The sequence below is a fragment of the Amycolatopsis sp. NPDC114478 genome (assembly GCF_055633805.1).
In genome coordinates this window covers 1-113,753 of record NZ_JBVKDO010000013.1, presented here as the reverse complement: position 1 = coordinate 113,753, position 113,753 = coordinate 1, and the positions used below count along the sequence as shown (strand labels likewise).

103 protein-coding genes and 1 pseudogene (1 of these 104 running past the window's edge) are annotated in these 113,753 nt (G+C 71.0%); 48 read left to right on the top strand and 56 right to left on the bottom strand.

Going from position 1 to position 113,753, the window contains the following annotated elements; genetic code table 11:
• Positions 1-854, top strand: partial view of an FAD-dependent monooxygenase gene (locus ACZ7OH_RS31670; RefSeq protein ID WP_470284172.1) — the 3' portion only. Its footprint begins 583 nt before the window's first position; 854 of the gene's 1,437 nt are visible here — the last part of the coding sequence; its start codon lies beyond the left edge, outside the window; its stop codon occupies positions 852-854.
• A gap of 26 nt (positions 855-880) precedes the next feature.
• Positions 881-1,003, top strand: a pseudogene (locus ACZ7OH_RS31665) (IS30 family transposase); the annotation flags it as partial.
• Positions 1,004-1,079: 76 nt separating this feature from the next.
• On the opposite strand, the gene ACZ7OH_RS31660 reads toward ACZ7OH_RS31665, so the two are convergent.
• Complete coding sequence (locus tag ACZ7OH_RS31660; RefSeq protein ID WP_470284171.1) at positions 1,080-1,610, bottom strand: GNAT family N-acetyltransferase; 531 nt, start codon at positions 1,608-1,610, stop codon at positions 1,080-1,082.
• A gap of 10 nt (positions 1,611-1,620) precedes the next feature.
• Positions 1,621-2,559, bottom strand: a complete 939-nt coding sequence (locus tag ACZ7OH_RS31655; protein WP_470284170.1) for an SDR family NAD(P)-dependent oxidoreductase — start codon at positions 2,557-2,559, stop codon at positions 1,621-1,623.
• A 170-nt stretch (positions 2,560-2,729) separates the two neighbouring features.
• Here ACZ7OH_RS31655 and ACZ7OH_RS31650 point away from each other — a divergent pair, with 170 nt between their 5' ends.
• A complete protein-coding gene (locus ACZ7OH_RS31650; protein ID WP_470284169.1) occupies positions 2,730-3,695 on the top strand; it encodes a chitinase in 966 nt (321 codons plus the stop codon).
• Position 3,696: 1 nt separating this feature from the next.
• Here the strand turns inward: ACZ7OH_RS31650 and ACZ7OH_RS31645 are convergent, their stop codons facing one another.
• The 7 genes from ACZ7OH_RS31645 to ACZ7OH_RS31615 form a co-directional block, all read right to left on the bottom strand.
• Positions 3,697-4,527, bottom strand: a complete 831-nt coding sequence (locus ACZ7OH_RS31645) for a LysR family transcriptional regulator (RefSeq protein WP_470284339.1) — start codon at positions 4,525-4,527, stop codon at positions 3,697-3,699.
• 16 nt (positions 4,528-4,543) lie between these two features.
• Positions 4,544-4,924 carry a DUF427 domain-containing protein gene (locus tag ACZ7OH_RS31640; RefSeq protein ID WP_400903050.1) on the bottom strand — a complete coding sequence of 127 codons (381 nt, stop codon included), beginning with the start codon at positions 4,922-4,924 and terminating at the stop codon, positions 4,544-4,546.
• Positions 4,925-4,986: 62 nt separating this feature from the next.
• Positions 4,987-5,751, bottom strand: coding sequence for an HAD family acid phosphatase (locus ACZ7OH_RS31635; RefSeq protein WP_470284168.1), 765 nt, complete (start codon positions 5,749-5,751; stop codon positions 4,987-4,989).
• Between the two features lie 38 nt (positions 5,752-5,789).
• Positions 5,790-6,956 carry a class I SAM-dependent methyltransferase gene (locus ACZ7OH_RS31630; protein WP_470284167.1) on the bottom strand — a complete coding sequence of 389 codons (1,167 nt, stop codon included), beginning with the start codon at positions 6,954-6,956 and terminating at the stop codon, positions 5,790-5,792.
• The gene (locus ACZ7OH_RS31625) at positions 6,957-7,922 is read right to left on the bottom strand and encodes a class I SAM-dependent methyltransferase (protein ID WP_470284166.1); all 966 of its coding nucleotides are present in this window, start codon (positions 7,920-7,922) and stop codon (positions 6,957-6,959) included.
• A 4-nt stretch (positions 7,923-7,926) separates the two neighbouring features.
• Positions 7,927-8,706 carry an enoyl-CoA hydratase/isomerase family protein gene (locus ACZ7OH_RS31620; protein WP_470284165.1) on the bottom strand — a complete coding sequence of 260 codons (780 nt, stop codon included), beginning with the start codon at positions 8,704-8,706 and terminating at the stop codon, positions 7,927-7,929.
• A gap of 55 nt (positions 8,707-8,761) precedes the next feature.
• Positions 8,762-9,583: an ABC transporter ATP-binding protein gene (locus ACZ7OH_RS31615; protein ID WP_470284164.1), complete on the bottom strand. Its 822-nt coding sequence runs from the start codon at positions 9,581-9,583 to the stop codon at positions 8,762-8,764.
• A gap of 312 nt (positions 9,584-9,895) precedes the next feature.
• Between ACZ7OH_RS31615 and ACZ7OH_RS31610 the strand changes: the two genes are divergently transcribed.
• Both ACZ7OH_RS31610 and ACZ7OH_RS31605 read left to right on the top strand, forming a co-directional pair.
• Complete coding sequence (locus ACZ7OH_RS31610) at positions 9,896-10,441, top strand: cysteine dioxygenase (RefSeq protein WP_400903035.1); 546 nt, start codon at positions 9,896-9,898, stop codon at positions 10,439-10,441.
• Positions 10,438-10,833, top strand: coding sequence for a rhodanese-like domain-containing protein (locus ACZ7OH_RS31605; RefSeq protein WP_470284163.1), 396 nt, complete (start codon positions 10,438-10,440; stop codon positions 10,831-10,833). The genes ACZ7OH_RS31610 and ACZ7OH_RS31605 overlap by 4 nt, the downstream gene beginning before the upstream one ends.
• Here ACZ7OH_RS31605 and ACZ7OH_RS31600 read toward each other — a convergent pair.
• Both ACZ7OH_RS31600 and glgP read right to left on the bottom strand, forming a co-directional pair.
• Positions 10,830-11,816, bottom strand: a complete 987-nt coding sequence (locus ACZ7OH_RS31600; RefSeq protein ID WP_400903030.1) for an LLM class F420-dependent oxidoreductase — start codon at positions 11,814-11,816, stop codon at positions 10,830-10,832. The two genes, ACZ7OH_RS31605 and ACZ7OH_RS31600, sit on opposite strands and share 4 nt — an antisense overlap.
• Positions 11,817-11,914: 98 nt before the next feature.
• Entirely contained in the window at positions 11,915-14,443 is a 2,529-nt protein-coding gene (gene glgP, locus ACZ7OH_RS31595; RefSeq protein WP_470284162.1) for an alpha-glucan family phosphorylase, read from the bottom strand.
• 129 nt (positions 14,444-14,572) lie between these two features.
• Between glgP and ACZ7OH_RS31590 the strand changes: the two genes are divergently transcribed.
• Positions 14,573-15,997 carry a neutral zinc metallopeptidase gene (locus tag ACZ7OH_RS31590; RefSeq protein WP_470284161.1) on the top strand — a complete coding sequence of 475 codons (1,425 nt, stop codon included), beginning with the start codon at positions 14,573-14,575 and terminating at the stop codon, positions 15,995-15,997.
• Positions 15,998-16,044: 47 nt separating this feature from the next.
• Here the strand turns inward: ACZ7OH_RS31590 and ACZ7OH_RS31585 are convergent, their stop codons facing one another.
• On the bottom strand, positions 16,045-17,019 hold the full coding sequence (locus ACZ7OH_RS31585; protein WP_400903016.1) for a tetratricopeptide repeat protein: 975 nt from the start codon (positions 17,017-17,019) through the stop codon (positions 16,045-16,047).
• A 94-nt stretch (positions 17,020-17,113) separates the two neighbouring features.
• Between ACZ7OH_RS31585 and ACZ7OH_RS31580 the strand changes: the two genes are divergently transcribed.
• A complete protein-coding gene (locus ACZ7OH_RS31580; protein ID WP_470284160.1) occupies positions 17,114-17,521 on the top strand; it encodes a Cif family virulence factor in 408 nt (135 codons plus the stop codon).
• Here ACZ7OH_RS31580 and ACZ7OH_RS31575 read toward each other — a convergent pair whose 3' ends face one another.
• Complete coding sequence (locus ACZ7OH_RS31575) at positions 17,522-17,824, bottom strand: thiamine-binding protein (RefSeq protein ID WP_400903011.1); 303 nt, start codon at positions 17,822-17,824, stop codon at positions 17,522-17,524. It lies immediately after the preceding gene.
• Between the two features lie 78 nt (positions 17,825-17,902).
• On the opposite strand from ACZ7OH_RS31575, the gene ACZ7OH_RS31570 reads away from it, so the two are divergent.
• The gene (locus ACZ7OH_RS31570) at positions 17,903-18,403 is read left to right on the top strand and encodes a MarR family winged helix-turn-helix transcriptional regulator (protein ID WP_400903008.1); all 501 of its coding nucleotides are present in this window, start codon (positions 17,903-17,905) and stop codon (positions 18,401-18,403) included.
• A gap of 54 nt (positions 18,404-18,457) precedes the next feature.
• Here the strand turns inward: ACZ7OH_RS31570 and ACZ7OH_RS31565 are convergent, their stop codons facing one another.
• The 3 genes from ACZ7OH_RS31565 to ACZ7OH_RS31555 all read right to left on the bottom strand — a co-directional run bounded on the left by ACZ7OH_RS31565 (position 18,458) and on the right by ACZ7OH_RS31555 (position 24,721).
• Positions 18,458-18,823 carry a DUF3817 domain-containing protein gene (locus ACZ7OH_RS31565; RefSeq protein WP_400903006.1) on the bottom strand — a complete coding sequence of 122 codons (366 nt, stop codon included), beginning with the start codon at positions 18,821-18,823 and terminating at the stop codon, positions 18,458-18,460.
• A gap of 219 nt (positions 18,824-19,042) precedes the next feature.
• Complete coding sequence (locus ACZ7OH_RS31560) at positions 19,043-21,430, bottom strand: GH92 family glycosyl hydrolase (RefSeq protein ID WP_470284159.1); 2,388 nt, start codon at positions 21,428-21,430, stop codon at positions 19,043-19,045.
• Between the two features lie 66 nt (positions 21,431-21,496).
• Positions 21,497-24,721 (bottom strand): GH92 family glycosyl hydrolase, encoded by a 3,225-nt coding sequence (locus ACZ7OH_RS31555; protein ID WP_470284338.1) that lies wholly within the window; start codon positions 24,719-24,721, stop codon positions 21,497-21,499.
• 314 nt (positions 24,722-25,035) lie between these two features.
• On the opposite strand from ACZ7OH_RS31555, the gene ACZ7OH_RS31550 reads away from it, so the two are divergent.
• From ACZ7OH_RS31550 to ACZ7OH_RS31495, 12 genes are all read left to right on the top strand, one after another.
• Positions 25,036-26,019 carry a LacI family DNA-binding transcriptional regulator gene (locus ACZ7OH_RS31550; protein ID WP_086673103.1) on the top strand — a complete coding sequence of 328 codons (984 nt, stop codon included), beginning with the start codon at positions 25,036-25,038 and terminating at the stop codon, positions 26,017-26,019.
• Complete coding sequence (locus ACZ7OH_RS31545) at positions 26,016-27,053, top strand: class I mannose-6-phosphate isomerase (RefSeq protein WP_470284158.1); 1,038 nt, start codon at positions 26,016-26,018, stop codon at positions 27,051-27,053. The genes ACZ7OH_RS31550 and ACZ7OH_RS31545 overlap by 4 nt, the downstream gene beginning before the upstream one ends.
• On the top strand, positions 27,050-27,814 hold the full coding sequence (locus tag ACZ7OH_RS31540) for an ATP-binding cassette domain-containing protein (protein ID WP_470284157.1): 765 nt from the start codon (positions 27,050-27,052) through the stop codon (positions 27,812-27,814). The genes ACZ7OH_RS31545 and ACZ7OH_RS31540 overlap by 4 nt, the downstream gene beginning before the upstream one ends.
• Positions 27,811-28,854: an ABC transporter permease gene (locus tag ACZ7OH_RS31535; RefSeq protein ID WP_470284156.1), complete on the top strand. Its 1,044-nt coding sequence runs from the start codon at positions 27,811-27,813 to the stop codon at positions 28,852-28,854. Before ACZ7OH_RS31540 ends, ACZ7OH_RS31535 begins: the two co-directional genes overlap by 4 nt.
• 25 nt (positions 28,855-28,879) lie before the next feature.
• Positions 28,880-29,875, top strand: a complete 996-nt coding sequence (locus tag ACZ7OH_RS31530; protein ID WP_470284155.1) for an ABC transporter substrate-binding protein — start codon at positions 28,880-28,882, stop codon at positions 29,873-29,875.
• 200 nt (positions 29,876-30,075) lie between these two features.
• Entirely contained in the window at positions 30,076-30,771 is a 696-nt protein-coding gene (locus ACZ7OH_RS31525) for a hypothetical protein (protein WP_470284154.1), read from the top strand.
• A 51-nt stretch (positions 30,772-30,822) separates the two neighbouring features.
• A complete protein-coding gene (locus tag ACZ7OH_RS31520) occupies positions 30,823-31,869 on the top strand; it encodes a sensor histidine kinase (RefSeq protein ID WP_470284337.1) in 1,047 nt (348 codons plus the stop codon).
• Positions 31,866-32,621: a LytR/AlgR family response regulator transcription factor gene (locus tag ACZ7OH_RS31515; RefSeq protein ID WP_470284153.1), complete on the top strand. Its 756-nt coding sequence runs from the start codon at positions 31,866-31,868 to the stop codon at positions 32,619-32,621. The genes ACZ7OH_RS31520 and ACZ7OH_RS31515 overlap by 4 nt, the downstream gene beginning before the upstream one ends.
• Entirely contained in the window at positions 32,618-32,965 is a 348-nt protein-coding gene (locus ACZ7OH_RS31510; RefSeq protein WP_470284152.1) for a hypothetical protein, read from the top strand. Before ACZ7OH_RS31515 ends, ACZ7OH_RS31510 begins: the two co-directional genes overlap by 4 nt.
• A complete protein-coding gene (locus ACZ7OH_RS31505; protein ID WP_470284151.1) occupies positions 32,965-34,689 on the top strand; it encodes a sodium/solute symporter in 1,725 nt (574 codons plus the stop codon). Before ACZ7OH_RS31510 ends, ACZ7OH_RS31505 begins: the two co-directional genes overlap by 1 nt.
• A 70-nt stretch (positions 34,690-34,759) precedes the next feature.
• On the top strand, positions 34,760-35,110 hold the full coding sequence (locus tag ACZ7OH_RS31500) for a DUF485 domain-containing protein (RefSeq protein WP_470284150.1): 351 nt from the start codon (positions 34,760-34,762) through the stop codon (positions 35,108-35,110).
• Positions 35,107-36,717 (top strand): solute symporter family protein, encoded by a 1,611-nt coding sequence (locus tag ACZ7OH_RS31495; protein WP_470284149.1) that lies wholly within the window; start codon positions 35,107-35,109, stop codon positions 36,715-36,717. Before ACZ7OH_RS31500 ends, ACZ7OH_RS31495 begins: the two co-directional genes overlap by 4 nt.
• A gap of 58 nt (positions 36,718-36,775) precedes the next feature.
• Here ACZ7OH_RS31495 and ACZ7OH_RS31490 read toward each other — a convergent pair whose 3' ends face one another.
• Together ACZ7OH_RS31490 and ACZ7OH_RS31485 are read right to left on the bottom strand one after the other, a co-directional pair.
• Entirely contained in the window at positions 36,776-37,513 is a 738-nt protein-coding gene (locus ACZ7OH_RS31490; protein ID WP_470284148.1) for an isocitrate lyase/PEP mutase family protein, read from the bottom strand.
• Entirely contained in the window at positions 37,510-37,971 is a 462-nt protein-coding gene (locus ACZ7OH_RS31485) for a carboxymuconolactone decarboxylase family protein (protein WP_470284147.1), read from the bottom strand. Before ACZ7OH_RS31485 ends, ACZ7OH_RS31490 begins: the two co-directional genes overlap by 4 nt.
• Before the next feature lie 46 nt (positions 37,972-38,017).
• On the opposite strand from ACZ7OH_RS31485, the gene pdxR reads away from it, so the two are divergent.
• A complete protein-coding gene (gene pdxR / locus ACZ7OH_RS31480; protein ID WP_470284146.1) occupies positions 38,018-39,388 on the top strand; it encodes a MocR-like pyridoxine biosynthesis transcription factor PdxR in 1,371 nt (456 codons plus the stop codon).
• 634 nt (positions 39,389-40,022) lie between these two features.
• On the opposite strand, the gene ACZ7OH_RS31475 is transcribed toward pdxR, so the two are convergent.
• The 3 genes from ACZ7OH_RS31475 to ACZ7OH_RS31465 form a co-directional block, all read right to left on the bottom strand.
• The gene (locus tag ACZ7OH_RS31475) at positions 40,023-40,748 is read right to left on the bottom strand and encodes a peptidylprolyl isomerase (RefSeq protein ID WP_470284145.1); all 726 of its coding nucleotides are present in this window, start codon (positions 40,746-40,748) and stop codon (positions 40,023-40,025) included.
• 582 nt (positions 40,749-41,330) lie between these two features.
• Complete coding sequence (gene meaB / locus ACZ7OH_RS31470) at positions 41,331-42,296, bottom strand: methylmalonyl Co-A mutase-associated GTPase MeaB (protein ID WP_470284144.1); 966 nt, start codon at positions 42,294-42,296, stop codon at positions 41,331-41,333.
• Positions 42,297-43,484, bottom strand: a complete 1,188-nt coding sequence (locus ACZ7OH_RS31465) for an acetyl-CoA C-acetyltransferase (RefSeq protein WP_470284143.1) — start codon at positions 43,482-43,484, stop codon at positions 42,297-42,299. It lies immediately after the preceding gene.
• Positions 43,485-43,621: 137 nt separating this feature from the next.
• On the opposite strand from ACZ7OH_RS31465, the gene mce reads away from it, so the two are divergent.
• Positions 43,622-44,077 carry a methylmalonyl-CoA epimerase gene (gene mce, locus ACZ7OH_RS31460; RefSeq protein ID WP_470284142.1) on the top strand — a complete coding sequence of 152 codons (456 nt, stop codon included), beginning with the start codon at positions 43,622-43,624 and terminating at the stop codon, positions 44,075-44,077.
• A gap of 66 nt (positions 44,078-44,143) precedes the next feature.
• Here the strand turns inward: mce and ACZ7OH_RS31455 are convergent, their stop codons facing one another.
• Both ACZ7OH_RS31455 and ACZ7OH_RS31450 read right to left on the bottom strand, forming a co-directional pair.
• A complete protein-coding gene (locus ACZ7OH_RS31455; RefSeq protein ID WP_470284141.1) occupies positions 44,144-44,716 on the bottom strand; it encodes a TetR/AcrR family transcriptional regulator in 573 nt (190 codons plus the stop codon).
• A gap of 17 nt (positions 44,717-44,733) precedes the next feature.
• Positions 44,734-45,102 carry an SPW repeat domain-containing protein gene (locus ACZ7OH_RS31450; protein WP_470284140.1) on the bottom strand — a complete coding sequence of 123 codons (369 nt, stop codon included), beginning with the start codon at positions 45,100-45,102 and terminating at the stop codon, positions 44,734-44,736.
• Between the two features lie 205 nt (positions 45,103-45,307).
• On the opposite strand from ACZ7OH_RS31450, the gene ccrA reads away from it, so the two are divergent.
• The 4 genes from ccrA (at position 45,308) to ACZ7OH_RS31430 (ending at position 49,652) form a co-directional block, all read left to right on the top strand.
• Positions 45,308-46,648: a crotonyl-CoA carboxylase/reductase gene (ccrA, locus tag ACZ7OH_RS31445; protein WP_470284139.1), complete on the top strand. Its 1,341-nt coding sequence runs from the start codon at positions 45,308-45,310 to the stop codon at positions 46,646-46,648.
• A 138-nt stretch (positions 46,649-46,786) separates the two neighbouring features.
• Entirely contained in the window at positions 46,787-47,992 is a 1,206-nt protein-coding gene (locus tag ACZ7OH_RS31440) for a chromosome segregation protein (RefSeq protein WP_470284138.1), read from the top strand.
• Positions 47,993-48,085: 93 nt separating this feature from the next.
• On the top strand, positions 48,086-48,538 hold the full coding sequence (locus ACZ7OH_RS31435) for a universal stress protein (RefSeq protein WP_400902921.1): 453 nt from the start codon (positions 48,086-48,088) through the stop codon (positions 48,536-48,538).
• Between the two features lie 4 nt (positions 48,539-48,542).
• Positions 48,543-49,652 (top strand): adenylate/guanylate cyclase domain-containing protein, encoded by a 1,110-nt coding sequence (locus ACZ7OH_RS31430; RefSeq protein WP_470284137.1) that lies wholly within the window; start codon positions 48,543-48,545, stop codon positions 49,650-49,652.
• 154 nt (positions 49,653-49,806) lie between these two features.
• On the opposite strand, the gene paaE is transcribed toward ACZ7OH_RS31430, so the two are convergent.
• From paaE to paaZ, 6 genes are read right to left on the bottom strand one after another with little or no spacing between them, the layout of a single operon-like run.
• Complete coding sequence (paaE, locus tag ACZ7OH_RS31425; RefSeq protein WP_470284136.1) at positions 49,807-50,856, bottom strand: 1,2-phenylacetyl-CoA epoxidase subunit PaaE; 1,050 nt, start codon at positions 50,854-50,856, stop codon at positions 49,807-49,809.
• A 1-nt stretch (position 50,857) separates the two neighbouring features.
• Entirely contained in the window at positions 50,858-51,346 is a 489-nt protein-coding gene (gene paaD / locus ACZ7OH_RS31420; RefSeq protein ID WP_470284135.1) for a 1,2-phenylacetyl-CoA epoxidase subunit PaaD, read from the bottom strand.
• Positions 51,340-52,197, bottom strand: coding sequence for a 1,2-phenylacetyl-CoA epoxidase subunit PaaC (gene paaC / locus ACZ7OH_RS31415; RefSeq protein ID WP_470284134.1), 858 nt, complete (start codon positions 52,195-52,197; stop codon positions 51,340-51,342). Before paaC ends, paaD begins: the two co-directional genes overlap by 7 nt.
• Complete coding sequence (gene paaB, locus ACZ7OH_RS31410) at positions 52,194-52,508, bottom strand: 1,2-phenylacetyl-CoA epoxidase subunit PaaB (protein ID WP_286003483.1); 315 nt, start codon at positions 52,506-52,508, stop codon at positions 52,194-52,196. The genes paaC and paaB overlap by 4 nt, the downstream gene beginning before the upstream one ends.
• Positions 52,509-52,546: 38 nt before the next feature.
• Positions 52,547-53,482 (bottom strand): 1,2-phenylacetyl-CoA epoxidase subunit PaaA, encoded by a 936-nt coding sequence (gene paaA / locus ACZ7OH_RS31405; protein ID WP_470284133.1) that lies wholly within the window; start codon positions 53,480-53,482, stop codon positions 52,547-52,549.
• The gene (gene paaZ / locus ACZ7OH_RS31400) at positions 53,479-55,509 is read right to left on the bottom strand and encodes a phenylacetic acid degradation bifunctional protein PaaZ (RefSeq protein WP_470284132.1); all 2,031 of its coding nucleotides are present in this window, start codon (positions 55,507-55,509) and stop codon (positions 53,479-53,481) included. The genes paaA and paaZ overlap by 4 nt, the downstream gene beginning before the upstream one ends.
• A 167-nt stretch (positions 55,510-55,676) precedes the next feature.
• Between paaZ and paaI the strand changes: the two genes are divergently transcribed.
• From paaI to ACZ7OH_RS31385, 3 genes are read left to right on the top strand one after another with little or no spacing between them, the layout of a single operon-like run.
• Positions 55,677-56,087, top strand: a complete 411-nt coding sequence (gene paaI / locus ACZ7OH_RS31395) for a hydroxyphenylacetyl-CoA thioesterase PaaI (protein WP_470284131.1) — start codon at positions 55,677-55,679, stop codon at positions 56,085-56,087.
• Between the two features lie 2 nt (positions 56,088-56,089).
• Positions 56,090-57,367: a phenylacetate--CoA ligase PaaK gene (paaK, locus tag ACZ7OH_RS31390; protein WP_470284130.1), complete on the top strand. Its 1,278-nt coding sequence runs from the start codon at positions 56,090-56,092 to the stop codon at positions 57,365-57,367.
• A complete protein-coding gene (locus ACZ7OH_RS31385) occupies positions 57,364-57,957 on the top strand; it encodes a TetR/AcrR family transcriptional regulator (RefSeq protein ID WP_470284129.1) in 594 nt (197 codons plus the stop codon). Before paaK ends, ACZ7OH_RS31385 begins: the two co-directional genes overlap by 4 nt.
• Positions 57,958-57,961: 4 nt before the next feature.
• On the opposite strand, the gene ACZ7OH_RS31380 is transcribed toward ACZ7OH_RS31385, so the two are convergent.
• A complete protein-coding gene (locus ACZ7OH_RS31380) occupies positions 57,962-58,273 on the bottom strand; it encodes a hypothetical protein (protein ID WP_400902896.1) in 312 nt (103 codons plus the stop codon).
• 171 nt (positions 58,274-58,444) lie between these two features.
• Here ACZ7OH_RS31380 and ACZ7OH_RS31375 point away from each other — a divergent pair, with 171 nt between their 5' ends.
• Complete coding sequence (locus ACZ7OH_RS31375; RefSeq protein ID WP_470284128.1) at positions 58,445-59,116, top strand: TetR/AcrR family transcriptional regulator; 672 nt, start codon at positions 58,445-58,447, stop codon at positions 59,114-59,116.
• On the opposite strand, the gene ACZ7OH_RS31370 is transcribed toward ACZ7OH_RS31375, so the two are convergent.
• Positions 59,037-60,092 carry an AraC family transcriptional regulator gene (locus ACZ7OH_RS31370; RefSeq protein WP_470284127.1) on the bottom strand — a complete coding sequence of 352 codons (1,056 nt, stop codon included), beginning with the start codon at positions 60,090-60,092 and terminating at the stop codon, positions 59,037-59,039. The genes ACZ7OH_RS31375 and ACZ7OH_RS31370 overlap by 80 nt on opposite strands.
• Before the next feature lie 79 nt (positions 60,093-60,171).
• Here ACZ7OH_RS31370 and ACZ7OH_RS31365 point away from each other — a divergent pair, with 79 nt between their 5' ends.
• The 3 genes from ACZ7OH_RS31365 to ACZ7OH_RS31355 all read left to right on the top strand — a co-directional run bounded on the left by ACZ7OH_RS31365 (position 60,172) and on the right by ACZ7OH_RS31355 (position 64,463).
• A complete protein-coding gene (locus ACZ7OH_RS31365) occupies positions 60,172-61,266 on the top strand; it encodes a winged helix DNA-binding domain-containing protein (RefSeq protein ID WP_470284126.1) in 1,095 nt (364 codons plus the stop codon).
• A gap of 75 nt (positions 61,267-61,341) precedes the next feature.
• Positions 61,342-62,805 carry a flavin-containing monooxygenase gene (locus tag ACZ7OH_RS31360; RefSeq protein ID WP_470284125.1) on the top strand — a complete coding sequence of 488 codons (1,464 nt, stop codon included), beginning with the start codon at positions 61,342-61,344 and terminating at the stop codon, positions 62,803-62,805.
• Positions 62,805-64,463: a GMC oxidoreductase gene (locus tag ACZ7OH_RS31355; RefSeq protein WP_470284124.1), complete on the top strand. Its 1,659-nt coding sequence runs from the start codon at positions 62,805-62,807 to the stop codon at positions 64,461-64,463. The genes ACZ7OH_RS31360 and ACZ7OH_RS31355 overlap by 1 nt, the downstream gene beginning before the upstream one ends.
• A 4-nt stretch (positions 64,464-64,467) precedes the next feature.
• On the opposite strand, the gene ACZ7OH_RS31350 is transcribed toward ACZ7OH_RS31355, so the two are convergent.
• Positions 64,468-64,980 carry a CGNR zinc finger domain-containing protein gene (locus tag ACZ7OH_RS31350; protein WP_470284123.1) on the bottom strand — a complete coding sequence of 171 codons (513 nt, stop codon included), beginning with the start codon at positions 64,978-64,980 and terminating at the stop codon, positions 64,468-64,470.
• Between the two features lie 61 nt (positions 64,981-65,041).
• Between ACZ7OH_RS31350 and ACZ7OH_RS31345 the strand changes: the two genes are divergently transcribed.
• Positions 65,042-66,184 (top strand): epoxide hydrolase family protein, encoded by a 1,143-nt coding sequence (locus ACZ7OH_RS31345; protein ID WP_470284122.1) that lies wholly within the window; start codon positions 65,042-65,044, stop codon positions 66,182-66,184.
• A gap of 55 nt (positions 66,185-66,239) precedes the next feature.
• On the opposite strand, the gene ACZ7OH_RS31340 is transcribed toward ACZ7OH_RS31345, so the two are convergent.
• On the bottom strand, positions 66,240-67,724 hold the full coding sequence (locus ACZ7OH_RS31340) for a chitinase (protein ID WP_470284121.1): 1,485 nt from the start codon (positions 67,722-67,724) through the stop codon (positions 66,240-66,242).
• Positions 67,725-67,869: 145 nt separating this feature from the next.
• Here ACZ7OH_RS31340 and ACZ7OH_RS31335 point away from each other — a divergent pair, with 145 nt between their 5' ends.
• On the top strand, positions 67,870-70,248 hold the full coding sequence (locus ACZ7OH_RS31335; RefSeq protein ID WP_470284120.1) for a Tex family protein: 2,379 nt from the start codon (positions 67,870-67,872) through the stop codon (positions 70,246-70,248).
• Positions 70,249-70,392: 144 nt separating this feature from the next.
• Here the strand turns inward: ACZ7OH_RS31335 and ACZ7OH_RS31330 are convergent, their stop codons facing one another.
• Genes ACZ7OH_RS31330 through ACZ7OH_RS31315 form a run of 4 tightly spaced genes read right to left on the bottom strand, consistent with a single transcriptional unit; the run spans position 70,393 to position 73,970 of the window.
• Positions 70,393-70,806 carry a hypothetical protein gene (locus ACZ7OH_RS31330; RefSeq protein ID WP_470284119.1) on the bottom strand — a complete coding sequence of 138 codons (414 nt, stop codon included), beginning with the start codon at positions 70,804-70,806 and terminating at the stop codon, positions 70,393-70,395.
• 4 nt (positions 70,807-70,810) lie between these two features.
• Positions 70,811-71,422: a VOC family protein gene (locus ACZ7OH_RS31325; protein ID WP_470284118.1), complete on the bottom strand. Its 612-nt coding sequence runs from the start codon at positions 71,420-71,422 to the stop codon at positions 70,811-70,813.
• 29 nt (positions 71,423-71,451) lie between these two features.
• Positions 71,452-72,222: a 2-keto-4-pentenoate hydratase gene (locus ACZ7OH_RS31320; RefSeq protein ID WP_470284117.1), complete on the bottom strand. Its 771-nt coding sequence runs from the start codon at positions 72,220-72,222 to the stop codon at positions 71,452-71,454.
• Between the two features lie 41 nt (positions 72,223-72,263).
• On the bottom strand, positions 72,264-73,970 hold the full coding sequence (locus tag ACZ7OH_RS31315) for an acyl-CoA dehydrogenase (RefSeq protein ID WP_470284116.1): 1,707 nt from the start codon (positions 73,968-73,970) through the stop codon (positions 72,264-72,266).
• A 236-nt stretch (positions 73,971-74,206) separates the two neighbouring features.
• Here ACZ7OH_RS31315 and ACZ7OH_RS31310 point away from each other — a divergent pair, with 236 nt between their 5' ends.
• Positions 74,207-75,778, top strand: coding sequence for a DEAD/DEAH box helicase (locus ACZ7OH_RS31310; RefSeq protein ID WP_470284115.1), 1,572 nt, complete (start codon positions 74,207-74,209; stop codon positions 75,776-75,778).
• 123 nt (positions 75,779-75,901) lie between these two features.
• Here the strand turns inward: ACZ7OH_RS31310 and ACZ7OH_RS31305 are convergent, their stop codons facing one another.
• From ACZ7OH_RS31305 to ACZ7OH_RS31280, 6 genes are all read right to left on the bottom strand, one after another.
• The gene (locus ACZ7OH_RS31305; protein ID WP_470284114.1) at positions 75,902-76,843 is read right to left on the bottom strand and encodes an acyl-ACP desaturase; all 942 of its coding nucleotides are present in this window, start codon (positions 76,841-76,843) and stop codon (positions 75,902-75,904) included.
• Positions 76,844-76,941: 98 nt separating this feature from the next.
• Positions 76,942-77,757 (bottom strand): SMP-30/gluconolactonase/LRE family protein, encoded by an 816-nt coding sequence (locus ACZ7OH_RS31300; RefSeq protein ID WP_470284113.1) that lies wholly within the window; start codon positions 77,755-77,757, stop codon positions 76,942-76,944.
• Positions 77,754-78,131 (bottom strand): DUF1761 domain-containing protein, encoded by a 378-nt coding sequence (locus ACZ7OH_RS31295; RefSeq protein ID WP_470284112.1) that lies wholly within the window; start codon positions 78,129-78,131, stop codon positions 77,754-77,756. The genes ACZ7OH_RS31300 and ACZ7OH_RS31295 overlap by 4 nt, the downstream gene beginning before the upstream one ends.
• A 78-nt stretch (positions 78,132-78,209) precedes the next feature.
• On the bottom strand, positions 78,210-79,094 hold the full coding sequence (locus tag ACZ7OH_RS31290; RefSeq protein WP_470284111.1) for an ABC transporter permease: 885 nt from the start codon (positions 79,092-79,094) through the stop codon (positions 78,210-78,212).
• On the bottom strand, positions 79,081-79,872 hold the full coding sequence (locus tag ACZ7OH_RS31285) for an ABC transporter ATP-binding protein (protein ID WP_400902840.1): 792 nt from the start codon (positions 79,870-79,872) through the stop codon (positions 79,081-79,083). Before ACZ7OH_RS31285 ends, ACZ7OH_RS31290 begins: the two co-directional genes overlap by 14 nt.
• 19 nt (positions 79,873-79,891) lie before the next feature.
• Positions 79,892-80,950, bottom strand: a complete 1,059-nt coding sequence (locus ACZ7OH_RS31280; protein WP_470284110.1) for an ABC transporter substrate-binding protein — start codon at positions 80,948-80,950, stop codon at positions 79,892-79,894.
• Between the two features lie 183 nt (positions 80,951-81,133).
• Here ACZ7OH_RS31280 and ACZ7OH_RS31275 point away from each other — a divergent pair, with 183 nt between their 5' ends.
• Positions 81,134-81,550, top strand: coding sequence for a hypothetical protein (locus tag ACZ7OH_RS31275; RefSeq protein WP_470284109.1), 417 nt, complete (start codon positions 81,134-81,136; stop codon positions 81,548-81,550).
• Between the two features lie 20 nt (positions 81,551-81,570).
• Complete coding sequence (locus ACZ7OH_RS31270) at positions 81,571-81,957, top strand: hypothetical protein (RefSeq protein WP_470284108.1); 387 nt, start codon at positions 81,571-81,573, stop codon at positions 81,955-81,957.
• A gap of 661 nt (positions 81,958-82,618) precedes the next feature.
• On the opposite strand, the gene ACZ7OH_RS31265 is transcribed toward ACZ7OH_RS31270, so the two are convergent.
• From ACZ7OH_RS31265 to ACZ7OH_RS31255, 3 genes are read right to left on the bottom strand one after another with little or no spacing between them, the layout of a single operon-like run.
• Positions 82,619-83,614: an S-adenosylmethionine:tRNA ribosyltransferase-isomerase gene (locus ACZ7OH_RS31265; RefSeq protein WP_470284107.1), complete on the bottom strand. Its 996-nt coding sequence runs from the start codon at positions 83,612-83,614 to the stop codon at positions 82,619-82,621.
• Positions 83,611-84,282, bottom strand: coding sequence for an SDR family NAD(P)-dependent oxidoreductase (locus tag ACZ7OH_RS31260; protein ID WP_470284106.1), 672 nt, complete (start codon positions 84,280-84,282; stop codon positions 83,611-83,613). The genes ACZ7OH_RS31265 and ACZ7OH_RS31260 overlap by 4 nt, the downstream gene beginning before the upstream one ends.
• A 44-nt stretch (positions 84,283-84,326) precedes the next feature.
• On the bottom strand, positions 84,327-85,688 hold the full coding sequence (locus ACZ7OH_RS31255; protein ID WP_400902824.1) for a purine-cytosine permease family protein: 1,362 nt from the start codon (positions 85,686-85,688) through the stop codon (positions 84,327-84,329).
• A 148-nt stretch (positions 85,689-85,836) separates the two neighbouring features.
• On the opposite strand from ACZ7OH_RS31255, the gene ACZ7OH_RS31250 reads away from it, so the two are divergent.
• Positions 85,837-87,387, top strand: coding sequence for a sensor histidine kinase (locus tag ACZ7OH_RS31250; protein ID WP_470284336.1), 1,551 nt, complete (start codon positions 85,837-85,839; stop codon positions 87,385-87,387).
• A 53-nt stretch (positions 87,388-87,440) separates the two neighbouring features.
• Here the strand turns inward: ACZ7OH_RS31250 and ACZ7OH_RS31245 are convergent, their stop codons facing one another.
• A complete protein-coding gene (locus tag ACZ7OH_RS31245; protein ID WP_470284105.1) occupies positions 87,441-89,372 on the bottom strand; it encodes a S53 family peptidase in 1,932 nt (643 codons plus the stop codon).
• Positions 89,373-89,665: 293 nt separating this feature from the next.
• On the bottom strand, positions 89,666-91,150 hold the full coding sequence (locus tag ACZ7OH_RS31240) for an ROK family transcriptional regulator (RefSeq protein WP_470284104.1): 1,485 nt from the start codon (positions 91,148-91,150) through the stop codon (positions 89,666-89,668).
• Positions 91,151-91,209: 59 nt separating this feature from the next.
• On the opposite strand from ACZ7OH_RS31240, the gene ACZ7OH_RS31235 reads away from it, so the two are divergent.
• Positions 91,210-92,442, top strand: a complete 1,233-nt coding sequence (locus tag ACZ7OH_RS31235; protein ID WP_470284103.1) for an MGH1-like glycoside hydrolase domain-containing protein — start codon at positions 91,210-91,212, stop codon at positions 92,440-92,442.
• Here ACZ7OH_RS31235 and ACZ7OH_RS31230 read toward each other — a convergent pair.
• Positions 92,421-94,193: a discoidin domain-containing protein gene (locus ACZ7OH_RS31230; RefSeq protein ID WP_470284102.1), complete on the bottom strand. Its 1,773-nt coding sequence runs from the start codon at positions 94,191-94,193 to the stop codon at positions 92,421-92,423. The two genes, ACZ7OH_RS31235 and ACZ7OH_RS31230, sit on opposite strands and share 22 nt — an antisense overlap.
• A gap of 398 nt (positions 94,194-94,591) precedes the next feature.
• Here ACZ7OH_RS31230 and ACZ7OH_RS31225 point away from each other — a divergent pair, with 398 nt between their 5' ends.
• Entirely contained in the window at positions 94,592-95,779 is a 1,188-nt protein-coding gene (locus tag ACZ7OH_RS31225; protein ID WP_470284101.1) for a glycoside hydrolase family 88/105 protein, read from the top strand.
• A gap of 55 nt (positions 95,780-95,834) precedes the next feature.
• On the opposite strand, the gene ACZ7OH_RS31220 is transcribed toward ACZ7OH_RS31225, so the two are convergent.
• From ACZ7OH_RS31220 to ACZ7OH_RS31210, 3 genes are all read right to left on the bottom strand, one after another.
• Complete coding sequence (locus ACZ7OH_RS31220; protein WP_470284100.1) at positions 95,835-97,316, bottom strand: glycoside hydrolase family 28 protein; 1,482 nt, start codon at positions 97,314-97,316, stop codon at positions 95,835-95,837.
• A gap of 372 nt (positions 97,317-97,688) precedes the next feature.
• Positions 97,689-99,278 carry an alkaline phosphatase D family protein gene (locus ACZ7OH_RS31215; protein WP_470284099.1) on the bottom strand — a complete coding sequence of 530 codons (1,590 nt, stop codon included), beginning with the start codon at positions 99,276-99,278 and terminating at the stop codon, positions 97,689-97,691.
• A gap of 32 nt (positions 99,279-99,310) precedes the next feature.
• On the bottom strand, positions 99,311-99,874 hold the full coding sequence (locus ACZ7OH_RS31210) for a hypothetical protein (protein WP_470284098.1): 564 nt from the start codon (positions 99,872-99,874) through the stop codon (positions 99,311-99,313).
• 112 nt (positions 99,875-99,986) lie between these two features.
• Between ACZ7OH_RS31210 and ACZ7OH_RS31205 the strand changes: the two genes are divergently transcribed.
• From ACZ7OH_RS31205 to ACZ7OH_RS31195, 3 genes are all read left to right on the top strand, one after another.
• Positions 99,987-102,920 carry an AfsR/SARP family transcriptional regulator gene (locus ACZ7OH_RS31205; protein WP_470284097.1) on the top strand — a complete coding sequence of 978 codons (2,934 nt, stop codon included), beginning with the start codon at positions 99,987-99,989 and terminating at the stop codon, positions 102,918-102,920.
• Positions 102,921-103,007: 87 nt separating this feature from the next.
• Complete coding sequence (locus ACZ7OH_RS31200) at positions 103,008-104,222, top strand: hypothetical protein (protein WP_470284096.1); 1,215 nt, start codon at positions 103,008-103,010, stop codon at positions 104,220-104,222.
• A gap of 247 nt (positions 104,223-104,469) precedes the next feature.
• Positions 104,470-105,705: a glycoside hydrolase family protein gene (locus ACZ7OH_RS31195; protein ID WP_470284095.1), complete on the top strand. Its 1,236-nt coding sequence runs from the start codon at positions 104,470-104,472 to the stop codon at positions 105,703-105,705.
• 36 nt (positions 105,706-105,741) lie between these two features.
• On the opposite strand, the gene ACZ7OH_RS31190 is transcribed toward ACZ7OH_RS31195, so the two are convergent.
• Positions 105,742-106,197, bottom strand: a complete 456-nt coding sequence (locus ACZ7OH_RS31190; protein ID WP_470284094.1) for a DUF4396 domain-containing protein — start codon at positions 106,195-106,197, stop codon at positions 105,742-105,744.
• Between the two features lie 261 nt (positions 106,198-106,458).
• Between ACZ7OH_RS31190 and ACZ7OH_RS31185 the strand changes: the two genes are divergently transcribed.
• Positions 106,459-107,481: an autoinducer 2 ABC transporter substrate-binding protein gene (locus tag ACZ7OH_RS31185; RefSeq protein ID WP_470284093.1), complete on the top strand. Its 1,023-nt coding sequence runs from the start codon at positions 106,459-106,461 to the stop codon at positions 107,479-107,481.
• On the opposite strand, the gene ACZ7OH_RS31180 is transcribed toward ACZ7OH_RS31185, so the two are convergent.
• The 3 genes from ACZ7OH_RS31180 to ACZ7OH_RS31170 form a co-directional block, all read right to left on the bottom strand.
• On the bottom strand, positions 107,478-109,040 hold the full coding sequence (locus ACZ7OH_RS31180) for an esterase-like activity of phytase family protein (RefSeq protein WP_470284092.1): 1,563 nt from the start codon (positions 109,038-109,040) through the stop codon (positions 107,478-107,480). The genes ACZ7OH_RS31185 and ACZ7OH_RS31180 overlap by 4 nt on opposite strands.
• Positions 109,041-109,150: 110 nt before the next feature.
• Complete coding sequence (locus ACZ7OH_RS31175; RefSeq protein ID WP_470284091.1) at positions 109,151-110,428, bottom strand: DUF6923 family protein; 1,278 nt, start codon at positions 110,426-110,428, stop codon at positions 109,151-109,153.
• Entirely contained in the window at positions 110,425-111,189 is a 765-nt protein-coding gene (locus ACZ7OH_RS31170) for a bestrophin-like domain (protein ID WP_470284090.1), read from the bottom strand. Before ACZ7OH_RS31170 ends, ACZ7OH_RS31175 begins: the two co-directional genes overlap by 4 nt.
• A gap of 411 nt (positions 111,190-111,600) precedes the next feature.
• Between ACZ7OH_RS31170 and ACZ7OH_RS31165 the strand changes: the two genes are divergently transcribed.
• The 3 genes from ACZ7OH_RS31165 to ACZ7OH_RS31155 all read left to right on the top strand — a co-directional run.
• A complete protein-coding gene (locus tag ACZ7OH_RS31165) occupies positions 111,601-113,004 on the top strand; it encodes a family 2B encapsulin nanocompartment shell protein (protein WP_470284089.1) in 1,404 nt (467 codons plus the stop codon).
• Entirely contained in the window at positions 113,004-113,168 is a 165-nt protein-coding gene (locus ACZ7OH_RS31160; protein ID WP_470284088.1) for a hypothetical protein, read from the top strand. Before ACZ7OH_RS31165 ends, ACZ7OH_RS31160 begins: the two co-directional genes overlap by 1 nt.
• Positions 113,165-113,753, top strand: a 589-nt coding sequence (locus tag ACZ7OH_RS31155; protein ID WP_470284087.1) for a cyclic nucleotide-binding domain-containing protein, incomplete at its 3' end; no start/stop codon positions are given. The genes ACZ7OH_RS31160 and ACZ7OH_RS31155, both read left to right, overlap by 4 nt.

Genomic DNA, 113,753 nt, shown 5'->3' with positions numbered 1-113,753 from the left:
GACCGGACGGCCGGACGCTGTTCGTGATCCCGCGGCCGGGGTACGTGCGGATCGTGGTCCGCGAGGACGACCCGCCGGCCGACAAGTACGCCCCCGTGACGCTCGAACAGCTCCAGGCGCAGGTGGACGCGGTGCTGGGACGGCACGTCGAGCTGCGGTCACCGCGCTGGCTGACCCGCTTCGGCGACGCGGCGCGCTTGGCGACGCGGTATCGCGAAGGCCGAGTGCTGCTGGCGGGCGACGCGGCGCACATCCACCCGCCGGCGGGGGCGATCGGGGTCAACGTGGCCCTCGACGACGCGTTCAACCTGGGCTGGAAGCTGGCGGCGACGGTGCTGGGGACGGCCCCGCCCGGACTGCTGGACACCTACCACGCCGAGCGGCACGCGGCGGGCGAGCGGATCCTGGCGAACACGCGGGCGCAGGTGGCGGTGGCGGAGGCGGGTGCCGAGCCGTGGGCGGATCTGCTGCGGCGGGTCGCCGAGCACCCGGCGGGGAACCGGGCGTTGGCGGAGATCATCACGGGGCTGGACGCGTGTTACGAGCCTGGGGAGCATCCTTGGCTGGGGCGGTTGGCGCCGGATGTGCCGCTTGTCGTCGATGGCCGCGAGACGCACCTGGCCGCGTTGCTGCAGTCTGGGCGTCCGGTATTGCTGGATCTGCGCGGGTCTTTCGGTGCGTGGTCGGGATTTGATGTCGTGGCGGCTGAGTCACCGTCCACTTCGGACGTCGGGGCGGTGCTGCTGCGGCCGGACGGCCATGTGGCTTGGGTGACTTCCGGCGCGGACCAGGAGGGGTTGGCGGAGGCGGTGCACCGCTGGATCGGCGACGTCCCGATCCCGGCGACGGCCTGATCTCGGCGGCGGCGAGACTGGATGGGCCGGCACACCTGCGGCGGTCGTCGGCCTGGGACCAGGTCAGCGGCAAGGCGGCCTACTTCCGCGGCTCGCACGCCCCCTGGCAACGCGGCTCGAACGAAAACACCACCGGATTCCCTAAGGGGCGCCCCCTGGTCCAGTCTACCGGCGCGCACTGACAAAACTCCGTCCTCGGGTGGCGAACGCCCGAGCTGTCCACAATCAACCCTGGCTGTGGACAGCTCGGGTCAAGACCGCGCGCTGCTCGACTCGGCCGTCCAGGGTGAACCGGCTGTGGGGCTTGAACCCGAGCTTCTCCACCACCCGCGCCGATGCCTTGTTCACCGGTTCGTACACCGCCAGCAGACGGTCCGCGAAACCGGACGAAAACACGTGGTCCCGCACCGCCGCCGTCGCTTCCGTTGCGTACCCTCGGCCCCCGCCCGAAGGGGCGATCCACCAGCCCATCTCCACCGCCGGTGCCGCCAAGCCGGACTCCGTGGCGCTGCGGCTCACCAGCGATACCACGCCGTCGAACGAGCCCGGTGATGCCGATACCGCGAACCAGCCGAACCCGTGCGCCGCCCAGTGGGCCAGCGTTGCCCGGTGCTTGGCCAGCGTGTACTCGCGGGTCCACGGCTCGCCCGTGCCCACGTACCGGACCGTCTCCGGGAGCTGGGCCAGCGCGAACAAGTCGTCGAAGTACTCCTCGGCCCACTCGTGCAGGGTGAGCCGTTCCGTGGTGATCAGCACCGGCGACAGTCTAGGCATGCGCGGTCTTCCCGCCATCGATCACCAGTTGCGCCCCCGTCATGTAGGGGAAGTCGCCCGAGGCCAGCGCCAGGGCGAAGACCGCGATCTCGTCCGCCGTCGCCATGCGTTTCAGCCCCGGCACGTTCGTCTTCGCCCAGTTCGCCGCCATCGCGTCCCACACCGCGTCCGGCAGGTTCAGCGCGCCGGCCGCGCGGCGCACCAGCTCCGTGTTCGTCGTGCCGGGAACCAGCGCGTTGACGCGGATTCCCCGCTCGGCGTAGTCCAGTGCCGCGGCTTGGACCAGCCCGACCAGGCCGCGCTTGGACGCCGTGTACGCGCCGCGGCCCGCGTCGGTCGCCAGCGCGTTGGACGACGCCGTCACCACCACCGTGCCGCCACCCGCCGCCAGCAGGTGCGGGACCTCGTACTTCAGCGCCAGGAAGGTGCCGCGCAGGTTCGTGCCGACGACGTCGTCCCACTCGGCCGCGGTGTACTCGTGCAACGGCTTCTGGACGGTGACGCCCGCGTTGTTGAAGCACACGTGGAGCCCGCCGTACTTCGCCGCGACCGTGTCGACAAAGCGCTTCACGTCGTCTTCCGACCGGACGTCGGCGCGCACGTACGTCGCCTCGCCGCCCGCGTCGCGGATCTGACGCTCGACCTCGGCGCCGAGCGGCTCGCGGCGTCCGCAGAAGCCGACTTTCCCGCCTTCGGCCGCGAACCGGACCGCGGCCGCGCGGCCGATCCCCGACGTCGCGCCGGTGACCAGCACCTTCCCGGCGAACCGCCGCGCCGCCGACGGCTCGACCCGCGGCGTCGGCGCGCCGCCCTGCACCAGTGCGACCCCGCCCGCGACACCGGCGACCGCGCCCACCCCGGCGGCGATCCCGCCGGTGGCCAGGAGCCGGCGCCGGCTGTAGCGGCGGGGTTCTTCGTCGTTCTCGCTCATGCCCCCAGCGTGGCGGCGTCCGGTCGCGCGGCCATCTGTCGAACCGACTGGTGTTCACCGCCGGTCACCGGGGTAGCCCGTTCGGCCGATGGTCCACACCATAGTTAATGGTCTATACCAATCATGTCCGGAAATCCCGCCGCCGCGCTCGTCGTCGTGGAGGTTCCACCATGCGTCTCCGTTCCCTGCTGGCCGGGCTGGCCGGCCTCGCGCTCGTGAGCACCGGGCTCGGCACGCCCGCCGAGGCCGCCGCCGGGTCGCCGATCCCCGTCGGGCCCTACGTCGACATGGGCGCGTGGCCCACGCCCAGCCTGTCCGGGATGTCCGCCGCGAGCGGCGTCAAAGGCTTCACGCTCGCCTTCGTCAACTCCTACGGCTGCAAGGCCAGCTGGTTCGGCGCCTACGACCCGCGCACGGCCTGGCAGAAGGACGAGATCACCAAGATCCGCAACGGCGGCGGCGACGTCAAGATCTCCTTCGGCGGCGCGTCCGGCATCGAGCTGGCGCAGGCGTGCAGCACTTCCGCGCAGGTCGCGGCCGAGTACGACGCCGTCGTCAAGGCGTACGGACTGAAGTACGCCGACTTCGACATCGAGGGCGCGGCCATCGCCGACCCGACGACGATCGCCCGCCGGTCGCAGGCCCTGAAGACGCTGCAGAACAACAACCCGGGCCTGAAGATCTCGCTGACGCTGCCGGTGCTGCCGAACGGCCTGACCGCCGACGGCCTCAACGTCGTCAAGTCGGCCAAGGACGCCGGGGTGAACCTCGACCTCGTGAACATCATGGCGATGGACTACTACCAGGGCGCGGGCGACCAGGGCGCGAAAGCGATTTCCGCGGCCAAGGCGACGCAGGCGCAGCTGAAGTCGCTGTACGGGCTGAGCGACGCGGCGGCGTGGAAGAAGGTCGGCGTGACCCCGATGATCGGCGTCAACGACTCGCAGAACGAGATCTTTTACCAGAAGGACGCGAAGGCGCTGGTGGCGTTCGCGAAGACGGTCCACCTGGGCATGCTGTCGTTCTGGGAGGCCGGCCGCGACGCGAACGCGTGCACCGGCGCGCTCTACAAGTGCACCAACGTGCCGCAGTCGAAGTACGAGTTCGCGAAGATCTTCGCGGGCTACACCGGCTGAATCACCAGCGAGTGGCGTCCGCGAGCAGTGCGTCCCGCACTGCCGCGGGCCCCGCCCGGCACGGCTCCGCCCGAGTCACCACGAACAGCGTGTTGATCGGCGGCTCCTCCGGTTCGAGCAAAGCGACCAGCGCACCCGAAGCCAGCTCCGCCGCGCACAGGTACCTCGGCAGCACGCTCACCCCGAACCCGGCCAGCACGCTCGCCAACACGCCCCGCAGATCCGGGACGACGACCGCCGGCCCGGACGGGGGCCGGACGCCCAGCACCGACCGCCAGTAGCGGCGGATGATCGGCATGTCCTCCGCGTACGCCACCAGCGGCGCCGTCCGGGGGTCGCCGGTGAAGCCACGGGGGCCGACCAGGACGAACTCCTCGTCCGTCAGCGGGGTCGCCGACAACGCCCGGCCGCGGGGGCGGATCGTCGACACGACCAAGTCGAACCGGCGCTGCACGAGGCCCGCCAGCAAGTCGTCGGCCAGGCCGAACGTCACCCGCAACCGCAGGCCCGCCGAAACCAGGCCCGACAGAGCCGGCAGTACCCGCAGCGTCGTCAGCTCGGCCGGGCCCGCCAGGTGCACGGGGGCGGCGAACGGGTCCACCTCGCCCACGGTCAACGACGTCAGCGCGTCGACGTGCGGGGCGATCCGGGCCGCCAGCTCGTCAGCCGCCGACGTCGGCGTCACACCCCGGGCCCGCCGGACGAACAATTGCTGGCCGAGCTCGTCTTCCAGCGCTCTGACCTGCGCGGTCACCGTCGGCTGGGAAAGCCCCAGCGACGGCGCCGCGCGAGTCAGCGAACCTGCCCGGTGAACGGCCAGGAACGTCCGCAGCAGATCGAGGTCCAGCTCAGTCCTCGATCAGCTCGATCGAATCCACGACGTTCGGGTAGAACGCGACGTGGTCCTTGATCGGCGCGACCGCGTCGTACGGCTTCTCGTACGTCCAGACCGCGTTCTCGCCCTTCACCTCGCCCGCGTTGAGCGAGTAGTAGCCCGCCTCGCCCTTGTACGGGCAGTACGTCTCGTGGTCGGTGCGCTCCAGCACGCTCGCGTCGACGTCGGCCAGCGGGATGTACTGGACCGCCGGGTACGTGGACTCCTGCAGGGTGAACGCGTTGCGGCTGTCCGCGATGACGCGCCCACCCGCCTTGACCACCACGCGGGCCTTGGTCGGCTCGACGGTGATCGGGTGGTCCGGGCCCGGGACCAGCACCTTCTTCTCCGGCATGTCAGCTCCTCGAGAGAATCGTGTACCAGGAGCAGCACCCCGGGCCCGGCCGTTATTCCGGCTCAGGGCAGGTAGTACATCGGGTTCGGCAGTTTGACCGGACGCAGCGCGTAGCCGCCCTCGAGGTCGCTGAACTGGTCACCGACGTTGAGCACGATCTTCGCGCCGGTCGCCTCGATGTGCGCCCGCGTGCCCGACTTGTACTGGACCGTGTTGCAGGTCAGCCCGCACGGCAGGTAGCCGGGCGCGGTCGTCTTCGGCTTGAAGAACGCGCCCGCCGGGGCCGGGTAGCCCTCGTTGGCCAGGTTCTTGAGCGACTGCGGGCCCTGGAACTCGTTGCGCCCGGTCAGGAAGTAGACCTCGACGCCGCGCTGCGAGGCCCAGTTGGCCAGCTCCAGCACCGGCTTGTTGGCGACGAACGTGCCGTTGTCGATCGCCTGCTGCTGCTTGACCGGGTCGAAGCCGAAGTCGTTGTCGGCCTCCCAGCCGTAGGTGACCTCGGAGGTGTCGTCGACGTCCAGCACGATCGCCGGGTTCTTGACCTTGCCCAGCTGCTGCTGCAGGTAGCGCTTCGCGTCGGAGACGACGCGGTTGCTGTCCTTCGCGAACTGGCTGGTCTCGGAGTAGTGGTGCTTGCCCGCGGCGTCGAGGTAGTCGCCGTAGTAGGCCTTGACGTCGTTCTTGACCTGGCCGATGTTGGCCGGCTCCTTCGAGCGGGCGGCGGTCGCGTCGTCCGACCCGGCGAGCGCCGTCGCCCCCGAGGCGACGGTGGCGCCGATGGCCGCGGCGGCGGCGAGCTTGACGAGACCTGACCAGTTCCGGAGCACAGTGAACCTCCCACGACGAAGCGAACGACTCGGGGAACTTACGTCACTCGCTCGGCGCGGCACACAAAAGCCACCGGCGCGCGGCCGATCCGCGTCAAGACCACCGAAGCTTCCGCTTCGCCGCGCGGCTTCAGCCTGCGGCGCAACGCATCCGGATCGACGTCCAGGCCGCGCACCAGGATTTCCAGCCGCCCGACGTCGTGTCGCTTGAGGACGGTCTTCAGCGCCTTCTCGGTGTACGGACCGTGTTCCAGGACGCGGAAGGCCCGCACGCCCGGCGGCGGGGTGTCACCGGTCAGGTACGCGATGCGTTCGTCCAGCTGCCACAACCCGTGCCGCGCCGCGTAGTGGCGGACCAGCCCGGCCCGGACGACGGCGCCGTCGGGGTCGACGATCCACTCCCCCGGCTCGCGGGTGGGCAGGTCGTCCGGTTCGGCGTCGGTGACCGTCCACTGTGTCCCGTCCGAACGCAGCACGGTCGCCCGCCGCGTGACGCCGGTCCCGAGCCCCCGCCAGAGGCAGGACTCGCGGACCTGGCCGTCGAGGGACACCAATTCGACCTCGTCGGCCCACGGCGTGAGCGCGAAGTCCAGCCCCGGCGCGCACTTTACGGACAGCGCGCGTCCCGGGTAGGCGTCGACCAGGCCGTCCAGGGGCGGGGCGAAGTCCGCGGGCTTCCACGCCCGCCGCCCGGCGGAGTCACGCCGAGCGGGATCCGCGACGACGACACCCGAGCGGCTCGCCGGGCGCAGCGCGTCGGCGCGGACGAGTCCGAACGCGACCCCGGCCGTGGTTCCGTTGTGGCGCGCCATCTCCAGCCGCACCGGGTCCAGATCGGACCCGAGCGCGCGGCGCGCCACCCGGGCGATTTCGACGAGGTCGGCGCCGACCGAGCACGTGACGTCGTGGACGTCGAGCCCCGCCAGGCGCGCGGCCCGGTGCCGCGCCACGATCGTCGCGCTCGCCTGCTGGAGCGCGTCGGACGTGAACAGCCAGTCCACACCGGACAGTTTGCCGACGGCCTTGCGCCGCAGCAGCACGGTTTCCAGCACCGCGGCCGCGTGCTCCTCGCCGGCCAAGCGCCGGACGGCGGCCACGGAAGCGATGCGGTCGGTCAGCGGCAGGGCCGAGACCTCGGCGAGCGCCGCAGCACCCGCGTCCGAACGCAGGTGGGCGACGTCGCCGAGGCTGAACGAATAGCCCACTCAGGACGGCCGCTTGGTCCCGGTGATCATCACGTTGTAGAACAGCTCGCGCGGCAGGATCTTCGCGAGGACCTTCTTGTCCACAGCGGACAGCCGCAGCCACAGGCGATAGGCGAACAGGCGCCAGCGCACGGTCAGCTTCTCCTGCGGCACGGCGGCCTCGAACGTCCGGATCGGCCAGCCGGCCAGGGCCGCAGCGAACTCCTCGGTGACCGCGCGGACGTCCTGGGCGCCGGCGCCGCGCGCCCACGACTCCAGCTCCGACGGGTCGAACGTGTGGATGTCGACCACGGCTTCCAGCGCGGCGGCCCGCGACGACTCGTCCAGCTCCTCCTGCGGACGACGCCAGCCGCTCAACACGGGCAGCTTCGTCACGCGAGTCGTCAGGAACCACGTGAACTGGCCGAGCTTGCGGGCGTAGAAGTCGCCGATCTTCGTCGGCTCGCCGGCGAAGACGAACCGGCCGCCCGGCTTGAGCACGCGCAGCACCTCGCGGAACGCCGCCTGGACGTCCGGGATGTGGTGCAGCACCGCGTGCCCGACGACGAGGTCGAATGTGTTGTCCTCGTACGGGATGCGCTCGGCGTCGGCGACGCGGCCGTCGACGTCGAGGCCGAGCTTCTCGGCGTTGCGCAGCGCGACCTGGACCATGCCGGGCGAGAGGTCGGTGACCGAGCCCTTCTTGGCGACGCCGCCCTGCATGAGGTTCAGCAGGAAGAAGCCGGTGCCGCTGCCCAGCTCCATCGCGTGCTGGTAGGGCTGGCCGTCCTCGCCCGCGACGGCGTTGAACACGTCGGTCGCGTAGGAGATGCAGCGCTCGTCGTACGAGATCGACCACTTCTCGTCGTAGGTGCCGGCTTCCCAGTCGTGGTACAGCACGTTCGCGAGCTTGGGGTCGGCGTAGGCCGCCTGGACCTCTTCCGCGGTGGCGTGCGGGTTCGGGGCCGGGTCGTTCACGTCGGTCAAGGCGTCATTTCCCTTCGAAAGTGGCCTTGCCGGGCCCGTTTTCGATGAACGACTTCATGCCGTTCCGCTGGTCTTCGGTCGCCCAGAGGGCGGCGAACAGGTGCGATTCGAGCTTGAGCCCGTTCGCGAGGTCGGTGTCGAGGCCACCGTCGATGGCCGCCTTGGCCGCGCGCAGCGCGACGGCGGGGCCGTTCGCGAACTGGGCCGCCCACTTGTGCGCGGCCGCGTAGACGTCGTCCGGCGCGACGACCTGGTCGACGATCCCCAGCGACAGCGCCTCTTCGGCCTTGACGAACCGTCCCGTGTAGACGATGTCCTTGGTCTTGCTCGGCCCGATCAAACGCGCGAGGCGCTGCGTGCCGCCCGCGCCGGGGATGACGCCGAGCTGGATCTCCGGCTGGCCGACCTTGACGTTGTCGCCGGCGACCCGCCAGTCCGCGGTGAGCGCCAGTTCGAGGCCGCCGCCGAGGGCGTACCCGGTGATGGCCGCGACCACCGGCTTCGGGATGTTCGCGATGGCCGCGAGGGTGCCGGTGAGGGTGGCGCCGAACTTCGCGATCTCGGGGTAGGTGCGGGTGGCCATCTCCTTGATGTCCGCACCGCCCGCGAAGGTCTTCTCGCCGCCGTAGAGGATCACCGCGCGGACGTCGTCGCGCTCGGTGGCTTCCTTCGCCAGCTCGGCGAGCTCGGCGGTGACCTGGGCGTTCAGGGCGTTGACCGGCGGGCGGTCGAGCCGGATCGTGCCGACCCCGTCCTTGACCTCGAGGGTTACGAACTCTCCCACGTCACTCCTCCTCGTTGACGGACTGCCAGCAGGCTACCGGCCGGTAAGCGTCAGCTTAGCGACGGCGGGCGAAGAAGCGATCCCCGGAGCGCTCCAGCACGAGGTCCTGGTCGAACGTCTTCGACAGGTTTTCGCTGGTGATGACGTCGTCGACCAGGCCGGACACCACCGCGTGACCGTCGCGCAGGAGCAGCGCGTGGGTGAACCCGGGCGGGATCTCCTCGACGTGGTGGGTGACCAGGACCAGCGCCGGCGCGTCCGGGTCCATCGCGAGGTCGGACAGCCGGGCGACCAGGTCCTCGCGGCCGCCCAGGTCGAGACCCGCGGCGGGCTCGTCGAGCAGCAGCATCTCCGGGTCGGTCATCAGCGACCGGGCGATCAGCGCGCGCTTGCGCTCGCCCTCGGACAGCGTGCCGAAGGTGCGCTCGGCCAGGGTACCGATGCCCATCGCTTCGAGCAGCTCGGTCGCGCGGGCGGTGTCGAGGGTGTCGTACTCCTCACGCCAGCGGCCGAGGACCGCGTAGCCGGCGCTGACCACGACGTCCTTGACGAGCTCGTCGCCCGGGACGCGCTGGGCGATGGCCGCCGAGGTGAAGCCGATGCGCGGGCGGAGGTCGAAGATGTTGACCCGGCCGATCCGCTCGCCGAGCAGGTCGACCTCGCCGGTCGTCGGGTGCAGCTCGGCCGCGGCGAGGCGCAGCAGGGTGGTCTTGCCCGCGCCGTTCGGGCCGAGCACCACCCAGCGCTCGTCCAGTTCCACGGTCCAGTCGAGGCCGGCGAGGAGGTCGTTGGTCCCCCGGCGGACGCCGACACCGGCCATCCGGACCACGAGGTCGTCAAGTTCGCTGGGCTGGATCGGCTCGCTCACGAGGCCCATTCTGTCTTCCGTCGCGCGCGCGTGCGCACCCGCCCGGGTGAGACGGCGAACCGGCAGGTCGGAGCGCGTTCCACGACGTGGAACGCCGCACTCCGGAAGTGCCGGGCACCACGCCGGTGTGGCAGGATCGCGGCATGTCGACCGACGCGCCCGTGACCCCGGTGACCCGGGGCTCGTTCTGGCGCCGTCGCGCGATCGACCTGCTCCTCGTCGCTTCGGCCGGGTGTACGCGGGCGCGGCTTCGCTGATCTTCTTCTGCGGTGCCGCGCTGCCTCGCGTCCTGATCACCTTCGCGTCCGAGGAGCACCCGCGTTGACCACTTCCCTCGTCCGTCCCGCCGTCGAGATCCACCCGCAGCTGACCGACCCGTTGCTGCCCGAGCTGCTGCACCCGTCGCGGCTGCTGTGGACACCGCGCGAGCTGGCGGACCTCACGGCCACCGTCACCACCGAGCTGACGTCGAGCGTCAAGGACATCCTGCGCTTCGACGAGGACGGCCGCTGGTGGGCGCGGCTGGCCCTGACCGACGGCGTCGAGCTGTGGCTGCTGTCGTGGCTGCCCGGCCAGCAGACGAAGCCGCACGACCACGGCGGCGCGTCCGGCTCGTTCACCGTCCTGCAGGGCGAGCTCGGCGAGGAGTACCGCTACCCCGGCGGCCCGATCCGGCGGCGCACGCACGTCGCCGGCGAAGGCATCGGCTTCGGCGCCGGGCGCGCCCACCAGGTGACCGGCATCGGTGACGCGCCCGCGGCGAGCGTCCACGCGTATTCGCCGCCGCTCGTCCCGACGCGCGAGTACACGACGCTCGCCGATGTCCCCGCCGAAATCCCGCCGCTGCCCGCTATCGTCCACGGATGAGCGCCATCGATTCTTTCCTGTCCGCCGCGCGGTCCGGGTTGGACCGCGTGGGGCCGGAAAAGGCCCGCGAACTGCAGGAGGCGGGCGCGCTGCTCGTCGACATCCGGCCGTTCTCGAATCGCCAGGCCGAGGGCGAGATCCCGGGCTCGGTGGTCGTCGAGCGGATTCACCTGGAGTGGCGGCTGGCGCCGGACAGCGAGTGGCGGCTGCCCGGTGTGACGGCCGACTCGACCGTCGTGGTGCTGTGCAACGAGGGCTACTCGTCGAGCCTGGCCGCGGCGGACCTGCAGCGGCTGGGCCTGCCGAACGCGACCGACCTCGAAGGCGGGTTCCGCGCGTGGGCCGCCGCCGGCCTGCCCGTGCAGACCGGCGGCAGCCCCGCGGTGCCCTAGGCGAGCGCGGGCGCGACCTTCTCGGTGAACAGGTCGATGCCGGAGCGGTCGTACGCGGCTTCGGGGAAATTGAAGATCGCGTACGACATGCCCAGCTCACCCAGCTCGGCGAGCTTTTCGGTGACCTGCTCGGGCGTGCCGGTCGTCGGGCTGTTCACGAAGACGCCGTGCCACCGCTCCGCGGCGTCGGCCGGCGCGTACTTGTCGAGGTGGGACTTGAGCCAGGCCAGCTTGTCCTGGACGTCCTTCTCCGTCTCCCCGATGACCACGTTGTGGTTGACCGAGCGGACGATCGCGTCGTAGTCGGTGCCGACGTCCTTGCAGTGCTGCGCGAGGATCTCCGACTTGCGGGTGAACGTCTCGGGGTCGCCGGCGAAGTTCGTGTACTTCGCGTACTTCGCGGCGATCTTGAGCGTCTTCTTCTCGCCGCCGCCGGCGATCCACAGCGGGATGCCGCCTTCCTGCGGCGGCAGCGGACGCAGGATCGCGCCGTCCGTCTGGTAGTGCTTTCCGTCCAGTGTGGACGTCCCGGTCGTCCAGAGGTCACGCATGATCTGCACGCCCTCGTCGAGCTGGCCCAGGCGCTCGCCGGCGCTGGGGAAGCCGTAGCCGTAGGCCCGCCACTCGTGCTCGTACCAGCCGGCGCCGATGCCCATCTCGACGCGGCCGCCGGAGATGGTGTCGGCCGTGGCCGCGACCTTCGCGAGGTAAGCCGGGTTCCGGTACCCCATGCAGGTGCACATCTGGCCGAGCCGCACGGTGTCGGTCGCGGCGGCGAACGCCGACATCAGCGACCAGGCCTCGTGCGTGGCCTCCTCCGTCGGGACCGGCACGGTGTGGAAGTGGTCGTAGACCCAGATCGATTCGAAGGGGCCGGCCTCCGCGTGTTTCGCGAGGCCGAGCATGGTCTTCCAGTGGTCCGCGGGGTCGATGCCGGCCAGGTCCAGCCGCCAGCCCTGCGGGACGAACATTCCGAAGCGCATGCGTCCAACCTAACGCGGCCACCGCCCGCGCGCGGCGTGATTTCCGGCCACCGCGAGGTGGAGTAACTCCAGGTCAGTCCGGTTTTTCCGAAAGCCGCTCAGGCCAGGACCACGCGCGCCAGTTCGGCCGGGGCCGCCAGCAGGCCGTGCTTCGGCAGCACACGCACCGTGTAGCCGATCGATCCCGGTCGCGGCAGCTTCAGCCGGGCCGCGAAGGCGCCGATGCCGTCCGCCGTCATCGGGACCGTCACCGCGTCCCGCAGCTCGTCGTCGTCGCCGACCCGGCCGACCACCGCCTGGATGTCCACTTCGGACGGATCGAGCCCGGCCAGGTCGATGCGTGCCCGGATCGTCACCTCCGTGCCGACCACCAGGGGCTCGGCCGCCTCGATCAGCAGCTCCGAGTCGAAGATGCGCAGCCGTGGCCAGGACACCTCGAGCTTCGTGCGGTAGTCCGCCAGCGACAGCGCGCCGCGGTAGCCGTCGCCCGTCGCCGCCGCCACCATGCGCGACGCCGGCAGGTAGCCGTTGTCGACGTACTCGCGGACCATCCGGGACGCCTGGACGCGCGGCCCGAGCGTCTCCAGGGTGTGCCACACCATCGACAGCCAGCCGGTCGGGACGCCATCGGCCGACCGGTCGTAGAACAGCGGCGCGATCTGCTGGCCGAGCAGCTCGTACAGCGCCGCGGCCTCGAGGTCGTCACGGCGCAGGGGGTCGGTGACGCCGTCCGCGGTCGGGATCGCCCAGCCGTTGCTGCCGTCGTAGCACTCGTCCCACCAGCCGTCGCGGATGGAGAGGTTCAAGCCGCCGTTGAGCGCCGACTTCATCCCCGATGTCCCGCACGCCTCCAGCGGCCGCACCGGGTTGTTCAGCCAGACGTCGCAGCCGCGGTAGAGGTACCGGGCCATCGACATGTCGTAGTCCGGCAGGAAGACGATCCGGTGCCGGACGTCCGCGCCGTCGACGAACCGGACGATCTGCTGGATCAGCTGCTTGCCGTTCTCGTCGGCCGGGTGCGACTTGCCCGCGACGACGACCTGGATGGGCCGGTCCTCGTGCAGCAGCAGCGTGCGCAGCCGCTCGGGGTCGCGCAGCATCAGCGTCAGCCGCTTGTACGTCGGCACGCGGCGGGCGAACCCGACGGTCAGCACGTCCGGGTCGAACACCGAGTCCACCCAGCCCAGTTCCAGCGGCGACGCGCCGCGCTGCAGCCACGCCGCGCGCACCCGCCGGCGCACCTCGTGCACCAGCTTCTCGCGCAGGTCGCGCCGCAGGCCCCACAGCTGGGCGTCGGAGACGCCGTCGCGCAGCGGTCCCTCGCCGACGTCGAGCCCCCACTCGCGGCCGAGCAGCGTGCTCAGCTCGCGCGCCACCCACGTCGGGCCGTGGACGCCGTTGGTCACCGACGAGATCGGCACCTCGTCGTGGTCGAACCCGGGCCACAGCCGCGAGAACATCTTGCGCGTGACGCGGCCGTGCAGCTGCGAGACGCCGTTCGCGCGCTGGGCCAGCCGCAGGCCCATGTGCGCCATGTTGAAGAGGCCGGGATTGTCCTCGGCGCCGAGCGCGAGCACGCGTCTCGGGTCGATGTCCGGGACCAGCCTGCCGTCGTTGAAGTAGCGCTGCACCAGGTCCACCGGGAACCGGTCGATGCCCGCGCTGACCGGCGTGTGCGTGGTGAACAGCGTCCCGGCGCGGACCGCGGGCATGGCCTCGTCGAACGCGAGCCCGTCGGCCTGGACGATCTCGCGGGCGCGTTCGAGGCCCAGGAAGCCCGCGTGCCCCTCGTTCGTGTGGAACACCATCGGCTGCGGGTGCCCGGTCAGCTCGCAGTACTTCCGGACCGCGCGGAACCCGCCGATGCCGGCCAGGATCTCCTGCCGCAGCCGGTGGTCGGCGTCGCCGCCGTAGAGCCGGTCGGTGACGCCGCGCAGGTCTTCGTCGTTGGCCTCGGTGTCGGTGTCGAGCAGCAGCAGCGGCACCCGCCCGACGCGGGCCTGCCAGATCTGCGCGCACAGCTCGCGCCCGCCCGGCATCGCGACGCCGATCAGCACCGGCCGCCCGCCGGCGGTCAGCAGTTCGAGCGGGAACGCGTTCGGGTCGATCACCGGGTAGTGCTCGACCTGCCAGCCGTCGAGCGACAGCGACTGCCGGAAGTAGCCGTTGCGGTAGAGCAGCCCGACGCCGACCATCGGCACACCCAGGTCGGACGCGGCCTTGAGGTGGTCGCCGGCCAGCACGCCGAGGCCGCCGGAGTAGTTCGGGAGCGCCTCGGTGACGCCGAACTCCATCGAGAAGTAGGCCACCGCCGGCGGCAGCTCCGCGTCGTCACGCTGCTGGTACCAGCGCGGTTCCGAGAGGTACTTCTCCAGGTCTTCGGCCGCTTCGCGCGCCCGGGCGAGGAAGTCGTCGTCGACGGCGAGCTCGTCGAGGCGGGCGGGCGGCAGCGCGGTGAGCATCCGCAGCGGGTCGCGCACGGCGTTGAACAGCTCGGCGTCCATCGACGCGAAGAGGTCACGCGTCGGCGGGTGCCAGGTCCAGCGCAGGTTGGTGGCCAGCGCGCCGAGGCCGGACAGGGACTCCGGGAGGCTGGCGCGAACGGTGAACCGGCGGACTGCACGCATGGGAAGCGACGATATCGGGCCGAGGGCGACGATGCGCAGGGAGTAGTTCGGGGATAACGCGCACACGCCCCGTAAGCGCTGGGTAGGGTCCTGCCCGTCGGGTACCGGGGCACGAGAGCGAGTGGACAGATGATCCCAGGGGGAGGACGGCGCGCGCTGGTCGCGTTGCTGGCCGTCGCGGCGGTCGCCGTGAGCGGGTGCGGTGGCAAGAGCGGCGGGCCGGTCCAGGACACCGGCGCCGGGTCCGTCGCCGGCCTGCCGGTGACGCACTTCGAGAGCGGCCTGAAGCCCGACGCGCCCACGCCCGGCATCAACGTCAAGAACGCCGACGGCGGCGAGGACGACAAGCTCGCCACCGCCGCGATCGACGACGTCCAGACGTACTGGGGCGAGCGGCTGCCCGCCGACTTCGGCCAGCAGTTCGAGCCGGTGAAGTCACTGCTGTCCTACGACTCGCAGACCGACACCGAGACGACCGGCTGCGGCAGCGTCAAGAAGCTCGTGAACGCGTTCTACTGCTCGGTCGACGACTCGGTGGCGTGGGACCGCGGGGTCCTGCTGCCGATGCTGCGGCAGCGGTTCGGGCCGATGTCCGTGGTCGTCGTGCTGGCGCACGAGTTCGGCCACGCCGTCCAGTACCGGCTCGGCGACAAGGCCAACATGACCAACAGCACCCCGACCGTGGTGAAGGAGCAGCAGGCCGACTGCTTCGCCGGCGGGTACTTCCGGTGGGTCGCCGAGAACAAGAGCAAGTACTACCGGGTGTCGACGTCCGAGGGCCTGAACCAGGTCATGGCGGCGATGTTCCTGATCCGCGACCAGGCGGGCACCAGCGGCGCCGACCGCGGCGCGCACGGCACGGCGTTCGACCGCACCTTCGCGTTCCAGACCGGGTTCGAGAAGGGCCCGAAGGAGTGCGCGGCGATGAACACCGAGAACGTCAAGGCCCGGCTCACCGAGCGCCCGTTCGACAAGGGCGACACCGGCAAGGGCGACGCGAAGTTCAACGACCAGGCCGTCCAGCTGCTGAAGAAGAGCCTCGACGAGGCGTTCAAGGGCGCCGGGGTGGCCGCGCCGGAGATCGCCGACGGCGGCAGCTGCCAGACCACGCCGCCGGCGTCGTACTGCCCGAACGACAACACCGTGGCCATCGACCTGGCGAAGCTCTCGCAGCTGGCCCAGCCGATCGACCGCGAGGCCGAGATGAAGGGCGAGGACCCGGGCGGCATGGGCGACTTCGCCGCGTTCTCGGAGGTCGCTTCGCGGTACGCGCTGGGCATCCAGAAGGGCGTCGGCGCGTCGATCGACAACGCGAACGCGGGCCTGCGGACGGCGTGCCTGGTCGGGGCCTGGGCGGCGTTCACGAACCGGCCCGGCAACCTGCGGCTGTCGGCGGGCGACCTCGACGAGGCCATCGCGGACCTGCTGCAGCCGGAGAGCCTGATCTCGGCGGACGTCAACGGGAAGCGCCCGGACAGCGGTTTCGACCGCGTCGAGTCCCTGCGGCGCGGGTACCTCGAAGGGTCTTCGGTCTGCTCGAAGCAGTACGGCTGAGTGCATGAGAAAGGCCCCCACCGCGGTGGGGGCCTTTCTCATGCGTTCTAGAAGAGGGCGCTCGCCAGGTCGCGGCGGGCCTTCATGACGCGGTCGTCGGCCGGGTCGAAGAGGTCGAACAGCGCCACCAGGTGCTCGCGGACCTTGTTGCGGTCCTCCCCCGCCGTGCGGCGGACCGTGTCGATCAGGCGCTTGAAGCCCGCCTCGACGTCGTTCGAGGCGATCTCCAGGTCGGCCGCGTCGAGCTGGGCCGCCAGGTCGGACGGGTCGGCGTCGGCCTTCGCGCGGGCGTCCGGGTCCGCGTTCTCCGCGCGGGCGGTGAACTTGACCTGGGCCAGCGCGTTCTTCGCCAGCTCGTTGGCCGGTTCGACGTCGAGGATGCGCTCGTACGCGGCCTGCGCCCCGGCGAAGTCACCGCGTTCGAAGGCTTCCTCCGCCTCGGTGAAGCGCGGGTCCTCGGGCTCCTCGATCGGGCCGCCGCCGTTGGCCTCGGCCTCGGCGATCGCCGGGAGCTTGTCGCGCAGGGCGTCGAGCAGGGCGTTGATCCACTTGCGGATCTCCGGCTCGGGCAGCGCGCCGGAGAACGCGTCGACCGGCTGACCGCCGGCGATGGCGACGATCGTCGGGATGGACTGCGCGCCGAACAGCTGCGCGATGCGCGGGTTCGCGTCGACGTCGACCTTCGCGACGACCCACGCGCCGCCGGACTCGCCGGCCATCCGCTCGAGCACCGGGGACAGCTGCTTGCACGGGCCGCACCACTCGGCCCACAGGTCGACGACCACCAGCTGGCGCAGGGACCGCTCCACGACCTCGGCCTGGAAGGTGGCCTCGGTGACATCGATCACGGCGCCACCCGACGCCGGTTTCGGCGGGCCGTCCGCACCGGGCGGGCCGGCCGACGGGGCCGGCTGCCTCTGCGCCGATTCGGCGCGGGCCTTGAGCGCGGACAGGTCGACCGCGCCGGAGAGGGCGGCGGACAGGGCCGCTGACTTCGCTGCAGATCCGCGTGGCTGTGTCACGCTTCCATCCTGGCACGCGGGCCGGACGGTTTCACCGGGTGCCCCGGGCCGGTCCGCTTGGCAGGACGGCGCCGCTTGGGGCAGGCTCGGCCGGATGCACATCCGGCGTGACGTGAAGGTGGGCTTGTCGATCACGGCCGCCGTCGTCTGGATCGGCGCCGTGGCGCTGCTCATCGTCCACGAGCCGGAACCGGGCGCGGCCTCGCCCGCCGACCTGCGCGACCGGCTCGCCACCGCGCTCGGCAGCCACGACCCGGACGCGTTCGGCGAGCTGCTCGACTACCCGGGCTCGGGCGGCGACGACTTCGCCAAGGCCTACGTCGCGGTGCTGGCCGACCACGGCGTCCACGACGTGCACGTGGCGCTGGGCCCGGACGCGGCGGCCCCGGCCCGCGCGACGATCACCGGCGCGCTCGGCGACGGCAAGCCGTTCAGCTACCCGCTGACGGTGACGAGCGAAGACGGCCGCTGGACGGTCGCCTTCACCCCGCCACTGCCGTAGTCAGCTCTCGCGGAGGTGGGCCTCGACGCGGTCCACCTTGGCCTCGAGCTGGCCTTCGAAGCCGGGCCGGATGTCCGCTTTCAGGACCAGGCCGACGCGCGCCGAGCCCTCCCCCGCGGCCTCGACCGCGCGCTTCACGACGTCCATGACTTCATCCCACTCGCCTTCGATGTTCGTGAACATGGCGTTGGTCGAGTTGGGCAGCCCGGAGTCGCGGACGACCTTGACGGCGCGGGCGACGGCCTCGCTCACCCCGCCGTCGGGCTCTCCCCCGGACGGGCTCACGCTGAACGCGACGATCATGCTCGGAAGTCCCTTCTTCGGTGTTCTTTCCGCCGGTCGTGCGACACCCGCCGGTACCCGCTGGTAACTTCGCGTGTCATGAACCGTCCGCTGCCGTTCGACCCGATCGCCCGCGCGGCACAGCTCTGGGAAGCCCGGATCGGGCCGTCCGGCACCATGGCCGCGGTCACCGGCGTGATGCGCGTCCAGCAGATCATCCAGTCCGCGGTGGACGGCGCGCTCAAGCCGCACGGCCTGACCTTCGCCCGGTACGAAGCACTGGTGCTGCTCACCTTCGCCCGCAGCGCCAGCCTGCCGATGCGGGTGATGGGCGAGCGGCTCCAGCTGCACCCCACCAGTGTCACCAACATAGTCGACCGGCTGGAGCGCGACGGGCTCGTCAAGCGCGTCCCGCACCCGACGGACCGGCGCACGACGCTCGTCGAGATCACCGACGAAGGCCGCAAGCGCCGCGAGACGGCGACGGCGGCGGTGACGGAGATCGACTTCGGCCTCAACGGGCTGACCGACCGGCAGACCGAGCAGCTCACCGACCTGCTGACGAAGGTCCGCCGCGCCGCCGGGGACTTCACCGAATAGCCGGACAAGCAGAAAGGCCCGCACCGGAGTGCGGGCCTTTCTCACATGCCGGGATCAGGCGGCGACGGGCTCCTCGACCTGGAACAGGCCGACACCACCGTGGGACAGCCGCTGCGGGCCGTCGAGCTTGCCGTTGCGCAGCGCCCACTTCTCGAACAGCCACGTGAACAGCGGCGGGATGCTCGCGAGCAGGGCGAGGACCAGCGTCTTCGGGCGCCAGCCGAGCGGCTTCGCCACGGACAGGGAGACGACCACGTAGAGGACGAAGATCACGCCGTGCACCATGCCGATGACGGGCACGCCGCCCTCACCGGAGGAGTGGACGACGTACTTGAGGAACATCCCGACAAGCAGCGCCGCCCAGGAAAGGGCTTCGGCGACTGCGGCCACGCGGAAAACTAGAGCGGCCTTGCTGGACACTTCTTCCTCCTGTGGGGTCTCACCACGTTGGTACTGACACAACAAAACGCCCGGTGCACCGTCCAAGGCGAACTTGCCTGCCTTGTACGTCAACGGCGCTGTCGGACGTGTTGGTACCAGTGTGAGGCGTGACGGCCCTCACGGGAACACCGGGGCCCGTGACCCTGCTCACGGCCGTGGTCCATTGTGGTCTGGACCACGACCGTGAGCGTCCTTTGTCTACTCCGCGCAGGGCGAAACCGGGGCGGACGCGGGTGACGTCCCCCACGTCGCCGCGGCGGCGTCGGCGGTCAGGCGGAAGTCGAGCGTCGTGCCGCGCTTCAACTGGTCCACGTTGACGTACACGCGGTCACTGGCGCGCGAGTCCACCCTGAGGCCCGAGACGTACTGCAGCTTCGAGCCGTCCGCACCGGGCGCCTTGACCGTGATGTCACGCCCGTTCTCCAGGTGCAGCACCGACTTCTCGAACCGCGGCGCGTTCAGCACGAAGTTCCCAGTCCCTGGGACGGCGGGGTAGAGCCCGAGCGCGCTGAAGACGTACCAGGCCGACATGGTGCCGAGGTCGTCGTTCCCGGTCACGCCGTTGGGCGCGTTGGTGAACAGCGTGTGCGCCGCCCGCACCACCGTCGACGTCTTCGCCGGCTGCCCGGTGAGCGCGTACATCCACGGCGAGTGCAGGTCGGGCTCGTTGTTCGGGTTGTAGCGGAACTGGTCGTAGTAGTCGTACGGGCCGACCACCCAGTTCTCGCGGACCGCCGTCGCCGGGTTCTTCACCAGCTCGTCGTAGGCGAAGAAGTCGTCGAGGCGCTTGCCGGTGGCCGCCGGACCGCCCATCCGCTGCTCCAGGCCGGGCACGTCCTGCTGGACGAGCCACTGGTACTGCCAGGCCGTGCCCTCGTGGAAGCCGTCCTGGCTCTGCGGGCTGTACGGCTTGTCGCCGGGGCTGAACCAGGCGCCGCCGAGGACCTTCGGCCGGAAGAAGCCGGTGAAGCCGCGGTCGGTCTGCGTTTCGTCCCACAGCGTCCGGTAGGTCCGGCCCTTCGCCTTCAGCGCGGCCGCGTCGTCCTTCTTGCCGAGCGCGGCGGCCATGACCGACAGCGAACAGTCACCGAGCGCGTACTCCAGGGTGGCCGAAGCGCCGTGGTTCGGGTCGGTGTCCTGCCCCTTCTTCGGGAAGTCCGGGTCGTACTGGACGAAGCCGTCCTGCTGGTAGCTCGCGTTGCCCGAGCGGCCCTGGAACGGCGACGACGCCGGCGGGATCTGCGTCGAGTTCTGCAGGAGGGCCTGGTAGGCGTGCGCCTCCTCGCCCGACAGCGCGCCGAACCGCCAGAGGTCCACCAGGAACGGCGTGACCGGGTCACCGGTCATCGTGTTCGTCTCCTGGCTCGCGTACGCCCACCGCGGCAGCCAGCCGCCCTGATCGTGGATGGCGAGGATGCTCTTGGCGATGTCCTTCGCGCGGCTGGGCCGCAGCAGCGCCAGGAGCTGGTTCTGGGAGCGGTAGGTGTCCCACAGCGAGAAGAAGTCGTAGTACGTCCAGCCGACCGCGCGGTGGATCTTCTTGTCGAAGCCGTAGTAGCGGCCGTCGGCGTCGTTCGCCGTCAGCGGCTGCAGCAGCGCGTGGTAGAGCGAGGTGTAGAACACCGTGCGGTCGTCCGTCGTGCCGCCCTTGATGTCCACAGTGGACAGCTCATGGCGCCAGGTGCGCTGCACCGCGTCCTTGGCCGCGTCGAACGACCGGATCTTCTCCGACGCCAGGTTGACCCGCGCGCCCTGCGCGTCCACCTGGGAGATCGCGGTGGTCGCGGTGACCTGGCTCTGCCCGCCGAACGTCAGCCACGCGCCACGCAGACCGGCGGCGCCGCTCGACTCGCGTGCCCCGGGGGTGCCGCCGGTCGGCGACCACGTCCCGAACGCCTTGAACGGCTTGTCGAACTTCGTCGTGAAGTACGTCGTGTAGGCCTTGCCGCCGCAGAACGCCTGCGACTCCACAGTTCCTTCGACGGTCCGGTCGTCGACGACCCGGATGCTGCTGCCGGTGACCGGTTCCTTGTCGTTGGCCTGCCCGACGTTGACGAAGACGTTCGCCTCACCGGGTTTCGCGAAGGTGTACCGCTCGACGCCGGCGCGGGTCGCCGCGGTCGTCTCGACGTCGACGCCGCCGTAGCCGATCAGGTGGACCTTGTAGTAGCCGGGCTTGCCGACCTCGCCGTCGTGGGTGAACGGCGCCGCGTACTGCTTCTGGTCGAATGTTTCCGGCGCGCTCGTGTCGAACGCCTTGCCGGGGCCGACTTCGCCGGTCGTCGGCAGCGTCGAGACGAGGCCGCCCTGCTCCCAGCAGCCCGCGCCGGACAGGAAGAAGTGCCCGAACCCGCGGATCGCGGTGTCGGTGTAGCGGTAGCCGGCGTAGTGCGAGGTGATCGGGCTGATCTGCGTCATCCCGAACGGCGCCGAGGCGCCGGGGAAGGTGTTGCCTTCGTCCTGCGTGCCGATGAACGTGTTGACGGCGTCGAGGGAGTCCCCTCCGGACGCTTCCGCGACGACGGGACTCACCCCCGTCGCCACCACGGCGAGCGCCAGCGCGCCCGCCAGGACCTTGCTCTTCACTGAGCTTCCTCTCCATGCGAAGAAAGGCCGCCCGCGCGAGGCGGGCGGCCTTTCACCGGTGGGTCATTACGCGCCGACGCCGATCGCGAACACGTGCAACGCGCCGCCGCTCACGTTGTCCGGCAGCGTGACGCTGGCGAGGGTCTTGCCCGCGGCCAACGTGATCGGGTTGGTGCCGAACACCATCGTGCGGATCTGCTGCGGGTCGCCGCCCGAGGCGTTGCGGTAGGGCGTCGACAGGACGATCCGGTTGCCGAACGCCGGCTGAGCGCCGCCGCCACCGAGGGTCCAGTCGGAGAACCCGATGGTGGCCGTGGACGTCGTGCCGTCGGTGTAGGTCAGCGTCAGCGTGCCGGACGCGTTGCCGTTGGACGCCGAGCCGAGCAGCGCCAGCCGCCCGGAACCGCTGACGTTCACCGTCTGGCCGCCGGCGACCACGTTGTCCGGGTCGCCGGCCGGGAACGCCGGCCAGGTGAACTTGATGCCGTCACTGGTGACCGTGCCGCCCGGGGTGGCACCGGCCGCGGCGAGGGCGTCGGCCGAGTAGCTCCAGCCGCCGCCGTCGAAGTTCGCCGCGCCCGAGTTCGAATCCGGGGAGATGCCGGCGTTGTTCACCGTGGCGAGCCAGCTGTTCGGCTGCGCCACCAGCACCGTCAGGACGGCCTGCGAGGAGGCCACGCCCGGTGCGGAGAACGTCACCGGGATGCGCCGCGCGCCGTCGGCCAGGCCCGCCGGGACCGAAACCGTCAGCTCCGCGCTCGCCTTGCCCGCGGCGGGCACCGCGATGGTGCCCGTCGCCGGGGTCAGCGTGATCCCGTCGACGCTGCCCGCGCTGTAGGTCCAGGTCCGGGCGACACCCGAAAGGTCCTGGACACCCACGGACGCCTTCGACGTCGACCCCGCGGGCGTCACCGCGCGCGCCGGGTCCACAAAGGACAAGCTCGGCTTCTCCTGCTCCCGGAACGACGGCGGGGCGTCGGCCGTCGCGCTGCCCCACGAGGTCGCCGTGGCGGACCGCGTGTAGTCGAGCGTGCCACCGCTGGAGATCAGCGCCTCCGGCAGCCACGCCTTCGCCGCCGCGCCGCCGTTGACCTTCAGGCTGCCCACGTAGTCGCCGGTGCCCGGCGCGTTGATGGTGATCTTCTTGCCCGCGCCGGTGGTGAGCACGGTGTGCTCGAAGCGCGGGGTGACCAGCAGCGTCTCGGCGCGGCCCGGGATCTCCGGGTAGACGCCGAGCGCGGACCACACGTACCAGGCCGACATCTGGCCGAGGTCGTCGTTGCCGATCAGGCCCTCGGGACGCGGGTTGTACAGCTCGTTCATCGAGCGGTGCACGATCGCCTGGGTCTTGGCCGGGGCGCCCGCGTAGGAGTACACGTACGGCGCGTTGGAGTTCGGCTCGTTGCCCATGAAGGCGTACGGGAGCTGCGTGCCCGCGTTCAGCTGGGTGAAGAAGGTGTCCAGCCGGGACTGGGTCGCGGTGTTCCCGCCGAACGCCGTCACGACGCCGCCGAGGTCGTAGGGCACCATCCACTCGTACTGCGCGCCGTTGCCCTCGACCCAGCCCTGCGAGCTGGCGGGGTCGTAGGTGCCGGCGAACGAGCCGTCCGCGTTGCGCGGCTGCAAGTGCCCGGTACCCGGGTTGTAGAGGTTCTGCCAGTTCTGCGCGCGCTTCATGAACGTCGTGTACGTCGCGCCGTCGCCGAGCCGCTTCGCGAACTGGGCGATGGAGAAGTCGGCGCTGGTGTACTCGAGCGTGTCCGCGCCCGCGCCCGGCACGTACCCGAGCTTCTGGTAGTCCTCGAGACCCGGCCGCTCGGTGTAGCCCTGCGTCGGCTGGGTGGCGCCCTTGATCATGAGCAGCAACGCCTTCTGGGCGTCGAAGTCACGCGCGCCGAACGCGTACGCGCTGGAGACGATGATGTGGTACGGGTCGCCGTTCATGACGCCGGTGTAGTCGTTGGCCACCGTCCAGCGGTCCCATGAGCCACCCTGCTCGGCGTAGGCCATCATCGACCGGACGATGTCCGAGGTCTCCTTGGGGTCGATCGTCGCCAGGAGCGGGATCTCCGAGCGGTAGATGTCCCAGCCGGAGAAGTTGGTGTACATCGCGTGGCCCTTGTCGGCCGTGTGGATCCGGCCGTCGAAGCCCGGGTACTGACCGTCCGCATCGGAGAACACGTTCGGCTGGATCAGCGAGTGGTAGAGCGAGGTGTAGAACGTCGTCATGTCGGCGTCCGAGCCGCCGGTGACGGCGATCTTGCCGAGCTGCGCGTTCCACGCCTTGCGCGCGCCCGCCGCGATGGTGTCGAAGGACTTGCCGGTGTTCTCCGCCTTCAGGTTGGCCTTCGCGCCGTCGACGGACACAAAGGACAGTCCGACCTGGACGTTCACCTGGGCGCCGTTGAGGTTGGCGAAGGTGACGTACCCGCCGCTGCCGGGTCCGCTGACGGTCGTGTTCTGCTGCTTGGCCGTGGTGGTGCGCGCGATCGACGCGTCGACGCCGTTGGGCTGCGCGACCTTCGCCTTGGCGCCACCGGTTTCCGCGGCCTTGTTCGGCGTCACGGCGCCGTTCTTCCACGTGCCGATCGACGCGAACGGCGTGTCGAACTTGGCCGAGAAGTAGACGCGGTAGCTGTTGCGCGCCCCGCAGAAGCGGCCGCTCGTGGCCCAGCCGCTGATGGTGTCCTTGCCGATGGTTATCGACGCGTCGTCGGTGCCGTTGACCGAGCCGGAGGTGTTGACCAGCAGCGTCGAGGACACGCCGGCCGGGTAGGTCAGCCGCGCGGAGCCGGTGCGCTGGGTCGCGCTCAGCTCGACCTTCGCGCCGCTGTCGAGGGTGACGTCGTAGGCGCCCGCGGTCGCGTGTTCGTTGGCGTGCGAGAACTTCGACGTGTAGTGGCCTGGGTCGGTCGCCGGGGAAGTCGTCACTTCACCGACATAAGGGATGAACGGGATGTCCTCGTAGGCCGAGCAGCCCGCGCCCGAAAGGTGCGTCAGGCTGAACCCGGTCAGGGCGTTGTCGTCGTAGAAGTACCCGCCCGGCTGGGACTTCACCGTGTCCGGGCTCCACTGCACCATGCCGAACGGCGCGACCGCGCCCGGGAACGTGTTGCCGGCACCGCCCCCGGTGCCGTGGTCGGCGCCGCCGGGACGGGTGCCGACGAAGGGGTTGACCCACTTGGCGAAGTCCGTCGCCGGGGCCGCCGCGGCGGGGACAGCGGGAGCCACCGCTGCCGTCACCGCCAATGCCAGGAAGGTAAAACCGGCTCTGAAGCGCGCTCGCGCCATCGCCATCGCCTCTCACCTCATCAGCGCGACCGGAAACGGTGTCATGACAACCTTGTCGCGCAGTCGGTAGAACCGGGCCACCTTGGGCAGCGGCTCACCGGATCGTCAAGGGGTCTCGTCAAGACCTGTCCACTTCGGGACAGCATGATCAGCCGTCTGCCCTACGACGTCAGTAGCCGAATCGGCACAATTCGCGCGTGAAGCGTTGACAACCCACCAGCGGGTGGCGTTCAATCCCGGTCACTATGACAACGTTGTCTCCCCCCGGCCGGGACCGGGACGGCGCCACGCGCACCGCGAGCAGGCGAGCCACGATGAGCGACGTGGCCCGGCTGGCGGGCGTGTCGATCAAGACCGTCTCGCGCGTGGTCAACGACGAACCGGCGGTGCACCCGGACACCGCCGAGCGGGTCATGGCGGCCATCGAGCAGCTGGGGTTCCGGCGCAACCTGGGCGCGCGCAACCTGCGCCGCGGGTCGACGACCGGCACCATCGGGCTGATCGTCGAGGACGTCGGCAACCCCTTCTACTCCGAGCTGAACCGCGCGGTCGAGCGTATCGCGACGTCGTTCGGGCGCCAGGTGCTCACCGGCTCGTCGGAGGAGAACTCCGACCGCGAGCGCGAGCTCGTCCTCGAGTTCTGCGCGCGGCGGGTGGACGGCATCCTCGTCGTCCCGGCCGGCCTGCAGCACGGCTACCTCGTGCCGGAGATGCGCGCGGGCACGCCGGTGGTGTTCATCGACCGGCCGGCCGGCGACATCGTGGCCGACACCGTGCTGGTCGACAACCTCGGCGGCACCATCGAGGCCGTCACGCACCTGGCGAAGCACGGCCACCGGCGGATCGCGTTCCTGGGCGACAGCCCGGACATCTTCACCGCGGCCGAGCGCCTGCGCGGGTTCCGCGAAGGCTGCGTCCGCAACGGCATCTCCTACGACGAGTCGCTGGTCTCCATGCGGACGCCGACGCAGGAGGGCATCGGCGACGCCGTGAAGCGGCTGCTGCACGGACCGGACGCGGCCACCGCCGTGATCGCGGGCAACAACCGGGTCGCCGTGCACCTGCTGCGCGCGCTGGCCCACGCCGAGTACCGCCCGGCGATGGTCGGCTTCGACGACTTCGAGCTGGCGGACCTGCTCGACCCGCCGGTCACCGTCGTCGCGCACGACGTGAGCGCCCTCGGCCACGCCGCGGCCGAGCTGCTCTTCGCGCGTGTTCAAGGAGATCAGTCCCCGCCCAGAAAGGTCGTCCTGCCCGTGCATCTCGTCGCCCGCGGTTCCGGTGAGGTCGCCCCGTGACCCTCGAACCCATCCGGCTCCCGGCCAACCAGCCGCCGCAGTTCTACCGCGGGGGCGACGCCATCGCGGCGCTGCGCGGAGCCTCGCCGGACAAGAAGTTCGGCCCGGAGGACTGGGTCGCCTCGGCGACCACCATGTTCGGCCAGGACACCAACGGCCTGACCCGGCTCCCGGACGGCGCGTGGCTGCGCGACGCCGTCATCGCGAACCCGAACGGCTGGCTCGGCGCCAAGCACGTCGAGGCGCTCGGGACGTCGACCGGGCTGCTGGTCAAGCTGCTCGACGCGGGCCAGCGGCTGCCCGTGCACTTCCACCCGGACGACGCGTTCGCCCAGCAGCACTTCGACTCGCACTTCGGCAAGACCGAGGCGTGGATCGTGGTCGGCACGTACGGCGACGACCCGCGCGTCTACCCCGGGTTCAAGGAGACGCTGTCGAAGCACACCGTGTCCGAGTGGACGCGGGAGCAGGACGTGCCGTCGATGCTGGGCGCGCTGAACAGCGTCCCGGTGACCGCGGGCGACACCGTCTACATCCCGGCGGGCCTGCCGCACGCGATCGGCGAGGGCGTGTTCGTCGTCGAACTGCAGCAGCCGACGGACTTCTCGCTGACCATCGAGTGGCGCGACTTCCTCGCGTCGCCGGAGAAGGGCCACCTCGGGATCGGCTTCGACACGGCGATCCAGGCCCTCGACACGTCGGGCTGGGACGACGAGCGCCTCGAGACCATCATCAAGCGCACCGCGGGCGAGCGCGCGTCCACTGTGGACCTGCTGGCCGGCGGATCGGAGCGGTTCTTCCGAGCCGAGCAGCTGCGCACGGACAACCTGACAACGTTGTCACTCGACCCGTCGTTCGCGGTCCTGGTCGTCCTCGACGGCGAAGGCACCCTGCGCACCGAGCACGGCGGCGAGCACGCGCTGGCGAAGGGCGACACCTACGTCGTCCCGTTCGACGCCGGCCAGACCGAGCTGTCCGGCGCGGCGACGGTGATCCGCTGCCGGCCGCCGGCACCGGAAGAGAGGCGCGGATGAGCGAAATCCTCCTGGACGCGGTCGACCTGACCAAGCACTACGGATCCGTCGAAGCCCTGCGCGGCGCGTCGTTCCAGGCGCGCGCGGGCGAGGTGACGGCGCTGATCGGCGACAACGGCGCCGGCAAGTCCACCCTGGTCAAGTGCCTCTCCGGCGCGGAGCAGCCGACGACGGGGAAGATCCTCCTCGACGGCGGGGAGGTGCGCTTCGACTCGCCGACGACGGCGCGGCGGATGGGCATCGAGACCGTGTACCAGGACCTGGCCGTCGCACCCGAGCTGGACCCGGCGGCGAACCTCTTCCTCGGCCGCGAGATCCACCGCAAGGGCATCCTCGGCAAGCTCGGCATGCTCGACAAGGCCGAGATGCGGCGGCGGGCGATCGAGGAGTTCCAGCGCCTCGGCGTGACGCTGCAGAGCACCGACGTCCCGATCGGCGCGCTGTCCGGCGGGCAGCGGCAGAGCGTCGCGGTCGCCCGTTCCGTCGTGTGGGCGTCGAAGGTCGTGTTCATGGACGAGCCGACGGCCGCGCTCGGCGTCGTGCAGCGGGAACGCGTGCTCGACGTCATCAAGAAGGTGCGCGACAAGGGCATCGCCGTCGTGCTGATCAGCCACAACATGCCCGAGGTGCTGTCGGTCGCCGACCGCGTCGAGGTGCTGCGGCTCGGCAAGCGCGTCGCCCGGTTCAGCGGGCCGGACACGAAGCTCGAGGACCTCGTCGCCGCGATGACCGGCGCCCTCGTGCAGGAGGAGGCCGCGTGAGCGCACCGGTGAAGGACATCCAGGAGTCGCCCGAAGCGGGCTTCGGCAAGCGGCCGCTGGGCAAGCGCCTGGTGGAGGCCAACACGTTCTGGATCGGCCTGGTGCTGCTGCTCCTGATCGTGATGTTCAGCGTGATCGCGCCGGACACCTTCCCGACGCTGTTCACCTTCCAAACCCTGTTCATCGAGTCCTCGGTGCTGCTGATCCTGTCGGTCGGCATGACGTTCGTGATCATCACCGCGGGCATCGACCTCTCGGTCGGCTCGGTGCTGATCCTCTCGGGCATGGCCGGCGGCAAGACGATGGAGGCGCTCTCCGGGGGCGACGCGTCGAAGGCGGGCTGGGGCGTCATCGTCGTCGGCTTGGTCGTCGCCGTGGTCACCGGCACGATCTGGGGCCTGATCAACGGCGCCCTCGTCGCGCTGGCGAAGCTCCCGCCGCTGATCGTCACGCTCGGCACCATGGGGGCCGCGCTGGCCACCGCCTACCTGTTCAACGGCGGTTCGGACCTGCGCACCGTGCCGGCCGTGCTCACCCAGACCCTCGGCTACGGCACTTCCTTCGGCGTGGTGCCGAACCTGGTGATCGTGGCGATCGTGATCACCGTGATCGGGGCCTGGCTGCTCCGGACGACGAAGTTCGGCCGCTACACCTTCGCCGTGGGCTCGAACGCCGAGGGCGCGCGACGGGTCGGCATCGGCGTCACCGCCCACCTGCTGAAGGTGTACACGCTCACCGGCTTCCTGGCCGGGCTCGCCGGGTTCCTTTCGCTGGCCTACTACAACTCGACCACCATCTCCGGGCACACCACCGACAACCTCAACGCCATCACCGCGGTCGTGATGGGCGGCACCAGCCTCTTCGGCGGCGTCGGCACGATCCTGGGCACGGTGATCGGGGTGTTCATCCCCGCCGTGCTGCGAAAGGGTTTCACCATCATCCACGTCCAGGACTTCTGGCAGCTGTTCATCGTCAGCTGGGTCCTGATCGCCGCGGTCTGGTTCGACCAGCAGCGCCGCCGTCGCCGCAACTCCCGCTGAGTCCCCCAACTACGAAGAGGTGCTTATGAAACTCACCAAGACCCTCACCGCCGTGGGTGCCGTGGTCTCCGCCGCCGCCCTGCTCACCGCCTGCGGCTCCGGCACGGTCGGGCAGACCGGGTCCGGCGACTCGGCCAAGCCGGTCGGCGGCAAGAAGCTGGCGCTGATCCCGGGTGTGCAGGCCGAGCCGTTCTACATCTCGCTGCAGTGCGGGGCGGAGGCCGAGGCGAAGAAGCTCGGCTACGAACTGACCACGCAGGCGCCGCAGAAGTTCGACGCGCCCCTGCAGACCCAGCTGGTCAACGCCCTCGGCTCGAACCCGCCGGCGGCGCTGCTCATCGCCCCCACCGACGACACCGCGATGCTGGCGCCGATCCAGCAGGTGAAGGCCCGCGGCTCGAAGATCGTCGAGGTCGACACCGCGCTCAAGGACACCAGCGTGGCCGCGTCGTCGATCTCGTCGGACAACGCCGCCGGCGGCAAGCTCGCCGCCCAGACGATGGCGAAGCTCGCGAACGGCAAGAGCGGCTCGGTGCTGGTCCTCGACACGATCGCGGGCACGTCGACGACCGCCGCGCGCGCGAAGGGCTTCGAGGACGAGCTCAAGAACACCCCGAACCTGAAGTCGATCGGCGTCCAGTTCACCCAGAACGAGCCGGAGCAGGCCGCGGCCAAGGTGACGGCGGCCCTGTCGTCGACGCCGGACCTCATCGGCGTCTTCGCGACCAACCTGAACACCGGCGAGGGCGCGGCGACCGGCCTGCGCAACGCAGGCAAGGTCGGCGCGGTCAACCTGATCGGCTTCGACGCCAGCCCGTCGGAGGTCGAGGGCCTGAAGAACGGCCAGTACCAGGCGCTCATCGCCCAGGACCCGGCCTCGATCGGCACCCAGGGCGTCCAGCAGGCCGTCGCGGCCGTCGAGGGCAAGCCAGTGACGCGGAACCTCACCGCGCAGCTGCACTCGATCACCAAGGCGGACATGGACGCCAACTCGCAGTACTTCTACAAGCAGTCCTGCTGACCCGTCCGTCAGATCCCTGCGGGTGGTGTGCGCACCGCCCGCAGGGGTTCTGACCAGGTGTTTCACCGCCGGTGATCGGTCACCACCGGTCACCGCGGCGGGGCCACCGCTCACCGCACGAACCGTTCCCCCGCGCGGGTGTCCCCCGTCACACTCATCTGCACATGCATTTACACATGCATGATCGCAGGGAGGGTGCGATGAACTACGAGCGGCCGGCCATACACCGGACGATCTTCGCCGTGGACGTCGAGGGCTACGGCGACCAGCGCAGGACCACACCGGACCGCCTGGCGATGCGCGAAGGGCTCTACCGCGCGCTCGGCCGGGCGTTCGACGACGCGGGCGTCCCCTGGGCGGCCTGCCGGAGCGACGACTGCGGGGACGGCGTCTTCGTCCTCGCCCCGCCGCAGATCCCGAAGGGGCTTTTCGTCGAGTTCTTGCCCAACGCGCTCGCCGTGGCGCTGCACCGGCACAACCTGACCCACCACGCCGGCGCCCGGATCCGGCTCCGGATGGCGCTGCACGCGGGCGAAGTCGCCTACGACGAACACGGCGTGACGGCACCGGCGATCAACCACGCGTTCCGGCTCCTGGACGCGGCGCCGCTGAAGAAGGCGCTCAAGGCGTCGCCCGGCGTGCTGGGGCTGATCACGTCGGCCTGGTTCTTCGAGGAGGTCGTCCGGCACAGCGACGGTCTCGACCCGACGACGTTCCGGCCGGTGCCGGTCGCGGTGAAGGAGACCCGGACGACCGGCTGGATCGCGCTGCCCGACCGGCCGTACCCGGCGAACACGAGCCTGCTCGGCGACGTCACGGCGCTCGACGACTACCGGACCTGGCGCCGCTTCCGCCGCCACGCCCAGGTGCTGGCCGACCGGGAGGGCCCCGCGTAGCCGTAGGATCTACTGCCCTGGACACCGTCGCCGAGGGGAGGCCCGTTGACCGTGCACCTGCGCCCGGCGTCCCGCGCCGACCCGCTGCCGGTGCTCGCCGCCGCCCGTCGGATCACCGACGACCTGCGCGACGGCCTGTCGGGCACTCGCGCGCGCCGCGCCGCGCACAGCCTGCGGCGCCTGTTCGGCTTCCCCGGGCTCGGGCTCACCGACCTCTCCGGCTCGCTGCTGTGGTCGGGACGGCCCGGGCCGGACGCCGTCGTCGCGTCGGTGCTCGACGGCGTGCTCCACACCGAGGAACCCGGCTCCGCGCCCGACGTCATGGTGCTGCCGCTGCACGTCCGCGACGAACTGGCCGGAGCGCTGCTCGTCGTCGGGGACGTCCGGGACGCGGTCGCGGCCCAGGCCGCGGACCTCGTCGTGCAGGCCTTGGAACGCGGGCGGCTCGAGGCGTCGGCCGAACAGGCGGCGCAGGCCGAACTGCGGGCGCTGCGGGCCGAGATGTCCCCGCACTTCGTCTACAACGCGCTGACCGTCATCGCGTCGCTGGTGCGTTCGGACCCCGACCGCGCCCGCGACCTCATGCTCGACTTCGCCGACTACACGCGCTACAGCCTCGCTCGCCACGGCGAGTACACGGTGGTCGCCGAGGAGTTCCGCGCGATCGAGACGTACTTGGCACTGCAGCGGGCGGTGCTCGGTGAACGCCTGCGCGTCCAGGTGCGGGTCGCGCCGGAGATCCTCGCCGTCGCGGTGCCGTACCTGGTGCTGGAGCCGTTGGTGGAGAACGCGATCCGGCACGGCATCGAGCCGCGCTCGGGCACGGGCCTGGTCCAGGTGCACGGCCAGGCGGAAGGGAACGACTGCGTGATCTTCGTCGAAGACGACGGGGTCGGCATGGACCCGAAGCGCGCGGCGGACATCCTGGCCGGGCGCACCGGCGAGGACGACCCCGCGGGTCTGGGACTGGCCAATGTGGACAGACGGCTGCGGGACGTCTACGGCGCCTGGTACGGCCTGACCGTCGAGACCGAGGTCGGCGCCGGGACGCGCGTGGTCGTGCGGGTGCCGCGGTTCCAGCCGGGGGTGCTGCCGTGACCGGTCTGCGGGTGCTCGCCGTCGACGACCTGGCGCCCGCTCTGGACGAGTTGTGCACCATGCTGCGCGAAGCGCCCGAAGTCGGCGAAGTCGTCGGCGCGAGTGACGCGCTGAAGGCGTTGAAGCTGCTTCAGGCGGACCGCTTCGACGCGGTGTTCCTCGACATCTCGATGCCGGGCCTCGACGGGCTCGAACTGGCGTCGCTGCTGGCGAAGCTGAGCGAGCCCCCGGTGATCGTGTTCGTCACCGCGCACGACGGCCACGCGGTGACGGCGTACGGCATCGGCGCGGTCGACTACCTGCTCAAACCGGTCCGCGCCGAGCGGCTGTCGGCGGCGCTGGCGAAGGTGCTGCGGATGGCGACCCCGGCGTCCCGGCCGACGCCGGACGCGATGGCGGCGCTGCCGGTGGAGTCGGGCGGCCGGACGCGGTACGTCCGCCGCGACGACGTGTTGTTCGTGGAGGCCCACGGCGACTACGTCCGGCTGCACACGCGCGGCGGCGTCCACCTGGTGCGGATGCCGATTTCGCGGCTCGAGGAGTACTGGGAGGGCACAGGGTTCAGCCGCGTGCACCGGGGCTTCCTGCTGGCGGTGGGCGCGGTGCTGGAGCTGCGCAGCGACAGCGCGGGCGGGCTGCTGGCCCACACTGAGGCGGGCGACGTCCCGGTCAGCCGCCGGCACGCCCGGGACCTGCGCGACCGGCTGCTGGAAGCGGCGCAACGCGGTCAGCTCGGGCCGGGTCCGCGATGAGCAAGATCCGCCGGGTCGCCGTCACGAGCCCGCAGACCCGTCTCGCCCACGCGCGCCGCCGTTCCCGGCACCGCTGGCGCCAGCCCCGGCTCCCCGCGAGCGACACCCAGCGCGCCACCACCCTTTACCGCGCGCAGCGCCGTCGCGGCATCCCCGCGCTGGTCCTGATGTTCGCCCTCCTGCTCGGCCTGCCGGGGGTCTTCGCGATCTTCCCGGGCCTGGACTCCGTGCGGCTGCTGGGAATCCCGGTGTCCTGGCTGATGATCGCGGTCCTCCCCTACCCGGCGATGGCCGTCCTGGCCCGCTGGCAGCTGCGTCGCGCCGAACGCCTCGAGGACGACTAGTGGGCGTCGCGCTCGCCGTCGCCCCCGTGGTCCTCGTGACGCTGTTGATCGGCGTCCGCGGGGTCGCCGCCATGCGCACGACGTCGGACTTCCTCGTCGCGTCCCGCCGGATCTCGCCGCTGGTCAACTCCGCGGCCGTCTCCGGCGAATACCTGTCCGCGGCGTCCTTCCTCGGCGTCGCCGGGCTCGTCGTCAAGGACGGAATCGGTGCCCTCTGGTACCCGGTCGGCTTCACCGCCGGCTACATCGCGATGCTCGTCCTGGTCGCCGCGCCGATGCGCCGGTCGGGCGCGCTGACCGTCCCCGACTTCGCCGAAGCCCGCCTCAACTCCCCCGCGCTGCGCCGCCTGGCCGCGGTGGTCGTGCTGGTGATCGGCACGATCTACGTCGTCCCGCAGTTCCGCACCGCGGGCCTGGTGCTCACCGCGGTCGGCGGCACGCCGTACTGGGTCGGCGTCGTGCTGGCCGGCGCCGCGGTCAGCGTCACCCTCGCGCTCGGCGGGATGCGCGCGGCGACGTACGTGCAGGCGTTCCAGTTCGTGTTGAAGCTGCTGCTGTTCCTCATCCCCGCGATCTGGCTGGTGCTGCAGGCCGGCGCGGTCAACCGGGCCGACGCCCTGCACCCGGTCGAGTTCACGCACTTCGCCCGCGAGACGCCGGTGCGGTTCGAAGTCGACGTCACCATGGAGATCCGCGAGCCGACCGCCGTGCGCGTCAACGGCGTCCCGCGGACCCTGCCGCCGGGCGAGTTCACCGCGCGCAGCCAGGACGACGTCGTGTTCGGCGAAGGCACCGCGGTCCCGGCCGTCCGCGGCGGCGCCCCGCTGGGCGGGCACGACTGGCAGCGGCCGCTGCTCGACCTCGGCGACCAGGGCTACCCGCTGCTCGGCACGTGGTCCGTGTTGATCGCGACCATGCTCGGCACGATGGGCCTGCCGCACGTGCTCATGCGCTTCCACACCAGCCCGGACGGCCGCGCCGCGCGCCGCACCGCCGCGATCACCGTGGCACTGCTGGGGATCTTCTACCTCTTCCCCGGCGTCTACGGCGTCCTCGGCCGGGTTCTCGTACCCGGCCTCTACTTGTCGGGCGCGACGGACACGGTGGTCGTCGCGCTGCCGTACCAAGTGGACAGTGGCTGGGCCGGCGGGCTCTTCACGGCACTGCTGACGGCGGGCGCGTTCGCGGCGTTCCTGGCGACGTCGCTCGGGCTGCTGCTGGTGATGTCCGGCGCGATCGCGCACGACCTCGTCCCCGGCGGGCTGCGCCGGCTGCGGATCGCGGTGTTCGGCGTCGCCGCGATCATGGTGCTGCTGGCGCTGCGCTCGGCCGAGCTCGACGCCGGGGTGCTCGTCACGTGGGGCTTCACCGTGGCCGCGTCGACGTTCTGCCCGCTGCTCGTGCTCGGCATCTGGTGGCCGCGGCTGACGGCGGCCGGCGGGATCGCCGGGGTGCTCACCGGGCTGATCGCGTCGTCCGGCTCGATCCTGTTCGCCCTCGCCGGCCCGGATCTGCACGGCTGGGTGGCGATCTTGGTGCAGCAACCGGCACCCTGGTCGGTACCGCTGGCATTCGGCGCAATGGCGTTGGTCTCGCTGCGCGGCCGGCCGCCCGCCTGGTCGACGGCGGCCATGCTCCGCCTGCACCTGGACGAACCCCGTTCGACGGAACCCCGCGACCGTTCGTCAACCGTTCGTCGTCTGGCCCGGCTGTTGAGCCGCTGAATCTTCACGCGGGACTCACACGTCCCTACGGTGTCGCAGGTCACTTTCCGCAACGTCGCAGGGAGCAGCGATGAGTACGACGGAGACCGGCGGCGGCCCCCCGGACACGTCAGAGACCATCTGGGAACGCGCGCACGAAAGCACCGAGTTCCGCGAGCTGCGCAGCCGGCTGCGCCGGTTCGTCTTCCCCATGACGGCGGTCTTCCTCCTCTGGTACCTGCTGTACGTGCTGCTCGCGGACTACGCGCACGGCTTCATGAGCACGAAGGTCTTCGGCAACATCAACGTCGGCCTGATCTTCGGCCTGCTGCAGTTCGTCTCGACGTTCGTCATCACCGGCCTCTACGTCCGGTACGCCAACCGGAAGCTCGACCCGGTCGCGGAGAAGATCCGCGAGGACATCGAGAAGGAGCAGCCGTGAACTTCGACATCGCCGCGGGGGTGGAGGGCAGCAACCCGCTCCTCAACATCATCATCTTCGCCGCCTTCGTGGTCATCACGCTGGTGATCGTGTTCCGCGCCAGCCGCAACACCAAGACGGCGTCGGACTACTACGCCGCCGGGCGCGCGTTCACCGGTCCCCAGAACGGCATCGCGATCTCGGGTGACTACCTGTCGGCGGCGTCGTTCCTCGGCATCGCGGGCGCGATCGCCATCAACGGCTACGACGGCTTCCTCTACTCCATCGGCTTCCTCGTGGCGTGGCTCGTCGCGCTGCTGCTGGTCGCGGAACTGCTGCGCAACACCGGCAAGTTCACGATGGGCGACGTGCTGGCGTTCCGCATGAAGCAGCGCCCGGTGCGGGCCGCGGCCGCGACGTCGACGCTGGCCGTGTCGTTCTTCTACTTGCTCGCCCAGATGGCCGGCGCCGGCGGTCTCGTCGCGCTGCTGCTCGGCGTCGAAGGCAGCGGTGCGCAGGCCCTCGTCATCGCGGTCGTCGGCGTGATCATGATCGCCTACGTCCTGATCGGCGGCATGAAGGGCACCACCTGGGTGCAGATCATCAAGGCCGGGCTGCTGATCGTCGGCGCGCTCGTGATCACCCTGTGGGTGCTCGGCAAGTACAACTTCAACTTCTCCAGCCTGCTGCAGGCCGCCGTCGACAAGGCGGGCAAGGCCGGGGAGACGCTGCTCGGCCCGGGCAAGCAGTACGGCGCCACCGGAACGTCCAAACTGGACTTCTTCTCCCTCGGCATCGCGCTGGTGCTGGGCACCGCCGGTCTCCCGCACGTCCTGATGCGCTTCTACACGGTGCCGACGGCCCGCGACGCGCGTCGCTCGGTGGTCTGGGCGATCGTGCTGATCGGCGTGTTCTACCTGTTCACGCTGGTGCTGGGCTACGGCGCGGGCGCGCTGGTCGGGCCGGACACGATCAAGAAGGCACCGGGCGGGGTCAACTCCGCCGCGCCCCTGCTCGCGCTCGAACTGGGCGGGCCGGTGCTGCTGGGCCTGATCTCCGCGGTCGCCTTCGCGACGATCCTCGCGGTCGTCGCCGGCCTGACGATCACGGCGTCGGCGTCCTTCGCCCACGACGTCTACGCGAACGTCGTCAAGCGCGGCAAGACGTCGCCGGACTCCGAGGTCAAGGTCGCCCGGATCACCGCGGTGGTCATCGGCGCCCTCGCCATCGGCGGCGGCATCCTGGCCAACGGGCAGAACGTCGCGTTCCTGGTGGCGCTGGCCTTCGCGGTCGCGGCGTCGGCCAACCTGCCGACGATCCTCTACTCGCTGTTCTGGAAGCGGTTCAACACCCAGGGCGCGCTGTGGTCGATCTACGGCGGCCTGGCCATCACGATCGTGCTGATCGTGTTCTCGCCGGCGGTGTCCGGCAAGAGCACGTCGATGATCAAGACCGCGGACTTCGCCTGGTTCCCGCTGAGCAACCCCGGCATCGTCTCGATCCCGGCCGCGTTCATCCTGGGCTGGCTGGGCACGGTCCTGTCCAAGGAGCACGACGAGAAGAAGTACGCCGAGATGGAGGTCCGCTCCCTGACCGGCGCGGGCGCCGAGAAGGCCGTCGCCCACTGACACCCAGAGACACCGAAGGCCGTCGTGAGTCATCCTCGCGGCGGCCTTCGGCCATTTCTCAGTACGGCAGTTTTCCTTCGGCGACACCCGCGAGGGTCGCTTCGAGCTGCTTGCGGACGTACTGCCAGAGCCCACCACCCAGTGAAATCCTCGCCACCCCCAGTTCGGCGAGGCCGCCGAGACCCGGGCTGCCCGGCCACGCCGGCGCGTTGACGGCGCCGCCGACGCCCTCCACGAACACCGCGAGCACCTCGGGCGTGCGCAGGTGGATCGGGTAGACGCAGTCCGCGCCCGCCTCGAGGTACGCCCGTGCCCGGGCGATGCCGTCGACGAGGTGGTCCTTCGGGTCGACGCCGCGGAAGGAGTCGACCCGGGCGTTGATCACCAGGCCGTCGCCCGCCGCGTCGCGCAGGGCGGCGATCCGCTCCGCCTGCTCGGCGACCGGCCGCACCCCGCCGGTGGCGTGGTCGGTGTCCTCGAAGTTGCAGCCGACGGCACCGGCGTCGGACAGCCGTCCGGCCAGCTCGGCGCCGGACAGGCCGTAGCCCGACTCGGCGTCGACGGTCACCGGCACGCTCACGGCGTTCGCGATGCGTCTCGCCGCGGCGAACATTTCGTCCGCGGGCGCCTGCTCGCCGTCGGCGAACCCGAGCGCGGCGGCCACGGCGACCGAGCTGGTCGCGACCGCCGCGAACCCGGCGGCCTCGACGAGCTTGGCCGTGTCGGCGTCCCACGCGTTCGGCAGGACCAGGGGCCTGCCGGGGACGTGCAGCGCCTTGAGCGCGGCGGCCGTCACGAGTCGCGCTTCGGGAGCGGCGTGTGGCTGGTGATGGTCATCCGGTTCCAGCTGTTGATCGCGATGACCTCCCACGCGACCGCGCGGTACTGGTCCTCGGTGAACACCCGCGCCGCCTCTTCGTAGACGTCGTCGGGGACGGTCTGGGTCGCGGACAGCTTGGTCATCGCCTCGGTGAGGGCGAGGGCGGCCTGCTCCTGCTCGGTGAAGAGGTCCGTCTCGCGCCAGCCGTCGAGCACGAACAGACGCCGCGGCGACTCGCCCAGCTCGAGAGCGTCGCGGGAGTGCATGTCGAGGCAGTACGCGCAGCCGTTGATCTGGGACGCGCGGGTCTTGACCAGTTCGAGGAGCTTCGGGTCGAGGCCGGCGTTCGCCCCGGCCTTGTTGACCTCGGCCTGCAGGTTGGCCATCGCCTGGTAGAGCTCGGGCGCCTGCCCGAGTCCGATTCGCTTCGTCATGGTGTCCACGCTAGTCCGAACTGGTCCACGGGTATGGTCCAGTGGCATGGCAGATTCGTGGTCCAGTTCCGGCCTCGACGTCCACCTCGGCTGGGAGCCGTCGACCGGCCGGAGCGGCCTCGCCGACGCGATCCGGGCGGCGATCCGCGAAGGCCGCTGGCAGCCGGACGCGACGGTCCCGTCGACCCGCGCGCTGGCGTCCGACCTGGGCATCGCGCGCGGCACGGTCACGCGGGTGTACGCCGACCTGGCCGCGGAGGGGTACCTGCGCACGGCCCAGGGCGCGCCGACCCGCGTGGCGACGGCGGGTTCGCTCCCCCAGTCCGCGCCGAGGCAGGCACCGCGCGACCCGGCGCCGCGCTGGGACCTGCGTCCGGGACGGCCGGACCTGACGGCGTTCCCGCGCCAGGCGTGGATCACCGCGACCCGGCGGGCGTTGCTGCGGACGCCGGCGTCGGCGTTCGGCTACGAGTCGGAACTGGGCGCGCCCGAGCTGCGGGACACTCTGGCGGGGTACCTCGCCAGAGCCCGCGGGGTGGTCGCGGACCCGGCGCGGATCGTGGTGTGCCACGGGTATTCGCACGCGATCGCGGTGCTGTCCCGGGCGTTGTTCTCCTTGGGTGTCGGCGAAATGGCGTTCGAGAACCCCTCGCTGGGCATGTACCGCTCGATCGCGGCGGCGCAAGGCCCACGGGTGGTCGGCGTGCCGGTCGACGAGGACGGCTTGGATGTGTCCGCTTTGGACAGTCCAGCGGTGGTCGTGACGGCGGCGCATCAGTACCCCACGGGGGTAACGCTGGCCCCGCACCGCCGAGCGGCCCTGACCCGCTCCGGCGCAATAGTGCTGGAGGACGACTACGACGGCGAGTTCCGCTTCGACCGCCAGCAGGTCGGAGCGCTGCAGGCATTGGCGCCGGAGCGGGTGGTGTACGCGGGAACGGCGAGCAAGACCCTGGCCCCGGCGCTGCGGCTGGCGTGGCTGGTGCTGCCCAGGTCGTTGGTCGAACCGGTCCGAGCCGCGATGGCCGACAGCGGTTCCCGACCGGCCCTGCTGAACCAGCTGGCGCTGGCCGAGCTGATTGATTCGGGAGCGTACGACCAGCACATCCGCCGCAGCCGGGCGGAGTACCGCTCCCGCCGCACCAGGCTTTTGGCGGCGCTGCCGGACACGGTCCGCCCCCAGGGCATAGCGGCGGGCTTGCACCTGCTGTTGATGCTGCCCCCGGAAGGGCCGTCGGAGGCAACGGCCCTGGCGGCGTGCCGCCGCCGAGCGATTGGCATCGAGGGTCTGAACGGGTATTGGATGGACGAAGAGCGCCAGGGAGGCTTGCTGGTCGGCTACGCGGCAACACCAAAGCACGCCTTCGCCGGTGCGACCCAGACGCTGGTGGAGGCGCTGTGGGAGATCACCGCCTGAACCCGCCACGCCCCGCGCGCTATACCGTCTGTCGGCCCACGACTCAACCCCGCCACCGCGCCACCCGGGCATCCGCGAGCCACCGCCGGCCGGCACCCCACTTCCGCCGCAGGCCACCGCCCGGCTGCTTGCGCTACTCCCGCCGACGGCCACGACCGGCCCGCACACACCACGCCCGCCGCAGGCCACCACCGCGCCCGCACACACCACGCCCGCCGCAGGCCACCACCGCGCCCGCACACACCACTCTCGCCGCGGGCCACCGCCCGGCCCGCTCAAAACCACTTCCACCGCAGGCCACCACCGCGCCCGCACGCATTACTCCCACCGCGAGCCGTCATCCTGACCGCACACGCCACTCCGCCACCTGCCGTCACCCGGCTGGCGTGCCCTCCCGCCGCAGGCCACCGCCTGGCCGGCACCCCCACTTCCGCCGCAGGCCACCACACCACCGCCGTGACCGCACGTGCCATTCCCGTCGCCCGGCTACCCCCGCCACCACCGCACCACCCTGGCTTCCGCGGCCCATCGCCTGGCCGCATCCGCCATCCCGCCGCCGGCCACCTCCCCACCCGTTCAAGCCGCAGTACGAGCCGTCCGCGGGCCACCCCACCGGAGCGGCCCGCGGTCACCGTCAGAACCAGCAGCCGGGCCGAACCCGAAGCAGTTCCGTCCGCAGCACCGGCGTCCCATCCACCGGCGCGGGATCGTCGGCCGTCGGCTGGATCCCCCCGGCGGCCACCTTGTCGAGCGTCCGCAGCCCCTCGGCCTCGACCGTGCCGAACACCGTGTAGTTCGGCCGCAGCGCGGAATCGCCGTACACCACGAAGAACTGCGAACCGTTCGTGTCCGGGCCCGCGTTGGCCATCGCCAGCAACCCGCGCGCGTAGACCCGGCGCGCGCCGGTCGGGTCGGTCGGCGCCGGCGGCAGGTCCACCGGCAGCTCGTCCTTGTACTTGTACCCCGGGCCGCCCTCGCCGGTCGCGGTCGGGTCGCCGCACTGCAGGACCTTCAGCGTCGGGTAGGCGGTCAGCCGGTGGCACACCGTGTGGTCGTAGAACCGGTGCCGCGCCAGGTGCAGGAAGCTCTGCACCGTGCACGGCGCCTTCGCGCGGTCGAGCGTCAGCGGCAACGCGCCCTGACTGGTCGGGACCGCCACGTCCACCTTCCCGCGGCTCGGCGTGTGCCGCGGGTCGGGCGGCAACGGCACCGGCCGCGCGGCCGGCTCGTCCGGCGTCTCGGTGTACTGGCACGGCCCGTGCGTCGTCTTCGGCGGCGGCGCATCGGCCGCGGCGGCGACACCATTGCCCGCCACGAACAACGCGCCGGCCGCCAGCGCGGTGACGAGTGTCTTCTTCATCCTGCACGCCCTCCCAGTGATCGCCCGGTTCCGGAGCGCCCCGCAGTCTAGGGCCCGGCACCGACAGGAATAACCGGCGAAAGTCGCCCCTGTCAGCCCATCGGGTGAATCGGGAGGGCGACACCCCGGAAATTGTCGGACCCCCGGCGCACGATGTCGATCACGCGGCAAACCCGCCGCACCGAGAAGGGGGAAGTCATGGCACACCGTCGAAGAACCGTTGCGGCGACTGCGTTTTCGTTGTTGATCGGGATCGCACTGGCCACCCGGAAGCGCCGACAGCCTGCCCGCCAGCGCAGGCTCTTCCAGGCCGCCCCGCGAATCCACGGCCGACAGTCTCCAAACGGTGAGGCATCAGCGCCGCAAACCCGGGGCCGCCCCACCCAACAGCTCCCGCGCGGCGGAGCGCCGACACCGCAGATCCGCTCCGCCCATCAGCTCCCCCACGCCGAGACGCCGACACCGCAGGGCTACCCCACCCATCGGCTCCCTCGCGCCGAAGCGCCGATCCGCTCCACCGACCAGCCCCCGCACGCCGAGGCACCGATCCGCCCAACCGATCAGCCCCCGGGTGGCGAAACCTCAGCCCCGCAGGTCGGCGATCAGCTCATCCGCTGCAGCGAACGGGTCGAGCTCCCGCGCCACCACCCGCTCGGCCACCCCGGCCAGCCGCCCGCCACCCCGCAGGTCGGCCAGCTCGGCCCGCAGCCGCCGGACCGCGATGGCCTCGACCTCGTCGCGCGCCCGCGCGATCCGGCGGCGGGCCAGCTCGTCGTGCGCCACCAGCCAGTCGTGGTGCGCGGCCAGCGCCGCCACCACCTCGTCGACACCCTCACCCTTCGCCGCGACCGTCCGCACGATCGGCTGGCGCCAGCTCGCGCCCCGGATCTCGCGGCGCGCCAGCGAAATCATCTGCTTGAGGTCGTGCACGGTCGCGTCGGCGCCCTCGCGGTCGGCCTTGTTCACGACGAACACGTCGGCGATCTCCAGCACCCCGGCCTTCGCGGCCTGGATGCCGTCGCCCATCCCCGGCGCGAGCAGCACCACCGTGGTGTCGGCCAGCTTCACGACGTCCACTTCGGACTGTCCGACGCCGACCGTCTCGATCAGCACCACGTCGAAGCCGGCGGCGTCGAGCACGCGCACCGCCTGCGGGGTCGCCCACGACAGCCCGCCGAGGTGCCCGCGCGTGGCCATCGAGCGGATGAACACGCCGGGGTCGGTGGCGTGCTCGGTCATCCGGATCCGGTCGCCGAGCAGCGCGCCGCCCGAAAACGGCGAAGACGGGTCGATCGCGAGCACCCCGACCCGCTTGCCCTCCGCGCGCAACGCGGTGAGCAGTGCCGACGTCGAGGTCGACTTGCCGACACCCGGCGGACCGGTGAGCCCGACGACCCGGGCCCGCCCGGTGTGCGGGGTCAGCGCCCGCGCGATCTCGGCGACGCGGGGGTGGGCGTCCTCGACGAGCGACAGCAGCCGCGCGACGGCACGAGGCTGCCCGTCCCGCGCGCGGCCGACCAGGTCGTCGAGGTCGAGTGCACCGGCCACTTACGCGGACGGCACCCGCAGCAGCAGGGCGTCGCCCTGGCCGCCGCCACCGCACAGCGCGGCCGCGCCGAGCCCACCACCGCGGCGACGCAGTTCGTGGATCAGGTGCACGGCGAGGCGAGCCCCAGAAGCGCCGATCGGGTGGCCGAGGGCGATGGCCCCGCCGTTGACGTTGACCTTCTCCGGGTCGAGGCCGAGCTTCTCGGTCGAAACCAGCCCGACGGCGGCGAAGGCTTCGTTGATCTCGACGAGGTCGAGCGCGTCGGCGCCGAGGTTCGCCTTCGCCAGCGCGGCGAGGATGGCGTTCGACGGCTGCTCGTGCAGGCTCGCGTCCGGCCCGGCGACGACGCCGTGCGCACCGATCTCGGCGATCGGCGTCAGGCCGAGCTCCTCGGCCTTCGCCTTGCTGGCCACGACGACCGCGGCGGCGCCGTCGGAGATCTGCGACGCCGAGCCCGCGGTGATGGTGCCGTCCGAGGCGAAGGCGGGGCGCAGCTTCGCGAGGCCTTCGGCGGTGGTGTCGGCGCGGACACCCTCGTCGGTGTCGAAGACGACCGGGTCGCCTTTGCGCTGCGGGATGGAGACGGGCGCGATCTCGTCGGCGAAGTAGCCGTTCTTGATCGCCTCGGCCGCGCGCTGGTGCGAACGCGCGGAGAACGCGTCCTGCTGCTCGCGGGTGACCCCGTAGCGGGAGTTGTACTTCTCCGTCGAGGCGCCCATGGCGACCTGGTCGAAGGCGCAGAAGAGGCCGTCGTAGGCCATGTGGTCGACGAGCGTGGTGTCGCCGTACTTGAAGCCGGAGCGGGACTTCGGCAGCAGGTGCGGCGCCTGGGTCATCGACTCCTGGCCGCCGGCGACGACGAGGTCGAACTCGCCGGCCCGGATGAGCTGGTCGGCGAGCGCGATGGCGTCGAGGCCGGAAAGGCAGACCTTGTTGATCGTCAGCGCCGGCACGCTCATCGGGATGCCCGCGGCGACCGCGGCCTGGCGCGCGGGGATCTGGCCGGCACCGGCGGTCAGCACCTGGCCCATGATCGTGTACTGCACCGCGTCCGGGGCGACCCCGGCGCGTTCGAGGGCCGCCTTGATCGCGACCCCGCCCAGCTGTGCCCCCGTGAAGTCCTTGAGGGATCCGAGCAGTCGCCCGATCGGTGTACGGGCGGCACCCAGGATCACGGAACCGGACACGGCGTCCTCCAAGCTTCGGCGCATGGGCAGTTTTTCCGACCATACCCGGAGGGCGGCCTTCTTGATGGAGCCAGTGTGAGGCGGGGCACGCGAAGAATCGGGGTCGACGCCGGTCGGGAGCGCCCTATCCTGCCTCCATGAATGACGCCCTGCGGCCGTTCGTGACGGCCATCGACCACGTCGGCATCGCGGTCCCGGACCTGGACGCGGCCATCGAGTTCCACCGCACGCACTTCGGCCTGGAAGTGGCGCACGAGGAGGTGAACGAGGAACAGGGGGTGCGCGAGGCGATGCTGCGCGCGCCCGGCACGGCGGGCACGGAGACGCAGATCCAGCTGCTGGCCCCGCTGCGCGACGACTCGGCGATCGGCAAGTTCCTGGCCAAGAGCGGCCCGGGCCTGCAGCAGCTGGCGTACCGCGTGTCCGATGTGGACGCGGCGGCGGCCGCCTTGCGCGAGCAGGGCCTGCGCCTGCTGTACGACGCGGCGAAGCGCGGCACGTCCGACAGCCGGGTGAACTTCGTCCACCCGAAGGACGCGGGCGGCGTCCTGGTGGAGCTGGTGGAGCCGGCGAAGGACGGCACCGCGCACTGACGCGAACCCGTTCGGGCGCAACAACTCCGGCCCGCGCGAACCGCACGCCGGTGACAAGGCGCGCGGCTAAGCCGACGCCGTCTTCGCGACGAGGGCGTCGGCGATGAACGTCAGCTCGCCGTCGAACTCGGCGGGCAGGTCGTCGTCCGAGTGGCGGGCCGTCGCGTGGCGGTGGCTGACCGCGCGCGCCAGCAGGCCCGACGCTCGCTCGACGTCCGCCGTGGGCAGGACGCCGCCCGTGGCCGCCAGGATCACCGCGCGGACCTGCCGCACGAGCACCTGGAAGCGCTCGTGGAGTGCGTCGCGGACGACGCGGTGGGTGTCGGCCTCGCGCCACAGCAGGTGTGAGAGCCCGAGCGACCGGCTGAAGCGGTGGTCGAGCTCGCGGACGAGCCGCCGCAGGCTGCCCGCCAGGTCGCCGGGGACGACGACGACGGCCGGCTCGATGCGCTCGTCGGGCAGCCGCTCGACGAGCGCGGTGAGCAGGTCCGCCTTGTGCCGGAAGTAGTAGTGCACCAGCCCCTTCGGCACCCCCGCCCGCTCCGCGATGCGGGAGGTCGGGGTGGCGTCGAAGCCGGACTCGGCGAAGAGCGCCTCGGCGGCGCGGAGGATGCGCTCCTTCGCCGAATCCTCGGTCATGCGTGCCTCCTGCGGCGTCAGTGCTGGCCGGCGGTGCGGTGCGCGGCGTTCGCGACCGGCATGGCTGCCGCGCCGGCGACGACCGTCAGCACCCCGGCGATCCAGGACGTCCAGGAAGCGCCGTTGAACTCGGTGTAGCTCATCACCCACGGCGCGATGAACAGCAGCACGCCGAGCGCGATCTGGATGCCTTCGCCGTAGACCATGCCCGGCATCGCCAGCGAGACCAGGCCGTCGAGTGCGATCAAGGCGCCCAGGACGACCATCGTCCACATCGCGGTCGTGTCCGTGCTCAGCCAAAGGGGTGAAAGAGCGGCGACCACCCCGATGACGACCTCGGCCCAATCGTGCGGCCGGGCCCAGGCGCGCGTAGAGACTTCACTCATTCGTGCTCACCTCCATCGGTGAAACTGCTGGTCGGGTGGGTGTTCCCACGGCCGATGGTCCGCTTGACTGGCCGGCCGGTCAAGACTGATCGGTCACAGTTCGACGTGTAATCGTGCCCTCCGTCTCGTACAGTTGTGTCCGCGTGTTACCGGCGAGTAATTTCTGCCGCCAACGCCGTTGACCCCCATCTCCGCGGAGGAACCGATGACGCAGCTCGGCGAGATCCAGCAGGCCATCCTGAACGGCGAGTCCGCCGCGGTCGGGTCGTTGCCCGTGCCCGAGAGCTACCGCGGGGTGACCGTGCACGCCGACGAGGTCGACATGTTCGAGGGCCTCGAGAGCCGGGACAAGGACCCGCGCAAGTCGCTGCACGTCGACGACGTCCCGGTCCCCGAGCTGGGCCCGGGCGAGGCGCTGGTCGCCGTGATGGCGAGCGCCATCAACTACAACACCGTGTGGACGTCGATCTTCGAGCCGATCCCCACCTTCAAGTTCCTCAAGAAGTACGGGAAGCTCTCGCCGCTGGCCAAGCGGCACGACCTGCCCTACCACGTGGTCGGCTCCGACCTGTCCGGCGTCGTGCTGCGGACCGGCGTCGGCGTGCACAACTGGAAGCCGGGCGACGAGGTCGTCGCGCACTGCCTGAACGTCGAGCTCGAAAGCCCGGACGGGCACAACGACACGATGCTCGACACCGAGCAGCGGATCTGGGGCTTCGAGACGAACTTCGGGGGCCTCGCCGAGGTCGCGCTGGTCAAGGCCAACCAGCTGATGCCGAAGCCGGACCACCTGACCTGGGAGGAAGCCGCCTCCCCCGGCCTGGTCAACTCCACCGCCTACCGCCAGCTCGTCTCGCGCAACGGCGCGGACATGAAGCAGGGTGACGTCGTCCTGATCTGGGGCGCGTCCGGCGGCCTCGGCTCCTACGCGACGCAGTACGCGCTCAACGGCGGCGCGATCCCGGTCTGCGTCGTCTCCAGCCCGGAGAAGGCGGCGATCTGCCGCAAGCTCGGCGCCGAGCTGATCATCGACCGCAGCGCCGAGGACTACAAGTTCTGGAAGAGCGACACCGAGCAGGACCCGAAGGAGTGGCAGCGCTTCGGCGCGAAGATCCGCGAGCTGACCGGCGGCGACGACCCGGACATCGTCTTCGAGCACCCGGGCCGCGAGACCTTCGGCGCGTCCGTCTACGCCGCGCGCAAGGGCGGCACGATCGTCACGTGCGCGTCGACCTCGGGGTACATGCACCAGTACGACAACCGCTACCTGTGGATGAACCTCAAGCGGATCATCGGCTCGCACTTCGCGAACTACCGCGAGTCGTGGGAGGCCAACCGGCTGATCGCGAAGGGCCTGATCCACCCGACGCTGTCGAAGACGTACTCGCTCGAAGACACCGGGCAGGCCGCCCTCGACGTGCACCGCAACGCCCACCAGGGCAAGGTCGGCGTGCTCGCGCTCGCCCCGCAGGAGGGCCTCGGCGTCCGCGACGAGGAGAAGCGCGCGAAGCACATCGAGGGGATCAACGCGTTCCGCGGCGCCTGAAACCGGCCGTACGCAGGCGATCCCCGGGCCGCGGGTCGCCTGCGTGCGGCAAGATCCTCTCGCCGCACCACGCGGCACGTTCGGCGCACCGCACGGGTGCTCACCCTTCCGTGACCCGGCTGCGACTACGGTAGGCGCATGAGCCTTGGCGATGAACGGGAGCTTGTGCCGCTGGGAGCCGGCTTCGACGTGGCGAAGCGCGGGTACAGCCGAGCGCAGGTCGACGAGCACCTCGAGCGGCTGGACGGCGACCTCAAGATGCTGACCGCCGACCGGGACGCGGCCATCGCGCAGGCCGGCGACCTGGCCCGGCAGCTGGAGATCGCGCGCGGCGAGATCGCGGACCTGCGTGGGCAGGTCGACCGGCTCGCCCAGCCGCCGACGAGCGTCGAAGGCCTCTCCGAACGTCTTCAGCGCATGCTGCGCCTCGCGCAGGACGAGTCCGCCGACACGCGGGCCCGCGCCGAGGCCGAGGCCGGCCACATCCGGGCCAAGGCCGAGACGGACGCGAGCGCCATGCGCGCCCGCTACGAGCAGCTGCTCACCGAGCTCGACCTCCGCCGCAAGGAGATGGAGGCGGAGCACCGCAAGGTGCTCGAGGACGCCCGCGCGGAAGCCAAGAAGATCACCGACGAGGCCGAGGCGGAGCGCAAGCGGCTCGACACCGAGTCGTCGGACCGCCGCACGAAGGTCGAAGAGGACTTCGAGATCGCGATGGCCTCGCGCCGCACCGAGGCGATGCGCGTGCTGGCCGAGCAGGAGGCCGCGAGCAAGGCCGAGGCCGCCCGCCGCGTCCAGGAGGCGACGCAGGACGCCGCCGACATCCGCACGAAGGTCCTCGAAGAGGAGAAGGCCGCGAAGGCGGACATCGAACGCCGTCAGCGCGAGTCCGTCGCGGAGGCGAACAAGCGCCGTCAGGACTCGATCACCGAGGCCAACGCCCGGCTCGCGGAGGCCGCCGACGAGGCGCGGCGCCGCGTCACGACGGCGACCGAGGAGTCGAACCGGCGGATCACCCAGGCCAACGAGCGCGTCGACGCCCTGCGCAAGGTGCGCGGCGGGCTGGCCGAGCAGGTCCGCGCGGCGCGGGCGGTGCTGGCCGAGGCGCACACCGTCCTCGGCGACGACGTCAAGGTGCCCGCGGACGTCACGGCCGACCTGAAGGCGGAGGACCTGAAGCCGGCCGACACCGGGAAGACGGCGCCGGTGGGCGACGTCGAGGAGACGATCCGGATCAAGGCGTCCGACGTCCCGAAGCCGAAGCAGGCCCCCAAACCGGCTCCCAAGCCCGCGCCGAAGCCGACTCCGCGGGCGAGCGGAGCGCAGAAAGCGACTGGCGAGTAACCTTCCACCCGACACGGGCGCGGACGAGCCTGCGCGGTCGGTGCCGACCGGTTATCGTCCCTGCTCACGCGGGATCACGTGGAGGTTTTGCGCATGGGTGCGGCATATCGGACCGTGGTGGTGGGCACGGACGGCTCGGAGTCCTCGTTCGCGGCGGTGGACCGCGCGGCGGCGGTGGCCGGCGACGCGGGCGCCACGCTCGTCATCGCGTGTGCGTACTACCCGGCCAGCAAGACCGACGTCGACAAGGCCCAGGACGTCCTCGGCGACGAGGCGTACCAGGTCGTCGGCTCGGCGCCGGCCGAGGACACGCTGCAGTCGGCGCGGGACCGGGCGACCAAGGCGGGCGCGCAGAAGATCGACACGATCGCCGTCAAGGGTGACCCGGTCGACTCGCTGCGCAAGGTCGTGCATGAGCGCGAGGCCGACCTGCTGGTGGTCGGCAACCGCGGGCTGAACACGATCGCCGGCCGGATCCTGGGCTCGGTGCCGTCGGAGGTGGCGCGCAAGTCCGGCGTGGACGTGCTGATCGTCCACACGACCTGAGCCGGTGACCGACCCGAGCGAGGAGCTCCAGCAGCGGCTCGAACGCGTCCTGCTCGGCGGCAGGCGGAAATACACCCGGCTCGAAGTGGCCGAAAAGGCCGGCGTGCCCGACGAACGGTCACGCCGGCTCTGGCGCGCGCTGGGGTTCGCGACGGTCCGCGACGACGAGGTCGTCTTCACCGACGCCGACGTCGAGGCGATGCGCACGGCGGACCAGCTGGTCCAGTCGGGCCTGATCGACCCGAGCATCGAGGTGTCGGTGACGCGCGCGCTCGGCCAGCACCTGTCGCGGCTGGCCGAGTGGCAGGTCGACATGCTGTGGCAGCTGATCGAGGAGCAGCCGGACCTGGGCCGCAACGAGCGTCAGGTCGCGCGCTTGGTCGATCGGCTGCTCCCGGAGCTGGAGCGGGTCCAGAACTTCGTCTGGCGCCGCCACCTGGCGGCGTACGCCGGCCGGGCGTTCGCGGCCGCGGGTGACAACGTGGAGACGCGCACCGAAGTGGTCGGGTTCGTCGACATGGTGGGCTACACGCGCCTGACGCGCCAGATCGACGAGGAAGAGCTGAGCCGGGTCCTGGACGCGTTCGAGACGCTGGCGACGGAGGTGATCGCCGAGCACCACGGCCGCGTGGTGAAGATGATCGGCGACGAGGTCCTGTTCGTCGCGGACTCACCGGTCGACGCGGCGGAGATAGCGTTGACGCTGACGGAGCGAACCTCGGCGGACGACAGCCTCCCGGCGGTCCGAGCGGGAATGGCGTCGGGCCGGATCCTGTCGCGCTTCGGCGATGTGTACGGCTCGGTGGTCAACTTGGCGGCCCGCCTGACGTCGGTGGCCCGCCCGGGGACGATCCTGGTGGACCGGGAGCTGGCGTCGGAGCTGGCGGAGGAGAAGGCGTACGAGCTCCGCATGCGCCGCCCGGTGACGGTCCGGGGCTACAACCGCCTCCGCCCGGCAGCGCTGCGACGGGCGAGCGAGGCACCGACGGGGATGTTCGCGAGCTCCCAGCAACTGGCGGCGGAGATGCTGGGGTTGACTGACCCGACAGCCCCGCCGGCCACCGAGGAGGAGCCGGAGCCACGCCCCCGCCGCCGTCGGCGGCGCAGTCGCTGAAGTCCCCAGCCGCCCGCCCGGCAGACATCCCCCGCCGCTCCCAGGGGGGGCGTCCCCACGTCCATTCTATCGGCGGCCACCGACAACCCCCGCCGAAAAGCCAGCGGGCGGCTTGCTTGTCCACAGGTCGACCGGCCTGTGGACAACCAGAGCCTCAGGCGTCGAAGTCGACGGTGATTTCCTCTGAGACCGGGTATGACTGGCATGTCAGCACGAACCCCGCCTCCACCTCCGACTCCTCCAGCGCGAAGTTCCTCCGCAAGTCCACCTTGCCCTCCGTCACCCGCGCCCGGCAGGTTCCGCACACCCCGCCCTTGCACGCGAACGGCAGGTCCGGCCGGAACTTCTGGGCCCCGTCCAGCACCGATGATGACCGCGGCAACGTCATCGTCGAGGAACGGCCGTCCAGGACTACCCGTACCTCGGACGACTCCCCCGCCACGCCCGGATCGATGTGCTCCACCGGGGCCGGGGGCGTGTCCACGTAGAACAGCTCCTGGTGGATGCGCGCGCGGGGCACGTCCAACGACGTCAGCAGTTCCTGGGCGCCGGAAACCATCTCGAACGGGCCGCACAGCCACCAATGGTCCACTGAGGACACCGGCACCAGGGACGAGAACAACGAACGCAGCTTCGGCACGTCCAGGCGCCCCGTGAACAGCTCCGCCTCGCGCGGCTCGCGCGACAGCACGTGGATCAGCTCCAAGCGCTCGGGCGCGCGGTCCTTCAGGTCCGCCAGCTCGTCCGCGAACATCACCGTGTCCGTGCGGCGGTTGCCGTACAAAACCGTAACTGTGGCCTCGGAAGAACGCAGCAACGACGCCACGATCGACAGCACCGGCGTGATGCCCGAGCCCGCCGCGATCAGCACGTGGTGACCACCCGAAGCCAAATCCGGGGTGAACGATCCCGTCGGCGTCGCCACCTCGATCGTGTCGCCGGGACGGACCTCGTTGACCAGCCACGACGAGAACAAGCCGTCCGGGACCAGGCGGACGCCCACCCGGGGCGCCGCTCCCGCCGGCGCGCAGATCGAGTACGACCGGCGCTCGTCGCGGCCCTCGATCGACCGCCGCAACGTCAGCGACTGGCCCGGCTTGAAGTCGTACTCGTCGGACAACGACGCGGGCACGTCGAACGTCACCGCGACCGCGTCGTCGCACAATCGCGTGACGCCCGCGACCTTCAGGGGATGGAACGCCACCTCAGATCTCCTTGACGTGCTCGAACGGCTCGAAACACGAACGGCAGCGCCGCAGCGCCTTGCACGCCGTCGCGCCGAAGCGGGACTGCTCCTCGGTGTCCGGCGACCCGCACAACGGGCAAGAAACCCGCGAAACGGGTGCCGACAGCGTCAGCGGGATCGGCCCCGACCGCCGCGGCGCCGCACCCGGGGGCGCGATGCCCGCCGCGGCCAGCTTGTGACGCCCCGCGTCCGAAATCCAGTCCGACGTCCACGCCGGCGTCAGCTGCGTCCGGATCTCGACGTCGGCGTAGCCCGCCGAGACCAGCGCGTGCTCCAAGTCGTCGCGCATGGTGTCCATCGCCGGGCAGCCCGTGTACGTCGGCGTGATCGCGACGACGATGCGACCGTCCTGTTCGGACACCGACCGCAGCACGCCCAGGTCGGCCAGGGTCAGCATCGGCAGCTCGGGGTCGGTGACCGTGGCCGCGACCGCCTCCGCCGTCACCATTTCGCGTCCGGCATCGCGCGGGCGACGCTCTGCAGCTCCGCCAGCAGGAATCCCATCTGCTCGGTGTGGACGCCGTCGCGGCCCGTCCGGCCCGAGACTCCCGCCAGCTCACCGGCGGTGGGCAAGACAAGCGTTGCCGCGGCGAGCGCCTGGTCCAGCACCGCGTCGAACTCCGGCCGCAGCGAAGCCGCGTCCACCAGCTCGAGCGGGTGCGTGCGGAACAGCTCCCCGACGTACGGCCAGACCGCGTCCAGGCCCTCCTGCATCCGCGAACGCGACAGCGGCGTCCCGTCGCCGAGGCGGACCAGCCACTGCGCCGCGTAGTCGCGGTGGTAGGTCACCTCCTTGACGCCCTTGTCCGCGATGGCCGCCAGCACCGGGTCGACCGACGACACCAGCCGCTGCAGCAGCGCCAGCCGCCACGTCGAGAACACGAACAGCCGCGCGATCAGGTGCCCGAAGTGCCCGCCGCCCAGCTCCGCGAGCCGGACGTTGCGGAACTCGTTTTCGGCGCGGAGGAAGGCGAGCGAGTCCTCGGTGCGCGACGAGCCGTCGGCCTTGCCGGCCCGCGCGAGCAGCAGCCGCGCCTGGCCGAGCAGGTCGAGGGCGATGTTCGCGAGCGCGACCTCGTCCTCCAGCTCGGGCGCGTTCGTGCACCACTCCTGCAGCCGGTGGGAGAAGATCAGCGCGTCGTCGCCCAGCATCAGGCAGTAGGCGGCCAAGGACGCACCGTCCACACCGGACGGTACCGAAGTGTCCACTCCGGACAGCGGGTCCTCGAAGCCGGTGCCGAACGCCCAGCGGGCGTCGTTCTCCTCGGTCAGCGACTCGTAGACGTTGTCGAAGCTCATATGTGCGGCACCTCCTCGGGGATGTCGTAGAACGTCGGGTGCCGGTAGACCTTGTCGCCGCTCGGCGCGAAGAACGGGTCCTTCTCGTCCGGCGACGACGCCGTGATGTCCGACGCCCGCACGACCCAGATCGACACGCCTTCGTTGCGGCGGGTGTAGAGGTCACGCGCGTGGTGCAGTGCCATCTGGTCGTCGGCCGCGTGCAGCGAGCCGACGTGCACGTGGTTCAGCCCGCGCTTCCCGCGCACGAACACCTCGTAAAGCGGCCAGTCGTGCTTGACCGGACCGGGCGCGGCCGGGACGCCCTCCAGCGGGACGGCGCCGTGGCCGCCTTCGGCAGTCAGGTCGCTCACTTGCGCTCCTTCTTCGCGGCGTGCGCGACGGCGGCTTCCCGCACCCACGCACCGTCTTCGTGCGCGCGGCGCCGGTGGGCGATCCGCGAGGCGTTGCACGGGCCGTTGCCCTTCAGCACGTTCTTGAACTCGTCCCAGTCGACCGCGCCGAAGTCGTAGTGCCCGCGCTCGGCGTTCCACTTCAAGTCGGGGTCCGGGAAGGTGACCCCCAGCGCTTCGGCCTGCGGCACCGACATGTCGACGAAGCGCTGACGCAGCTCGTCGTTGGTGTGGCGCTTGATCTTCCACGCCATCGACTGCGCGGTGTTCGGTGAATCGGCGTCCGGCGGGCCGAACATCATCAGCGACGGCCACCACCAGCGGTTCACGGCCTCCTGGACCATCTCACGCTGCTGCGCGGTCCCGCGCATCATCGTCATCAGCAGCTCGTAGCCCTGCCGCTGGTGGAACGACTCTTCCTTGCAGATCCGGATCATCGCCCGCGCGTACGGCCCGTACGACGACCGGCACAGCGGCACCTGGTTGCAGATCGCCGCGCCGTCCACCAGCCAGCCGATCACGCCGACGTCGGCGAAGGTCAGCGTCGGGTAGTTGAAGATCGACGAGTACTTCTGCTTGCCGGTGATCAGCTTGTCGGTCAGGTCCGCGCGGTCCGCGCCCAGCGTCGCCGCCGCCGAGTACAGGTAGAGGCCGTGGCCGGCCTCGTCCTGGACCTTGGCCAGCAGGATCGCCTTGCGCCGCAGCGATGGCGCCCGCGTGATCCAGTTGCCCTCGGGCTGCATGCCGATGATCTCCGAGTGCGCGTGCTGCGCGATCTGCCGGATCATCGTCTTGCGGTAGCCCTCGGGCACCCAGTCGCGCGGCTCGATGCGCTGGTCGCGCTCGATGGTGTGCTCGAAGTGCTCATGGAGCGGTGTCTGATCCAAGGTCACGGCTGCTCCTTCGAAACCAGGGTCAGGACGTCGTACTTGGCGACGGACTCGCCCTCGGCGTTGGTGACGTCGGCGTCCCAGCGGACCTCGCCGTACTCCTGGTCGATCCGCGGGGTGATCTGCTTGGCGGTCAACGTCACGGTCAGCGAGTCGCCGACCTTGACCGGCGTCAGGAAGCGCAGGTTCTCCAGGCCGTAGTTGGCCAGCACCGGGCCCGGCTCGGGCGAGACGAACAACCCCGCGGCGAACGAGACGACCAGGTAGCCGTGCGCGACGATGCCGCCGAACAGCGGGTTCGCGGCCGCCGCCTCGGGGTCGGTGTGGGCGTAGAACGTGTCGCCGGTGAACTCGGCGAAGTGGTCGACGTCCTCCTGGCTGACCGTGCGCGGCCCGGCGACGACGGAGTCCCCGATCTTCAGCTCGGCCAGGGACTTCCGGAACGGGTGGACGTCACCTTCGGCACGCGGGGAGCCGGTCACCCAGCGACCCGTCACCGTCGTGAGCACCGCCGGGGAACCCTGGACTGCCGTGCGCTGCATGTGGTGCAGCACGCCGCGGACCCCGCCCATCTCCTCGCCGCCACCGGCGCGGCCGGGGCCGCCGTGGACCAGCTGCGGCATCGGCGAACCGTGGCCGGTGGACTCCTTCGCGTCCTCGGCGTCCAGGACGAGCAGGCGGCCGTGGAAGGGCGCCGCGCCGAGGACGACCTCGCGGACGAACTCCTTGTCCGCGCTGACGATCGACCCGGCCAGGCTCCCGCCGCCGCGTGCGGCGAAGTCGATGACCTGCTCGGTGGACGTGTACGGCATCAGCGTCGAGACCGGGCCGAACGCCTCGACCTCGTGCGGCTCGGTGCGCTCGGGGTCGGCCTTGAGCAGCACCGGCGAGATGAACGCGCCGCGCTCGGCGTCGGCGTCGACGACCTCGACCTTCTCCGGATCCCCGAAGACGACGCTGCCGGCGTCCAGCAGCGCCTTCAGCGACCGCCGGACCTCCTCGCGCTGCTCGAGGCTGGCCAGCGCGCCCATCCGGACGCCCTCGGCCGCCGGGTTGCCGACGGTCACCTTCGCGAGCCGCTCGGACGCGGCCGCGGCGACGTCGTCGAGCAGCGACGCCGGGACGAACGCGCGGCGGATCGCGGTGCACTTCTGGCCCGCCTTGACCGTCATCTCGGTGGTCAGCTGCTTGACGAACAGGTCGAACTCGGTGGTCCCGCGCACGGCGTCCGGGCCGAGGATCGAGCAGTTCAGCGAGTCGGCCTCGGCGTTGAACCGGACGGCGTTGCGGATGATCGCCGGGTGCGCGCGCAGCTTCTGCGCCGTCGACGCCGAGCCGGTGAAGGACACCAGGTCCTGCGCGGTGACGTGGTCGAGCAGGTCGCCGACGCTGCCGGCGACGAACTGCAGCGAGCCCTCGGGCAGGATGCCGGACTCGATGATCAGCTCGACCAGCCGCGCGGTCAGGTAGGCCGTCGAGCTGGCCGGCTTGACCAGGCTCGGGACACCGGCCAAGAACGCCGGCGCGAACTTCTCCAGCGGCCCCCACACCGGAAAGTTGAACGCGTTGATCTGGACGGCGACCCCCCGCAGCGGGGTCGCGATGTGCTGGGCGACGAACGTGCCGCCGCGCGACAGCGGCTCGACGTTGCCCTCGACGTAGACGGTGTCGTTGGGCAGCTCGCGCTTGCCCTTCGAGGCGTAGCTGAACAGGACGCCGATGCCGCCGTCGATGTCGAACTTCGAGTCACCGAGTGTGGCCCCGGTGCGCGCGGAGAGCGCGTACAGCTCCTCGCGGTGCTCGCGCAGGTGCGAGGCCAGCGCCTTCAGCAGGGCCGCGCGCTGGTGGAACGTCAGTTCGCGCAGCGCCGGGCCGCCGACGCGGCGGCCGTACTCCAGCGCCCCCGCGAAGTCGACGCCCTTCGACGAGATCCGGGCGACCTCCTCGCCCGTGGCCGCGTCGTGCAGCGGGACGCCCTCGTCCGCCGCCGTGTGCCAGCTCCCGGAGACGTAGCTGCGCAGCAATGCCATCAGGTCCCGACCTCCACCGAATTACCTACCGGACGTTCAGTTAATCGCATGGTAGCCGCCGGACCGGAAGATCGGAAGGGGTGGCGCTTGACACCGCCCCGGGCACTGCCTTTACTGAGCGACACCGCGAGGTGACCGTCCATTCGGTCAGTCTGGAGAGACAGCGCATGACCAACGCCGCGCACACCATGTTCGCCGCCGACGAGGCGTCGCGCGCGCTGGGCATCGAGCTGGTCGAAGCGAGCGACGGCCGCGCCGTGGCCGAAATGACGATCACCCGCGCGATGGTCAACGGGCACGACATCGCCCACGGCGGGTACGTCTTCCTGCTAGCCGACACCGCCTTCGCCTGCGCGTGCAACACGCACGGGCCGGTGACCGTCGCCGCGGGCGCCGAAATCTCGTTCGTCGCGGCCGGCCGGCTCGGCGACCACCTGGTCGCGACGGCCACCGAGCGCACCCGCTACGGCCGCAACGGCATCTACGACGTCACCGTGCACCGGGAGACCCCCGGCGGCCCCGAGGTCGTCGCCGAATTCCGCGGCCGCAGCCGCGCCATCTCCGCGAAACGGGACTGACCATGATCGAGGCGAACATCGGCGCGGACGAGCTGGCCGCCCTCCAGCTGGAGCGTCTGCAATGGACGCTCAGGCACGCGTACGCGAACGTACCCGCCTACACGCGGAAGTTCGACGAGGCCGGCGTCCACCCCGACGACTGCAAGGAGCTCGCCGACCTGGCGAAGTTCCCGTTCACGACGAAACAGGACCTGCGCGAGAACTACCCGTTCGGGATGTTCGCCGTGCCGCAGGACCAGGTGCGCCGCATCCACGCCTCCAGCGGCACCACCGGCAAGGCCACCGTCGTCGGGTACACCGAGCAGGACATCGACACCTGGGCGACAGTGATGGCCCGCTCGATCCACGCGGCCGGCGGCCGGCCGGGGCACAAGGTGCACGTCGCCTACGGGTACGGCCTGTTCACCGGCGGGCTCGGCGCGCACTACGGCGCGGAGAAGCTGGGCTGCACGGTCATCCCGGCGTCCGGCGGCATGACCGCGCGGCAGGTCCAGCTCATCACGGACTTCGAGCCCGAGATCATCATGGTCACGCCGTCGTACATGCTGACGCTGCTCGACGAGTTCGAGCGCCAGGGCGTCGACCCGCGTTCGTCGTCGCTGAAGGTGGGCATCTTCGGCGCCGAGCCGTGGACCGAGCAGATGCGCGCCGAGATCGAGGAGCGGTTCGCCCTCGACGCCGTCGACATCTACGGGCTGTCGGAGGTGATGGGCCCGGGCGTCGCGCAGGAGTGCGTCGAGACGAAGGACGGCCTGCACATCTGGGAGGACCACTTCTACCCCGAGGTGATCGACCCGTACTCCGAGGAGGTCCTCGGTGGCGGCGAGACGGGCGAGCTGGTGTTCACGTCGCTGACCAAGCAGGCGCTGCCGATCATCCGCTACCGCACCCGCGACCTCACGGCGCTGTCGCCGGGGACCGCGCGGCCGGCGTTCCGGCGGATGGCCAAGGTCACCGGCCGCACCGACGACCTGATCATCCTGCGCGGGGTCAACGTCTTCCCGACGCAGATCGAGGAGATCGTGCTGCGGACGGACGGGTTGAGCCCGCACTTCCAGCTCGTCCGGTCGACGCGCGGGCGGCTCGACCACCTGACCGTGCGGGTGGAAGCGCGTCACGACGCTTCGGCCGCTTCGCGTGAGCAGGCCGCCGCGACGCTGGTGAGCGGGGTCAAGGACGGCGTCGGCGTGACCGTGTCGGTGGAGGTCGTCGAGCCGGACACCCTGGAGCGGTCGATGGGCAAGATGCGCCGGATCGTCGACCAGCGGGAGCAGCGGTGACGGCCCCGCGCCGCGGCCGCCCCGGCTACGACCTGGAGTCGCTGCTGCAGGTGGCGGTGAAGCTGTTCAACGAGCGCGGCTACGACGGCACGAGCATGGAGGACCTCTCCCGCAAGCTCGGCATCACGAAGTCCGCGATCTACCACCACGTGCCCAGCAAGGAGGAACTGCTGCGGCTGGCGGTGGACCGGGCGCTGGACGGGTTGTTCGAGGTCGCCGCGTCGACCGACCAGCTGGACGGGCGTGCGATCGACCGGCTGGAGCACCTGGTGCGCGGCAGCGTGCTGGTGCTCGCCGACCGGCTGCCGTTCGTGACGCTGCTGCTTCGCGTGCGCGGCAACACGAAGGTGGAACGGGCGGCGCTGACGCGGCGTCGCGAGTTCGACCGGCTGGTGACGGACCTGGTGAAGCAGGCGGAGGCCGAGGGCGACATCCGCCCCGACGTCGAGCCGTCGGTGACCGCGCGGCTGATCTTCGGCATGGTGAACTCGCTGATCGAGTGGTACAAGCCGCGCCGGGGTTCGGCGGCGACCGAAGTGGCGGACGCGGTGTGCAAGGTGGCTTTCGAAGGCCTGCGCACCGGGTCGTGACCGGTCAGTCCCCGGCGGTCTGGGGCGGGCGCCCCGCTTGCCAAAGCAGGGCGTCGCGCAGCTGCTCGATCAACCGCTCGTCGTCCGCTTCGGACGGGTCCACCCCGAGCGGGATCCAGCGCTCGGAAACCTTCGAACCGTCGTCGTAGCCCGTGATCACGATTCCGGAGTACGACAGCGATCCCTCGTCCGCGCAGTCGCCGTCCGGGAGGGGTTCGTCCGGCTCGAAGGCCTCGTCGAAGCTGACGTGGCGATGCTGCAGGCGGACGCTCACCCAGCGTCCGGCCGGCCGGATCGGCGCGCCTTCTTCGGTCATCTGCTCCTACCACCGGTCGCGGGTCCCTGCCGTCTCGTCGCATCCGGACGCCGGGGAGTTACCGGCGGGTTGTTCCGGTTGCGTAACGACGGTCTCTCCGGCGAAACGAACCTTTTGACGTAGGGTCAACTACTTGTTGACAGCATGCCGATCCCCGGCGAGGCTGGGCGGATGACCAGTGGGACGCGGCCGCGGCGGCGCCGCCTCGAACCGGCCGAGCGGCGGGCGGAGATCCTCGCCGCCGCGCGGCACCTGTTCGGCGCCGGCAGCTACGCGTCGGTGTCCACTTCGGACATCGCCGAGGCCGCCGGGGTCGCGCGCCCGCTCATCAACCACTACTTCGGCGGCAAGCGCGAGCTCTACCTGGAAGTGGTGCGGCAGCTGATGATCGTGCCGGCGCCGGTCACCGAAGCGCTGCCGGACACCACGATGGAGGACCGGCTGGCGATCGGCGTCGAGCGGTGGATCGACGTCGTGGACCGCAACCGCGACGCCTGGCTGACGGTCATCGGCCCGGAGTCCGCGGGCCGCGACCCGGAGATCGAGCGGATCATGCTGGAGGCCGACGAAGTCGCGGCCGACCGCGTCCTGGAAGCCGCGCTGATGACCGACGTCACCGAGGGGCGGGACGAGCTGCGCGCGATGATCCGGTCGTTCGGCGGGCTGCTGCGGGCCGCGTCGCGCGAGTGGCTGATCCGCGGCACGCTCGACCGCGCGGCGCTGCGCACCTTCCTCACCGATTCGATCCTCAACCTGCTGAAGCTCACCTACCCGGCGGTGCTTGCCGGGCGGCCCGGAAGCGCCGGGCGAACGCCGCCGGGGTCATCCCGGTCCACCGCTTGAACGCGTAGATGAAGCTCGACGCCTCGGCGTACCCGAGCCGGTACGCGACGTCCTCGACGGACAGGACGCCGGTGTCGAGCAGCTCCTCGGCCAGCGTCTGGCGGACCTCGTCGACGAGCGCGCGGTAACTGGTGCCGGCCTCGGTCAGGCGCCGCCGCAGCGTGCGCGTGCTGAGCGTCAGCTGGCGGGCGATCTCGTCCATGCCCGCGTCGACGCCGCCGAGCCGCACCAGGCGCTCGCGGACCTGCTGCGAGATGCCCGAACGCCGGCGTTTGCGCGCGACGAGCGCTTCGCACTGCGCGGCGCACAGGGCGACGGTCTGGTCGTTGGCCTGCGGCAGGGGCAAGGCCAGCAGCGCCGGGTCGAGCGTCGCGCGGCAGGCGTCGGCGCCGAACCGCGGCCGCACGCCGAACGCGGCCCGGTACGGGTCCACTGTGGACGGTTCGTGCCGGAAGCTCAGGTCCTCCAGGGTGATCTCGGGCAGCAGGTCGTGCATGACCGAGAAGATCGCGGCCAGGTCGCGCAGCACGAGGAACCGGGCGACGTCGGCGGGCACGCGGCTGTCGTCGAGCTCGAGCGTCAGCTTGCCGCCGGCCAGCTCGACGTGCGGGATGCAGAAGGCGAAGCTGAGGTCGAAGTAGCGCAGGGCGAACAGCATCGCGTCGCGCAGCGTCGGGCTGCTGATGCAGGCGAACCCGAAGATGCCGAAGGTGCTGACGCGGTAGCGGCGCCCGAGCTCGAGCGCCGTCGCGTCGAAGCCGTCCAGCTCGGCGAGCGCGCGGACGACGGCCAGCTCCTGCCGCGCGTCGACCTGCACCGACGGGTCGGCGAGCAGCTCCGGCGAGAGCGTCGTCGCGGCCAGGAGCTTTTCGGCGGGCAGGCCGCGGTCGGCGGCGAACCGGGTCATCAGCTCGATGCTGGCGGTGCCGCGCGGGAAGTCCCAGTCCCCGACGGCGGGCGCGGCGAGCTCGGCCATGGCCGGAATTATGGATGACGGCCGCGCACGCGTCGAATCGAGGACCGGATCTGTCCGGGGTGATCGTTAGGGTGACGGCGTGGAGACCTTGAGCCGGCGGGCCCTGAACCGCTCGACGCTGGAGCGCCAGTTGCTGCTGCGCCGCGCGAAGATGTCCGCGTTGGACGCGGTGGAGCACCTGGCCGGCCTGCAGGCGCAGGCGCCGTTCCCGCCGTACTTCGCGCTGTGGTCGCGGCTGCACGGGTTCCGGCCTTCGGAGCTGGCCTCCCTGCTGGAGGAACGCCGGGTGGTCAGGATCGCGCTGATGCGCGGCACGGTCCACCTGGTGACGGCGGCGGACGCCCTGGCGTGGCGGCCGGTCGTCCAGGTCCTCTACGAGCGCGACCTGAAGACGAACACGCTGCACGCGCGGGCGCTGGCCGATCTGGACCACGCCGAGGTCGCCTCCGCGGCACGTGAGCTGCTTTCGCGCTCGCCGTTGTCGAGTACGGCGTTGGGTGCTTCGCTGGCGGAGCGGTGGGACGTCCCCGCAGCCTCCCTGACCCACTTGGCGCGAGCGCGGCTGCCGCTGGTCCAGACTCCGCCGCGGGCGATCTGGGGCAAGGCCGGGCAGACGACGTACGCGTGTCTCGACGAATGGGTCGGCGAAGCACTTCCGCCGCCTTCGCCCGCTTCGCTCATCGCGCGGTACCTGCGCGCGTTCGGGCCGGCGTCGGTGGCGGACGTGCAGGCGTGGGCGGGCATCACCCGGCTGGGCGAGGTGGCCGCGTCGATGGACCTGCGGCGCTACCGCGACCCGGACGGCCGCGAGCTGCTGGACCTGCCCGAGCTGACGGTGCCGGACGAGGACACCCCGGCGCCGCCGCGGCTGCTCGGGCCGTTCGACCAGATGATCCTGTCGTTCGCCGACCGGACGCGGGTGATCTCCGACGAGTACCGCAAGCGGGTGATCACCCAGAACGGCCTGGTCAAGGGCACCCTGCTGGTCGGCGGGCAGGTGCGCGGCTTCTGGGAGCTGCGGAAAGAGCGCAAGGCGGCCGTGCTGGAGCTGTCGCCGTTCGAGAAGCTGCCGAAGCGAGACCTGGGGGCGCTGGAGAGCGCGGCCGGGCAGCTCGTGACCTGGGCGGAGCCGGCCGCCGAGAGCCGGGAGGTGCGGATCCTGGCTTCTGCGTGAAGCTGGCCGGAATTCTCGATCGAGTGACCGTTCGTGGCCTGTTGTCACAGGCGTCCGCTGCGTAGCTTTTTCTCCATGAGTAGTTCGGCGAAGGGGCCGTCGGTGCTGATCGTGGGCACCGGGTTCGGCGGAATCGGGACGGCGGTCGAGCTCAAGCGCGCCGGGTTCACCGACTTCACGATCCTGGAGAGCGCGGCCGATGCCGGCGGCGTCTGGCGGGACAACACCTACCCCGGCGCCGCGTGCGACATCCCGTCGCCGCTGTATTCGTACTCCTTCGAGCCGAACCCGCGGTGGCCGAAGCGGTTCTCGCACCAGCCGGACATCCTGGCCTACCTGCGCGGTGTCATCGTCAAGTACGGCCTCGGGCCGCACATCCGGTACCGGACCGAGGTCACCGGAGCCGCGTTCGACGACGAGCGCGGCGTCTGGCGCGTCGAGACGAAGAGCGGCGAAACGTACGAGGCAAACGTTTTCGTCCCGGCCGTCGGGCAGCTCTCCCGGCCGGTGCTGCCGGACATCCCGAACCGCGAGAGCTTCGCCGGCGACGCCTTCCACTCCGCTCGGTGGGACCACGGCGTCGAGCTGACCGGCAAGCGCGTCGCCGTCATCGGGACCGGGGCCAGCGCCGTCCAGTTCGTGCCCGAGCTGCGCAAGCACGCCCAGCACGTCACGGTCTTCCAGCGCACGCCGCCGTACGTCATGGCGAAGTCCGACCCGAGCTACCGGCGGTGGCAGCACTGGCTGTTCGAGCACCTGCCGCCCACGCAGCTGCTCGGCCGGCTGCGGATCTTCCTGCTCGCCGAGTACGCGACCTACGCGATGACGAAGCACCCCTTGCTGGCGAAGATGTTCGAGCTGCGGACCGCGCAGCTGCGCCGCCGCCACATCAAGGACCCCGAGCTGCGCGCGAAGCTGAAGCCGGCCAATCCCCTGGGCTGCAAGCGGATCCTGTTCACCAACGACTACCTGCCCGCACTGGCGCAGCCGGACGTCGACGTCGAGACGCGGCGGATCACCGAGATCACGAAGAGCGGCGTGCGCGTCGAGGACGGGACCGAGCTGGAGGCGGACGTCCTGGTCTACGGGACCGGTTTCGCCGCGACGGAGTTCCTGGCCCCGATGGAGGTCACGGGGCTCGACGGCCGGTCGCTGCGGGACGAGTGGGCCGGCGGCGCGCGGGCGTACCTGGGCATGGCCGTGCCCGGGTTCCCGAACATGTTCTGCGTCTACGGGCCCAACACCAACCTCGGCGCCGGGTCCATCATCTACATGATCGAGCGCCAGGCGCGCTACATCCGCCAGGCGGTGGAACAGCTCACCCGGCCCGGCGTGTCCTATGTGGACGTCCGGCCGGACGTCGAAGAGCGTTACGACCGGGAGGTCCAGCAGCGGCTGGGCCACAGCGTCTGGAGCGCGTGCACGAGCTGGTACCGCCAGGCCGACGGCCGGGTGACGACCAACTGGCCGGGCCTGGTCACCGAGTACGACCGCCGGACCCGGCGGCTCGACCCCGCGGACTACCGAGTGGTGGCTTGATGGACTACGACGTCCTGGTGATCGGGTCCGGGTTCGGCGGCAGCGTCACGGCGTTGCGGCTGACCGAGAAGGGCTACCGCGTCGGCGTGCTGGAGTCCGGCCGCCGGTTCGCCGACGACGAGTTCGCGAAGACGTCGTGGCGGCTGCGGAAGTACCTGTGGGCGCCCGCCTTGGGCTGCTTCGGCATCCAGCGCCTGACGCTGCTGAAGAACACGTTCGTGATGAGCGGCTCGGGCGTCGGCGGCGGTTCGCTGGTGTACGCGAACACGCTGTACGAACCTCCGGACAAGTTCTACGCCGACCCGCAGTGGGCGCACATCACGGACTGGAAGTCCGAGCTGGCGCCGTACTACGACCAGGCGAAGCGGATGCTGGGCGTGGTCGAGAACCCGGCGACGACGGCCGCGGACCGGGTGCTTTCCGAGGTGGCCGCGGACATGGGCATCGGCCACACGTACCGCCGCACGCCGGTCGGCGTCTACTTCGGACAGTCCGGGGTGGACCCCTTCTTCGGCGGCGCCGGTCCCCTGCGGACCTCCTGCACGCTGTGCGGCGAGTGCATGACCGGGTGCCGGGTCGGGGCGAAGAACACGACCGTCAAGAACTACCTCCACCTGGCCGAACAGGCGGGTGCGGTCGTCCACCCGCTGACCACCGCGGTGTCCGTCCGGCCGGTCGAGGGCGGGTACGCGGTCGACACGCGGCGGACCGGCGGCCTGTCCCGCCGGACGTTCACGGCGTCGCAGGTGGTCTTCTCCGCGGCCGCCCTGGGGACGCAGCGCCTGCTGCACCGCCTGCGCGACAACGGAACTCTGCCGCGGCTGTCGCCCCGGCTCGGGCTCTTGGCCCGGACGAACTCCGAAGCCGTGCTGGCGGCCCGGTCGTTGCGAGAGGACACCGACTACACGCGTGGGGTCGCGATCACGTCGTCGATCCACCCGGACGACGTGACGCACGTGGAGCCGGTGCGGTACGGACGCGGCAGCAACGTGATGGGCCTGATGGCGACGGTGCTGGTGGACGGCGAGCCCGGCCGCCGTCGCTGGGTGCTGGGGTTGCGTGAACTGTGGCGGTCCCGGCGGAACCTGCTGCGGATCCACAACCCGCGCCGGTGGTCGGAGCGGATGATCGGGCTGCTGGTGATGCAGACGCTCGACAACTCCGTGACGACGTACACGAAACGGGGCCTGTTCGGCCGCCGGATGACGACCCGCCAGGGAGCGGGCGCGCCGTCGCCGTCGTGGATCCCGGCGGGGCACGACGTGACGCGCCGGGTCGCGGAGAAGATCGGCGGGCTGCCGCAGGGGGCGTGGACGGACCTGGCGAACATCCCGATCACCGGGCACTTCATCGGCGGCTGCACGATCGGGGACTCGGCCGAGTCGGGCGTGATCGACCCCTACCAGCGGGTCTACGGGTATCCCGGCCTGCATGTCGTGGACGGGTCGGCGATCACGGCGAACCTGGGCGTGAACCCGTCGCTGACGATCACCGCGCAGGCCGAGCGGGCGATGGCGTTCTGGCCGAACCACGGGGAAGCCGATCCGCGGCCTTCGCTCGGCGAGCCGTACCAGCGGGTCGCGCCGGTGGCGCCGAAGAACCCGGTGGTGCCGGCGGAGGCGCCGGGCGCGCTGAGGCTGCCGATCACGCCGGTCTAGGCGGTCAGTCGGCGCGGCGGCGGTAGGCGCGCGTCTTGGTGCGGTTGCCGCACGCTTCCATGTGGCACCAGCGGCCACCGCCGTTGCGGGACGTGTCGTGGAAGGCCCAGCGGCAGTCCTCCGCGGCGCACAGCTTCATGCGGTGCCAGCCGCCGGACGCAACGCTCGCCGCCACTGTTTCGACCACCTCGTCGAGGCCGGGCACGCCGCTGACGGCGGTGACCCGCAGCGTTCCGGACGCATCGGGGGTCAGCCGCAGCGGGAAGCCGGCCAGGGCTTTCGCGGCTTCCGCGTCATCCGACAGCGCCGCCCGGAGCGCGGTGCGCAGGGCGACGGCGGCGGTCAGGTCGGCCGGCGACAGCGGCCGCCCCGCCAGATCGTGCTGCTCGAGCCAGCCGGACAGATCCTCGACCGAAGTCAGGCGGTCGCCGGCCACGTGCTGCTGCCCGTGCCGGCGGAAAGTCCGTTCGTCGAGCGTGTTGAGGAACTGCTCGACCAAGGTCAGGTCACCACCCATGACACCAGTGTAACGCGATACTGGTGTTGACGAACTGCGACACCAGTTATAGCTTTCAGTGGTGTCGAACTCCATTGAGCGGTTCAGCCCGCAAACCACCCCGTCGGCCATCGAGGACCTCCGCGCCCGGCTGCGCGCGACACGCTGGCCCGACGCGCCCGAGGACGCCGGCTGGTCACTCGGCACCGACCTCGATTACCTGCGTGAGCTGGTCGCGTACTGGGCCGACGGGTTCGACTGGCCCGCGCACGAGGCCGCCCTCGCCCGGCTCCCCCGCTTCCGCACTTCGGTGGGCGGTCTCGGAATCCACCTCGTGCACGCGAAGGCGCCGTCCGGGACCGCGCTGCCGCTGCTCCTCGCGCACGGCTGGCCGGACTCGTTCTGGCGCTACGCGAAGGTCGTCCCGCTGCTGACCGATCCCGGCGCGCACGGCGCCGACCCCGCCGACGCGTTCGACGTCGTGGTGCCGGACATGCCGGGCTACGGGTATTCGGACCGTCCGGGCGCCCCCGTCGATCCGGTCGCCGTCGCCGCGATGTGGGCCGAGCTGATGACCACGCTCGGCTACGAGCGGTTCGGCGCGGCAGGCGGGGACATCGGCAGCCACGTCGGCCGCTTCCTCGCGCTCGACCACCCCGAGCGGGTGGTGGCGCTGCACCGGATGGACGCGCTCTCGCCGGTCTTCACCGGCGACCCGGCGGACCTCACGCCCGAGGAACGGGACTGGCTGGCCGCGTGGCCGGGCTGGGGCGCGGCCGAAGGCGCCTACGCGGCGATGCACCGCACGAAGCCGCAGACCGCGGCCTTCGGGCTGACCGACTCCCCGGCCGGGCTGGCCGCGTGGATCGTCGAGAAGATGCGCACGTGGAGCGACTGCGGTGGCGACATCGAGCGGAGCTTCACGAAGGACGAGATCCTCACGAACGTGACGCTCTACTGGCTCACCGGGACGATCGGCTCGTCGATGCGGATGTACCACTCGAACGCCGCGATCCCGCCCGCCCGGCGCGCCGAGCGCGTCGAGGTGCCGTCCGGCTTTTCCCTCTTCCCCGCCGACATCCTGCCGCCGCCGCGGGCGTGGCTCGAGCGGACGGCGAACCTCGTGCGGGTCACCGAACCCGAGCGGGGTGGCCACTTCGCGCCGTTCGAGGAGCCCGAGCTGTACGCGGCGGAGCTGCGCGAGTTCTTCCGCCCCTACCGCTGAGCACCCGAGAGGCCCTCCCGGCCGCGCTTCCGGGAGGGCCTTCCTCAGCGCACGGTCACGGCAGGCTCGCGAGCCCCGCCGAGACCGTGTTGGCGAACGCGTACCCGTTCGACGCGTCCCAGTTGATCGACCACGTCATCGCGCCGCGGATCGCCGGGTACGTCGCCGACGGCTTGAAGCTGCCGCACGACGTTCCGCGTGCCAGGCAGTTCAGCGCCGACACCGTGTTGGCCGGGGCCTGGTACCCGCCGCCGGCCGCCTGGGACGACGCGGGCAGGCCGAGGCCGACCTGGTCCGCGCGCAAGCCGCCCTGGAGCTGGATGCACGCGAGCGCCGTCAGGAAGTCGACCGTGCCCTGGGAGTAGACGTTGCCGTTGCAGCCGTTCATCGAGCCGGAGTTGTAGTACTGCATGTTGACGACCGTCAGGATGTCCTTGATGCCCAGCGCCAGCTGGAAGTAGCCACCCTGGGTGGACTGCATGTCGATCGTCTGCGGCGCCATCGTGATGACCTTGCCGCCGCCGTTGTAGATGCTGCGCAGCGCCTGGCCCATGTAGGTGGCGTTGATGCCGTTCTCGAGGTCGATGTCGACGCCGTCGAAGCCGTAGTTCGAGATCAGCGACTTGACGCTGTTCGCGAAGTTGTTCGCCGAGGTCGAGTCGCTCACGCTGATCGTGCCGTTCTGGCCGCCGACCGAGATGATGACCCGCTGGCCGCGCGCCTGGACCGTCTTGATGTCAGCCTTGAACTGCGCGTCCGTGTAGCCGCCGAGCTGCGACGACAGGCCCGAGTCGAGCGTGAAGCTCACCGCGCCCGGCGTGCCCGTGGCGTCCGCGAACGACACCGCGATGATGTTGTACTTCGTCGGGACGTCGGCCAGCTTCAGCGCCTTGGCGCCGTTGTAGAAGTTCTGCCAGTAGCCGGTGAGGACGTGCTTCGGCAGGTCACCCTGGGTGGGCGGCGGTGTGGTCGTCGTCGGCGGGGTGGTCGTGGTGGGCGGCGTAGTCGGAGTGGTCGGCGTCGTGGGCGTGGTGGGCGTCGTCGGCGGCGGGGTGCCCGGGCCGTCGAGGCTGACGTCGTCGGCGTAGTACGTCGGCTGGGCGTACCAGCCGTGCAGGTACACCGTCAGCGACGTGCTCGAGCCGGTCGTGAAGCTCAGCGACAGCTGCTGGTAGCCGCTGGTGCCCGGCGTCCACGTGCTGGTCGTCGCCGAACCGGAAACGCCCAGGTAGACGTAGCTGCCCTGGACCCACGCCGACAGCTTGTACGCCGTGTTCGCCGAGACGGTGAGCGTCTGCGAGCACTGCGCGTTGTCCGACGACGTCGGCGTCGCGCTCAGCGCCTGGCTCCCGCTGTGGACCGGGCTGCTCACCGCGGTCGCCGGGGAGGTGCAGGTCCAGCCCGAGGTGCCGGCTTCGAAGCCGGGGTTGGCCAGGATGTTCGCCGCCGCGGCGTTGCCGGCGAGGACGAACGTCACGCCGAGACTCAGCGCGACCACGGAAAGTAACGAAAGCAGGGCTAAACGGACCTTGGGGACCACGGGCGACCTCCACGAAGGTGGTGAGGCAGGTCACCACAAAATGGACTAGACCAATCTGAATGTCAAGGAGCCCCATCCGAAAGTCGGGGTGGCGGAAACGGCAGAATGAGACGATCGGAACCAGGCGAAGCAGGAGCGTGTTGCAGTGAGCGTGTCGGTCGAGCAGAAGATCGCCGAAGAACTGGGCGTGCGCGAAGGACAGGTCAAGGCCGCCGTCGACCTGCTCGACGGCGGGTCGACCGTGCCGTTCATCGCGCGCTACCGCAAGGAAGTCACGGGCATGCTCGACGACGCGCAGCTGCGCACGCTCGAGGAGCGGCTGCGCTACCTGCGGGAGCTCGACGAGCGCCGGCTCGCCGTCCTCGAGTCGATCCGGAGCCAGGGCAAGCTCGACGACGCCCTGGAGGCGTCGATCCTCGCGGCGGACACGAAGTCGCGGCTGGAGGACATCTACCTCCCCTACAAGCCGAAGCGCCGCACGAAGGCCATGATCGCGCGCGAAGCCGGTCTCGAGCCGCTGGCCGACGGCCTGCTGAACGACCCGTCGACGGATCCCCAGGCCGCCGCGGCGGTGTTCGTCGACGCGGACAAAGGCGTCGCGGACGCGCAGGCGGCGCTCGACGGCGCCCGCGCGATCCTCGTCGAGCGCTTCGCCGAGGACGCCGACCTCATCGGTGACCTGCGGGAGAAGATGTGGGGCCAGGGCCACCTGGTCGCCAAGGTCCGGGCCGGCAAGGAGGAGGAAGGGGCGAAGTTCTCCGACTACTTCGACTTCTCCGAGCCGTACACGAAGCTCCCCTCGCACCGGATCCTCGCGATGCTGCGCGGCGAGAAGGAGGAGGTCCTCGACCTCACGATGTCGCCGGACGAGCCCACCGACGAGCCGCAGGTCGGCCCGACCGACTACGAGGCGCGCATCGCCGCGAAGTTCGGCATCGCCCAGCAGGGGCGCCCGGGCGACAAGTGGCTCGGCGACACCGTCCGCTGGGCGTGGCGCACCAAGATCCTCCTGCACCTGGGCATCGACCTGCGGATGCGGCTGCGCCAGGCGGCCGAGGACGACGCCGTGCGCGTGTTCGCATCGAACCTGCGCGACCTGCTGCTCGCGGCGCCGGCCGGCACCCGCGCGACGATGGGCCTCGACCCGGGCTTCCGCACCGGCGTCAAGGTGGCCGTGGTGGACGCGACCGGCAAGGTCGTCGACACCCACGTCATCTACCCGCACCAGCCGGCGAACAAGTGGGACCAGTCGATCGCCGAGCTCGCGGCGCTGTGCGCGCGGCACAAGGTGGACCTGATCTCGATCGGCAACGGGACGGCGTCGCGCGAGACGGACAAGCTGGCCCAGGAGCTGATCAAGAAGCACCCGTCGTTGAACCTGACGAAGGCCGTGGTCTCCGAGGCGGGCGCGTCGGTGTACTCGGCGTCGGCGTTCGCCTCGCAGGAACTGCCGAACATGGACGTCTCGCTGCGCGGCGCGGTCTCGATCGCGCGCCGGCTGCAGGACCCGCTGGCCGAGCTGGTGAAGATCGACCCGAAGTCGATCGGCGTCGGGCAGTACCAGCACGACCTGTCCGAGGTGTCGCTGTCGCGCTCGCTGGACGCGGTGGTCGAGGACTGCGTGAACGCGGTCGGCGTCGACGTCAACACCGCGTCCGCTCCCCTGCTGACCCGGGTCTCGGGCATCACGACGGGGCTGGCGGAGAACATCGTCTCCCACCGCGACACGAACGGGCCGTTCCGTTCCCGGACGGCGCTGAAGGAGGTCGCGCGGCTGGGCCCGAAGGCGTTCGAGCAGTGCGCGGGCTTCCTGCGCATCCCGGACGGCGACGACCCGCTGGACTCGTCGTCGGTGCACCCGGAGGCGTACCCGGTGGTCCGGCGCATCCTGTCGAAGACGGGCACGGACCTGCGCTCGCTGATCGGCAACACGCGGACGTTGTCGTCGTTGCGCCCCGCCGACTTCGTGGACGAGACGTTCGGTCTCCCGACGGTGACGGACATCTTGGCCGAGCTGGACAAGCCGGGCCGCGACCCGCGCCCGGCCTTCAAGACGGCGACGTTCGCCGAGGGCGTGGACAAGATTTCGGACCTGAAGCCGGGGATGCGGCTCGAGGGTGTGGTGACGAACGTGGCGGCGTTCGGGGCGTTCATCGACGTCGGGGTGCACCAGGACGGCCTGGCGCACGTTTCGGCGCTGTCGAAGAACTTCGTGAAGGATCCGCGGGAGGTCGTGAAGCCCGGGGACATCGTGAAGGTCAAGGTTTTGGACGTCGATGTGCCGCGGAAGCGGATTTCCTTGACGCTGCGGTTGGACGACGAGCCGGGCGCTTCTTCGGGTAACCGCGGTGGCGGGGGCGGCCGGGATCGCGGTCAAGGCGGCGGTGGCGGTCAGCGCCGCGGCGGTTCGGGCGGCGGCGGTCAGCGTGGCGGTTCAGGCGGCGGCGGCCGGGATCGCGGGGGCAACTCCGCGGCCAGTGGTTCCATGGCGGAGGCCCTGCGGCGGGCGGGATTCGGCAAGTAGAACGCCGGTTGTCCACAGGCACTTCGCGATGTGGGCAACTTCGCCGGCCGGTGGCTTTTTGGCGGCGTTTGTCGGTGGGCGCGGATAGACTGGACCGGGGTCAGCCCCCTGGGAGTGGCGGGGCCACTCCTGGGGCTTCCCGGCTCAGCGCAACGCCAGCAGCCCCACCACGAACAGGGCCACCGGCACCACCGCCGCCGATGCGCTGATCAGCCAGTTCCCGCCGCGCCACCCCATCGGGGAGGCGTCGAGCACCAGCCGCCGCACCAGCGCCGCCTCCACCACCGCGGCCAGCAGGAACCCGAGGCCCACGCTGAAGATCGCCGCCGCGCCGACGAAGAACAGGCCTGACGTCGATGCCGCGGCTAGCGGGGCCGCGACCTCCCAGCGCACCAGCCCCGCGGCCGCCGCGAGCAGCGCCAGCAGCAGCACGAACGCCACGAGGAAGCCGATCCGGGCGGTCGTCCGGTGCTGGGCGTGGGCGAACCACCAGAACCCGGCGTCGAGCAGCAGGACGACCGCGGCGAGCACGAGGAACCCGGCACGGAACGTCAGCACCCGATCACCCTAGCGACACCTGGCTCATGATCGCGGTGGTGTGGCCGTCGGGGTCGGTGAAGAACGCCATCCACTCCTCGACGCCGGACTCGTGCCGGAAGATCAGGTGCGGTGCGCCGAGGAACTCGACACCCTTCGAGCGCAGCGTGTCGTAGGCGGCGTCGATGTCCGGGACGGTGAAGTACAGCACTGACTCCACTCCGCGAGGCTCGCCGGCCGTCAGGAACAACCGGACGCCGTCGCAGTCGAAGAACGCCAAGTCCCCGAACGTGTACAGGTGCGGGAGGCCGAGGACGTCGCCGTAGAACTCTTTCGCCCGTGCGAGGTCGGTGACGGTCCGCGAAACCTGCCCGATCGGTCCCAGCATCGGTTCCTCCTCGGAAGCCCGGCCGAGCGCGCTGTCCGCCGGGGCGCCGCGCCACGCGCGCAGCTCGGCCCGCCCGGCCAGGCCGAGCTTGCGGACGGCGTTGCCGACGTGGAACTTGACCGCGTCCCGGCTGGTGCCGCGCCGCCGCGCGATTTCGCCGTTGCTCAGGCCGTGGCGGACCGCGTCGACCACCCGCCACTCGGCGGGGGTCAGCCGGTCGGGGTGCCGTGGCCTGCCGCGCTCGCCCACGCGCCGACGATAGCCCCGGAACCGGCGAATTACCCTCCCCCGGCGAACCGCGCCTCGACGCTGCCCAGCGCGCCGAAGTCGGCGACGACGTGGCCGCCGGCGTGGATCGGGCACGGCGGGGTCGCCGTCCCGGTCGTCACGACGTCGCCCGGGCGCAGGGACCGGCCGTGGCGGCTCAGCTCCATCGCCAGCCAGTGCAGCGCCAGCCGCGGGTCGCCGAGCACCAGGCTGCCGCTGCCGCGCGAGAACTCCTCGCCGTCGGCGTGCAGGACGACCTGCTGCCGCGGCAGCTCGAGGTCGCGCCAGCCCGGCACCGGCCGGCCCTCGACGAACCGGCCCGCGCACGCGACGTCGGCCAGCAGCTGCGGGCCGCCCGCGTGCTGGTGGTCGGTGTAGCGGCTGTCCGGCATCTCGAGCGCGAGGAACATCGTGTCGACGGCGTCGAGCACCGCGGTCAGCGACGGCGAGGACCCCGGGTCGGCCTTGAGCCGGAAGGCGAACTCGGGTTCGGCGACCCCCATCGTCATCGTGTCGGCCGGCACGAGCGAGCCCTCGGCGTGGCGGAACCGCTCGAACATCACCCCGGGCAGCGGGCCGGGGACGTCGAGGTACTGCCGCGCGTACGCGGTGGTCGCGGCGATCTTCCAGCCGGACACCGGCCCGGCCAGCTCGGCGAGCGCGGCCTGGGCGGCCATGCCCTCGGCCGCGTCACGCGGGCGGGCGTCCGCGGGCAGTCCGTCGAGGCGTTTCCCGGTCTGCCACGCGTCCCAGATCAGCTCCGCCGCCCGCTCTCGGTTCACGCTCGTGATCTTGCCAACCGGGAGACCGCGTGTCGATCGGCTTACGGGTTCATCGCGTAGACCCCGGAAAGCGCCCGGACCCGCGCCCAGACGTTCTCGAAGCGCTCCGCGTCCACCACCGGCTTGCGCAACGCGGCCAGCGCGATCGCCTGCTGGGCGTCGGTCGAGCTCGCCTTGCCGTTCAGGTCCACCGCCGCGGCGCTGAAGTCCTGGACCAGCACGGCGAAGATCTGGTCGACGACCTCTTCGTCGAGGCCGGTGATCCGCGCCTGCTCCAGCACCAGCTGGCCGTAGACGATCAGCGTGAACAGCTCGGTCAGCGCGAGCCCGAAGTCGAGGTCGGCCTGCTGGGCCTCGTCCGGCGCCGCCTCGGTGAGCAGCTTGACCAGGTAGCCCGCCTGCGCGGTGAACAGCGCGACGTTCGGGATGTGCGCGGCTTCGGCGTAGGCGGTCTTCCAGTCGTGGAACCGGATCTTCGACAGGCCGCGCGCGGGGCCCTGGCGGAAGAGGAACTCGTCGTCCGCGGCATCGGTGCGCGTGCCGACCGGCGCGTACTCCTGCGGCGCGAACAGGTACGCGGGCATGAACTTCGCGATCAGCGCGAGGTTCACCGCCACCGTGCCTTCGAGCTTCGGCAGGCCGTCGATGTCGTTCTTGGACATCGCGAGGTAGGTGTCGGCCTCGAAGCCCTTCGCCGCGACGACGTCGGCGACCAGGCCGATCACCTTCTGCGCCTCGGTCGTCACCTTCATCTTGGTGATCGGGTTGAACAGCAGGTAGCGGCGGTCGTCCGGGTTCGCGCTGCGGAAGTAGTCGACGGCGCGGTCGGAGAACAGCTTCATCGCCGTCAGCCGCGCGTAGGCCTCGACGAACTCGCGGCGGACGTGCGGGAAGTCCGTCACGGGCTTGCCGTACAGGACGCGGTTGTGCGCGTGCGTGATGGCTTCGTACAGCGAGTGCGTCGCCATGCCGATGCCGCCGAAGCAGAGGTTGAACTTGCCGATGTTGACGGTGTTCAGCGCGGCGCTGAAGGCTTCGGCGCCGACGTGCAGGATGTCGTCGGCGTGCACCGGGTAGTCCTCGAGCCGGAACTCGGCGACGTACATCTGCGACGGCACGACGTTCTTGACCACGTGGTAGTTCGGGTGCTCGGAGTCGGCGTAGAAGAAGACGTACTGGTCGGGGCCTTCGACACCGTCGATGCGGCCGAAGACCGACACCGTGCGCGCGCAGTTGCCGTTGCCGATGTAGTACTTCGAGCCGGTGGCGCGGTAGCCGTCGCCGTCCTTGGTCAGGACCATGTCCGAGGAGTAGATGTCGGCGCCGTGGTCCTTTTCGGACAGTCCGAAGGCGCCGACGCCGCCGGCGTCGAGGGCGTCCGCCGCGCGCTTGCGGGCGACGTCGTTGCCGCTCTGCCACACCGGGCCGAGGCCGAGGATCGTGACCTGCCACGGGTACCAATAATTCAGGCCGTAAAAGCCGAGGATTTCCGACAGCGCGGCGACGCGGCTGGTGTCCCAGCGCTTGTCCGGGTTGCCGCCTCCGTTCGCCGACGGCGTCAGGAACGTCGAGAACAGGCCTTCCTTGCCCGCGAACTCGAGGAAGTCCGCGTAGAAGACGCGGTTGTGGTAGTCCTGGGTCAGCTTCGCCTTGCCGCGCTGCTCGAACCAGTCGATGGTCGCCCGGAGCAGCCGGCGCGTCTCCGCGTCGAAGTGGGCCGGGTCGTACTCGTGCGGGTTCAGCAGCATGGGTCGTCCTCCTCGATTACCGACCGGTAACTTAGCAAGCCCCCCAGAGTGCGGGCAATCTCACTGGGGCTAGGTCACCCCCATTCGGTACACTGATCTTGCGGGCCGCTCAGTTCTGCCTCGGCCCGCTGCTGTTGTCGACTACCACGCGCCGCGGCCGTTGACCGGTCTGCGCCGGGCAGGACAACCCTTCTCAGGTTATGGAGACCAGGGCACAAGCGTGCCCGCAAGTACTTATGAGCACTTTCGCTGAACTCGGCCTGCCGACCCCGCTCGTGGCCGCGCTGGCCACCCAGGGCGTCACCGAGCCCTTCCCCATCCAGGCGGCGACCCTGCCGCACACCCTCGCCGGGCGTGACGTGCTCGGCCGCGGCCGGACCGGCTCCGGCAAGACCTACGGCTTCGTCCTGCCCGTGCTGGCCCGCCTCGCCGCGGGCCCGACGCGCCGCAAGCCCGGGCGTCCCCGCGCGCTGATCCTGGCGCCGACCCGCGAGCTCGCGACGCAGATCGAGGCCTCGATCCTGCCGCTGGCCAAGCCGCTGGGCCTCAAGACGACCACCATCTTCGGCGGCGTCAGCGCGAACCCGCAGATCACGAAGCTGCGCGACGGCGTCGACATCGTCGTCGCCTGCCCCGGCCGGCTCGCCGACCACATGCGCTCCGGGCACGTGAAGCTCGACGCGATCGAGATCACCGTGCTGGACGAGGCCGACCACATGGCCGACCTGGGCTTCCTGCCCGAGGTGCGGCGGATCATGGACCAGACGCCGTCGCGCGGCCAGCGGCTGCTGTTCTCCGCGACGCTGGACAACGGCGTGGACGTGCTGGTCAAGCGCTTCATGAGCGACCCGGTCACGCACAGCGTCGACTCGGCGCAGTCGCCGGTGTCGACCATGGAGCACCACGTCCTGCACCTCGAGGAGACCCACCGGCTGCCGGTGCTGGTCGACCTGACCGCGGCGCCGGGCCGCACGCTCGTCTTCACGCGGACGAAGAGCCGCGCGAAGGCGCTGACGCGCAAGCTCGTGGCCTCGGGCGTGCCGGCGGTCGAGCTGCACGGCAACCTGGGCCAGAACGCGCGCACGCGCAACCTCGAGGCGTTCTCGTCCGGCACCGCGAAGACGCTGGTCGCGACGGACATCGCGGCGCGCGGCATCCACGTCGACGACGTCCGGCTGGTCATCCACGCCGACCCGCCGGTGGAGCACAAGGCGTACCTGCACCGCTCGGGCCGCACGGCGCGCGCGGGGGCGTCGGGCACGGTGGTGACGCTGATGACGGACGCGCAGGTCCGCGACGTGCGCGACCTCACCCGCAAGGCCGGCATCAAGCCGACCACCACCCAGCTCGGCCCGGGTCACCCGCTGCTGGCGGAGCTGGCCCCGGGCGAGCGGACGTTCTCGAAGGCGCCGGCGGTGGACAACCGGCCGAAGAAGGTGACGGCTTCGGGCGCGGCCCCGGGTGCCGGGCGTGGGCGCCGGGGTGCGGCGCCGAAGGAGAACCGCGGCGGCCAGCAGGCCCGGACGCGGCGTGAAGAGCAGCCCCGCTCCGGCCGTTCCGGCGGGAACGCGGGCGGCCCGGCTTCCGGTGGCTCGCGACGATCAGGCGCTCCCCGGTCGGACGCTCCTGCTTCGGGCGGGTCCCGCCGCTCGGGCGGTGCCGCTGCCGGCGGCGCTTCCCGGCGCTCGGGTGCCCCGGCCGGCGGTGGCGCCCGGCGTTCGGGTGCCGCGGCGACGGGCAACCGCTCGGGCGGCGCGGCGGCGTTCTCGTCGGGCACCCGCGCGGGCGCCCGGCGCACCGGCCGCTGAGCCAGAGGGTTCGCGAAGGCCGCCTCGGATTCTCCGAGGCGGCCTTCGCCACGTCCGGGCCCGGCGCCTCGGCTGCGGCCTTCCGCAGGCGAGGGTCTGCCGCGGCTGGTCGTGCGCCGGGTTTCAGAGCGCCGGGAGACCGCGAGCGGCGGCCCGGGCGGCCGCGGCGTCGCGACGCTCCTCGAAGCGCGCGGCCTGCGTGTCGAGGGTCTTGAGGAAGGCCGCGAGCTCCTCGCGGGCCGTCTCGCCGACCTCGCCGAAGCCCGTCCGGTCGAACACCTTCCAGTACCGCAGCAGCGGCTGCACGACGTCGTCGTGGTGGATGCGCAGGTCGTAGATGCCGGCCTTGGCGATCAGCGCCGCCTTGCGGGCGAAGCTCGGGATGACCGCGCCGGGCATCGCGAAGTCGAGGACTTCGTCGGTGATCGCGCGCATCGTCGCGTCCGGGGCGATCTCGAACGCCGCCTTCACCAGGTTGCGGTAGAAGACCATGTGCAGGTTCTCGTCCGTGGACACGCGGGTCAGCAGCTTCTCCGCCAGCGGGTCCTGGGTGTAGCGGCCGGTGTTGCGGTGCGACAGCCGCGTCGCGAGCTCCTGGAACGAGACGTACGCGCAGACCCGCAGCAGCGGCTTGTCGCCGGTCTCGTAGCCGGCCTGCATGGTCTCCATGCGCATCCGCTCGAGCTCGACCGGGTCGACCGCCCGCGTAACGAGCAGGTAGTCGCGGATGCAGATGCCGTGCCGGCCTTCCTCCGCCGTCCAGCGGTGCACCCACGTGCCCCAGGCGCCGTCGCGGCCGAAGGCGCGCTCGATCTCCCGGTGGTAGCTCGGCAGGTTGTCCTCGGTCAGCAGGTTGACCTCGAGCGCGGTCCGCGCGATGGGCGTGACCCGCGACTGCTCCGGGTCCCACGCCTCACCGCCGAGGTCGGCGAAGTTCCGGCCTTCGCTCCACGGCACGAACTCGTGCGGCATCCACTCCTGGGCGGCGGCGAGGTGGCGGTTGAGGTTCTCCTCGACCGTCTCCTCCAGCTCGTACATCAGCGCGGTGCTCTCGGAGACGGTCATGCGCACGTCCTTCCGGGGGTCGGGGCTACGCAACCGTAAGTTACGGTGCCGTAGGTACCGTCAACGAACGCCGGCCGGGCATCGTTCCGTGACTGACGTCACCGAGCGCGTCCGACATCGACCGGGTGCGTCAGGATCCGCCCGGTCCGCTCCCCTCCGACGCCGTCGAGGCCGCGCCATTCCTGCGTGACCAGGTACAACGTGTCGTCGCTCAGTGCGCAGGCGAAGCAGCCGTGCTCGAATTCGAGCCGTTCGAGGACCTCTCCCCCGGCTCGCACCCGCGTGCACGAGCGGTGCGGCACATCCGACACCCAGACGGCGCCCGAGGCGTCGAGCGCGATGCCGTCGGGCGCGCCGTCACCGAGATCGGCCCACACGCGGCGGTCCGCGAGACCGCCGTCCGGGAGCACGGTGAACGCCGTGAGCCGGTTCGCGTAGGACTCGGCGACGATCAGCGTCGAGCCGTCCGGCGTCAGGGCCATGCCGTTGCCGAAGGCGATGTCGCCGGCCACGCGGCGCGTTTCACCCGACGGCGTGACGTGCAGGATCGAGCCCGGCCGGTACTCCTCGCCGGCCATCAGGTCGAAGCCGCCGCCGTTGACGTAGCAGCCGCCATCGCGTGCGACGACGATCTCGTTGAACCCGCGGCCGCCCAGGTCGGCGTGGGTTTTCACGCCGGATTCCGTGAGCCGAAGCAGCAGGCCGTCCGCGGAGGACACGACGAGCGGCTCGCCGTCGAGGAAGTCGAAGCACATCGGCATGGTGGGGAAGTCCGCGCGGAAGACGACCTCGCGCTGCCCGGCGGTGGTGACCGCCACGATTTCGTGCGCCAGCCAGTCGGCGAACCAGAGCCGCCCGCCGTGCCAGCGCGGGGACTCGCCGAAGGCAATGCCTTCGAGCAGGACGGACGTCATCGCCACACCCCCAGGACCAGAGCCACCACGGCGATCTTGGCCAGCCAGTCGCCGGCGTGCAAGGCGGCGAGGCGCACCGGGACGCGCTCATGGAGCACCGAGCCGGCCAGGATGACCACCGGGAAGCCGGCCCAGGCCAGCAGCGCCAAGCCGAGCGCGCCGGGGACGCCCGAGACACCGGCGGCGGACGCCAGCACCGCGAAGACCGTCACCAGGACGAGCGTTCGGCCGAATTCCGCGCCCATCCGCCACGGCGACGGCCGTGCCTCGGCGCCGGCCGCGCTGAGCTGGGCCCGGACCTTTCCGAACAGCGTGTACCAAACCGCGCTCACCACGAACGCCACAACCGACGCCACCAGCACCGCGAGAACCATCGCCCATTCCCTTCGTCGACTTTCGAAGGGGACGTCGACGCCGAAAACCCGGCTTCGACACCCGGCGGCGAAAAACTTCTAAAGCGACGAAGTCAGCCCGCGAGCCCGCAGCACCGCCCGCTCCAGCGGACGGAACACCAGCAGCTCGATCCCGATCCCCACCAGCAGGATCAGGAAGATCGCCGCGATCACCGTCTCGATGCTGTTCAGCGACGAGCCCTGGTTCAGGTACGCCCCGAGCCCGACACCCAGCTGCGGCGACAACGCGATCAGCTCCGCCGCCATCAGCGAGCGCCACGAGAACGCCCAGCCCTGCTTCAACCCCGCCAAGAACCCCGGCAGCGCCGCCGGCAGCAGGATGTGGCGGGCCGACGACAGCCGGTTCGCGCCCATCACCTGGCCCACCCTCGGCAGGATCGGCGGGATCTGGTCGATGCCCGACACCAGGCCGTTCGCGATCGACGGCACCGAGCCCAGCAGCACGACGAAGTAGATCGCCCCGTCGTTGATGCCGAACCACAGGATCGCCGCCGGCACCCACGCCACCGACGGCAGGCTCTGCAGCCCCGTCAGCAGCGGCCCGAGCGCCGCGCGGACCACCCGGACCTTCGCCACCACCAGGCCGAGCGGCGTGCCGATCACCACCCCCGCGAGGAAGCCGAGCGCGGCGCGGTGCACCGACGTCCAGACGAAGCCGAACACCTTGCCGTCGACGACGATGCCCCAGAACTCGTTCCACACCGCGATCGGGGCGGGCAGCTGGGCCTCCGACCAGAACGCCGCCGCCCAGAGGATCTGCCAGACGACCACCAGCAGGGCCACCGCCAGCACCGGGGGCAGGAAACCCCAGGCGAACCGCTTCCAGAAGCTCGGGCGGCGCTCGCCGGGCGGGGCGTCGAGCGAGTCCAGTCCGGCGCCGACCGCGTCGAGGTCGTCTTCGGCGGACTGGTCAAGCTGCGGCATGGGTGCTGATCACCTCTCGCAGGTGCCCGGTGATCTCCTCGGTGAGCTCCTCGGCGTCGGCCAGGGGCACGTCCGTCCACTCGCGCACGACCTTGCCCGGCCGCGACGACAGGAGCACGACCCGCTGCCCGAGCCGGACGGCCTCGCGCACGTCGTGGGTCACGAACAGCACCGACGTGCCGGTGCTGCGGTAGACGCGCAGCAGCTCGCCCTGCAGGACGTCCCGGGTGATGGCGTCGAGCGCGGCGAACGGCTCGTCCATCAGCAGCAGCGCCTGCTCCGGGTCGCCGCCGACGCGCAGGGTCGCGGCCAGCGCGCGGGCCAGCGCGACCCGCTGCCGCATCCCGCCGGACAGCTCGTGCGGCCGCTTGCCGCCCGCGCCGTTCAGCCGGACGAGGTCCAGCAGCTCGGCGGCCTTTTCGCGACGCTCGGCGCGCCCGAAACCGGCCAGCCGCAGCGGCAGCTCGACGTTGCGGGCCGCGGTCAGCCACGGCATCAGCGCGGCCTCCTGGAACATGACCGCGGGCCGCGACGTGTTCAGCGTGATCTCCCCCGCCGACGGCGCGTCGAGCCCCGCGACCAGGTTCAGCAGCGTGCTCTTGCCGCAGCCGGACGCGCCGAGCAGGCAGACGAACTCGCCGGGCGCGACCGTGAGGTCGACGCCGTCGAGCGCGACGACCGCCCGCCCGGCCGGGCCGAACGTCTTGCGGACGCCGTCGAGCCGGACCGCGGTCGCACCGGTGAAGCTGCTCCGGCCGGTCGGGAGGGTCGTGGTCATCGCTGGCTGCCTCTCGGGATCACTTGACGAGTTCGGGCGCGTTGACGGCGGGCTGGTTCTTCTCCTTGAGGACGTCGTTGAGCGGCCCGAAGTCGGCGAAGCCCTTCAACGCTACCGCCGACTTCACCACGCCGGCCGTCACCGAGTCCTGGGCGAGCTGCGGGAACTCGGCCGGGATCGGGTCGGTGGTCAGCTCGATGCCGGAGAACGCGCGGTCGATGACGCCCTGGCTCAAGCTGCTGCCGGCGAACTCCTTGAGAGCGCCGTTGACGACGGTCTTCGCGTCCGCCGGGTTGGCCTTCGCCCAGTCGATCGCGTCGAGCTGGCCCTTCAGGACCGCCTTCACGGTGTCCGGGTGCTGCTGCAGGAACTCGCTGCGCACGATGACGACGGTGGTCGGGAAGCGGCCGCCGGGCCACAGGTCCTTCTCGTCGACCAGGACCTTCGCACCGGCGTCGAGGACCAGCCGGGACGCCCACGGCTCGGGCAGCCAGCCGCCGTCGAGCTCGCCCTTCTTGAAGGCGTCGAGCGTCTTGGAGTTGTCCAGGTTGGTGATCTTGACCTGGTCGGTCAGCTGCTTGCCGGCGAGGAACTTCTTGAGCGCGACGTCCTGGGTGTTGGCCAGCTGCGGCGTGGCGATCGTCTTGCCCTTGAGCTGGTCGACGCTGGTGATGTCCGGCTTGACGACGAGCTGCGCGCCACCCGAGACGGCGCCGGAGACCAGCTGGATGGCGCCCTTGGACTTGGTGAAGGCGTTGATCGCCGGGCCGGAGCCGATGTAGGCGATGTCGAGCGAGCCGCCGAGCAGCGCGTTGACCTCTTCGGGGCCGGCGTTGAAGGTCTGGGTGGTGAGCTTGGTCGAGCCGAGCTCTTGCTTGAAGAAGTCCTTCTTGACGCCGATCAGCGCGGGCGCGTGGGTGACGTTCGGGAAGAAGCCGAGCCGCACCTCCGCGGCGGACCCCTGGTTCGCGGCCGGGGCGGCGGTGCTGTCGGCCCGGGAACAGCCCGCGAGCACGCCCACGACGGTCAGGGCGGCCAGCGCCGAGGCCAGGAAGCGGGTTCTGTGGTGGGTGCGCACGTCGGGGTCGCCTTTCGGGGGTCGGTGTCGGGGCGAGGTTTGCACGGTCACCCACTGGGGCGCATAGCCATCCGCATCTCGGGAAATCGGCTGAGATTCCTTGACATCGGTCTCGGGGTGCGCCTATAGGCAACCATCCGGCCGGCTCGCGCGTGGTGCTCTCGACGACTTCGAGGGGGAGCGATGAAGACAGTGGCGGAAATCCGGCTGGTGGTCCTGGTGGCGCTGGCGACGTGGGCGGGCGGCGCGCTGAGCCCGATCGGGGCCGACTGGCTGACCACGCTCGGCGTCGGCGAGTGGACGGCCGTGGTGCTGGTGGTCGCGCTGGATCTGCTCGGCCTGGCTGGTGGCCTCCTCTACTGGTGGCGCACGGGCAAGGGCCAGGCTCGCCTGACGGTTCCGCTGGTCGCACTGGCTGCCCCCGCGACCGTCCTCGGGCTGTCCGGCCTGGTCACCGGCTCGGCGACCCCGGGTCACCGGTTCGTGCTCGTGTTCATGACCGTCCCGCTGCTGCTCTTCCTGGTGGTCGCGGCCGCGCGCTGGCGAATCGCCCGGCGCTCCGAGGCAACCTCTTCCGTCACCCGAACGTGGTACGAGTGACGACGTACTCGGGAGGGAACATGACGAGCCGACGGGGCCAGGGAGCCACCGGCGTCCGCGTGGCGCTGGTCGTGCTGTTCATCGGGATGGGCCAGGCGACGTTCGAGTGGCTCAGGTCACTCGGCATGGACGCGGTGACGAGCCTGGTGGTGTGGGCGATCCCGGTGCTGACCGGGGCGGCGGTGACGCTGGTGCTGTGGGTGGCGTCGGACCGCGCTTTCGCGTTGCGGAACTGGCTGCCGGTGGCGGTGAGCATCCCGGTTTACCTGGGTGGGGCGTTCGGGTTGGCGACCGCGACGGCGAGTTTGGTGGCTTCGGTGGTGACCGGGGTCGGGTTCGGGATCGCGGTGGTGGCCGGGTTCGGCCTGCTCCGCTCCCGACGACGCTCGGAAGCCGTGCGGCGCTAGGGCCCGCTTTTCTTGCTGCTGGTTTTCCACAGCCCGGGCGTGATGTGGATGAGCCCGCCCGGGCTGTGGTTTCACTTGGCCTGTGGCTAGGTTCCCGGGGAGGGGCTGGCACGTCGGCCGCCCCCGTCTGCTGCTACGCCAGGGGCCCCGGCGAAGTCGCGCCGAGACTCCTCGCCGCGGCCCCGCCAGGCCTGCCGAAAGTCCCCCAATTAGGCGAGAACCTCGGGTCTGCGTGAGCGGCGGCCGACCAGCGGCTTGGCAACACGCCACGCTGCGTGTTCGCTGCCGGCAGGCGCGGCCGTGGGCAGACGGATCGCCATAGTGGCGATCACGGGACAGCTCGACTGTCGGCGACAGACCGTGGCGACCCGAAACCAGCGTCCGAGTTGTCCACAGCCCGGGCGTGACGTGGATGAGCCCGCCCGGGCCGCAGCTTCAGCGGGGTTTTCGTCGGACCACCTCGATACGCTGGAAGCGGGCAGGCCCCCAGGGAGGGCGGGGTCTTGTGTGGGCGACGGATCGGCGGCGGCCCAGCAGCAGCGACACGTCGCGGCCGGGCAGCCGGCAGGTTTGAGTGTGCCCAGTGGCTGTGGGCCAGGCCAGTGCCGCCAGACCACCGACCACCGGAGCCACCCCACCCTCGGCAAAGACAGCAGGCAGGTCAGCGGCGCAACAACAAGGACACGTCGCCGAACTCGTGCCACAAGTACTTCCGCTCCACCGCCGCGTCGTACGCACGCTGGACCAGCTCCCGGCCGACCACCGCCTCCAGCAACAACAGATGCGACGCGTCCGGGGCGTGCAGACCCGTCACGATCCCGTCCACCAAACGAGCCGGACGATCCGGGCCCAGTACCAAGTTCGTCCATCCGGAAGCCGAGCCCTCCGAAGCCGACTCCAATGCTCGCGCCGCCGTTGTGCCCACCGCTATCACCCGGCCTCCCCGCGAACGGACCCACGACACCAGCGCCGAGGTCGTCGGTGGCACCCGGTACCTCTCCGCCTGCGGGGGCTCGACCGCCTCCGGGGAGGACACCCCCGTGTGCAGCACCAGCGGCGCGAACAACACCCCGTCCGTGACCAGCCGCGTCACCAGCGACGCCGTGAACGGCCGCGCCGCCGAGGGCATCTCCGCGCTTCCCGGCTCTCGGGCGAACACCGTCTGGTAATCCGTCAACGGCCACGTCCTCGGCACGTACCCGTAGCGGATCGGGCGGCCCGCCGCCGCGAGGAGGCCCGGGACCTCCACCGACACCGTCGCCCGCCACAGGCGCCGGGACCCCGCGGCGAACGGCTCCAGCAACGTCAGCGACGCGCCGTCCGGCAGCGACACCAGCTCTCCCGCGCGGCCGTCCAACAGCGGGCCCGACGGAGTGCGCAGCTCGACGATCCACGAACCGTCGTCGAGGGAGGTCGAAAAGTGGACCGCGATCGGACGCCCGTCGCGGGTGGCGTCCACCGCCGCCGGGAGCGTTGCCGACGTGTTCACCACCAGCAAGTCGCCCGCGGACAAGAACGAGCCCACCGACGAGAACACCGAATGGTGGACTCCCGCGGGCGACGCCACCAGCAAGCGGACCCCGTCGCGCGCGACGCCGCGTGCCTCCGGTGGGGCCGAGGCCGACAGCTCCGCGGGCAGGTCGAACCGGATGCTCATGCCGGCACCAGCAGATCCGCCGCGCGGTAGCGGCCGCTCGGGGGACGTTCGTCCAGCAACCGCAGGAACGCCGGGACCGCCGACGACGGCAGCGGCCGGTCTGAGATGTCCTCGCCCGGGAACGCTCGCTGGTGCATCGCCGTGCGCAGGTCGCCCGGGTCGACCGCGTACACCGCCAGCTCCGGGTTCTCCGCGCCCAGCACCGCCGTGACCTGGTCGAGCGCCGCCTTCGCCGAGCCGTAGCCGCCCCAGCCCTCGTACGCTTCGACCGCCGCGTCCGAGCTGAGGTCGATGATCGTGCCCCGCGCCGCCGTCAGCGCGGGCAGCAGCAGCTGCGTCAACGCCAGCGGCGCGAAGACGTTGACGCGGTAGACCTTTTCCAGTTCCGCCAACGGGTAGCTGCCCAACGGCGGCAAGGGGCTGACCCCCAGCGAACTGGCGTTGTTGACGAGCAGGTCGAGCGACGGACAGGCCTCGGCCAGGGACGCGCGGTGGGCCGGGTCGGCGACGTCGCCGGGAACGGCCGTGAAGCCGATCTCCCCGGCAGCGGCCGAAAGCGCGGCGGCGTCGCGGCCGTCGCCGATGACCGTCCACTTGCGACTCACCAGGGCGGCGGCGAGGGCGCGGCCCAGGCCCGCGGACACTCCGGTGACGAGTGCGGTTGGCATGGTTCCTCCTTCGAGGGGTACCACACCATCGTCAAACCTCTACATCACTTGAGGTCAATGCGGCGCCGCAGCAGGAAATACGCTGCCAGCGAAACCACCAGACCGACGTAGTACGCGAGATCCGCGCCGTGCAGCGCCGCCGCCACCGGTCCCGTGTAGAGGGACGTGTTCATGAAGGGCACCGCCGCGCCGAAGCCCACCACGAACGCCACCAGCGCCGCCCACGGCCGCACGGACGTCGACGCCAGGACGTCCACCCGCCGTCCGCCGCGGGTGCGCGCGAGCCAGTCCGGCACGACCACGCCGAGGAACGGCGGGATCCAGTAGCTCACGAACAGCAGGACGTTCTCGAACTTCGCCGACAGGTCGCCGCTGTGCATCCAGAGGATCAGCGCGAACGCCAGCACCGTGACGACCACCGCCGACACCGGGCGCCGCAGCCGGACGCCGACGGTCTGCAGGGCGAGCGAGCCGCTGTAGTCGTTCATCGCGTTCGACGACACCGCCGCGAGCGCGATCACCGCCAGCGCCAGCGCACCCAGGAACCCGCCGCCGAGCAGGTGCGCGACCCCCGCCGCCGTCTGGTCGCCCAGCGACGACCCCAGCGCGAGCCCGAGGCCCTCACCGATCGCGTACGACGCGACGAGGCCGAGCAGCGTCGCCCAGAACACCGACCGCGAAGACGTCGAAACGGGCAGGTAGCGGCTGAAGTCCGACGCGTACGGCGCCCAGGAGATCGCCAGCGACAAGGTGATCGTCGTGAACAGCACGATCCCGCCCGCGAGGTCGGCGCCCGACGCCGTGTTCGCGGCGGCGATCGGGTGTCCGGAAAGGACCTTCACGGCCAGCGCCGCGAACGCGAGCACCAGCAGCACGCTCATCACCGCCTGGACGCGGTGGATCAGGGCGTAGCCGAACACGCCGAGCGCGCACTGCAGCACCAGCACGATCAGCACCGCGGCCCAGAACGGCAGCCCGGTCAGCTCGGCCAGCGCCTCGCCGCCGAACAGGCCGACCAGCGCGTCCCAGGCGATCGAGCCGAGCCACTGGACGAGCCCCGGCAGCACCACCCCGCCACCGAAGGGCAGCCGGGCCAGGGGCAGCTGGCCGGTGCCGGTGCGCGGCCCCCACGTCGACAGGTACGCCACCGGCAGCGACCCCAGCACGGTGCCGGCGAGCATCGCCGCCAGACCGGTCCAGAACCCGAGGCCGAGCGACGCGGCGAGCGTGCCGGTGAAGACCGCCGTCATCGTCAGGTTCGGCGCGAACCACACGCTGAACAGCCGCCACGGGCGCCCGAACCGGTTGCCCTCCGGAACCGGCTTGATGCCGTGGGTTTCGATCGCCAGGTCACGGCCGCCGGTGGGCATCCGCCCGCCGAAGACCTCGGCACCCAGTCCGCTCATGTGCTGCCTCCTGTCCGCAGATCACCCTAAAGCGCGCCCGCGTGGTGTAACGCGACGGCCCGAACGGGCGAATCACGGTTAGCCGCTGCCGGACCGCTCCACGCACGCGCCAGGATTGCCCGGCGAGGCACACCGGGAGGGTTGCGTGGTGCAGCATCCGCGGACGCTGGCGATGACCGGCTTGCTGGCCGCCGGTTTCGCTCTCGGCGTCACCGCGCTGACCCTCAAGGCGGGCGAGGGCAGCCACTCCGCGCTCGACACGGCGCTCAGCACCACGACCGGGTTCCTGTTCCTGCTCGCCGGCGCGGTCGCGCACGTGCGGCGCCCGGCCAACCCGATCGGCGTGCTCATCGCGCTCGCCGGGATCGCCGTGTTCCTCGAGGACCTGCAGTTCACGCGCAGCCCCGTGCTGTACACGATCGCCGTGCCGCTGCGCGCCGCGTCCAGCCCGGTGATCGCGCACCTCGTGCTCGCGTTCCCGCACGGCAGGCTCCGGTCGCGCTGGGAACGGCTGCTCGTCGCCGGGGCCTACCTGGTGGTGTTCGCGCTGGGCGTGCTCGGGCTGCTGGTCAGCGACGACCCGCGCGACCTGCTGGCGGTCTCGACGACCCCGGCGAGCGCGGTGCTCGCCGACCGCGTGCTGGAGCTCGCCGCCACGGTGATCAGCGCCGGGGTGATCGTCGTGCTCCTCTACCGGTGGCTGACCGGGCAGCTGCCGCAGCGGCGGCTGCTGTCCCCGGTGATCGCGATCGCGTTGTTCGGCGCGCTCGCGTCCGGCGCCGGCACCGCGCTCGGCGACGGCCACCCGCTGTCGGAGCCGCTGCTGCAGGTCTACCGGGTTCTGTTCTGCCTGTGGCCGCTGGCGTTCCTGGCCGGCGTGCTGCGCGCCCGCGTCGGCAACGCCGAGATGATCCGGCTGCTGCTGGAGCGCGACGGCACCGGGCTGGCGGCGCTGGTGCAGGACGACGAGGTGTGGAAGGACAGCCGCTCGATCGACGCGCTCAACGCCGCCGCCGGGCTGGTGCTCGACAACCAGCGGCTCACCGCGGAGCTGGAGCAGCGGCTGGCCGAGGTGCGGGCGTCCCGCGCCCGGCTCGTCGCGGCCGGCGACGAGGAGCGCCGCCGGCTGGAACGCGACCTGCACGACGGCGCCCAGCAGCGGCTGGTCAGCGTCGTGCTGCTGCTGCGGATGGCCGGGCGCCGGTACGGCCCGGCGCTGCCCACCGAGGTCCGGGCGCTGCTGTCCGGCACGGTCGACGAGCTGCAGACAGCGATCACCGAGCTGCGCGAACTCGCGCGCGGCATCCGCCCGGCGATCCTGACGGAGGCGGGGCTGGTGGCGGCGGTCCGGTCGCTGGCCGACCGGATCCCGCTGGAAGTGGCCCTGACGGTCGGCACCGTGCCCCGGCTGGACTCGGCGGTCGAGGCGACGGCGTACTTCGTGGCGTCGGAGGCGCTGACGAACGCGATGAAGCACGCGCAGACCGACCGCGTGAACGTGCGGATCGCGGTCGAAGGCGCCGAGCTGCGGGTGGCGGTCACCGATACCGGCGTCGGCGGCGCGGACATCGAGGGCGGCACGGGCCTGGCGGGCCTGCGGGACCGCGTCCAGGCGCTCGGCGGCGAACTCGCCGTGGTCAGCGGGGACGGCGGCACCGCGGTGAGCGCGGTCATCCCCCTGGTCGCCGAAAAGCCGTGAAGGGCACCCTCATGGCTTCAAGAGCCATGCGGGTGCCCTTCACGGAGCACTAGCTAGACGAGCAGCAGGAACAGCAGCCCGTTGGGCGTGCCGAGACCCGTCACGTCGTCGTAGCCGGGGGTGGTGTGGATGGTCAGGCCCTGGTAGTCCAGCGTGCGCACCGAAGTGAGCAGGCCGCCCGAGGCGTCGGTCGAGTTCGCGAAGTCGACGCGTTCCACCGCGGCGTCCACGTGCTTCACGTCGCTGATCGCCGGAGTGCGCGAGGTCAGCTTGTAGATCACGGGGTTGATGAAGCCGTGGTGGAAGTGGTCGAAGCTGTCGGCCACCGCCATGATGCCGGCGAACACCGGCGACGCGAGGCTCGTGCCGCCGATCCGGTACTGGTCGTAGTAGACGCCGTCCGGGAAGGTCTGCGTCTGGCCGACCAGGAAGCCGGTGTTCGGGTCACCGATCGCCGAGATGTCCGGGACGACCCGGCCCTTGGCGTCGCCGGTCTGGTTCTTCTTCGCCAGCGCGTCCGGCACGACGCCCTTCTGGTAGAAGGGCTGCGGGAACAGGCGGCTGGTACCGCCACCGGAACCGCTGGTGTACTTGGCCGGGCCGTAGACGCCGTTGGTCAGCAGCGACTTGCTGGTCTCCCAGCCGGTGTCGAAGATCTTCTTGCCGTCCTTGCCGATGGCGATGGACGTGCCGCCGACCGCGGTGATCCACGGCGCCGAGGCGGAGAAGTCCGGCGACGGCGTGCCGAGGCGCGCGACCTCGTCACCGTTGTCGCCCGAGGAGAAGTAGACGCCGATGCCTTCCAGGACCGCCTGCACCGAGATCTGGTTGAACACCTTGACGATGTCGGCCGGGATGTCCTCGCCGGTGTCGCCGTAGGAGTTCGACACGATGTCGGCCTTGTGGCCGGCGATCACGTAGTTCAGCGCCACGTCGAGGGCATTGTCCTCGCAGGACTCGCCACCGACGTACAGGATGTCAGCGCCCGGCGCGAGACCGTGGGCGGCCTCGACGTCGAGGGTCTCCTCGCCGTACCAGCCCGCCGCGTCGCACTGGTCCGGCGGCTCGAGAACCGGGTTCGCCGGGAAGACGTGCTGCTTGAACTGGCTCTGCTTCAGCGGGTGCGCCGGGTCGTTCTTCTTGGCGTACGTGCTGGCGTCGGAGTAGATGTTCGGCGAGGCGAACGCGTCCACGATGGCGATCGTGGTGCCCTTGCCGTCCGCGCCGACCTTGTCGACGCCGTAGGCCGAGCGCAGCTGCGCCGGGGTGTAGCCACAGGGGGCGTAGGGCAGGTGCTGGCCGTTGTAGGCGGGATCGGTGGTGTCGATCTTCTCGCCGTAGTAGGCGCTGCACGGCCGCGCGTTGCGGAAGCCGGGGCCGGGCGGCACGTCGGCCGGCGTCGCGGAGCCGGTGGCATGGTCGGGCTTGAACAGGTTGGTCGACTGGTCGACACCGACGACGCCGAGGACGTCGTTCGCCAGGTTCGCCGGCACCGACAGGTTCTTGTCGGCGGCCCGGAGGGTCTGGCCCTTGACCTTGTACTTGGCCAGCTTGACGTCGAACGCCTTCTGCGTCTGGTCGGCGGTGCCGGTGGCCTCGACGTAAGCGCGGTTCGACGGCACGTCACCGATGCTGAAGCCGTTGCCGGTCAGCCACGACTTGACGGCGTTCACCGTGGCGTCGCTCGCCGCGAACCGGTCGCGCACCTGGTCCGGGCTGAGGTACTGGCGGTAGGTCGCGCTGTCCGGATCGGACACGGCCTGCGCCAGCGCTTCGGCGCCGGCGTTGTCGCGCTGGTTCAGGTAGACCCGGAAGCTCAGCTTCGACGAGGCCGCCGTGTCGGCGACCTTCGCCTGCGCGTTCGCCCACAACGGGTGCGACTGCGGAATGTCCTGACGCCCCTGCGCGGACGCCGTCGCCGGCAGGGCGCCGGTCAGGCCACCCACCACCGCGAGCGAAAGGAGCAGGGTGGAGCTTCTTCGCACAGAAATCTCCCTCTTCGAAAGCGGCCCCCAGGAAATGGGCCTGGAACACCGGACGAGACTAGATCGGTGTTCCGCTCGTGGGGAAGTGCCTGCGGAACCGTTATCTGGTCGCGAATTCACGCGTGGTACCGAAATCCGATTTGTCGCACGGAAAACGCGAGGAATGAGAGAGTATGCGAGGTAAGTCCGGTTCGTGTCCGTATCGCGGAACACGCGGGTTCGCCCTCTGCCACCTACCAAAGTAGGGTGCTCCGTCCACACCGGACAGTCCAGGGGTGACGGTAGTTCGGCCGTCAGAGGCGCTTGTCCACGGCCGCCGGGGAGAACTCCGCGTCCACGACCATCGCCACGGCGCCGTCGATCGCCTGACCGCGCCCACCGATCTCGATGCGCAAGTTCCGCGTCGAGCGCGGGAGCGCCCGCCGGTAGAGCACTTCGCGGACGCCGGCGACGAAATGCGGCTCGGCCAAGTCCCCGGCCACCACCAGCACGCCGGGGTTGACCACGCAGACCAGCGTCGCCAGCACTTCCCCCACCTGCCGCCCGGCTTCTTCGGCCAGGCGCACCGCCGCCGGTTCGCCGGCCAGGATCCGATCGCGGACGCCCGAGCCCGACGTCGTCGGCAGGCCCAGTTCCGTCAGCCGCGCGGCCAGCGCGCCGCCCCCGGCGACCGCCGCGAGGCAGCCCGTCGAGCCGCACAGGCAGCGCGCCTCCGGGTGGTCCGGCAGGCGGACGTGCCCGATGTCGCCCGCGCCGCCGTCGACGCCGCGGTAGACCTCGCCGCCGATCACCAGGCCCGCACCGATGCCGGTGGACGCCTTGACCACCACGAGGGCTGCGGAGTCCGGGTAGCGGGCGCGGTGCTCGCCCAGGGCCATGAGGTTGGCGTCGTTGTCGACCAGCACGGGGGCGTTGAACCGCGGGCCGAGGTGGGCGTCGATGGGGTAGCCGTCCCACCCGGGCATGATCGGCGGCTGGGTGACGCAGGTGCGGCCGGGTTCGACGGGTCCTGGCACGGAAATGCCGATGCCGCACACCGGCGGCCAGCCGGGGCCGGCTCCCGCGGCGCCGCGTGGTCGAGCGGCTGAGCCGGGGTCGGCCCCCGCAACGCCAGCCTGGCCGGCAGCTGAGCCGGGGTTGACCGACGCTGCGCCACCGCGCCCGCCAGCTGAGCCGGGCCCGGCCCCCGCAACGCCAGCCTGCCCGCCAGCTGAGCTGGGCTCCGCCCCCGCAACGCCAGCCTGGCCGCCAGCTGAGCTGGGGTTGGCTCCCGCTGCGCCACCGCGCGCGCCGGCCGAGCCGGGCTCGGCCCCCGCAACCCCACCCGGCCCGCCTGGCACCTGCCCCCGCAGCCGCGGTTCGCCGGGCGACTGCCCCTGGTGGCCGCCCCCAGGGCGTCCCACCTCCGCGAGCATCGCCTCGAACCACTCCGCGATCCGATCCAGCACCGCCTCCGGCCCATCCGCGACGCGCAGCTCACCCGCGCGATGGGCCAGCCGCCTACCCGCCAAATCGGTCACCGCCGCCTCGGCGTGCATCGTGTCGATGCTCGCCGCCAGGACGACCGCGTGCCCGTCGTCGAAGCGCAGGTGCCGCGCCGGGCGGCCGCCGGTCGAGTCCTCGTGGCCGTCTTCGGCCAGCAAGCCCGCTCCGAGGAGCTGGTCCAGCCGGGCGGTGAGCGTCGTGCGGGACAGCCCCGTGCTGGTCAGGAGCGCTTTCCGGGTCGTCGCCCGCTCGCTTCGGACCAGCTGCAGCAGCTCACCCGCACTGGTCGGCATCCCGCTCCTCCCGGACTTTTGTCCATTGACAATACACAAGCCGGAGATAGATTGGACATATGGATGTAACACGAGCCGCGGCGGTCTTGGACGGAAACTGGCTCGGCTCGTCGACCGTGCCGTCACGCTCGCTCTACCCGCACCAGTGGAGCTGGGACTCGGCGTTCATCGCGATCGGCCTGCGCCACTCGGCACCCGCACGGGCCCGGCGCGAGCTGCTGACGCTGTTCTCCGCGCAGTGGCGCGACGGCCGCGTCCCGCACATCCTCTTCAACCCGGACACGCCCGCCGAGGCGTACTTCCCCGGCCCGTCGTTCTGGCGGGCCGGGCGCACGTCCGGGCTGATCCAGCCGCCGGTGCACGCGCGGGCCGTGCTCGCGGTGCACCAGGCCGAACCCGACCGCACGTTCCTCGCCACCCTGTACCCGAAACTGCGGGCCTGGCACGAGTACCTGCGCCGTTCGCGGGACGCCGGCGGCCGCGGGCTGGCGGCGATCGTGCACCCGTGGGAGTCCGGGATGGACAACAGCCCGGCCTGGGACGGCCCGCTCGCGCGCGTCACGCCTTCGACCGGGTTCGTCCGCCGCGACCTGGAGCACGGCGCCGCCGCCGACCGCCCGAGCGACGAGGACTACGGGCGGTACGTGCGGCTCGCGACGGACTACCGGGACCACGGCTACGAAGGTTTCGGCGAGTTCGTCGTCGAAGACCCGGGGTTCAACGCGCTGCTCGCCGACGCCGAACTCGCGCTGGCCGAAATCGCGGGCGAGCTGGGCCTGCCCGCGGCCGCCGCCGCGCACCGCGAGTCCGCCGCGCGCGTCGCCAAGGCAATGCAGGAAACCCTGTGGGACGACGGTTTCTTCTTCGCCCGCGACGTCCGCACCGGCGCGCGGCTGCCGGAGTACACGTGCGCGGGCCTGCTGCCGCTGCTGCTGCCCGACCTGGCCGTCGCCCCGGCACTGCTGGCGACGGCCACCGGGCCGCGGTTCGGCCTCGGGCGCGTGCACGGCGTCCCGAGCCACGACCTGACCGCGCCGGCGTTCGACCCGGGCCGGTACTGGCGCGGCCCGTCGTGGGCGAACGTCGGCTGGCTGGTCCGGCTCGGGCTGCTGCACCACGGCGAGCACGCCCTGGCCGAGCACCTGCGGGCCGACCTCGTCGAGACGGCGCTGCGGACGGACTTCGCCGAGTACGTGGACCCGCTGACCGGCGCCGGGCACGGAGCCCGGTCGTTCGGCTGGACCGCCGCGCTGACCCTGGACCTGCTGGCTCAGCCCGCCTGCGTCGCGTAGTCCGAACCCACCCAGGTCTCGTCGATCCGCAGGCGCTTGTAGCGCGTGCTGTCGCTCGACGCCGCGTACGTGCTCGTCACCTGCAGGCGGACGTACCTCGCCGTCACCGCCGTGAGGTCGACGAACTGGACGCCGCGGTGGCTCGGGAGCGTCCCGGACTTCACCGCGCTCCCCCAGTTCTTGCCGTCGTCGGACACGTAGACCTGGTACGCCTTGATCCGCGCCGACTGCTCACTGGCCGAGCGGGCGTAGCTGACCGAGTCCTCGCGCTGGTTGAGGCCGAGGTACTGGATCTTCTTCGCCGATCCGAGGTCGTAGTCCAGGTTCACCGGCAGGGTCTTGTTGTTGTCGAAGTACGTCAGGTAGTCACCGTCGCTCGCGGCCTGTCCACTGTGGCCGCTCGCGGACGCGCTCGCCTTGAGCGTCACGGTCTTCGGGTCGTACGTGCCCGTGCGACCGGCCGTCTCGACCTTGAAGACCGTGTCGTAGGTGTCCCACCCGGACAGTCCCGTCATGGTCAGGCTGCCGCCGCTCTGACCGAAGGGGATCGCCGCGCCGGTGCGCAGGTTCGTCACCTTCGAGACGCGGTAGCCGTTGTCGCGGATCTTCAGGGTGCTGCCCGACGGCGTGGTCAGGACGTGCACGTACTGCGTCGCGCCCTTGATGGTGATGACGCCGTGCGCGCCGTCGTTCCAGAAGCCGGGCTGCATGCCGCCGTACATGTACCCGGCACCCTCCGTGCCCCCGAGCGACTCCCAGATCGCGTCGAGGTAACCGGACGCGAAGTTGTTGAACGCCTCCTGGTTCGACGGGAACTTGCCGTTCACCATCGCCGTCTCGGCCATCAGGGACTTGATCGACGACCCCGAGTTCGTCACCAGACGTCCGATGTTCAGCGCCTTGTTCACCGCCGAGTTGGAGCCGCCGTACCACCACGAGCCGGTGTCGGGGAGCTTGAAGCACGCCTCGGTGAGCCGCGGCATCGCCGTGTAGGTCGCCTGCGGGTAGTCGTACGCCGGCGTCATGCCGGTCTTCTGCTCGTTGCTGATCGTGTCCATGATCGGCGTGTCTTCGTTGTTGTTGCTCAGCAGGTAGTCCGGCCGCTGCTGGTAGATCTGTTGGTAGAGGTTGTGCGACAGCCAGTAGTTGCTGTCGTTGTCGATCCAGAACCCGCCGAGGTCGGGGTAGTTCTTCATGACCTCGAAGAAGTTGTCGTAGCTGAACTGGCCGAAGCCGTCCTGGGTGTCGAGGTCGACGGTCTTGCCCTTGTACTTCGAGTAACCGGCCGAGTCGAGCCACTCGTGGCCGCCCTCGTTGTGCCACTGGGCGTCGTTGGTCATGTAGAGGATGACCTTGAGCCCCTGGGGTTTCGCCGCGGCGACCAGCTCGCCGAGGAAGTCCCGCTTGGTGGTGCAGCTGCCCGGGATCTTCGAGGGCCACGCCCGCGAGTAGCCCAGCCGGCTGTGGAACGACGCCAGCACGAGGTACGACGCGTGCAGCTTCTTGGCCTCGGTGACCCAGTAGGCGGGATTCCACCCGCCGTCGGTGATCGCCTTTTCCCAGGCGCTGCAACTGGTGTAACCGGGGGACGTGCGCATGCCCCAGTGCAGGAACAGGCCCGCCTGGCTGTCGCGCAGCCACTGCTGGGACGGCTTCTGCAGGTCGGCCGACGCGGGCGCGGCGGCGAGCCCGGCCACCACCAGCAGCGAAGCGCACACGGCGAAGACCCGGCGCAGGAAACGAGCTGACATCAGCGACCTCCAAGTGGTCTGGTCCACCCGGTGGTGTACTCCTGGTTCGAAGGCACGGTCAAGACTGAGATCCGACCTTTTCCCGTCGTCCCAGCGGCCGGTACATCACCACTACGGCCAACCGGGTTAAATATCTAATATATGAGACGAGAGATCCGATCTCTCTTGACTTGGCGTCTCCGAGGCGAGTAAATGTTTCCCCAGAGAGCGCTTTCGCTCTCCCCCACCGCTCCGGCGACCAGGGCAGCACGCCGCGCCCCCACCCCAGAGCCGGTCGGGATGCCGACGGACGGCGGATCGGCATCCCGGCCACCTATTCCGGGGCGGGGCACCGTCTTCCGCGGTGCCCCGCTCCGGGACTGCCCGCTCACCGGGGCCCGTGCACGAAAGGACAACGGATGTCCGAGCACCCCCTTCGCCCCACCCGGCGCGCGGTTCTGGCCGGCACCCTGGGCGCACTGGGCGCCCTTGCCGCGGCGGGTCCCGTCGCGCGCGCGGCGGACCGGCTTCCCCCGATCGGCGGCGCGGCGCCGCCGGCGGACTGGTCCCGCGCCGTCATCGACTCGACGATGAAGCGCTACACGCCGGACAAGATCGGCGGCTGGGGCTACACCCTCGGGTTGTACCTCTACGGCCAGTACCTCTTCTACAAGCGCACCGGCGAGAAGAAGTACCTCGACTACATCGTCGCGTGGTACGACCGCTTCATCACCGACAGCGGGATCTCGAACAGCTTCACCAACCTCGACTCGATGCGCTCGTGCCAGATGCTGCCGCTGCTGTTCGCGGAGACGGGCAGCAAGAAGTACAAGACGGCGGCCGACCAGCTGCGCAAGCGCTTCCCGGCGTACCCGCGCACGTCCGACGGCGGCATGTTCCACGCCACGAGCAAGGTCGGCCAGCTGTGGGGCGACGGCGCCTACATGGCGCAGCCGTTCCTCGCGCTGTACGGCGCGGCGTTCAACGACGGCGGCTACTGCTTCGAGGAGTCCGCGAAGAACCTCGTCGTCTACTTCAGCCACCTGCGCGAACCCGCGAAGGACCTGCTCTACCACGCCTACGACGAGGACGGGTCCGAGTCGTGGGCCTCCGGCGCCGGCCACCACTCGAAGTACCACTGGGCGCGCGCGATCGGCTGGTTCGGGATGGCGGCGATCGACATCCTCGAGGTCCTCCCGGCGAACCACCCGCGGCGGCCCGCGCTGATCGAGATCGTCCAGTTCCTGGCCGCGGGCTACCAGCGCTACCAGGACGCCGCGACCGGCCGCTGGTACCAGGTCGTCGACCGCGGCGGGGACCCGAAGAACTGGCTGGAGACGTCGGCGTCGTCGATGTACACGTTCACGATGGCCCGCGGCGTGCAGCGCGGCTACCTGCCGTCGTCCTACCAGGCGGTGGCGGACCGCGGCTACGCCGGCGTGCTGAAGAAGGTGTCGGTGGGCTCGGACGGGCTGACGAACATCACCGACATCTGCGAGGGCACGAACGTCGGCGACCTGTCGTACTACTACGCCCGGGCCCGCAAGACGAACGACTTCCACGGCCTGGGCGCGTTCCTGATCATGAACGAGCAGTATTCGCACTGACCACGCAGGCGCGCCGCAGGAGGGGCCCCGGCTCACGAGCCGGGGCCCCTTCGTGTCAGCAGTTCGAGCTGGACCCCGAGGTGTTCACCCGCAGGGCCGAACCCGACGTCGTCGCCGAGTTCTTGACGCAGTAGCCCGTCACCGTCTGGAAGCCGACGTCGAACGGGCTATTGCTCCCCTTCTCCGCCGTGAAGTGGTCGAACGTCACGTCGGAGCTGTTGTTCACGATGCTCGCCGGGCGGCCGTCGTCCTTGGCGAACCCGACCGAGCTGTCCACGAACTTGATGCCCGACCCGTAGTGCACGTACCAGCCGTACGACGGCCGCGTGCCGATGCTCTTCGGGTTGTAGTCGGTGGCGTTGTTGCTCGGGACGCCCGTGCCCATGGTCCCGTTGCCACCCGGGACGTTCAGGTGGACACCGGTGAACGTCACGTCCGAGACGCGGTGGGAGCCGTCCGCACCCCAGATCGTCGGGCTGAAGTTCGTGCCCGTGTGCGTGCCGGTGACGTTGTCGAAGGTGATGCCGCTGATCGAGCCGACGCCCGGGTTGTTGCCGCACCTCTTGCGCGTGCCGATCTTCATCATGATCGGCGAGTACGTGCCGGACATCGTGATGTTGCGGTAGTGCACGTCGGAAATCTTCGCGCCGTCCATCGAAACGATGCCGAGGCCCGATTTGTGCGCACCGGTGATCGTGATGTCCGAGAACTGGTAACCGGTGAAGTCACCACACGTCTCCGACCCGAACATCAGCGCGTTGCAGCACACCGCCGACAGTTTCGCGTTGTTCACCGTGACGTTCCCGTTCGGCAGTTTCGCGCCGAGCGCGTAGTCGCTCTTGAACACGAGTGCGTCGTCGTTCGCCGCGATCGCCGCATTGGTGATCGTGATGTTCGTCGTGCTGATGATGTTCCAGCCGTCGCGGTCGTTCGCCGTGTCGATCGTCAGGTGGTCGGAGACGACGTTCGTGCAGCCGTTGATCAGCGCCGCGAAGTGCCCGCCGCGGCGCAGCTTGATCCCGGACAGCGTGAGACCGTCACAGCGGGTGAGCGACAGGATCTTGTCGGCCTGGCCGGACTTCGGGTTGCCGGTGATGAGGTTGCCGCCGCCGTCGATCGTGCCGGCGCCGGTGAACCCGATGTTCGTCAGCTTGTCGCCGTAGAACATCGCGTCGTGGAAGTGGCTGTGGCCGTAGTCCTGGTAGCTGTCCCACTGGTTCGCTTCGGCCTTGTCGTAACTGTCCGCACTCGCCCCGGAGATGGTCGCGCCAGCGTCGAGCTGGATCGTCACATTGCTCTTCAAGTGGACGGTGTTGGCCGACTTGTAGGTGCCGGAGGTGAACCGGACCGTGCCGCCGCCCGCCGCGTTGGCGGCCGTGATCGCCTTGTCGATGGCGCCGGAATCGTTCGTCGACCCGTTTCCCTTGGCGCCGTAGTCCTTGACGTCGTAAACGCCGCCGGGCGCGGCGGTGGTGACGCCGGCGCCGGCCACCACCAGTCCCGCCACCGCGCACGAGATGAGCAGGAATCTTTTCACGGGGAACCGCCTTGTCATGGATACGGGAAATGCTGGCATGACGGCGGAGCACTCAGCCTACGAGCGCCGCGAGCGGGGTGTCAAGATCGCCGGGAAAGCGGCGCGAAACCATTCCGCAAGGCCCGGGGGACCCGCGCCACCCCCAGTCGGACGCGGGTCCCCCCGGTGTTCGTGAGGCCGGAAACCGCCGCGGCGGGGACACCGGGCCGGCTCCGGCGTCCATTCGGGATTCCCGCAGTCTACCTTCGCCGGGCCCGGCGAAACCGTGCGTTCGTCATGGTCCGGACCATGAATCCGGCATGACCCGGGTGGCCCAGCCGGACCCTGGCCCGGACGTCGGCAGGGGAACACCCGATCGGCGGTGCCCGGGTCTCATACCTGCTGCAGGCCGGGCCGCCCCGCCTGCACCACGTAGCTGCGGTCGTTCTTGATCACGACCGCCGCCGGGTCGTAGACGCTGGTGTCGGACGTCGTCATGAAGTCGGCCCGCGTCTGGGACGGCGTGGTCGTGACGCGGACGTAGCCGCGCTCGCCCTTGCAGTACTTGACGTGCGGGTTGTTCGCGTACCAGGCCGAGCTCGGCGCGCTCGCTGTGTCGCTGTTGCTCGTGACCGACGTCGTGACCAGTTCGGAGCCGATGACCGGGGCGCTGTGGTCGAAGTAGTCCAGCCGCAGGTCGGCCGCCCAGTGCCGGTGGACGTCGCCGGTGAGCACGACCGGGTTGGCGACCTTGCGGTCGACCCAGCCCTGCTGGATCCGGTTGCGCGAGGCCTCGTAACCCTGCCAGGAGTCGGGGCTTTCGCAGGTGGCCTTGTCGCCGTCGCCGTCCCGGGTGGCGAAGAAGACCTGCTGGCCGAGGAAGTCCCACGTGGTCGGGTGCGACTCGAACTGCTTGAGCAGCCAGGCTTCCTCGGTGCTGCCGAGGATGCTGCGGGAGGTGCTGCGCATGTCCGCGCAGGCCGGGCCGGCGTCCCCGGCCGGGCCGGCGTCCCCGGCCGGGTCGGCGACCTGGGCGCTGCGGTACTGGCGCGTGTCGAGCATGTGGAAGCGGGCCAGGTTGCCCCAGACGAACTGGCGGTACAGCTGGATCGACGAGCCGTTCGGCTTGGCCGTCGAGCGGATCGGGGTGTTCTCGTAGAACGCCTGGAACCCGGCGGCCTTGCGCGCGGCCGTGGCGGGCGAGGTGGTGCCGTTCCAGTTGTTCATCACCTCGTGGTCGTCGAACACCACGATCCACGGCGCGATCGCGTGCGCGGCCTGCAGGTCGGCGTCGGTCTTGTGCTGGGCGTGGCGGGCGCGGTACTGCGCGAGCGTGGTCACGTCCTCGGTGAACGCGAGGCTGCGCGGGTTGCGCTCCTGCGCGGCCCGGCCCGACTTCTTCTCGTAGATGTAGTCGCCGAGGAACAGCACCAGGTCCGGGTCGTCGGCCACGATGCCCTTGTACGCGTGGTAGTAGCCCTCCTCCCAGTGCTGGCAGGAGCTGAAGCAGTACTTGAGCTGGTTGACCGCGGCCCCGGCGGCGGGCGCGGTGCGCGTGCGGCCGACCGGGGAGGTGTAGCCGCCGGTCTTGAAGCGGTAGAAGTACTCCCGCGCCGGCTGCAGGCCGACGGGCTCGACGTGGACGCTGTGCCCGGACGCGCGGACCGCGCTCGCCGAACCGCTCTGCACGACCGAGGTGAACGCCTGGTCGTTCGCGATCTCCCAGTCGACCGCGTAGGTGGCGTCCGGCATGCCGCCGAAGCCGTCCGGGTTCAGCGGCGCCGGCGCGAGTCTGGTCCACAGCACCACGCTGTCGGGGAGCGGATCGCCGGAGGCGACGCCGAGCTGGAAGGGGTCGTGGATGGCAGGCGCGGCCGCGGTGGTGCGGGCGTTCGCCCAGGACGGCAGCGCGGCCGACGCCGCGGTGGCGGTGACCGCGGCGAGCCCGCCGAGCAGCACCTTGCGCCGGTTGACCTGAACCATGTCGGAAAGCCTTTCGGGGAGGGGAGCCGCGGTCAGGCCGCGAAGTCGGTGATGCCGTCGCTGCAGGACTTGAGGTCCGGCTTGCCCGTCGTGTAGTTCGCGACGCAGACCTTGTAGAAGACCCAGCCGCCGTGCGGGACGCTCACGGCCTTGTCGACCTTCGTGCCCTCGCCGCCGGAGTTCCAGACGTAGAACGCCCCGGCGCACGCGCTGGCGCACTGGCCGCTGCCCGAGCCGACCCCGCAGTCGGGCGCGACCCGCTGGTCGGAGCCGGTGTAGACGTAGGTGTCCGAGATGTACCCGCCGAGCGCGGGCACGTAGTCCCACAACGTGCCCGTGCCGTAGGTCCCGGTCACCGACGTGCCGGTCGTCTGGCAGTCGATGGTCACGGACGCGCCGTTCGCGACGGTCTTGACGGCCGTGGCGCTCGCGGTGGGCGCCCGGCGGACGTTGAGGGGGTCACCCGCGGTCTTGACGGCGCCGGTCGCGGCGGCCGGCAACGCTCCTGCCTCGAGCGCGCCACCCACCGCGAGCGCGCCGACCGCCGCGAGCACGATCCCTGGACCGGCCGTACGCCGGAGGTTCGAACGCTTCACGGCGGGAGCGTGACCGGGGCTCGTACACGACTCGTACAAACCGCCCACGGGCCTGCGCAGACACTCCGAATGGATCTAGCCCATGGGGTCGAACGGGCCATAGCATCCGGTCATGGGGGAACTCATCGGGCAGGTTGAGGCCACCTCGCTTACCATCCGCGTCCTCGGACCGCTGGAGGTCACCGCTTCCGGGCGGGTGATCCCGCTCGGCGGGCCGAAGCCCCGGCTGCTGCTGGCCGCGCTGGCGCTGCAGCCGAACGTCGTCGTGTCCGCCGACGTGCTGGTCGAGGTGCTGTGGCCGGAATCGGCGCCGCGCTCGGCCGCGGCGAACATCCGGACGTACGTCCATTCGCTGCGAAGACGGTTCGCCGAGATCGACGCCGACCTGGGCGACCGGATCAGCAGCCGGGCCTCCGGCTACCTGCTGACCGCGTCGCCGGAAGAACTGGACCACCTCGCCTTCACGGCCTTGGCGGGTGAAGCGCGGGAAGCGCTCGACCGCGCCGACGCCGAGAGCGCTCTCAAGCTCCTCGACCGGGCCGACGCGCTGTGGCGCGGCGAAGTCCTCGAAGGACTGCCGCACGACCACAGCTGGGGCGCGACCGTCGCCCGGCTCACCGAACTCCGCCTGTCCGTCCAGGAACAGCGCCTGCGCGCGCGGATCGACCTCGGCCGCGGCGGCGAGGCCGTCGCCGAGCTGCGCGGGCTGGTCACCGAGCACCCGCTGCGCGAAGAGCTGTGGGCGCAGCTGATCGTCGCGTTGCGCGCGGCCGGGCGGACCGCGGACGCCGTCGAGGCCTACGAATCCGCCGAGCGCGTCCTGCGCGAAGAGCTCGCCGCCGAACCCGGCGCGCGGCTGCGCGAACTGCGGGCGACTTTGGTCTCCGAAACCGCGCCCGCCGTGCGCGCGGCGGAGTTCGTCCCGGTCTGCCAGCTGCCGCTGGACCTGCCGGACTTCACCGGCCGCGACGACGTGCTGGGCGAGGTCGTCGGCCTGCTGCGCGAGCGCGCGGACTCCGGCACGCCGTCCGTCGTCGTGCTCTCCGGCGCGCCCGGCGTCGGGAAGTCGGCGCTCGCGGTGCGGGTCGCGCACGCCGTCCGCGACGACTTCCCCGACGGGCAGCTGCACGTCGACCTGGCCGGCACGTCGTCGTCGCCGCGCGCGCCGATGGGCGTGCTCGCCGAACTGCTGCGCGCGCTGGGCATCCCGGACGCCGGCCTGCCGCGGGAGCCGGCGGAGCGCTCGGCGCTGCTGCGGTCACGGCTGGCCGGGCGGCGGATGTGCGTCGTGCTCGACGACGCCGGCAGCGCCGCCCAGGTGCGTCCGCTGCTGCCGGGCGCCGGGGCGTGCGCGGTGCTGGTGACGAGCCGGATCCGGCTGCCCGGGCTCGCCGGGGCGAAGCCGGTCGACGTCGACCTGTTGCCCGAGGCCGAGGGTGCGCGGCTGCTGGAGGGCATCGTCGGCGCCGAGCGGGTGGCCGCCGAACCGGAGTGCGCGGCGGCGATCCTGCGCCAGTGCGGGCACCTGCCACTGGCGATCCGGGTGGCCGGGGCGAAGCTGACGCACCGGCCGGGCTGGACGCTGCGGCTGCTGGCCGACCGCCTGCACGACGAACACCGGCGGCTCGACGAGCTGCGCGTCGGCGACCTCGCCGTCCGCGCGAGCGTGACGTTGTCATACGACCTGCTGCCGATGTCGGCGGCGACGGCGTTCCGCGGGCTCGGCCTGCTGGGGCCGGTCCAGTTCCCGCCGTGGGCGGTCGCGGCGGTGCTGGGCCGCCGGGACGCCGAAGACGTCCTCGACGTGCTGGTCGACGGCCACCTCGTCGAGCTGGTCGGGTCGGATTCGGCCGGGCAGCCGCGCTATCGGCTGCACGACTTGCTGCGCGTGTACGCCGTGGAGCTGGCGGAGCAGAGTGACGCGGCGAAGACGCGTGCCGGCCTCCGGCGGGTTTTGGAGGGCTACCTCGCGCTGGCGTTGGAAGCCGCGGGGCGGATGCCGTTGCACTTCTTCGGCATGTACCGCGACGACGAGCTGCCCCAGCCGCAGGTACCCGCGGACGTGCTGCCGGACGACCCGGCGGCGTGGTTCGCGGCCGAGCGGCACACGAGCGTCGCGGCGGTTTCGCTGGCCGCTTCGCACGGCTTCGACGACCTCGCGTGGCAGCTGGCGTCGGCGCTGACGCCGTACTTCGACCTGCGCGGCCACCAGGACGACTGGCAGAGCACGCACACGATCGCGCTCGAGGCGGCCCGCCGGACGGGGTCGCTGCGCGCGGAGGCGATCGTGCAGCGCAACCGCGGCCAGTACCTGCTCTACCAGGACGAATACGCCGGTTCGCGGGTGGCGTTCGCGGAGTCGAAGGCGCTGTTCGAGCGGGTCGGCGACGCCCAGGGCGTGGCGATCGCGCTGACCGGGCTGGCGACGATCCTGCGCATCGACGGCGAGGACGACCTGGCGCTGGACCACTGCCACGAGGCACTGAAGCTGTTCGCGGAGGAAGGCGACCCGAACGGCGAAGCGGTGGCGCGGCTGGGCGCGGGAGCGGTCTGGATGTCGCGCGGCTGCTACGCGGCGGCGAAGCGCTGGTTCACGGACGCACTGGAGCTGTCGGCGGCGATCGGCGACCGCCACCGCGAGGCCCACGCGTACAAGAGGCTGGGCTTGCTGTTCCAGCACCAGGGCAACCTGGCGGCGGCCCGCGAGCACGTCGACCAGGCGATCGCGATCTTCACCGAACTGGGCGACGACCACTGCGTGGGGTACGCGAACCAGAACCTCGGCGAGCTGTGCCTGCACAGCGGGGATTTCGCGCACGCGCAGCTGCTGTTGGTGAACTCGCTGTCGGTGCACCGCCGCAACGGGGACCGGCGGTCGGAGGCCGAGGTTTCGCAGTTGCTCGGTGAGCTGCACCGGGCGTTGTCGCAGCCGGAGCGGTCTCGGGACTATTCGGAGCGGGCTTTGGCCATTTGGCGGGAGCTTTCGTCGCGGCCACCGGAGGCCGTGGACCCGGTCGAGGAGCGGCCGCACATAGTTTCGGCCTGACGCACAACCTGCTTGTACGGATCATGTACGCCACCCGGTCAACCTTTCGCCACGTTCGAGTGAACGAGTGCGAGAGGAGAACCGGGGATGATCCGGATCATGAAGGCCGGCCGCGTGACCGCGGCGGTCCTGGCCGCCGGGGCGGTGACGGCGCTGGCCGGAGCCCCCGCCCAGGCCGCCACCAGCGCCAGCTGGACCGCCAACCTGTCCACCGTGGACAGCGACGACGTCAACGTCACCGGCGCGGGCGGGACGCTGACCCTAGCCGACGCCGCGTGGCACAGAACCGCGCGCGTCTTCGCGGGCAGCGAAGGCAGCCTCATCACCGCCGAGCACGCGCTCGGCACGCCCGCCAACCGCGTCGACGCGCAGCTGACCGCCGACACGCCGAAGGGCACCTCGGTCGAGGTCGACGTCCGCGGCCGCACCGGCGCCGACGACTGGACCGAGTGGACGCCCGCCGGGACGGCGTTCAAGAGCAGCGTCAGCTCCGTGCAGGTGCGCATCGGCCTGCACAGCGACACCGACGGTGTCCGCCCGTCCGTCAGCGGTGTCTCGCTGAGCGCCGGCAGCACCCCGCAGGTGAACGCGCTCGCCGCCACCGCCGCGTCGACCTACAAGGTCTACGGGACCCGCGAAGGCCTCGTCGGGGGCACCACCGCCAACGGCCACGTCATCACCAGCCACGACCACTTCGTCTCCTTCCCCTCCGGGAAGTCCGTGTCCCCCAAGGGAACCGGCAACTACACCGCCCGCGTCTGCCGCACCGACGGCAGCCGCTGCGAGTACGCGCCGGTGTGGGAAATCGGCCCGTGGAACGAGCGGGACGACTACTGGAACCCGGCGTCGGTCCGCTCGGAGTTCAAGGACCTGCCGCAGGGCACCCCCGAAGCGCAGGCCGCGTACCTGCAGGGCTACAACAACAAGAAGGACGACTCCGGCCGCACGGTGCAGAACCCGGCGGGCATCGACCTCGCCGACGGCGTGTTCTGGGACGGCCTCGGCATGTCCGACAACGGCTACGTGAACGTCAGCTACCTGTGGACCGGCACCGGCCCGACCGGCACGGTGAAGACCGCCGGCGACCCGATGAACGTCCGGGCGAGCGCGAGCACCTCGGCCGCCATCAAGGGGCTCGCGGCGAACTACGCCAAGGTGACCATCGAGTGCTACACCAACGGCGACAGCGTCACCGGCACCTTCGGCACCAGCACGATCTGGGACCGGATCGGCCCCGGCCACTACGTCTCCGACACCTACCTGCAGACGGGTTCCGACCTCCCGGTCGCGCCCCACTGCTGAACCGCGGCTCGAGCGAGCCCCGAGCATCGCGTGGTTGACTGCCCTCACCCCCGCGATAACGCGAAGGCCCGGCGTCCCCCACCGGGCCTTCGCCCTTTCCGCCGTTCCACCACAATGCGAATATCCCGCTTATCGGGACATGAATTCACAACCGTGAACGACTATCCGCCGGGTGTACAAGCGCCAGTCCGTTGTGGAAAACTTCCGGGAACCTGGAGCATTTCCCCACACGGAATGGCGGGCACCTGTGAGCGTTACCCGGAGAACTCTGCTGACCACCGCGGCCGGTGCCGCGGTGGCGGCGAGCGCCAGCACCCCGATGGCCGCCTCGGCGGCCACCCTCGATGCCTCCGACCAGGCATCGGCTACCCGGACGCTCCGCCAAGCGGCCGACTACGCGGTCTCCAAGCTCCGCGCGGTGGCGCCCGGCGTCACCGCGTTTCCGGTCGGCACGAAGTTCGAAAAGTGGACCTATTCGCAGAATGGCGACTGGGTCGGCGGATTCTGGCCCGGCCAGTTGTGGCTGGCCTGGCTGCACAGCGGTGACGAACAATTCAAGACCCTCGCGCTGGCGTCCGCGGAGAAACTCGCGCCGCGCCAGAACGACACCGGCACGCACGACCTCGGTTTCCTCTTCTACCCGTCGTGGGTGACCGCCTACCGGCTCACCGGCGACGAAAAGTGGAAGGCGGGCGCGGTGCAGGCCGCGTCGTCGCTGATCAAGCGGTACAACCCGGCCGGGAAGTTCATCCGCGCCTGGGGTGCGCTGAACGACCCGAACAACGCGGGCCGCGTCATCATGGACACGATGATGAACCTCGATCTGCTGGCCTTCGCGAGCAAGCAGACCGGAGATCCGCAGTACCTCGAAATCGCCGTCGCGCACGCGAAGACCGCGCAGCGCAACTTCGTCCGCCCGGACGGTTCGACCCCGCACGTCTTCGACTTCGACCCGGTCACCGGCGCGCCGATCGGGCCGAACACCGTGCAGGGCTACAGCCCGACGTCGTGTTGGTCGCGCGGGCAGGCGTGGGGCGTCTACGGGTTCACGACGATCCACCGCCGCACCGGCGACAAGGAGTTCCTGACCACGGCCCGGCGCCTGGCGGACTTCGCGCTGTCGCACCTGACGCCGGACCACGTGCCGGTGTGGGACTACCTCGCGCCGCAGGCCCCGAACGACGTCAAGGACGCGTCCGCCGGGGTGGTCATGGCCTGCGGCCTGCTCGACCTCGCCGAGCTCACGCACCGCGCGCAGTACCGCGACGCCGCCCTGCGCATCCTCTCGGCGACCTCGCAGACGTGCCTGACGACGAAGTCGGCGCGGGCCGAGGCGAGCGTCGCGCGCTGCACCCGCAACCGGCCGGCCGAGGACGGCATCGAGGTGTCGCTCCCCTACGCCGACTACTACCTGCTGGAGGGCATCCTGCGGGTGCTCGACCGGGCGAAGGTCGACCGCGCCGTCGACCTGTCGAGCGTCTGACCCCCTGACCGGGGAGGCCGCCACCTCCCCGGACCGTCAGTGCTGGTGGTGCGCGTGCACCTTCGCGTGGCCGAGGCCGCGCCCGATCATCCACCTGTTCACCGGCACGGTGACGACGAACGCGATCGCCAGCGAGAGCACCAGCGCCAGCCAGAAGAGGGAATCGGCGAGGCCGGCGTCCATCGCCCCCGGGATCGCCACGACGACCGTGTTGTCGATCAGCTCCATGACCGCGATCGACACGGTGTCCGCGGCCAGCGCGACCTTGAACGCCGCCGCCGGGGCCAGCCCCGACTTCAGCACACCCCGCATGGTCAGGCCGTAGCCGAAGACGAACGCGAGGACGATCGACAGGACGACGGTCGTCGCGTTGTGCAGGCCGAACGCCGTGCCGAGGACCATGCCGAGCACCTCACCGATCGCACAGCCGGTCAGGCAGTGCAGGGTCGCCTGGATCGCTGTCGCCCACGAAGCTCCGTGCTGTTCGTTCATGCCGGTGACCATACCCTCACGGGGTATCTACGCACGTGTCTCGCACGCCACAATGCGACACGCGCGGACACGGATCGACACGCGCGGTGTCACTCGGGGTAGCCGACACCGCCGGACCAGCGAACTTCCGCCAGAAAGCCACGAGGTAGAACTCACTTCCGTAACCCTTTGCGCACATCCCGTTGACCACCGTTACGCGGGGCCCTACCTTCCCCCTTGGTCTCCACCGTGCGCAGACCGATCGAAAGTCCTGAGGATTGGGTGGGGATGCGAGGGCCGACGAAGACGTTCCGGCTGGTCGCGACGCTGCTGCTGGGTGCAGCGCTCGCGCTCGGGGGCTGCTCGGAACAGCTGGGCAACACGCCCGGGCCGGCGCCGACGCGGATCGCGTTCGTGCCGAAGGTCGACGGAATCCCGTACTTCCAGGCCATGAACACCGGCGGGCTCGAAGCGGCCAAGCAGCTGGGCGTGCAGTGGTCCACGGTCGGCCCCAAGACCGTCGACCCCGACGAGCAGGTGCGCATCGTGCGCGACCTGATCGCCAAGAAGACCGACGTCATCGTCGTCGCGCCGAACGACCCCGCCGCGCTGGCGCCGGTGATCGCCGAGGCCCGCGCGAAGGGCATCCACGTGCTCACCTCGGACACCGACGCGCCGGGCACGCAGCGCGAGGTGTTCGTCAACCAGGCCACCGCCGCGGGCATCGGCACCGCGCTCACCGACGCGCTGATGAAGCGGACCGGCAGCACCGGCGAGTACGCGATCGTCTCGTGCGGACCGGCCGCGGCGAACCTCAACACCTGGATCTCGGTCCAGAAGGAGTACGCGGCCGAGCACTACCCGAAGGCCCGGCTCGTCGAGACGCTGTACGCGGGTGAGGACCAGGACAACGCGACGAACCTCGCCAAGGAGCTGATGGCCCGCCACCCGGACCTCACCGGCCTGGTCGGCGAGTGCACGACGTCCGCGCCCGGCGTCGCGAAGGCCGTGCGCGAGCAGCAGAAGATCGGGCAGGTGTTCACCGTCGGTGTCGGGACGCCGCAGGCGATCAAGCCGTACCTGCTCGACGGCTCGTGCTCGCAGTCGGTGCTGTGGAACGTCGAGTCGCTGGGCTACCTGACCGCGTGGACGGCGAAGCAGATCGCCGACGGCAAGGCGCTCCAGCCGGTCAACAAGGTGAGCCTGGAGTTGCCGGCGGTGAAGTACGACGCCGCGTCGAAGACCGTCCTGCTGGGCGATCCGCTGCTCATCACCGCCGACAACGTCGACCAGTTCAAGTACTAGCGCACGTCGATCGTCACCGTCGCGGTGCTCGTCGCCGCGGGGAGCTTGGTCGTGTCGACCGCGAGGTACTCGCCGTCGTCCTGGCGGCCGTCCGGCAGCGTCTTCGGGTGCAGCGCGTACGGCGGCGCGGCGTTGGTGACGCCGTCGATGCCGAAGTCGTTGTCGTTGCTGATCACGAGCGTGCGGCCGCCGTCGGTCGTCGCGACGCCTTCGACCTTGTCGTGCCCGAAGAAGCCGCCGCTCGGGTCCAGGCCGGTGACCAGGGCGCCGAGGTCCAGGTACAGCTTCTTGCTCACCGGCGTGATCCCGGCCGCGGCGAGGTCCTTCGTCGCGTCGGCGGTGCTGTCCTTGCCGACGTAGGCGTCGATGCTCTTGCCGCCGACCAGCACGCCGCCCTTCGCGGCGTCGTACCCCGCGGCCTGCGGGCCGACGTCGGTGGCGCCGGTCAGGTCGATCTCGTACAGCTTCTTGTACGCGCCCGGTTCCGGCTTGCCGTCGCGTTCGTCGACGAGGAAGCGCGTGGCCGAGAGCGCGGTGATCTCGCTGACCGCGGTGCTCGTGGTGGCCGGGTCGTCGAGCAGGTAGAGGTACTCGTGGGTGGCGCGGGTCCGCAGGTCGACTGTGACGATCCGCAGCGTGGTGACGTTGCCCGGCTTCTTCGTCAGGTCGGGCTGCTGCAGCGCGGACTGCATGACGCCGACGAGCGTCCGGCCGTCCGGGGTCAGCGCGAGGCCTTCCATGCCCTTGTTCGGCACGCGGTACTTCAGCTCGGCCGGCAGCGAGCCGTCGAACGGCGAGAGGCGCTCGATCGCGCGGCCGTCGCGGCCGAAGTGGGTGATGAAGGGGCCGTATTCGTCGGAGACCCAGAAGGTCCCGTCCTTCTGCGCGACCAGGCCTTCGGAGTCGTAGCCGTTCGCGGACTTCGGCAGGACGTTCCCGTTCAGGTCGACGATCTTCTCGCCGGTGTCGGCGAGCGGGCTGACCTGGCCGTTGTACGGGGTGCCGTCCGCGGCGCGCAGCGGGATGGCCTTCTCCAGCACGGCTTTCCCGTCGTGGAGCCGGAACTTCCCGATGGCCGGGGTGAAGGCGGGCAGCGGTTCGATCTTGCCGCCGCCGGGCGCGTCGACGTTGGGGCCGCGGTCGGTGAGGCCGTAGACCTCGTCCTTCTCGCCGGGGACGGGGGTGAGCGCGGAACCGTACGCGCCGCCCGTGATCGCCACGCCGCCGATCGTGGCGAGCGGCGCGAGGTGGGTCGGGTACAGCTTCACGGCGTCGGAAACGGTGTACGTGAAGGAATCCCGGCCGGTGAAGCCCGGGGCGGGCGTGTAGTGGAGGGTGCCGTCGGCACCGAGGTCGACGGTCCCGTGCGCGGCGGCGGTGTGCCGGACGACGGCGGTGCCGCGGTCGTTGCGGAGCACGTCCGCGGTCAGGGTCCGCCCGGCCTTGGTCCGCAGGTGGTCGTCGTGGGCCCGCGGCCCGCGGTCGTGCGCTTCCGCCGGACCGGCGGCCAGTGGCAGGGCCAGCACCCCGGCGACCAGGGCGATCGTTACCCGCTTCATCCCGTTTCTCCTCCTCCGGCGCGTGGACCGCGCCGGAGGAGGAGTCTTCGTGGCCGAAGTGGACATCGGCTGGCTTCGAGACGACCAGGGCGTTAACGGTGCCGGCGGGGTCAGCGGTGCCGTCGGGCGTGGGCCGCGGCCGCGCCGCCGCCCAGGACCAGGATCAGGGCCGTCAAGCCCCAGCGGCGTTGCTTCCCGACGCGCACCGCCGTGTCCTGGACCACCGGCGCCGGCTTCTTCGTCGGCTGCGCGTGCCACTTCGACGGCGGCGCGGGCGGCTCCACGGCCCTCGGCGCCGGCGTGGCTGCCGGCGTCGGAGTGGGGGTGGGCGTCGGGGTCGGGGCCACCGCCGCCGGTTGCTCCACCGGCGGCGGCTGCGACGGCGGTGGCGGCTCAGGCGACGACGACGGTGGCGGCTCGGGCGACGGTGTGCTCGAGGACGGCGGCGACGTCGTGGGTTCCGGCGACTCCGCGATGGTCGTGGGAGGCGGCGGTGGGGGCGGTGGCGGTGGCGCCTCGGCGAGGCACCCCGCCGCGTCCCCGCTCACCAACGCCGGCCCGGTCGCCACCTCGACCGCCGGGCCCGAGCCGTCCCGGGGCAGCCGGTACGTCACGCTCCGGCGCCCGACCCGGTTCGCCGTCGCGTAGATCGCGTCCGGCGCCAGCACGACCGATCCGTACGCTCCCCCGCGCGGGAACCGCAGCCCCGGCACCACCTCGACCTTCCCGGTCGACGGGTCCAGCGTCACCACCGAACTGTCGCCGCGCGAAGTCGTCGACACCCCGTACAGCAGACCGGAAGCCGAGTCGTACGCGAAGTCGTCCACGCCCACCGCGAGCGACACCGGCCGCAGCGCCGTCCGGTGCACCACCCGCACGTAGTCCGCCGACGCCGGGTCGATGTCCACTGTGTACAGATCGCTGTCCTGCCGGACGTACCAGCGGTTTCCGGCGACCGCGCCGGCCGTCGCGCCGGTGACCTGGCTCCACACCGGACGCTGCGCGCCCGCGCGGCCGACCACGCCGAGGTCCGTCACCGCCCCCGACGCGTCGATCCGGACCGCGTGCGAACCGTGGTCGTACCGCCCTCGGCGCGTCCCGTCGGCGACGCCGTAGACGACGTCCTGCGACGCCGAGTAGCCCATCGCGTTGATCCAGTACCCGGCCTGGGTCAGGCGTTTCGTGGTCCCGCTGGGCAGGGACAGCAGCCGCAACGTCGTCGGCGCGCCTTCGCGTTCGTTCTCCGCCTGCAGGATCGTGCACTCGCTCGGCTCCTGGGCGGCGGCCGGATGCCGCGAGGGCGCGAGCCAGCCCGTCGCCGCCAGCACCGCCGAGACCGCCGCCGCCGCGCCGAGCATCGCCGCCCAGCGGGCCCGCGTGCCGGTCAAGCCAGCCGGTCCAGCGCGCCGCTGAAGGCCTCCGCCGGCACCTTCGCGCCCCCGCTGAACGGGTTCTGCAGCTGGTAGATCGCGAACAGCAGCAACGTGATCGTGCCGGCCAGCGTCGAGACGATGATGATGTGCGCGGCCAGCCGCGTGCCGCCGAACAGGTTGGGCAGCAGGATCGCGGTGATCAGGCTGCCGAGGATCAGCGCGAACCAGACGACCGCGCCGACCCCGCCGCCGCCCGCGTTGTTCAGCCGCTGCGTGCGGGCCTGGTAGACCGCCCAGAGCTGGTTGCTGGCCTCGGTCTTGCGGTCGATCTGCCAGTCGCCGTCGACTTCGGCGGCCGCGACGGCCTGGCGCATCTGGTCCAGCTGCGTCCAGCCCGTGGCGGCGATCTCGCCGCCGTCGGCCAGCCGCGGCCACTCCTGCTTCTCGACGGTCTGCGCGTAGGCGACGGCGAGCTGGTGCACGCGGTCCTTCGTCTCGGCCGGCAGCGCGTCGGCCGCCCACGTCGCCGCGACCAGGCTGTCCGCTTCGGTCTGCGCGTCCTGGCTCGCCGAGCCGACCGAGTCGAACAGCGAGATGAGCACGAACGCGACCAGCACCGCGTGCAGCCCGCCGACGATGGTGAACACCTGGCCCGCCGCGTCGTTGTTGTCGGGGCGCCCCTCGTCCCAGCCGAACCGGCGGACCAGGTACGCGATCACGCCCCCGACGACGGCCGCGCCTGCCACCCAGAGCCCGCCGGCCACGAAGATGTTCATCCACGTCCTTTCGCACCCGCCCGACCCACCGCCGGATCGCTCAAGTTAGCCACCCATTTCCGGACGGACAACCAGGAATTGTTCGGTTCATCCGAATGGCCTCACCCAGGCCGCGACCATAGCCGGTTCGGCGCAGTCGACCGGCGCCGGGGTGGCCGTCGCGGCTCCCCATCGCGACGGCCGATTCCCCTTATGCGCAAGGATTTTCACGACCGGGTGACGGCCGCGGACGGCGGGTGATGAACAGTCGGAGCCCGACACGGGAAAGTGCCCGAAATGGCCGGAAAGCAACCGGGTGATCGCGCCGCTGACTCGATCGTGTCATTGTGCGCGCGGACGCCGTTGCTATGTTGATTCTTCGTTGCCAGTCTCGGGCAATTCCGGCTTCCGAATGATGGGGTGGTTTTCGCTGTGACCGTCACCGACCCGGTGGACACCGACCAGGCACCACAGAGCCTCGGCCGGGCCGCGGCCCGCACCCTGGCCACCACGACCAAGTCGGTCCCCCAGATGCAAGGCATCTCCTCCCGCTGGCTGCTCAAGATCCTCCCCTGGGTCGAAGTCTCCGGAGGCGCCTACCGCGTCAACCGCCGCCTCTCCTACTCCGTCGGCGACGGCCGCGTCACCTTCACCACCACCGGCACCGACGTCCGCGTCATCCCACCCGAACTCGGCGAACTCGCCCCCCTACGCGGCTACGACGACGACGACGTCCTCACCGAACTCGCCGCCCGCTTCACCCAGCACACCTACCACCCCGGCGACGCCCTCGTCGAATTCGGCTCCCCCGCCGACCAGGTCTTCCTCATCGCCCACGGCAAAATCACCAAAACCGGCACCGGCGCCTACGGCGACCACACCGTCCTGGGCACCCTCGCCGACGGCGACTACTTCGGCGACCACACCCTCATCCAGCGCGACGGGATCTGGGAATTCACCGCCAAAGCCGTCACCACCTGCACCGTCCTGACCCTCCCCCGCCCCGCCTTCGACGACGTCCTCGCCCGCTCCGACACCCTGCAAACCCACCTCGACGCCTACATCGCCGACGACGCCACCGCCCGCAACGACCACGGCGAAGCCGAAATCTCCCTCGCCTCCGGCCACGACGGCGAACCCACCCTGCCCGGCACCTTCGTCGACTACGACGCCCAACCCCGGGAATACGAACTCTCCGTCGCCCAAACCGTCCTCCGCGTCCACTCCCGGGTGGCCGACCTCTACAACCAGCCGATGAACCAGATCGAACAACAACTCCGGCTCACCGTCGAGGCACTGCGGGAACGCCAGGAACACGAACTGATCAACAACCCCGGGTTCGGGCTGCTGCACAACGCCGACTTCGCCCAGCGCATCCCCACCCGCACCGGCCCACCCACCCCCGACGACCTCGACGAACTGCTCGCCCTGGTCTGGAAAGACCCCGCCGTGTTCCTCGCCCACCCCAAAACGATCGCCGCGTTCGGCCGGGAATGCACCAAAGCCGGGCTGTATCCCGACGCGGTCGACCTCGGCGGGCACCACGTCCCGGCGTGGCGGGGGGTGCCGATCCTGCCGTGCAACAAGATCCCCGTCTCCGACACCCGCACCAGCTCCATCCTGCTCATGCGCACCGGCGAACAAGCCCAGGGCGTGGTCGGGCTGCACCAGACCGGACTGCCGGATGAGTACCAGCCGGGGCTGAACGTGCGGTTCATGGGCATCAGCGAACAAGCGATCATCTCGTATCTGGTGTCGGTGTATTACTCGGCGGCGGTGCTGGTGCCGGACGCGTTGGCGGTGCTGGAAAGCGTCGAACTCGGCCGGGAGGCGTGATGGCGGAACCGGCGACCCCGCCCCGCAAGCCCGACGCGGAACCGCCGCGGCCCGGGCCCGGCCTGCCGCCGTCGGTGTTCGGGCCGACCGGGCTCGGCACCGCCGCCGCCCGCGTCGTGCCCCGGCCCGCCGCACCCGAACCCGATCGGCGCGTGAACCCTTGACCGTCACCGAAGAACAGCTGTCGCTGGGCGTCAGAGCCGCGCGGACGCTGACCACCACGACCAAAACCCCGCCGCAGATGCGCGGCATCACCACCCGCTGGCTACTCACCCAGCTCCCCTGGGTCGACGTCCCCGCCGGCAGCTACCGCGTCAACCGCCGCCTCACCTACACAATCGGCGACGGCAAAGTCTCCTTCTACACCACCGGCACCCGCGTCCACGTCGTCCCCGCCGAACTCACCGAACTCGAACTCCTGCGCGGCTTCGCCGACGAAACCGCACTGGCCGCACTGGCCGACGCGTTCGAGCAACGCGAATACGAACCCGGCGCCACCATCGCCGACGCCGGCACACCCCTGGACACCCTGTTCCTCCTCGCGCACGGCAAAGTCACCCAGCACGGCCGCGGCGAATACGGCGACGACGTCACCCTCGGCACGATCACCGACGGCGACCACTTCGGCGCCGAACTCCTCACCCGCAACGACGCCACCTGGCCCTTCACCGCCCGCGCCGCCACCCGCGTCATCGCGCTCGTCCTGCCCGCCGACGCCTACGCCCGCCTCAACGGCCGGTCCGAACCGC

Bases quoted from the DNA above. Each gene is read 5' to 3' on its own strand.
- ACZ7OH_RS31370 (WP_470284127.1), bottom strand. From the start codon at position 60,092: ATGGCCGAGCTCGCCGCGCCCGCCGTCGGGGACTGGGACTTCCCGCGC.
- ACZ7OH_RS31270 (WP_470284108.1), top strand. From the start codon at position 81,571: ATGACGAGCCGACGGGGCCAGGGAGCCACCGGCGTCCGCGTGGCGCTG.
- ACZ7OH_RS31600 (WP_400903030.1), bottom strand. From the start codon at position 11,816: ATGCGCTTCGGAATGTTCGTCCCGCAGGGCTGGCGGCTGGACCTGGCC.
- ACZ7OH_RS31355 (WP_470284124.1), top strand. From the start codon at position 62,805: ATGGACTACGACGTCCTGGTGATCGGGTCCGGGTTCGGCGGCAGCGTC.
- paaK (WP_470284130.1), top strand. From the start codon at position 56,090: ATGATCGAGGCGAACATCGGCGCGGACGAGCTGGCCGCCCTCCAGCTG.
- ACZ7OH_RS31435 (WP_400902921.1), top strand. From the start codon at position 48,086: ATGGGTGCGGCATATCGGACCGTGGTGGTGGGCACGGACGGCTCGGAG.
- pdxR (WP_470284146.1), top strand. From the start codon at position 38,018: ATGGCAGATTCGTGGTCCAGTTCCGGCCTCGACGTCCACCTCGGCTGG.
- ACZ7OH_RS31590 (WP_470284161.1), top strand. From the start codon at position 14,573: ATGATCCCAGGGGGAGGACGGCGCGCGCTGGTCGCGTTGCTGGCCGTC.
- ACZ7OH_RS31360 (WP_470284125.1), top strand. From the start codon at position 61,342: ATGAGTAGTTCGGCGAAGGGGCCGTCGGTGCTGATCGTGGGCACCGGG.
- ACZ7OH_RS31200 (WP_470284096.1), top strand. From the start codon at position 103,008: ATGATCCGGATCATGAAGGCCGGCCGCGTGACCGCGGCGGTCCTGGCC.
- ACZ7OH_RS31260 (WP_470284106.1), bottom strand. From the start codon at position 84,282: ATGCCAACCGCACTCGTCACCGGAGTGTCCGCGGGCCTGGGCCGCGCC.
- ACZ7OH_RS31205 (WP_470284097.1), top strand. From the start codon at position 99,987: ATGGGGGAACTCATCGGGCAGGTTGAGGCCACCTCGCTTACCATCCGC.
- ccrA (WP_470284139.1), top strand. From the start codon at position 45,308: ATGACGCAGCTCGGCGAGATCCAGCAGGCCATCCTGAACGGCGAGTCC.
- ACZ7OH_RS31225 (WP_470284101.1), top strand. From the start codon at position 94,592: ATGTCCGAGCACCCCCTTCGCCCCACCCGGCGCGCGGTTCTGGCCGGC.
- ACZ7OH_RS31160 (WP_470284088.1), top strand. From the start codon at position 113,004: ATGGCGGAACCGGCGACCCCGCCCCGCAAGCCCGACGCGGAACCGCCG.
- ACZ7OH_RS31640 (WP_400903050.1), bottom strand. From the start codon at position 4,924: ATGCCGGAGAAGAAGGTGCTGGTCCCGGGCCCGGACCACCCGATCACC.
- ACZ7OH_RS31180 (WP_470284092.1), bottom strand. From the start codon at position 109,040: ATGAAGCGGGTAACGATCGCCCTGGTCGCCGGGGTGCTGGCCCTGCCA.
- ACZ7OH_RS31275 (WP_470284109.1), top strand. From the start codon at position 81,134: ATGAAGACAGTGGCGGAAATCCGGCTGGTGGTCCTGGTGGCGCTGGCG.
- ACZ7OH_RS31485 (WP_470284147.1), bottom strand. From the start codon at position 37,971: ATGACGAAGCGAATCGGACTCGGGCAGGCGCCCGAGCTCTACCAGGCG.
- ACZ7OH_RS31475 (WP_470284145.1), bottom strand. From the start codon at position 40,748: ATGAAGAAGACACTCGTCACCGCGCTGGCGGCCGGCGCGTTGTTCGTG.
- ACZ7OH_RS31300 (WP_470284113.1), bottom strand. From the start codon at position 77,757: ATGACGTCCGTCCTGCTCGAAGGCATTGCCTTCGGCGAGTCCCCGCGC.
- ACZ7OH_RS31375 (WP_470284128.1), top strand. From the start codon at position 58,445: ATGACCAGTGGGACGCGGCCGCGGCGGCGCCGCCTCGAACCGGCCGAG.
- paaC (WP_470284134.1), bottom strand. From the start codon at position 52,197: ATGAGCTTCGACAACGTCTACGAGTCGCTGACCGAGGAGAACGACGCC.
- ACZ7OH_RS31650 (WP_470284169.1), top strand. From the start codon at position 2,730: ATGCGTCTCCGTTCCCTGCTGGCCGGGCTGGCCGGCCTCGCGCTCGTG.
- paaZ (WP_470284132.1), bottom strand. From the start codon at position 55,509: ATGGCATTGCTGCGCAGCTACGTCTCCGGGAGCTGGCACACGGCGGCG.
- ACZ7OH_RS31655 (WP_470284170.1), bottom strand. From the start codon at position 2,559: ATGAGCGAGAACGACGAAGAACCCCGCCGCTACAGCCGGCGCCGGCTC.
- ACZ7OH_RS31315 (WP_470284116.1), bottom strand. From the start codon at position 73,970: ATGCTGCTGAACCCGCACGAGTACGACCCGGCCCACTTCGACGCGGAG.
- ACZ7OH_RS31550 (WP_086673103.1), top strand. From the start codon at position 25,036: ATGAGCGACGTGGCCCGGCTGGCGGGCGTGTCGATCAAGACCGTCTCG.
- ACZ7OH_RS31380 (WP_400902896.1), bottom strand. From the start codon at position 58,273: ATGACCGAAGAAGGCGCGCCGATCCGGCCGGCCGGACGCTGGGTGAGC.
- ACZ7OH_RS31265 (WP_470284107.1), bottom strand. From the start codon at position 83,614: ATGAGCATCCGGTTCGACCTGCCCGCGGAGCTGTCGGCCTCGGCCCCA.
- ACZ7OH_RS31580 (WP_470284160.1), top strand. From the start codon at position 17,114: ATGCACATCCGGCGTGACGTGAAGGTGGGCTTGTCGATCACGGCCGCC.
- ACZ7OH_RS31510 (WP_470284152.1), top strand. From the start codon at position 32,618: ATGAGCAAGATCCGCCGGGTCGCCGTCACGAGCCCGCAGACCCGTCTC.
- ACZ7OH_RS31450 (WP_470284140.1), bottom strand. From the start codon at position 45,102: ATGAGTGAAGTCTCTACGCGCGCCTGGGCCCGGCCGCACGATTGGGCC.
- ACZ7OH_RS31215 (WP_470284099.1), bottom strand. From the start codon at position 99,278: ATGGTTCAGGTCAACCGGCGCAAGGTGCTGCTCGGCGGGCTCGCCGCG.
- ACZ7OH_RS31295 (WP_470284112.1), bottom strand. From the start codon at position 78,131: ATGGTTCTCGCGGTGCTGGTGGCGTCGGTTGTGGCGTTCGTGGTGAGC.
- ACZ7OH_RS31290 (WP_470284111.1), bottom strand. From the start codon at position 79,094: ATGCCGCAGCTTGACCAGTCCGCCGAAGACGACCTCGACGCGGTCGGC.
- ACZ7OH_RS31530 (WP_470284155.1), top strand. From the start codon at position 28,880: ATGAAACTCACCAAGACCCTCACCGCCGTGGGTGCCGTGGTCTCCGCC.
- ACZ7OH_RS31615 (WP_470284164.1), bottom strand. From the start codon at position 9,583: ATGGGCCTCGTGAGCGAGCCGATCCAGCCCAGCGAACTTGACGACCTC.
- ACZ7OH_RS31540 (WP_470284157.1), top strand. From the start codon at position 27,050: ATGAGCGAAATCCTCCTGGACGCGGTCGACCTGACCAAGCACTACGGA.
- ACZ7OH_RS31350 (WP_470284123.1), bottom strand. From the start codon at position 64,980: ATGGGTGGTGACCTGACCTTGGTCGAGCAGTTCCTCAACACGCTCGAC.
- ACZ7OH_RS31305 (WP_470284114.1), bottom strand. From the start codon at position 76,843: ATGACCGTCTCCGAGAGCACCGCGCTGATGTACGAGCTGGAGGAGACG.
- glgP (WP_470284162.1), bottom strand. From the start codon at position 14,443: ATGCGTGCAGTCCGCCGGTTCACCGTTCGCGCCAGCCTCCCGGAGTCC.
- ACZ7OH_RS31240 (WP_470284104.1), bottom strand. From the start codon at position 91,150: ATGCCGACCAGTGCGGGTGAGCTGCTGCAGCTGGTCCGAAGCGAGCGG.
- ACZ7OH_RS31170 (WP_470284090.1), bottom strand. From the start codon at position 111,189: ATGAACATCTTCGTGGCCGGCGGGCTCTGGGTGGCAGGCGCGGCCGTC.
- ACZ7OH_RS31235 (WP_470284103.1), top strand. From the start codon at position 91,210: ATGGATGTAACACGAGCCGCGGCGGTCTTGGACGGAAACTGGCTCGGC.
- ACZ7OH_RS31310 (WP_470284115.1), top strand. From the start codon at position 74,207: ATGAGCACTTTCGCTGAACTCGGCCTGCCGACCCCGCTCGTGGCCGCG.
- ACZ7OH_RS31575 (WP_400903011.1), bottom strand. From the start codon at position 17,824: ATGATCGTCGCGTTCAGCGTGAGCCCGTCCGGGGGAGAGCCCGACGGC.
- mce (WP_470284142.1), top strand. From the start codon at position 43,622: ATGAATGACGCCCTGCGGCCGTTCGTGACGGCCATCGACCACGTCGGC.
- ACZ7OH_RS31525 (WP_470284154.1), top strand. From the start codon at position 30,076: ATGAACTACGAGCGGCCGGCCATACACCGGACGATCTTCGCCGTGGAC.
- ACZ7OH_RS31455 (WP_470284141.1), bottom strand. From the start codon at position 44,716: ATGACCGAGGATTCGGCGAAGGAGCGCATCCTCCGCGCCGCCGAGGCG.
- ACZ7OH_RS31605 (WP_470284163.1), top strand. From the start codon at position 10,438: ATGAGCGCCATCGATTCTTTCCTGTCCGCCGCGCGGTCCGGGTTGGAC.
- ACZ7OH_RS31255 (WP_400902824.1), bottom strand. From the start codon at position 85,688: ATGAGCGGACTGGGTGCCGAGGTCTTCGGCGGGCGGATGCCCACCGGC.
- ACZ7OH_RS31555 (WP_470284338.1), bottom strand. From the start codon at position 24,721: ATGGCGCGAGCGCGCTTCAGAGCCGGTTTTACCTTCCTGGCATTGGCG.
- ACZ7OH_RS31190 (WP_470284094.1), bottom strand. From the start codon at position 106,197: ATGAACGAACAGCACGGAGCTTCGTGGGCGACAGCGATCCAGGCGACC.
- ACZ7OH_RS31500 (WP_470284150.1), top strand. From the start codon at position 34,760: ATGAGTACGACGGAGACCGGCGGCGGCCCCCCGGACACGTCAGAGACC.
- ACZ7OH_RS31285 (WP_400902840.1), bottom strand. From the start codon at position 79,872: ATGACCACGACCCTCCCGACCGGCCGGAGCAGCTTCACCGGTGCGACC.
- paaD (WP_470284135.1), bottom strand. From the start codon at position 51,346: ATGGTGACGGCGGAGGCGGTCGCGGCCACGGTCACCGACCCCGAGCTG.
- ACZ7OH_RS31230 (WP_470284102.1), bottom strand. From the start codon at position 94,193: ATGTCAGCTCGTTTCCTGCGCCGGGTCTTCGCCGTGTGCGCTTCGCTG.
- paaI (WP_470284131.1), top strand. From the start codon at position 55,677: ATGACCAACGCCGCGCACACCATGTTCGCCGCCGACGAGGCGTCGCGC.
- ACZ7OH_RS31440 (WP_470284138.1), top strand. From the start codon at position 46,787: ATGAGCCTTGGCGATGAACGGGAGCTTGTGCCGCTGGGAGCCGGCTTC.
- ACZ7OH_RS31570 (WP_400903008.1), top strand. From the start codon at position 17,903: ATGAACCGTCCGCTGCCGTTCGACCCGATCGCCCGCGCGGCACAGCTC.